Genomic DNA, 112488 nt, shown 5'->3' with positions numbered 1-112488 from the left:
CAGGAGGTCGGCCACCTTGACTCGGCGATGCGTCCCCACCATCCGGAACGCGATCTTCCCCTCGTCGAGGAGTCCGACCAGGAACGGTCTGGACACGTTCAACATGTCTGCCGCCTGCTGCGTCGTCAGCTCAGCATGCACGGGGACGATGGAAACCGCGTTTCCGTTTGCCATCTGCGCCAAGATGTCGAGGAACAGCTCGAAGGCCTCTCGCGGGACAGAGACGGAAACTTCTTCCTTTGCACCTTCCGGTCGCACCCGGATGGTCCGGCTGGATTTCCGGCGCAGGACCCCCGACAGGGCTCGCACAGCCACCTGGGCCTGCTCGGAGTCCTTGGTGGTCGGAATCTTCAGAGCCGTCGCGTTCATGGATTCAACCTAGCACCCAAACGCAATAACCGCAATAAGTGAAACGAGCGAAACGGCGGAGTCCCTGCCTTGGCGCAACCAAGCAAGCAAGAGCCGGGGCAACGCAGGTTCCCCGAGATGTTCGTACGACGGCCGAGCAGCAACCTTACCGGAAAAGCCTAGGAAGCGCCGAACGGCGCATGGTGACGAAGGCAGCCCCCGGCTTGCCAGTCGGCACCAGGAACGCGCCCCGGTCGAGCTTCTTCGTGAGGATCTGATCGCCGTCCTCGCTCACGAGGTAGAGCAGGAGAGTGTCCTGCTTCTTGTTGGTGAACAGGAACGCCGTGTCAGGTTGGGGCTCCACACCAAGCGTGTCGGCGCAAAACGAGCGGAGCTTCGTCGGCCCCCAGCGCATGCTGACCGGCTTCGGGTAGATGAGCACCTTGGTGATCTGCCGAGGGATGAGAAGGTCGAGCAAGGTCACCTCATCCTCCTTGATGCGGTTGGCTGAGACCGTCCTCGGATCAAAGACGACCCCATCGTCATCTACTTCGGTCGCGCAGACGCCACGGAACACGTCCGCGAGTCGTTCGAGACTCGGAGCACCATAGCCGAGCAGGTCGAGATCCTTCGTGGCTCGATGCGGATGCTTCGACCAGATGGTGAACCGATTGCGTGATCCTGTAGAGCAGGCGCTCCAGAGCGTAACGGGCGAGGACGAAGTTGTACTCCTCACCTCGCTCCTTCGAGAGCTGCAGGAGCCGGTCCCGGACCGAGTGGGCGACGTTCTTCGTCACGAGAACGACTCCATGTACGGCTTCATCACTCTGGATACCCGACAGACTTCGGCCGCTCGAAGAAGATCGTCCATCGAGCGCCCCCTCTTGCCGAGGTAATCACGCAGGGCCTCGACCGCCACGTCGATCCCGATCTTGTTCCGGTACTTGAAGCAGTCGGCGACGGTCTTGGCACGCGAAGTGACCTTGACCTCCACGCCCTCGATGACGTGCTCCTCGACGCCGAACGTTCGAGCCCTTCCGGAGAAGCGCACGATCCGCATTGGCGGCCAATCTGTCTTCGGTTTCCTTGCCTTCACGTCGATGGCAACCCAGACCTCGTGGGGGCTCTGCGTCGTCATCCCGTGGAAGGCGAGAGCCGAGAGCAGGCACACGATCCCGGCCGGCACTCTCTTTGCGGCTTCGACCAGCGTGTGGTGCTCGGTGACCTTGGCCCCGGCCGACACGTACAGGCCCCGACCGACTCGCTCCAGCTTTCCGGCTCGGGTGAGGCGCCCGAGCGCGGTCCTCGACACACCCTTCTTTGCGACCTCCCGAGGCCGAAAGACCGCCTGCCCGGCTGGTTCTCCTGAATGGCTCGAAGCGTTACGATTCGTAGGCACTTGCTAAGATTTACCGACGTTTCGCAACGTGTCAAGCCGCTGTGAGCCTCCACTAGCTGAGCGATTTCAACGGTGCACGAGAAAGGACTTGAACCTTCACTCCCTCTCGGGAACCGGAACCTAAATCCGGTGCGTCTGCCAATTCCGCCACTCGTGCGAGCGGGCGAAGCCTAGTCCAAGTCAGGGCTTGCCGGTACCCGGCGGGTTGTTCAGGCACCACTGCACGTGGGCCGGATCCGGCGCGGCGCTCGGCACGCCCGCCGGGGGCGTGAGGAAGGGCGGGCTCGCGAAGTCGAACATGTCCAGCATGGGCCAGGCGTTGGCGTCCCGCGCGGTGAGCGCCGGCAGGTCGAAGCGGTTCTGGATGAAGCGCGTGACGCTGGTCAGATCGGTGACGAAGTGGCTGACGTAGCCGGCCTTCACGTACGGGGAGGCGACCAGGATCGGCACGCGGAAGCCCAGGCGGCCGAAGCCGTGCGTGGGGGGCTGGTAGTTGTCCGGCTGGCACGCCTGCGGCGGCGGCACATGGTCGTAGTAGCCGCCGTGCTCGTCGTAGATCAGGAAGAACACCGTCTTCTTCCAGACCGTCGGGTTCGAGGTCAGGGTGGCGTACACGTCCGCCACCAGCTTCTGTCCGAGCTGCGGGTTCGCGGGCGGGTGCTCGTCGTTCTGGTTCGCGCCGCTGAAGGACGGATCGATCAGCACCAGGTTCGGGAGCTGGTCGTTGGCGACGTCGGTGGCGAAGTCGGACATCTTGACGCCCAGGTTCTCGGCGTTCAGGCCGAAGAGCACGGCGAACGAGACCAGTCCGTCGCGGTAGATCTTCCAGGTCTTGCCCGCGGCCTTCATCTGATCCGTGATGCGTGGCGCTTGCTTGTAGATGGGGTCCGCGACCGGATCGATGGTCTCCGTCTTGGTGTTGCCCCAGGCCGTGCCGGCGTAGAAGAAGAAGCGATTGGGCCAGGTCGGGCCGAGCGTCGAGCTGAAGAAGCGATCGCTGATCGAGTAGGTCTTCGCCATCCAGTAGTAGAACGGGAAGTCGTTCTGGTCGTGGTAGCCCATGGCCCGGGCGCCGCCCGGGTTGTTGGTCTTCACGAAGCCGTCCAGCATGCCCTGGTTCCACTGCTCGTGGACCGGCTCCCAGTCGTGGTTCACGTCCTCGATGCAGAAGCGCGTCTCGTGGAAGCGGTAGATCTTCTCGTTGTTGGTCGGATCGACGTTGAAGTCCTGGTCGGTTGCCACGTCCACGTCCGTGACGCCGTAGGCGGGCAGCTTCGAGAAGTAGTGATCGAAGCTCCGGTTCTCCATCATCAAGACGACGATGTGCTCGAACGGAAGCGTGTCCCCGTGCGGCACCTGGGGTCCGACGGTCTCGGTGGTGAGCGCGCCCTTGTCGTATTTGCACTGAAGCCGGTCGAGGGAGTGCAGGTCGTAGGGCAGCGGGGCCGGGCCTCCGCTGCCGCCGGAGCCGGCCGCGCCGCCGCCGCCGTCGCTCCCGCTCGTGCCTCCGCTGCCGCTGCTGGCCGAGCTGCCCCCGGCGCCGCCCGAGCCGCCGCTCGCGGAGCTGCCGCCGCTGCCTCCGCTGCCGCCGCTCGCCCCGCTGCCGCCCACGCCCCCACTCGAGCTTCCGCCCGACCCGCCGCCGCTCTCGTCGTCGCCGCAGGCCGCGAGGGCCATGCCGAAACCCAGTGCCACCGCCCAGCTTCGCATCCCAACAGGATAGCCGAGGTCTAACCGCGGGGGCGCTGCCTTCGCTCTCGCACGAGCTGCACCAGCTCGCCGATCGTGCGGGCGAGCGCATCGAGGGTCGCGAGCGCCAGGCAGCCGAGGCCCAGCCACCCGCCAGGCAGGATGCGAACGCGGGCGAAGAGGGCGAAGGTTGCGGCGAAGTGCGCCAGGGAGAACAGCAACGCGCCGGCCAGCGTCGCCACGACGTGCGCGGCGAGGCGCACGCCGGTGTGGGCCTTGCGCGCCAAGAGCGCGAGCACCAGCGCGCCGACCAGCAGCACGCCCAGGATGACGACGACCTGCGGCTCCCGAGACAGCAGCTGCCACCCGCTCTCGACCACGGGTACGCCGGGCTGGCCTGCGCCGCAGCCCGACGGGATCTCCTCCGTCCAGGCGAAGGGCAGGCTCGCCAGGAATCCGGCGAAGAGCACGAGGCGCAGCCAGGGCGCGCGCCGCGGCCAGGGTCGTTCGGCGCTCACAGCAAGAGCGGCGTGCGTCCGGAGAGCACGACGTCCCACCAGCGGAAGGTTTGTGCGAGCACGTGGTCGAGCTGCCAGGTGCCGCTGTCGATGGAGTCCCCCTGCTTGCGCGGCGCGGGCTTCATGGCCTCGTCCGGCAGACAAAACGCGGCGAGCGAAGAGCTCTGGAGCAGGTGCAAGACGCCGTCGGACCAGCCGCCGCCGGCGTAGGCGATCACCGCCGGCACGCGCAGCGCCTTCAAGTCCTCGAGCGCGTAGGGGATCTTCTCGTCCGTGGTGCCGGACGAGTCCTGGTACTTGCACTCCAGCGCCAGCGCCTCACCCGTCGCCGGGAGCAGGAGCAGGAGGTCCACGCGCCGCTGCTTGCCGATGATGCTGGTGCCGAGGCTCACCTCTTCGTAGATGTGCAGGCCCCGGCCCGAGTAGGCCGAGAGCAGATAGCGCGCGACGAGCCTGCGGTACTGGTTTCCGGTCATCGCCGGGCAACATCGTACATGCAGTCGTCTCGCCGGGCACCCGCTTCCGAGAGGCGCCGCTCTGCGGTCTGAACGGCCTCCGCACACACGTCAGTGCCCAGGAAGTGGCGGCCGAGCTTGGCAGCCGCCACACCCACCGAGCCCGAGCCGGTGAACGGATCGATGACCAGAGCCCCCGGCTCACTGCTCTGGCGCAGCAAGATCTCCGAGAGCGCCACCGGCTTCTCCGCAGGGTAGCCGCCGCGGATGCGCGGGCAACGGATCACGTCGGCGATGGACAGATCGGTGAGCTTTCGCTTGCCCTTCTCGAGGAACAAGATGAGCTCGTGTCGCGAGCGGTAGTGGTAGCCCATTCCCAGGAGCTCCTTGTCCCAGATCAGGGCCTTCCAGAACTTGAAGCCCACCTGCTCGGCGATGGGCTTGGCGACGAACATCGTCTCCTGGTCGCAGAACAGGTAGAGGTGGCTGTTCTTGCGGAGCACGCGGTAGAGCTCGGCGAACAGCTCCGGAAAGCGCGCGTTCGGGAAGATCCGGAACCAGTCGTTGCTGCTCGCCTTGCTCTGCTTGAGGCGCGTGGTGGTGCCAATGGCGCGGTGCTTCTCCAGCGACTCGTAGGCCGGATCGGTGACCACCAGGTCCACGCTGCCGTCCGCCAGCGAGCCGAGCCAGGTCACCGCGTCTTCGCGGGCGACGTGAAACGTCGTGGGGCTGCTCGGGGCGCGGGGCACCGGGTCCGTGGGAGCGGTCAGGCGAAAGGCTGCGGGGTCGTCGAGCCCGCGGTCGGACATGCCCGACACCTATCACTGGCCGGGCGTGCAGTCGTCATTCCGGGCGACCGAGCTCGGATCTTGCTCGTCACATCTGGCGAAGAAGGCGCCTTTTCCCGGCGATTGCCCCGGGCTGCCTGCCCGGGGGGCTTCCTGTTACCCTGAGTCTGCGGGTTTTTGCTCGCAGCACGCGGCTGCGTATCCTGAGACGACGGCCGTGCCTCCATGAGTCAACGCACCCCCCCCGAGCGCCCATCCGACGCGCCACCCGAGAGCGACTGGGGAGAGGACACCTTCACCGAGACCAGCCCCCTCGCCAAGCGCTGGGCGCGCGTCGTCAGCCAGGCCTCGGAGCCGCCGCTGGTTCCGGCCATGCCCGAGCCGCTCGAGAACGGACGCTACGTCGGACGCTACGAGCTGGTCACGCAGATCGCCAAGGGCGGCATGGCCGCGGTGTGGCTCGCGGCGCGGCAGCGCCGGAGCGGCGAGCGCGAGGTAGTGGCGCTGAAGACGCTCCTGCCGAACCTGTCCTCGGACGTGTCCTTCGTCCACATGTTCCTGGACGAGGCGCGCCTGCTTTCGGAGATCCGCCATCCGAACGTGGTCGCGATTCGCGACGTGGGCATGCACGGCGACATCCCGTTCGTCGCCCTCGAGTGGGTCGAAGGTGACTCGCTGAGCGCGCTGCTCCGAGCGCTGAGCGCGAAGGGCAAGGAGGTGCCGCTGTCCATAGCGCTGCGCATCGTCGGCGAGGCGTGCTTGGGCCTGCACAACGCCCACGAGCTTCGCGACAAGAAGGGCGCGCTCATCAACCTGGTGCACCGCGACGTCTCGCCGGCCAACATCATGCTGAGCTCGTCCGGTGACGTGAAGCTCATCGACTTCGGCGTGGCGAAGGCCTCGGAGCGACTGGCCGAGCAGACGCGCACCGGCGTGCTCAAGGGCAAGGTCAGCTACATGGCGCCGGAGCAGGTCCTGCGCCTGGCGCCGGATCGGCGGACCGACGTCTGGGCGGCTGGAGTGGTGCTGTATCGGCTGATTTCCTCGCGATTGCCCTACGAAGGGGACATCGCGACCATCGTGCGCCAGATCAAGTTCGGCGAGCCTCTGCCGCCGTTGCCGGCCGGCACACCCCGCGCCGTGGCGGAGATCGTGCACCGCGCCATGTCGCGGGAGCCGGGTGATCGCTTCCAGACCGCGGCGGACATGCGCCGCGCGATCCAGTACGCCTACGCCGAGGTCTGCTCGCCGGTTCCGAAGGATCAGTTCGCGGCCTTCGTGGTCTCGAACCTGGGCCCGGTGATTCAGGAGCGGCGTGCCGCGCTGGCTCGGGCGCTCGGTCGTCCCGCCGGCTGACGGCTCACCAGTCCTGCTCTTCTTCGGCGCTGCCGGGCGCGACGGTCTTGCGCACGGGCCCCGGGTTGCCCAACTTGCACAGCTTGTCGCCGGTCACGAGCGGCCGGCCGTAGGGCACCGCCTTGCTCGCCGCCTGCACGTACACCTGACCGTTGCCCACGGGCTTGGGGATGATCGCGCCCGCGGTCAGAGGACGACCCATCCGGGCGTTCTCGATGGTCACGATGACGTCGTCCCCCGATTGTTTGTAGCCCCAGTACGAAGCTCCCAGGCTGTCGGCCTTGGCGCCGGCGCAGGCGATGCCCTCGGAGCTGACGGCGACGACGAGCTGCGTCTCCGGATCGATGGTCGGTGCCGGGCCTTGCCACTTGAACGACGGATCACCGGGCGCGCCCAGGGCGACGGCGAGACAGCTGCACACCGGCGTCTTCTTGTCCGGCGCGAGGGCGACGTCGTGCCGCGCTCCGAGCAGCGCGTACTCCGAGGCCATGTCGTCGGCTTGCCCCTGGCCCTGCACCGGAGGTTCGTCGTCGAACTCCTCGCTGTTCTTCTTGCCGGTGTTGAGGTTGGCGTTGGCGCTGGCCGAGACCCGGCAGCCCGTGACCGCCAGGGTGAGGGCCGAGACCAGAATCAGCAGAGTCCGCACGGCAAAAGCCTGGCACCTCTCTCGCGGCGGGGGCAACTCTTGGGTGGGCCTCGGCGCGGGTGTAGCCTCGGTGGGGATGGATTTCGACGCCCTCAGAGCGCGGCTCGCGGACTCCCCGGCGCTCCTGGCGGAGGGCCGGGTCCGGGCGGTGACCGGGCTGTCGGTTCGGTTGAGCCTGCCCGGCGCCCGGGTCGGGGACGTGGTCGTGCTCAAGCGCCGCGGCAGCCCGCTCCAGGCGGAGATCGTGGGCTTCGAGCAGGGCGAGGCCGTCGCCATCCCGCTGGGCGAGCTGACCGGGGTCGGCGTGGACGACCCCGTCGAGTCCACCGGCGCGCCGCTCGAGATCGCCGCGGGGCCCGCCCTCCTGGGTCGGGTGCTCGACGGCCTGGGACGGCCTGCCGACGGGCGCCCCTTGCCGGAGGGCCTGGCGCGGGTGCTGGTGGATCGCGCGCCTCCTCCCGCGCTCGGCCGCCGTCCGGTCTCCGAGCCGCTCGCGACGGGAGTGCGCGTCATCGACGGCCTGCTGAGCCTGGGCGTGGGGCAGCGCGTCGGCTTGTTCGCGGGCTCGGGCGTCGGCAAGAGCACGCTGCTCGGCGCCATCGCTCGGGGCACCAGCGCCGACGTCGTGGTGGTCGCGCTGGTCGGCGAGCGCGGGCGCGAGGTCGGCGATTTCCTGGAGCACTCGCTGGGTGAGGTCGGGCGCCGGCGTTCCGTCGTGGTCGTCGCGACCAGCGACGCTCCCGCGCTCGAACGGCTCAAGGCCGTGCAGGTGGCGACGGCCGTCGCCGAGAGCTTCCGCGACGCCGGCAAGAGCGTGCTCCTGCTCGTGGACTCGGTCACGCGTGTCGCGCGTGCCCAACGCGAGGTGGGCTTGGCGGCCGGTGAGCCGCCGGCGCGGCGCGGCTACCCGCCCAGCGTGTTCGCGCTCTTGCCGCGCCTGCTCGAGCGCAGCGGTCAGAGCGAGCGCGGCGCCATCACCGCCATCTACACCGTGCTCGTCGAGGGCGGAGACATGGAGGAGCCGATCGCCGACGAAGTGCGCGGCATCCTGGATGGGCACATCGTGATGGACCGCCGCATCGCCGCCCGCGGACACTATCCCGCCATCGACGTGCCGGCTTCCTTGTCGCGGGTGATGGACGCGGTGGTCGGCTCGAATCACGTCGCGGCCGCGCGGCAGCTGCGCGCGTTGATCGCGACCTACGAAGAGAAGCGCGATCTCATCACGCTGGGCGCCTACGCCAAGGGCAGCGATCCCAGGGTGGATCGCAGCATCCAGGCGCTTCCGGAGATCGAGCGCTTCCTGTGCCAGAACGCCGAGGCGTCGAGCTGGGACGCCACGCTCTCGGAGCTGGAACGCCTCGCGTCTCGGTTCGGGTAGTCACGTGGACAGTCTTGCCATGATCAGATCACGGTGCGCCATCGAGGCGGGAGTGTGAGAACCGGCCGGGACCGGCGGCGGCTGTTTCGACAGAGTGGAAGCGTCGCGTGGCGTTCGCTGTCGTCAACGGAGTGAAGAAATACCCCTCAGGCCGTGCGGGCTGCCTTGTCCCCGGACTCGCCCAGCTCTTCTTCCAGCTCTTCCAGGAGCTTCTTGGCGCGCCGGCTGAGCTTCTTCGGAACGGCGACCTCGGTCACCACGTGCAGGTCCCCGCGCCCGCGGCCGTCGAGGCGGGGCATGCCCTTGCCGCGAATGCTGATCACCGTCCCGGGCTGCGTGCCGGCGGGGACCTCGGCGCTCACGCTCACGCCGTCCGGGAGCTCGACCGTGATCTCGCTGCCGAGCGCCGCCTCCGGGAAGGTGATCTCGCGGCGAGCGACCAGGTCGTGGCCGTCGCGCTGGAAGCTCTCGTCCTCTTCGAGCACCACGTCCACGTAGAGGTCGCCGGGAACGCCGTTGGCGGGGCCCGGCATGCCCTGACCGGGGACGCGCAGCGTTTGACCGCTGTCGATGCCGGCGGGGAAAGTGACCAGCACCTTGCGCTTCTTCTCGACGTAGCGCGTACCCGAGCAGTCCGCACAGGGCTTCGAAATGAACTCGCCGGAGCCCCGACAGACCGGGCACGTGGTGCTGAACATGATGAAGCCACGCTGGGTCGTGACCTGGCCGTTGCCGCCGCACTGCTGGCAGCGCTCGGGACGCGCGCCCGCCGCGGCGCCGGTGCCCGAGCAGGTCTCGCAAGGGGCGCTGCCGCGGATGCCGACCTCGTGCTTCACGCCGGTGAAGGCGTCCTTCAGGCTGATGTGGGCCTCGACGCGCACGTCTTGCCCGCGCTCCGGGCCGCGCTGGCGCCGGCGCTGGCCGCCGAAGCCGCCAAAGCCCCCGAAGAAGTCCGAGAACAGGTCCTGGAACTGGCTCAGGATGTCGCCCATCCCGGCCTGCTGGAAATCGAAGCCCCCGCCCATCCCGGCGTGGCCGAAGCGGTCGTATTGGGCGCGCTTCTGCTCGTCCGAGAGCACGCTGTAGGCCTCGGTGGCCTCCTTGAATTTCGCCTCGGCCGTCGGGTCCCCGGGGTTCCGGTCCGGATGGAACTTGAGCGCCGCTTTGCGGTAGGCCTTGCGGACGTCGTCCGCACTGGCCTCCTTCGAGACCTCGAGCACCTCGTAGTAGTCGCGCTTTTCGCTCATTGAACCGGGGCCCGGACCGGGAGGACGATGAGACTAGACAATAAGCTCCGAAAGACCCCTGTCAACGCGACGAAGCGGCTCAAGAGGGCTCCGCCTTGCGGGCCTGGGCCTCGAGGACCAGGCGCTGCTGGAGGGCCGCCAGGGCCCGTTCCAGCTGGCGCTCGGCCTGGGTGCCGTCCGAGCCGGAGGCCGCCGAGAGGCTCCAGCGCGCGGCCTCCAGGTCGGCCTCGCTGACCGCGTTGCGCTGCGCCAGCTCGGTCAGGGTCTCGAGCAGCTCCCGGCCGAGCCGCTCCACCTGCCGGAGATCCCGCTCCAGCCGACGGACCTCGGCGCCCCTGGCCTTGAGCTGCGCCTCCAGGGAGTCGACCTCGTCGCCCTCCTTCTCGGCGTCCACCGCCGAGAGCGCACTGATGCGCTGGTCCTGATGCTCGATGCGCTCCCGGAGCTGGTGGTTGTCGGCGCTCTCCTTCGCCAGCTCCTCCCGGAGCGCTGCGACCTGGCCTTCGAGCACTCTGAGCGGCTCGCCGGCGGCCGCGCGCTCGCGGGCGATCTCGTCGCGCAGCGCCTCGAGCTCGGTCTCAGCCTCGTCGGCCCGGGCGTCGGCGACCGCGGCGCGCGCCTCGACCTCGGCCACCCAGCGCTCGCGCTTGGCCAGCTCCGCGCGCAGGGTGATGACCTCCTCGGCGCTCGCGTCGCGGGTGCGCGCGGTTCGCAGCTGGCCCTCGAGCTCGCTCACCTCCGCCTCGAGGTCGGCCATGCGCTCGCGCATGCGCCGCTCGGCCTCGCGCGCCGAACCGAGCTCCGCGTCGCTCTTGGCGCTCTGGGGGCGCGCGCTCAAGATCTCCAGCGGGAGCTGCACGATCTGGAACTCGTCCAGGCGCAGCGGCACCGAGCTCGCGAACGCGATGAACCACTCCGGCTCCTCCGCGCCGCCGGGAACGAACGCGGTGTCCAGCGACGGCTCGGGCGTCTCCTGCGCGGCGAAGTCCACCACCGCGAAGCCGACGAACGGCGTCTGGCCGAGCATGCGCACGTGCTGGAACTCGGAGGCGACCGCGTCGTAGAGCTGGTAGTAGTCGAGGGCCGAGTCGAAGCTCGGGCCACCAGGCAGCAAGCGCTCGCTCACCTCCGGGTTCGGCGCGGCGACCAAGGCGACCCCCCGGGGCGAGAGCGCCCGGCGCAGGCGCTTGAGCACCGAGTGCGCCGGACCGGTCATGGTCAGGTCTTCGACCACGCCGACGTCGAACGCGCCTTCGCGCAGGGCGAGGCCCATGTCCGAGAGGGCCGCGATGGCGATGTTCTGCGATCTGTTGCGGACCGTGCTCTCGGCGACCCGCGCCGCGTCCGGGTCGTAGACGTGGACCAGGCGCGCGCCGCGCTCGAGCAACTGCTCGGCGAGCCCGGAGGACGAGTCCCCGAACACGATGACGCGGCGGCCTTCGAGCACCGGCTCGGCGTAGGCCGCAAGGGCGACGCTGGCGCGGACGGACTTCCGTTCGAGCATGGGGGCGGGACGCTATTGCAGATCCCGCCGCGATGGAACCGCTGGCTCAGGGCTGGCGGCAGACGGCCGGAACCCGGCACGGGCTGCCGCAGTTCAGCGCCAAGGCCAGCCGATCCGGCGAGGTCGTGCCGAGCCCGGTGCCGGCGAAGCAGAGCATCACTGCGTCGTCTACGCCGATGCTCGCCGAAGGCTCGCGGCACAGACCGTTGATGCAGGTGCCGTCCTTCAAGCCGTGCATCGGCGGGCAGTCCACGTCGGCGTCGCAGACCAGCGCGCGGCAGTCGGTCGTCGCGTCCGGCTCATTGCTCTCGCCGACGTCGCACACTCCGACCAGGTTGCCGGTGGTGTGTAGCGCCAGCGCCTTCTTGTCGGGCGCGTGCTGTCCGGCCACCAGCGCGAGCTCGCACTTGCCCTCGCGATCGCAGCTGGCCTTGATGCTCCGGGACTCGGTGTCCCGGAGCGTGCGCTCGCTGACCTTGCGACAACCCGGCGCGAGGACGAGCAGTAAGAGCAGCCAGAACCGCATCGGGCGAAGCATACACCGCTGAACCTGGTAAGACTCGGGAACGATGACCGTGTTCGAGAAGACGCTGGTCGTGGACGGCATCACTCCGGTGGGCGCCTACGCGGCGCTGCGCCGCGACGCAGGGAAGGGCTGCTTCCTGCTCGAGAGCGTGGTCCCCGGCGAGCGCTGGGGACGCTACTCCATCCTGGGAGTGCGACCCCGGAGCGAGGTCGTAATTTCTGCGCAGTCGGGCCGTGATCCCTTCGCGCGTCTCGCCGAGCTCTTGCCCGCGCTTCCCTCTCATGAAGCCGACATCGCGAAGAAGCTCGCGACGTCCCACTTCGGCGTCGTCAGCTACGACGCCGTGCACTCGGCGTTCAGCGTCGATCCCTGGCCGGGACCGTCCACCCCCGTAGTGCGCCTGGTCGGGGAGCCCACGGTCGTGGTCTTCGACAACCTGACCCACACCGCGACCCTGGCCGGAACCCGCGCCGAGGAGGTCGAGCGAGCAGAGCAGCTGCTCTCACGGGCCGCCGCGCTGCCGCCGCTCCCGGCGCCAGATCCGAGCCTGGTCCCCGCGGACCTCGAGCTCGACACCTGCGACGAGGCCTACGGGCAGAGCGTTCTGCGAGTGAAGGAGCACATCTTGGCCGGTGACGCCTTCCAGGTGGTGGCGGCGCGCACCTTCTCCGTGCCGGCGCTCGGCGCCGACGCCTTCGACGTCTACCGGGCGCTCCGCGTGCTCTCTCCGGCGCCCTACATGTACCTGTTCGAGCTGCCGGCGCGGGACGACGCTCCGGCGATCGCGCTGGCCGGAGCCAGCCCGGAGACCCTGGTGCGCGTCGAGGGCTCGACGGTCACCGTTCGACCCATCGCGGGGACGCGGCGTCGAGGCAGGACGCCGGCCGAAGACGCCGTTCTGGCCGAGGAGATGCTCTCCGATCCCAAGGAGCTGGCGGAGCACGTCATGCTCATTGACCTCGGGCGCAACGACGTCGGGCGCGTCAGCCGCCCGGGCAGCGTGCGCCTGGAGAAGCGTTTGGTCGTGGAGCGCTTCAGCCACGTGATGCACATCGTGAGCGAGGTCGCCGGCGAGCTCACCGACGCCGTCGGCCCCTGGGACGTGCTCCGCGCGACCTTTCCGGCGGGCACCCTGACCGGCGCGCCGAAGGTGCGTGCCATGCAGATCATCCGCGAGCTCGAGCCGCGTCCGCGCGGGGTCTATGGCGGCGCGGTGGGCTGGGTCAGCGCGGGCCGGGAGCTCGACTTCGCCATCGCCATCCGCACGGTGGTGCTCCGAGACGGCCGCTTCGAGGTCAGCGCCGGAGCGGGCATCGTGGCCGACAGCGTGCCCGAGCTGGAGGCCAAGGAGACGCGGAACAAGGCCCGCGCCGCGCTCGCCGCCGTCGAGGCGGCTCGACGAACACGTTTCAGTGGCTAACGTCTCGTGAGTGACCGAGTGGCTGAAGAGCAGCATGCCCGCGTGGGCGCGCCCAGCGCTCGACTGGCTGATCACGCCTCAGGTGCTCGCCACCGTGACGCTGCTCTCGCTGCTCCTCCTGGTGGCCAGTGTCGTCGCTCTGCCCTGGTTCGTCGCACGCCTGCCGCGGGACTACTTCGTGCGCCACGACCACGAAGCGCCCATCAGCGTCATTCGCAGCCCCAAGTGGCGCCGTCCGCTGCACGTCGCGAAGAACGTGGCGGGCGGGCTCCTGCTCGTCGCCGGGCTCGCCATGTTGGTCCTGCCGGGCCAGGGGATCTTGACCATCGTCATGGCGCTGGTGCTCCTCGACTTCCCCGGCAAGCGCACGCTGGAGCGCAAGCTGGTGGCTCGCCCGCACGTGATGCGCGCGCTGAACGCGCTCCGGCGCCGAGCCGGCGCGCCGCCCTTGATCCTCGATTGACGAGCGCGGTCCGCTGGGGTGAAAGACCATCGATCCATGGACGACGAGAACGCCTTCGGCCTGCTGCTCTCCTGGGCCGATCTCGAGCAAGAGGAGTACAGCCAGGAGCCCGCCGAGTTCGCCCGGCGCTGGCGCGCGTTTCGCGACGCCTGGCGCGACGCGCTGGGCATCTTCGCGCTGGGTCAGGACGTGCGGGCCCTGGATCTCGGCCACGCGCTCTACCTGGAGCTCGCCGACGGCGATCAGACCGAGGACCCGATCGCCTGGCTGAAGCTGGTGCGGGCGCGCCTCTCCGAGCAAGGCTTTGCGACCGTGGGCGTGGTGAGCTACGGCGGCCGCTGGCTCGCCGACGAGGCCGGCAGCGAGCTCCCGGAGATGAACGGCGTGTTCGTCGCCGTCGCCTCGGCGCCCAGCGAGCCGCTGCGGCGCGCGCTCTGGGCCGACACCGCCGCGCACCACGATCAGGCCGACGCGCCGGATGGCTGGGGTGCGGGCCTGTACGTGGACACCGAGGCGGTCGAGGCGCTCGGTCGCAAGTTCAAGAACGAGCCCACACCGCTGGTCAGCGCAGGGGCGACCTTCTACCGCCTGGGCGCCTGAGCTCGAGAACTTCAGCCGCCGTCGCCGCTGCCCGAGGCGTAGCAGTCGCCGGTGCAAACGTAGGTCGTGCCACCGATGTCCTTGAATTCGCCGTTGGTACACGTGCAGCAGGCGCACGTGGTGCAGGCTCCGCAGATCGGCGGGCTGGCGTTGCAGTCCACGCCCGCACACGGATCGCCGCCGCCGCTGCCGCTCGCACCGCCGCTGCTGCTGCCGCCGCTGCCGCTGCCGCCCGTGCCGGATGTGGCCGCGAAGCAACCGTTCTGGCAGACGTACGCAGTGCCGCCGATGAAGGTCTGGGCACCGGGCTGACAGTCGGTGCAGCCGCAGCGATTTGCGCAGGTCTTGCCGCAAATGGGCGCCGCGCCCTTGGTCTGATCGGTACACGGCGCGGAGGGCGGGCCGCCGCCTTCCTCGGCGCTGCAGGCCACGAAGCCGAGGAGCGCGAGCCCGCTCACCGTGACGCTCCGGAGGAGCCATCGCATCATGGCCGAACTCTACGGCAGAACCCCGCGCGACGCGAGAGCTGTCACTGGCACGCGGCGTCCGTCGGGGCGCAGCGCGTGATCGCCAGCATGTACTCGCCCGACTGCGCCTTCCCCGATGCCACGAAGCTGTCCACCACGAAGGTGTGAGCGCCGGCCGGCAGCGTGCGCTCGATCAGACGATCGTGGCGGGCCTTGCACGCCGCCCCGGTCGTCCCCCCGGAGAGCAGGTGCAGGTCCACGTCCACGCCCTCGCGGTCGAAGAGCATGGCGCGGATCGGCGTGGGCTCGCTCACCACCAGCGTGTAGTACTGCTCCGGGCCCGACTCGTCCGCCGTCGAGCCGCAGCCGGCGTAGACCTCGATGGCGTCGTCCGGGGCGGCGTCGGTGTTGGCGTGGTGCGTGAACGGGAGTGCATCCACCACGAAGGGGTCGGCGCTCGTGCCGGTGCCGCTCGTTCCCGGTACGGTCGCGTCCGGGGCCTGTTCCGTGTCCACCACGACGCGCTTGACCACGTCGAGCTGCTGCATGCTGGTGAGATTCCGCACGTTGTAGCTGAAGGCGAGGCCCGCGCTGGTGAACACGCAAGGTTGGCTCGACCCGGCGACGTACACGTTGCCGTGCAGGTTGTCGCCGGCGAGCCCTTGTTTGGGCAGATCCTTCGTGCCCAGGTACATGCTCAGGTAGGGCAGCTGCCGGCCTTCGGCGATGCCGCGGGTGACCACGTCGTAGACCTCGGCCCAGAGCGCCGCCGTGGCGTCGTCTCCCCGAGGCAAGAGCCCTGCCACGATCGGCACGACGCCGGAGCTCTCGAGCTGATCGAGCAGCTTCGACAGGTTCTCGTGGAAGGGCCAGAGCGCGCTGGCGAAGGTCACCCCCATCTGCATGTCGTTGGTGCCGTAGCTCACCAGCGCGAAGCGCGGGTTCAGCGCGCCGAGCTCCTGGCTCATCGGCGAGGGGCTGCCGGCGGTGGCCCAGCTCGCGCTCTTGCCGACCACGGCCGCCAGCGAGGCGCGGTCGAACGGCGTGGTCCCCGCCGCGCTGCCCTTGCGGAAGTGCTGGATGCTCGGCAAGAGGGCGTCGTTGCCGGCTAGCTCGAGCTGGTAGCTCGGCTGCGACGGGCCCGCGAAGCAATACATCAGGTTCTTGCTCACGGTATGCGAGTCGCCGACCTTCATGAACACGTCCGGCTTGCGGCTCGCGTCCAGGCTGGCGATGGCGCGCAGGCGCTTGGCGACGTGCTCGTTCACCGGGGAAGTGACGGCGTTCGCCGGGTAACGCGTCGGGCCGTCCGCCGTACCGCCGCTGCCTCCGCTGCCGGCAGCCCCGCCGCCGGTGCCGGCGCTCCCTCCGCTCTGTCCCGCTTGACCGCCGCTCGACGCGCCGCCGCTCGACGCGCCACCGCTCGACGCGCCGCCGGCGGCCGGCTGCTTCCCCGTCCCTTCGTCGCTGCTGCACGCGGCAGTCAGCCCGAGCACGGTGACGAGGAGCAGGCGCACGGGCGGAGTCTACGGCGGCCGCGCCCGAGGCGCGAGAATCAGGCGAGGTCCCGCTCGTAGACCCGGTACTTCTTGTAGATCTCGCCGCCCATGAACTTGATGCCGACGTTCACGGCGGCGTTGTCCTCGAGCGTCCACGACAGCTCGCCCCACGTGACCCCGATGGCTTCGGCGGAGCGGTGCATCTTCGCGTACAGGCAGGTGCTGAGCGCGCCGTATTTCTTCACGCCGCGGTACTTCTTGCGGATGCCCAGGATGATCAGCCGCGCCGACTTGGGTCCCTTCACCTTCAGCCGGTAGAGCAGCTTGGGCAGTCCCAAGGGGAAGAGCTTGCCGTGCAGGTCGCCGATCAGCTCGTTGACGTTCGGCAACGCCAGCGCCACCGCCGCCGGTGAGCCGTCGATCTCGGCGATGTAAGTCAGCTCCGGCATCAAGATCGGCTTGAGCTCGCTCGCCATCTTGGTGAGCTCGGCCTCCGTCAGCGCGACGAAGCCCCAGTTGTCGCTCCAGGCGTCGTTGAAGACGTCCATGATGATGCGCACGTCGCGCTCGACGTTGCCCTTGTCCACGTGGCGCAGCTTCACCTCGGGCATGGCGTCCACGTCGGCCATGGCCTTCTCGGCCCGCTTCGGCACGTTGCCGACGGTGTAGCGCCAGGCGAACACGTCCTTGATCTTGGCGAGCCCGGCTTGCTCGATGAGCCCACCTTGGTAGCGCTGGTGGTGAGGCATCAAGATCATCGGCGGCGTGTCGAAGCCCTCGATCAGGCAGCCCATCTCCTCGTTGATGTTGAGCGACAGCGGCCCCCGCATCTTCTTCATGCCGCGGCGCGAGAGCCACTTGGCGGCCGCGTCGAGCAGGGCCTTCGCCACCTCCGGGTCGTCCACCGTGTCCAGGAAGCCGAAGAAACCGACGTCGTCCTTGTAGCGCTCCAGGTGTCCGCGATCGATCTGCGCGCTGGCCCGGCCGACGCACCAGCCGTTCTTGTAGGCGGTGAAGGTGGTGGCCTCCGCGTGCTCGAAGAAGGGGTTCTTCTTGCTCAGCCGCTGCTTCAGGTCGAAATCGAGGGGGCGGACGAAATTCGGGTCGTCGCGGTACACGTAGTCCACGACGTCCAAGAAATCGCGCAGGTCGCCCCCGATCGGGGTCTCACGAACTTCCACCGACATGGCGCGCGGAATACGACGCTGAATGGCGCGGAGTCAATCGCGCCACAAAAAGCGCCGCCGCGCGCCGAAGCCCAAGGCGGCGAGCGCCAAGAGCGTGGCCCAGGGACTGCGCCCGGACCGCCCAGCCAGGCGGCAGCCACAGCCGCCGTCGTCATCGCCGGTGGTTCCGCCCTTCACGTTCGGACCCGCGTCCGCCTTGCCGATGCTGGCGCCGGTTCCGGTCCAGCCGCCGCCGCTGCCAGCCGCGCCGCCGCTCGGCGCGCTGCCCGCGACGCCGGCGCCGCCCGCAACGCCGCCGCCCGCGCCGCCGCTGCCGCCGCTGCCGCCGCTGCCGCCGGAGCCGGGCGGGTAGGCGCAGTCGCACCAGTTCGACTGATGTCCGTTGTTGGCGCCGCAGGCGAAGGGGTTCTGGGTCTCCTTGCTGCATCCGGGGCCGGCGCCGAAGCGCGCCGTGCACACCATGCCGGCCGCGCCGCAGAACGCCGCGCAGCTCGAGCCGTCGTTGTAGACCCCGGAGCAGGTGGTCGCGCTCTGGGCGCACAGCTCGTACGCGGCGACCGCCTCGATGCCGGCGCAGGGTCCGGGCGTGCCGGCGTCCGCAGTGGCGTCGCAGCTCTTCAGCACGAAAACGGTCTCGTCGGCGGAGTCGCTCTTGCCGTCGTCGCCGTCGAGCACGAGCCGGCAGCTGCCGCCGACGGCGCAGTAGGCGGTGCCGATCACCATCTTGGTGCAGCCGTCGCCCTGGGTCTGGTCCACGCTCTTCTTCTGCGTGCCGCCCTGATCGTCGAACAGCGTGTAGTCGGCGTCGTTGGTCCGGTTGGTGGTCGCGCGGTAGCTGGTGGTGACCTCGTACATGCCCGCGGTGGTGATCTTCGGCTGCCAGATGGCCTTGCCCTTGCGGGTGCCGTCGCCGACGTAGGCGCTCAGGTAGCGGTAGTTGCCCTTGCAGGCGTCCACGCTGTGGCTGACCCAGTTCTCGGGCTTCACCTCGGAGTAGCCCGAGCCCGGAGTGTCGTTGTCCACGCTGATCGTCAGGCCCACTGGGCACGCAGCGCGCGCCGCTGGAGCGAAGACGAGCAGGGCGGCGACGACCAGGGCGCGGCGCATGTCCTGCTCAGATCACGCCGTACTTCTTGCCGACCTTCTCGAAGGCCTCCAGCCCGCGGTCGAGGTGCGTCTTCTCGTGCGTCGCCATGTAGCTGGTGCGCAGCATGGCGTGCTTCGGCGGAACGCCCGGCGAGATGAACGGGTTGGTGTAGATGCCGTACTCCTCGAGCAGATCGCGCCACATCATGATCGTGCGCAAATCCTCGCGGATGTAGATCGGGATGACCGACGTCTGGGTGTGGCCGAGGTCGAAGCCCAGGCTCTTCAGGCCGTCCCGCATGTAGGTGAAGTTGTCGTGCAGCTTCTGGATGCGCCAGCTCTCCTCCTGCATGAGCTCGAAGGCGGCCATGGCGGCGGCCACGTTCGGCGGCGCGGCGGCGGCGGCGAACAGGAAGCTCGGCGCGAAGTGGCGGATGTAGTCGAGGACCTTGCGCTCGCCCACCAGCCAGCCGCCGATGCTGGCCAGCGACTTGCTGAAGGTGCCGCCCATCAGATCGACCTGGTTTTCCAGGCCGAAGTGGTGGGCGGTGCCGCGCCCGCCGGGGCCGATCACGCCCAGCGCGTGGGCGTCGTCCACGAACACGCGGGCGCCGTGCTTCTTCACCACGGGCACCAGCTCGTCCAGCTTGGCGATCTCGCCCTCCGCGCTGAACACGCCGTCGGTGACGACCAGCGCGCCCTCGCCGGCGTCCACCTTCTCCAGGGCTTTGTCGAGGGATTCGGCGTCGTTGTGGCGGTAGCGCACCAGGCGCGCGCCCGCCGACTGCCCGAGCCGAACACCGTCGTAGAGCGAGGCGTGGACGTTGCGGTCGATGACCGCGACGCTCTTCTTGTTGCTGAGCAGCGCCGAGCAGGTGGCGATGTTGACCTGGTAGCCCGTGGTGAAGACCAGCGCGCTCTCCTTGCCGAACCAGGCCGCGAGCTTGTGCTCGAACTCCTCGTGCATCTTCATGGAGCCGTTGACCAGGCGTGAGCCGGTCATGCTGGTTCCGAAGCGGTCGATGGCGGCTTTGGCCGCTTCGCGTACCTTGGGGTGGGTGGTCAGACCCAGGTAGTTGTTGGAGCCGAACATCACCACGCGCTTGCCGTCGATCACGGCCTCCGGCCCGTCGTTCAGATCGAGCGGGCGAAAGAAGGGGTAGATCCCCATCTTGCGCGCGTTGTCCGCGGCGCTGAACTGGAAGCACTTCTCGAACACGTCGCGGCCGCCGATGCCGGAGAGCGAGCTGCGCTCCTTCAAGGACTCCTTCATGTCTTCGGAGCCGAGCGAGCGCGCGCTGGTCGGGACGTGCGCGGCAGAGCCGTTGGCCTTGGGCTTCGGGCTCGGCGCGGCGGCCGCGTCGATCTCGCCCATGGAGTCGTCCACGGCCGGATCGATGGCGGGCAGGTCGTGGCCGTTCTTCAGCACGGCCCACGCCGCCTTCATCCGCGAGGGCGCATCCATCAGGCCCTCCACGCCTCTCATCACGCGGTCGTCCGAGACCCAGCGCATCACCGTCGGGCTCAGGAGGATCTTCTTGCCGCGTTCCGAGATCTTGTCTTTCAGTCCCATCGGGGATGCTCCTCACCCGCACGGGTCCGCCCAGGAACCGGCTTCGGGCGGCCAGTCACTACGTTACGACCCTCGTTTCGTCAATCGCGCGGAAACTGGTCAGGCCACGCGTCGCTGCCGGCCTCGTCGAGGCAGACCCGCTCCAGGCACAAGCCCTCGGGGGGCGCGGTGACCCCCAGGTCGCCGCGGGACCCGCCGGCGAGGGCGCGCGCCACCGTCCCGGTAGGCAGCCGGCCGCGCCCCACGTCCACCAGCGTTCCCGCGATGATCCGCACCATCTTGTAGAGGAAGCGGTTGCCGGTCACGACGATGTCGAGGCGCCCGTCCGTTGCCGCCTCGAGCTCGGCGCGCAGGATGTGCCGAACGGTGTCCTGGCGCGGATCACCGGCGGCGCGGAAGGCCGCGAAGTCGTGCTCGCCCACCAGCGCCCGCGCCTCCTCGGCCATGGCCGGGTGGTTCAACCTCTCCGCCACGCGCCAGCTGAAGCGCGACAGGAAGGGATCGCGGACGGCGCGCTCGAGCAGCGAGTAGCGGTAGGTCTTGGTGAGCGCGTGCGCGCGCGGATCGTAGCCGACCGGCACCCGCGCGGCGCGCACCACCGAGATCTCGTCGGGCAGGTGTTGGGCCAACGCGAGCGCCCAACCGCGCGGTTGGATGTCGCGCGTGGTGTCGAACGCCACACACTGCTCGCGCGCGTGCACGCCGGCGTCGGTACGACTGACGCCGCGTACCAGCGACGCGCGCGCGTCGATGGCGCGCACCGCCCCGTCGAGCTCACCGGCTACGGTGCGAGCCTCCGTCTGGCGAGCGAAACCCGAGAACGGCCCGCCGTCGTACGCGACCGCCAAGAGGACGCCGAACGCCGGGTCCACTCAGTCCGCGGCGGCGTCGCTGGTGCCGCCAGCGCCGGCCGTGCCGCCGCTCGAGCCGCCGGCGCCCGCGCTGCCGCCGCCGCCGGGCGCGCCCGCCGCGGCGGTCGTGGCGGTGCCGGGCTTGGTGACGCAGCCCGCGGCCGCCGCCTGCTCGCGCGCCTGCTTGTCCGTACCCGATGCGTCGTGCACGTCGTAGAGCGGCAGCTCGGGGCAGCTCGGTGTCTTGTTCTCGTCGTCGCCGCAGCCCCAGGCGACCAAGAGCCCCATGACGACGCTCGCTGCGAGCACCATCGGACCTTGAAAGCTTCGAGCGCGCATCACTTGCCTCCGCCCTTCGGCACGAAGTTCATCGGAACTTGGGTGTCGACGCAACCCCCCTCGGGGGCCGGGAAGCTCGCCGAGCGGAACAGGCCCACCACGCAGGAGGCCACGCCCGGATCACCCAGGGCGTTTGAGGCCACACCGGCGCTGCACACCTGACCGCCCGGACCGACCCGCACGCTGATCACCAATTTGCCCTGCAAGGTGGCGTTTTGCCGGAGGCCGCGCTCGTAGCAGCCACGAGCGGCGCCCGCCTTGGCCGCCAGGGCAGACTGAAGCGTGGCCCCGGCTGTGCCCTTGCACTCGCCTGCACAGCCGCCGCCGCCCACGCCGACGACCTTGCCGGCGGGCTTCTTCCCCGCGTCTTCCTCCGGGGGAGGCGGGGGAGGCGGGGGAGGCGGGGGCTGCTCGAAGACCTGGGGTGTGGTGGCCGGGGGTGGAGGCTGCACGCTCGCCACCGGCTTCTCGTCGCTCCCCCGCAGCTTCCAGAAGATCAAGCCTCCCATCAGCAGCAGCATCGCAATTGCTGCGGCTATGAAGGCTCCACTTCCCCCTTTGGGCGGGGGCGCCACCGATTGCGCCATCCAGCTTCCTCGAAACGGTCCCGGCAATATAGTCCACCCGCCGCGCCGCGGGCGACAAAAAATCTCAGCCTTTTCCCGGCGTTGGGGCGCTGAACATGGAAACCGCGGTGTCGCCCCAGGCGCGCGCGTCAGTGAGGACCAGCGGAAAGCCGGCGGGAACGGGCAGCGCGTCCCGGGCGGCGTGCTCGACCACCAAGCGTCCCCCGGCGCGCAGCGCCAGCGCCGGCAGCAGCATGACGAGCGTCGTCATCGCGCGGGCGGCGTCGGCCCATGGCGGATCCGCCAGCACCAGATCGTACGGCGCGCGGGCGCGGAGGGGTTCCGCTGCGCGCTCGACGGGCAGCACCAACACCTGGGTGGTCGCCCCGAGCTCGAGGGCCGCGAGGTTCTCCCGCAGCACCTTCGCGGCGGCCCGTTCGGCCTCGACGAAGGTCACCCAGGCGGCGCCCCGCGACAGCGCCTCGATGCCGAGCGCGCCGGTGCCCGCGTACAGATCCGCGACGCGGAGCCCGTCGAGCGCGCCCAGGATCTGGAACAGGCTCTCGCGAGCCCGGTCGCTGGTCGGGCGGGTCGCGCGCCCGCGCGGCGCCTTGAGCGTGCGCCCGCCGAGCCGCCCGCCGGTGACACGCATGTCAGAACGTGACGTTCACGTGCACTTCGCCGCCTTTGGGGCCGAGCCCCACCAGCGGCGTCACCCGCGGAGGGCGGGGCTTGGCCTTCGCGCTCGCCGGCTTCGAGTCGCTGGTCATGAGGAAATATGCGCCGACGCCAGCGATGACCGCGCCAGCCGGCGTGAGGATCCAGGCCAGCGTCTTGTTGCGCTTGTTGGCGTCGCAGATGTCCACGATGTTCGCCGACCGCGCCGCCAGATCCTTGTCCGGCGACTGGGACTTGGCCCCGGCGACCTTGCAGGTGTCCTCGCCCTTCAAGACCTGCGTCTTGCGGTAGTCCTCGTACTCGGAGTCGCTGGTCTGCGAGTACGACTTGATCCAGAAGTACGAGCCGCCTAGCACCATGGCGCCGCCGACGGCCACGCCGAGGTACCCGATGATCTTGCCGCTGTTCGCGCTACCCTTGTCCGCCGACGGATCCCCGCCGCCCGGCTTGCCGCTGCCGGCGGGCGTGGGGTTCAGCGTGACCTCGGCGCTGGAGCCGGCTCGAACGCTGACCGTCCCGACCGCGTCGTTGTAGCCATCCGCGCGGACCATGATCTTGTGCTCACCGCTCGGCAGCGTGAGCTCGGTGCGGCCGTCGGTGACGGTCCCGACTTCCTTGCCGTCCACGAACACCTTGCCGTTCACGCTGCCCGCGCTCACCACCACCACGCCGGTCGCCTCACCGGTCAGCTTGGCGAAGGCGTCGGAGGCGATGCTCATCAACGTGTCGTCCGACGGGTCGGTGAGGTTGGAGGCGTACTTGATCTGCACGTCCTTCTTCTGCTCGCCGCTCTCCCAGAGCCGCAGCACGGCGACGACCTCCTTCTTGCCGCTCTTCGCCAGCGTGCCCCAGATGTAGCGGCTGGCGCCGACCTTGTCGGAGATCTTCTTCTGGCAGCCGGCGTCGGGCGGGATCGGACAGCCAAGCGCGGCGGTCATCACTTCCAGGGAGTAGTCGCCCTTGGTCAGCGCCCAGCCGTCGGCACGGCTGATGGCGCGCTTGAGCGCGATGGTCAGCGCCTGAGCCTGCTCGAAGGCGTCCTCGCTGCCGATGGCCAGCACCTGGACACTCGACTTGGATTGGGCCGAGACGGAAGAAGCCGTGAGGAACAGGCCGAAGGCAAAGAGCACCGCGGAGAGCGTGCGTAGCATCGGGTGAAGGATACTACGTTTCTATCTTCGTCCACATCTGGCGGCGCATCTTCTGGCGTCCCTTGTCCCTGTGGGTGATGATGCGAGCCGCCCCCCAAGCCGCGAGCAGCTGACCCTCCTGGCCCAGCGCGGGCAGTACCGTGGAACCCACGAGGAACGTGCCTGGGATCGGGCCACGGATCGGCTCGCCGCCGAGGTCGAGGTAGCCGGTGGGCTCGACGCTCCAGAGCCACTGCATGGGCTCCGTGCCGGCCGTCGCGTGGCTCAGGTGGATGCGGTCCATCTCGCGCGGCGAGCCCCGGCTGCTGTCGAGGAGAGGTAGCCCGTCGTGGGGAGAGTCCACGATCAGGATGTGGTCGTCCAGGAAGGGCAAGTGCTCGCGCAGCGTGGCCAAGACGGCCTCGCGCGCCTCGAGCACCGTGAGCGGACCGCGCAGCGGCAGCACCGTCTCCGCCACCAGCGTGCTCTCGTCGCTGCCCGTATCCAGGCGCTGCAGGTGGACGGCCGGGCGGCGAGGGTCCGGCCTCGCCCCGGAGCGCGCGGTCAGGAAGGCTTCGGCCCCGAGTGGATCCGGCAATGCGGCGCGCTTCACTACCAGGCTGACGACGAAGCGTCCGGCGCTGGCGGTGAGGCGCGGCCAGTCACGGCGCGCCCCCGCGGTGATGCCGTCGCCGCCGGACAGGTCGGCGACGGCTTCGCCGGACAAGTCCGTCACGACGGAGTCGGCGCCGGTGATCTCCTCCTCACCGTCCTCGAGCACGCCGGCGATCTTGCCCAAGCGCACCACCAGCGCGGTGGCGCGCTGCGAAAGCCGGCACTCGCCACCGTGGGCCTCGATGCGCTCGAGCAGGAAGTCCTCCAGCTCGTCTTCGCCACGCTCGAGCGCCTGGATGCCCCGAGTCCAGGAGCCGTGCAGGCGCGCCAGCGCCAGCGGCGGCAGGTAGTCGCCGGGCGCGAACAGGCTGGTCGCGAAGAGCGGCGGCAGCGTCACGATCTCGCGGTAGGGATGGCCGACCGGGAATTTTCCCAGGAGGTCCGTCTCCGCGCCGCGCACCAGCGGCAAGAGCGCCGAGGCGCGTCGCGTCTCGATGCGCTCCCAGAGCGTGCCGGGGGGCCACACGGCGTCCTTCTCGAACACCGCGTCCACCGCCGCGTTCACCTGCGCGAAGCTGGCGTAGAGCTCGTCCACGAGCTGGCGCACCTCCGGGAACTCGCGGTCGATTTCCCGCGTGAAGAGCTCCATTTCGGGCGGGACCTCGAGGTGGCGGCCCTCGCTCGACACCACGAACATCGGGTCGAGCGGCCGCACCATGCGGCGGAAACGCGGGCTCTGCGCCAGCTCGTGGAGCATCCGCGACCAGACCGGGCTCGCGCCGAACAAGAGCGTGAAGGCGCGGCGCTTCAGGCGGAAGCGCTCGTACTCGTAGCTCGGGGGGCGCTGTCCCTGGCCGAGCAGCAGCACCCGGAAGTCGCGCCGGGCGAGCAGCGCAGCTGCCGAGAGCGCGCCGAGCGAACGCCCGAGCACGACCACGTCGAAGTGCCGCGCGGTCACCCGGCCCTCAGCCGCGCGCGCCCGCGCGATTCGGCAGTCGCCGCGACCAGCTCGACCCGGCCCGCTGCCAGCCAGCCGAGCGCCTCCACCAGCGCCAGGTGCTCCTGCTCCAGGATGCGCGCGGTCAGGCTCTCGACGCTGTCGTCGTCCAGCACCGGCACCGCGCGCTGCGTGATGATGGGCCCCGTGTCCACGCCGTCGTCCACGAAGTGCACCGTGCACCCGCTGAGCTTCACGCCGTGGGCCAGCGCCTGCGCCTGGGCGCGCAGGCCGGGGAAGGCGGGCAAGAGCGAGGGGTGGATGTTGACGATGCGCGCCGGAAAGGCCCGTAGGAACACCGGCGTGAGCATGCGCATGAAGCCGGCCAAGAGCACCAGCCCCACCCGGGCGGAGGTGAGCGCTTCCACCAGCTCGTCGTCGTAGGCCTCGCGCGTGGCGAAGTCCCGGTGCGACAAGACCAGCGTGGAGACGCCCGCGCGCCGCGCGCGCTCCAGGGCGGGGGCGCCGGCTTTGTTGGAGATGACCAGGCGCACCCGCGCGTCGAGCTGCCGGTTGGCGATCGCATCCAGGACCGCCTGAAGGTTGGTCCCGCTGCCGGAGACCAGCACGCCCAGCTCGAGCAAGCTCAGCCCTCCACGACCTCGACGCTGGCCTCGGCGCCGGGCTCGGTCGCGACGATCTCGCCCATGCTCCATGCCTCCTCGCCCGCTGCCCCGAGCGCGGCGAGGGCGGCGTCGCGTCGCCGTCCCTCGACCACTGCGACCAGGCCGACCCCCAGGTTGAAGGTCCGGCGCATCTCCGCTTCGGTGACGGGCCCGCCGCGCGCGATCACGTCGAACACCCGAGGCCGGCGGTGCCCGAGCCGAATTCTCGCGCTCGTTCCAGCCGGCAAGACGCGCGGCAGGTTGCCCTCGATGCCGCCGCCGGTGACGTGACACAAAGCGTGCAGGCCCGATCCCAGCGCCTTGCCCAGGCCCAGGCAGGCCTTGGCGTAGATCCTCGTCGGCGTGAGCAGGGTGTCGCCGACGCTCTCCTCGAGCTCGGGCAGGCGGGCGTCGAGCGCGAGCTTCATCTCCTGCTCGAGCACGCGCCGCGCCAGAGAGTATCCGTTCGAGTGCAGGCCGCTCGACGCGACGCCGATCACCGCGTCACCCACCTCTACACGAGCCGGGCCGAGCACCGCCTTCCGGGCCACCACGCCGACGCAGAAGCCGGCGAGGTCGTACTCGCCCTCTTGGTACATGCCCGGCAGCTCCGCGGTCTCGCCGCCGATCAGGGCGCACCCCGCCTGCCTGCAGCCGTCTGCGATGCCGGCGATGACCCGCTCGGCGACAGCGACGTCGAGCTTGCCGCAGGCGAAGTAGTCCAAGAAGAACAGCGGGCGCGCGCCGGTGGTGAGCACGTCGTTGGCGCACATCGCCACCAGATCGATGCCGATGCTGTCGTGCTTGCCGGTGGCGAAAGCGACCTTCAGCTTGGTGCCGACGCCGTCCGTTCCGCTGACCAGGAGTGGGTCCTCGACGTCCGAGGGCAGCGCGCACAGCCCGGCGAAACCGCCCACGCCGTCCACGACCTCCGCGATGCGGGTGCTCCGGGCCAGCGGCTTGATGCGCTCGACGAGCTCGTCGCCCGCGTCGATGTCCACTCCAGCGTCGCGGTAGGTGACGGCCATGCCGGCCTTCTACACGGGATGTCAGCCGTCTTCTACTACCGGCCTGAGCAGGCGGACGAGGCCCCAGATGTTGAAGCACGCGAAGGCCAGGAACAGCACGACGAGACCGAGCGCCCAGCGCGTGGTCGTCGGGGCCTCGCCGTCGATCAAGAGCCAGGCGTTCTCCGGGAGCTTGCCCTCGCTGGCTCGCGCCGCGGCGTCCGTCAGCCCCGAGTGGCGGATGCTGGCTTGGGAGAACGGGATCAGGCGCCCCACGAAGGAGGTAGGTGGTACGAAGCGGGGACCTTCCATGCCGTCGGGCACGCGCACCTGCACCCAGACGCGATCGTTGCCCGCGATGGGCGCCAGGCGGTAGCCCCCCTGCTCCAGCGGACGACTGTAACGCACGGCACGCGTCGAGCTGAGCAGCGCCTCTCCCTGCACCCAGGTGTTGGCGAGCTCTGGCCGCGGCTCGAGCTCGGTGAGGTTCCCGAGGCTGGTCGGCGAGCCCTTGTGCAACGCGTAGCCGGCCTCGCCGCGGATCGCCCACACCATGCCGAGCGCCAGCACCGCGGTCACGGTCATGGTGGTGAGCGTCAGCGTCCGGCCGGGGCGCCGTGGGGTCGGCAGCGCCTCGAGCTCGGGGTCGGTTTCGACCGGGAGCGCTAGCGGCGGGAGCTCGGCGGCGGGGCGGCGGGTCATCGGGGGCTCGGACAGCCGGCTCGGGGCAGAGGTTCCAGGGCTGGCTCTGCGAGGCCGACCCCTTCGATATACCGCGGATTTGCCCCGGGCGCGCGGGCCGCGGCCGCGCCCCTGTTTTCCGCCCTCGGGATTTCCGGCTAGGCTGGTCGCCCCGAGCCCCGGGACGGGCTCAGGCCGTAGTCATGGCTGCCCCCAAAAAGATCATCTGCCCCTCCTGCGGCTTCAAGAACAACTCGCCGCTGCCCAACAACCGCTGCGTGTCCTGCGGAGCGAAGGTCGAGGACCTGAAGCGCGTGATGTCGCGCCAGGAGGAGCTCGAGCGCCGCTACCAGCAGGAGGGCTTCAGCCTGATGTGGTTCGGTATCGCCCTGGTGATTCAGGGCGTGCTGACCGCGGCAATCGTCATGGGCCTGCCCATGGTCGTGCCGGCCTTCGACTTCGAAGGCTCCGCAGGCATGTTGATCGCCATCCCGGTGTGGTTCATCGGAGGCCTGTTGATCGGGCTGATCTCCCCCGGACGCACCTTCGTCGAGCCGGTGGTGGCCGCGTTCTTGGTGGCCATCCCCACTGCCTTCCTGCTCTTGCGCGGCCAGACCGTGAAGACGATGCCCTGGTGGATGTACGTGCTGATGAGCGCCCTCGGCGTGTTCTTCACGCTGATCGGCTCGTATGTCGGTGAGCGCGTGCAGATGGGACCCGCGCCCAAGGCGGCCGACTGAGGGCCGGCGCGCTCGCTCTGCTCCTGACGGTCGCGTGTGAAGGCGGCGCCAGCGCCGGCGCGCGGGCCGAGGCGGAGCGTGTGGTGAGCGCCGTGCGCGCGCTGCGCGAGGCCGACAACGAGGACAAGCCGGCCCGGCTTGCCGCGCTCCGCGCCGTACCGTGCGAGCTGCCGGACGTGTGCGGCCTGCGGACCGAGTGCGTCTCGGCCTACGAGCTCTACACCAAGGGCCTGGACGCGGTGCGCGCCGTGAAGAAGTCCCTGGCCTCGGACGCCGGTGACGATGACGCCCGGCGGGCGGGCGAGCTGCTCGCGGGCGCCGAGCGCGACGTCGCCGCCGGCAAGCAGAAGGCCAGCCGTTGCGCGGAGATCGAGGGCCAGGTGGTGGCCAAGTACAAGCTCCGGTGAGCCAGGCTGGCGGGACCGGGAGCGGGGCCCCATCCTGGCAAGGTGAGCCCCGCCATCAGGAAGCTGTCGCTCTTCGGGGCCGGCGCGCTGACCCTGGCCTGTGCGCTGTGGCTCGGGCGGGGCATTCGGCACGAAGCGCCGCGCCGCGCCCTCGCGGCGGAGGTCTCCGCGGCAGCGCCGGAGCCGCCGCTCCGGCAGGCACGCCTCGGCAGCCTCGACGTCACCTTCCTGGTCGCGGCGGACACCCACGTGGGCTTCGCGGCGTCGGAGCACGGAGCGGACGGCGGCTTACGCGACCCCGTGAAGGAGCCGTCCGACAGCGATCGGCTCAACGCCAAGCAGATCGCCGAGATGAACGGCCTGCCGGGACGCCCGTTCCCGAGCGACCTCGGCGGCGCGGTCGGCACGCCTCGCGGCGTCCTGATCGCCGGCGATCTGACCGAAGACGGCAAGCCCTGGCAGTGGAGCCATTTCGTCAGCTGGTACGGGCACCGCGGCGCCGACGGGCAGCTCGCCTGGCCGGTGTACGAGGCGCACGGCAATCACGACAAGAACCACAGCTGGTTCACCCTCGATCGGATCCGCGAACGTCACGGCGGCACGCGCTACGCCTTCGACTGGGACGACCTGCGGGTGGTGTGCCTGGGCGAGGCGCCGGACGAGGAGGGGCTCGCGTTCCTGGAGCGCGATCTGGCGCGCGTCGGAAAGGAGCGACCGGTGGTCGTCTACCAGCACTTCCCGTTGCGTGGCCCTTACTCGACAGACAACTGGTTCGGCGACGGGCGCTACCGCGCCGACCTCGCGCGGGTGGTGTTCGGCTACAACGTCGTCGCGCTATTTCACGGGCACTACCACGCCTCCGGCCGCTACCGCTGGGAGGGCATCGACGTCTACAACGTGGGCTCCACCAAGCACGAGCAGTGGAGCTTCGGCGTGGTGCGGATCACGGACACGCGCCTGAGCTTCGCGTCGTGGCACTTCGGCGAGCGCCGCTGGGAGTTCTGGCACGACAAACCGATCAACGGCCAGCGCGGGGACGAGAAGACAGGCGGGACGCGGGGCGATCGCGGGCTCTACCTGGGCCGCTGACTCGGGTCAGGGCGGCGGCTGCTGGGGCGGCGGCGGCACGATCGGCGGCGGCGTGCGGATGATGCCGGGGGCGACTCGCAGGCGCGGCATGGCGCCGGGCGGGGCGGAGCCGGACGGGCCGGGCGGGGGCGGCGGGGGCGCGAGCAGCATCGGCGCGGCTCCCGGCGCCCCGAACGGGACCGGCGGCACGAAGTCCTTGTCCGCGAACATCACGCGGCCGAAGCGCGAGGCGCGATGGAAGTTGCCCTGGCCCAGGATGGCGCTCCAGGCGACGCCGTTGTTCTCCTGCATCGCGTAGAAGTTCATGCGCCAGATGTCGCCGATCTTGGGCGGCGCGGCCTTGGCCTTGCCGAAGCTCTTCCACGGGATGGCGAGCTCGACCACGTAGCCTTCGTCCTTGTCGCCCGGCTTGTCGAGCGTGCCGTTCACCACGATGCCGCTCTTCAGCTTGGCTTCCCACTCCTGGTGACCGAAGGGACCGTCTGGATCCTTCTTGGGCGAGTTGTAGTCGTCGAACTGCGAGTCGAACACCAGGCCTTCGGGGTTGACCTGGATCTCGTAGTAGTCCTTGTTGTCACCGTCGCCATCGGGGTCGACCATGATCTCGACGGTGTCCTTGGTCCAGAGGTGCGGATCCTTCTGCTTCTTGTCGAAGCCGCTCACGATGTCCGGATCCTTCACGTCGAAGCCGAGGTAGAGGTTCTGCTCGTCCCACAAGAGCTTCACGCTTCCGCTGACGGGGAAGCCCGCGGCGGGCTTGCCGTTGCGCACGTCCACGAACGGGCCAGTGGAGGGAGCGCTGGCCCAGGCCGGCTCGTCCAGCTTGCCGTCGAGGGTGAGCTTCACGCCCTTGTCCAGCTTGTTCACCCGGAGCGCGGGCACGCGCGTGCTCGGCTCAGGCGTGGCCGGTGTGGCCGGGGCCCCGGTCGAGATGGTGGCGACGATGCCGCGGTTCTCCCGATCGGCCGGGCCGCCGATGATCTTCAGGCGATCGTTCTCGCGCCAGATGCCGGTCGTGAACTGGATCTTGTCGGTGCGCAGGTTGTTCGGGACGGTGAAGTCCTGCTCGTCCACGTAGACCTTGCCGGGCTCCCACTGGCTGGGCGACAGCACCTGCTTGTCTCCCTTCCACTCGCGCAGCGGGCCGACGTTGTCGATGTTCAGGATGCGCTCGCCGGAGCCGTCGAGCACGTGCGTGAACAAGTTCCAGCCGGCCTCCAGCTTCTTGTCCGCGCGCCAATACATGGTGACCTTCACCTGCGTGCCTGCCTTCGCGACACCGGCGGGCGTGATCTTGGCGCCCAGCAACGTGACCTTGCCGTCGAAGTTGACCCCGAGCTTCACCGGCATGTCCTCCGGTGCCTTGTCGAGCACGTAGACCTTGAGGCGCTCCTTGTCTTCGGCGCTCGTGTCCGTCGAGCCGCCGACGCAGGCGGCCAAGGTGAGCGAGAGGGCGATGGAGGCGAAGATCGATCCCGAGCGACGCATGTGCATGTCTCCGGTTCAGGACTTCTGCTGGGGGCGCTCGGCGCGCCTCGCGGGCGGGGGCGGCGTGACTCCCGTCTTGACGTGGGTGACGATGGCGCGGCGCTCGCGGTCCGAAGAGCCGCTGATCGGATCCAGTCGGGTCCCGCCCTTCCAGACGCCGACCACGATGCCGACCTCGGGCACGACGAGCTGGCGCGGCATCTCGAGCTCCTGAACGTCCACGTAGATCTTGCCGGGCTGCCAGGCGCTGGGCCCCAGCGCCTGCGGGGTGCCGGCGCCGCTTCGCGCGCGCAAAGGGCCGATGTCGTCGAAGGCGACGCCTCCCATGTTGGCGTCGACGCGTGCCCCGCCGGGAGCGACGAAGTGCGTGAACAGGCTCCAGCCCGGACCGAGCTTCTGCGCGCTCTTCCAGTAGAGCTTCAGCTTCAGCTTCTGGCCCGGCCCGACCACGCCGGCCGGCTCGAGCTCCCAGCCGATGAGCTGAACCTTGCCCTCGAAGTCGATGAAGGTGGTGTTCTTCAAATCGTTCGGCACCTCGTCGAGCACGTATTGCGCGAGGTTCGTGTCGATGCTCGCGGGATCCTGCTTCGGCTCCTTGGCGCAAGCCGAGACAACCAGCGAGACGAAGAGCCCCAGACTCAGTCGCGACAACCCCGTCATTTCTTTCCTTTGTGCTTCTTGCGCGCCGCACGCTCGCGCTTGCGGTCGGCCTTCTTGGCGTTCTTCTCGGCCTTGCTGAGCTGGCGCATCTTCGGTGGCTCCGCGCCGCCCATGCCGGGCATGCCCATGCCCGGGAAGCCCATGCCGGGCATCCCCATGCCGGGCATCCCCATGCCGGGCATTCCCATGCCGGGCATGCCGGGGAAGCCCATGCCCGGCATGCCGGGCATGCCCCCGCCCTTCATGGCCTTCTTGAGCTGGCGCGCGGCAGCGATGTTCTTCATGCCGGGGATCTTCCCGAGCATGCCCAGGTCGCCCATCCCCCCCATGCCGCCCATCATCTGCTTCATGAACAGGAACTTCTGGATCAGCTCGGTCACGCCCTGCTCGGGCTGAGCGGAGCCCTTGGCGATGCGCTTCACGCGACCGGGCTCGCGGATCAGCGCGTGAGGATCCTTGCGCTCTTGCAGCGTCATCGACTGGATCATCGCCTGGATGCGCACCAGCTCCTTGTCGTCCAGGTTCACGCCCGCCGGGAGCATGCCGCCCATGCCCGGGATCTTCTCGACCAGGTCCTTCAGCGATCCCATCTGTTGGATCATCCGCACTTGGTTCAGGAAGTCCTCGAGCGTGAACTCCCCCTGCATCATGCGCAGGGCGTCTTCTTCGGCCTTCTTCTGATCGACGACCTGCTCGAAGTCCTGGATCAGGCCCACCACGTCGCCCATGCCGAGCACGCGGCTGGCCATGCCCTCCGGGCGGAACGGCTCGAGCTTGTCCAGGGTCTCGCCGACGCCGGTGAAGACGATGGGCGCGCCGGTGACCTCGCGCACGCTGAGCGCGGCACCGCCGCGCGCGTCGCCGTCCAGCTTGGTGAGCACGACGCCGGTGATGCCCAGCCGCTCGTTGAACGACTTGGCGGTCTGCACCGCGTCCTGGCCGATCATCGCGTCGACGACCAGGTAGATGTTCTTCGGCGCGATCGCGCTCTTGATCGCCGCCAGCTCCTGCATCAGCGGCTCGTCGATGGCGAGGCGGCCGGCGGTGTCGTAGATGACGACGTCGCGCCCGAGCTTCTTCGCCTCGGCGTCGGCCTGCGTGCAGATTTCGAGCGGAGTGGCGCCGGCGATGTTGAACACCGGGATGCCGATCTGGTCACCCAGCACCTTGAGCTGTTCGACCGCGGCGGGACGCTGCATGTCCGCCGCCACCAGCATCGGCTTCTTGTCCTGCTTCTCGAACCAGCGGGCGAGCTTGGCCGCCGTGGTGGTCTTGCCGGAGCCTTGCAGACCCACCATCATGATGGCGGTGCGCTGCCCCTTGTCCGCCCAGGCGACGGGCTCGGCGTCGCTCTGCATCATCTCGATCAGCTCGTCGTGGCAGACCTTGACGAACTGATCCTCGGCGCTCACGCGGTGGGTCTCCCCGCCGACCTTCACCCGGGTCTGGACCGTCTGGCCGATGGCCTTCTGCTCGACCTTCGAGAGGAAGCGCTTGACTACGCCTATCTCGACGTCCGCCTCGAGCAACGACAGGCGCACCTCGCTGAGCGCGGGCTTGATGTTGTTCTCGTTCAGCTCGGCGAGCCCAGCGAGACGATTCTTGGCTTCACGAAAGCCTTTGGTCAGCGCTTCGAACACGGTGGAGCGAGCGTCTTAGCACAGGTCGAGCGGGGCTCGGAGAGGCGGGAAACCGCGGGTTTTCCCGGGAGTTGACCCGGCGCCCGGCAAGGCTCATATCTCCGCCGTGCGCCGCTGGGTCGCGTCCGTCCTGCTCCTCGGGCTCAGCCTGTTCGCCGTCACGCCCGCCCGGCTGCCAGCCTGGTTCGCCTCGCTCCGTCCGGCGAGCGCGCTGTCGGCGCCGACCCCCCGCAACACCGAGCTTCGGGCGGCCCAGACGCTGGCGCCGCTCGCCGTCGAGGCGCCGGTCTTCCGCGCGGACGTCGCTTCCCCCCCGCTCGCAGCGTTGGTCCGGTCGTCGGGCGCTTGGTCCCGAGTGGGCCCGGCGAGCGCACTCGAGCCCGAGCGCCGGCTCCCCGACCAGCGGGAGTCCATCCGGCGCGTGTGCCGTCGCAAGGTTCCACCGGACTGGCCCGTGCCCGTCGCGCGCGCCTGAATCGAACGAACTTCACGTCGTCGCTCAGCGACGAACGCCTCTCTGACATTTCCCATTTCGACGGAGGCTCACATGAGCCGTGTACCCGAAGGCGAGCAGCAAGGCTCGCCGGAGTCGAAGCTCGCCCAGGTGTTGTGGGTGGTGATCCCAGTGGTCCTCGTACTGCTCGGGCTCGCCGGCCTGTTCGGCTTGACGCCCTGACGAGCTGGCGACGCGCGGGGCGAGCAGAGCACGACACGCCGCTCGCCCCGCCGCCGCGCCCCTGGTAATGGAGATTACCGGACGCTCGGATGACCCACCGCTTCCCGACCCCGCTCCAGCGCCTCGGCCAGCTGCAGGCGAAGCGTCCCTGGCTGTTCATCGTGCTGGCGCTCGTCAGCCTGTTGCCGGCGGGCTTGTCCGCAAAGGGCCTGGGCTTCAAGGCGGACTTCGCCGAGCTCTTGCCGGACAACAAGCCGAGCGTGATCGAGATGCGTCGGGTGTCCGCGCGCCTGGCCGGCGCCTCGACGCTGTCGATCATCGCGCAGGTTCCCCAGGCGAACCCCGAAGGGCTGAAGCGCTTCGTGGACCAGCTCGTCCCGCGGCTCGTGGCGCTGGGGCCGGAGCGCGTCGGGGCAGTGGACTACGGCGTTCAGGACGCCCAGGCGTTCTTCGAGAAGAACAAGCTCTTCTACGCGGCCTACGACGATCTGAAGAAGGCCCACGACGAGGTCGTCGAGCGCTACGACTACGAGATCGCGAAGAAGCAGGGGACGCTCCTCGACGACGACGAGACGGAGGCGCCCCCGCCGCTCACGGCCGACGAGATCGAGAAGCGGCTCACGCCGAAGAAGAAGGAGGACGACCCAGCGGCGCCGAAGACCGGGCCGGCCTACCGCGATCGTTACTACATGAACGCGGAGGGGACGAAGGTCGCCGTGCTCGTGCGCACGCCGGTGTCGGGCAAGCAGGCGACCGCCGACTTCAAGGCGGCCGTCGCCGCCGCCGTGGCGGAGACGAACCCCGAGACGATCGATGCCTCGATGGAGGTCGGCTACACCGGCGACGTCATCACCAGCGCCGAGGAGTACGACGCCATCATCAACGACCTGAGCCACGTGGGCGGCTGGGGCTTGGCCGGCGTCCTGGGCAGCGTGCTCCTGTTCTTCCTGCGCGTGCGTACGGTGATGGTGATGGGGGCCACGGTGCTGGTCGCGCTGCTCTGGACCTTCGGGCTGACGCGCTTCACCATCGGCTACCTGAACAGCTCCACGGGCTTTCTGGTCAGCATCATCGCGGGCAACGGCATCAACTACGGCATCATGTACATGGCGCGCTACATCGAGGCGCGTCGCGATCAGCGGCTCGACGTGGCCGAGGCCGTGCTGGTCGCCCACCGGGACTCGTGGGTGCCCACGCTCTCCGCGGCCGGGACCGCGTGCCTGGCCTACGGCTCGCTGATCGTCACCGACTTCCGCGGCTTCAAGCACTTCGGGATCATCGGCGGTTACGGCATGCTGTTGTGCTGGCTCGCCACCTACCTGTTCATGCCGGCGATTCTGGCGGCCAGCGAGGGGGTCACGCCGATGTTCAAGCCGGCCGAGGGCAGCGGCGAGAGCAAGCTGCGCGGCTACTACGGCGTGGCCTTCGCGAAGCTGGCGCGGCTCGCTCCGCGCACGCTGAGCGTGGTCGGCGTCGTGCTGGCCCTGGCCTCGCTCGGGCTCGGGGCGCGCTACCTGCTCGGCGATCCCATGGAATACGACATGCGGAACGTGCGCAACGAGCGCAAGGACCGCACCGCAGCGGGGGAGCTCTCCCACGAGGTGGGCTACCTGGTCGGCCGCATCGGTCAAGACGGCATGGCCATCATGACCGAGCGCCTCGATCAGGTGCCGTTGCTCAAGGCGGAGCTCGACAAGCGACTGGCGGCCGCGCCGGCGGACGCGAAGCCCTTCGAGAAAGTCGTGACCATCTTCTCGCTCTTGCCCGACCGGCAAGCGGAGAAGCTCCCGCTCATCGAGACCATCCGCGATCGCGTGGAGCGGGCCCGCAAGCACGGCGTCATCAACGACGCCGACTGGGCGAAGCTCGAGGGGCACATCCCCAAGGGGAAGCTCGACGCCATCGAGATCGCCGATCTTCCCGAGCAGGTGGCGCGGCCCTTCACCGAGAAGAACGGCACCCGCGGCAACATCGTGTACATCGTGCCCCGCTCCGACGCGAGCGTCTGGAACGCGCGCTACCTGATCCGCTGGGCGGAGAGCTTCCGCAGCACGCCCCTGCCCAACGGCGAGGTGATCCAGGGCTCGGGGCGCGCGGTGATCTACGCCGACATGATCATGACCGTGGTCGAGGACGCGCCGAAGGCCATCACGGTCTCGGCGCTCGGCTCGGTGCTGATCATCCTGGTGGCCTTCGGGCTGAACCGCGCGGCCTGGGGCGTGTTCCTGCCCTGGCTCGGCGGCGTCGCGGGTCTCCTGGCGTTCATGTACCTGAAGAAGATCCAGCTCAACTTCCTGAACTTCGTCACCCTGCCCATCACCATCGGCATCGCCGCCGAATACGCCCACAACCTGATGCAACGCGTCCGCATCGAAGGGCCGGACAAGCTCTACTCGGTGGTGGTGGAGACGGGCGGCGCCGTCGTGCTCTGCTCGCTGACCACGACCATCGGCTACCTGGCGCTGATGCTGAGCATCAACCGGGGCATCGTGAGCTTCGGCCTCGCCGCGGCGGTGGGCGAGATCCTGTGCGTCCTGGCGGCGGTGCTGTTCCTGCCGGCGTTCTTGTTCTGGAAGGCGCAGAGGAAGAGGGCCTGACGGACCGAGCTAGCTTCTCCTCAGCTCGATCACCCGCGCGTACACCTCGCGGCGCGCGCGTCCGCTCCAGGCGGCGAGGTCGTCGGCCACGTCGCGCGCCGACGCGCCCGCCGCGAGCTCCTCGCGGATGCGCGCGTCCAGCTCGGCGTCGCTGGGGAGGGTCTCTTCCGGCAAGAACGCGCCGAGCACGATCACGACCTCGCCCCTGAGCTCGCGGTCGAGCTCTGCCAGCTCCGCGAGCGGGCCTCGCAGCGCCTCCTCGTGCAGCTTGGTGAGCTCGCGGCACACGGCCGCCTGGCGCGAGGGCGTGCGCTCGGCCAGCTCCCTCAGCGTCGCGAGCGTGCGATTGGCGGCCTCGAAGATCACCACCGGCTCGGCGCGACCGGCGATGGCGTCGAGAGCCGCACGGCGCTTCTGTCCTTGGCGCGGCAGGAACCCGACGAACGAATACGCCGACTCCACCAGGCCCGACAGCGCCACCGCCGTGCTCACCGCGGAAGGCCCCGGGATCACCGTCACCGGCAGGCCGCGTGCGATTGCCGCGCGCGTGAGCTCGGTACCCGGGTCGCTAACCGATGGCATGCCCGCGTCCGTCACGAAGGCGACCTGCTCGCCAGCGGCGACGTGATCGAGCAACGCGTCGAGCTCGCGCTCACCCGCGTGGGCGTCCAGGGAGACCAGCGGCTTGCCCGTGATGCCCAGGTGCGAGAGGAGCGCGCGGGTGCGCCGGGTGTCCTCGGCGGCGACGCGGTCGGCGGACTTCAGGGTCTCGATGGCCCGGAGCGTCAGGTCTCCGAGGTTGCCGATGGGCGTGCCGACGAGGGCGAGCTGGCCGGCCATGGCAGCGGGCCTCAGGCGCCGCCGACGCCGACCGCGTCTCCGAGCCGATCGCGCAGGAACGCCCGCAGCTTGCCGGTGAGGCGCGCTTCGAGCTGGCGCACACGCTCGCGCGAGACACCGAACTGATCGCCCAGCTCCTGAAGCGTGAGCGGCTCGTCCGCGACCAAACGCTTGTCGAAGATGGCGATGTCCTTGTCCTTGAGCGTGGTGCGGAACTCCGCCAAGTGTCGCTTCAAGAGCTCCTGAATCTCGCTCGACTCTGCCGACTCCTCCGGTCCCGCGGAGGTCGCCGGCAAGAGATCCATGCGCGTGGTCTGCCGGCCTTCGGCGTCACCCACGCTGGCGTCGAGCGACGCGTCCGAGCGCGCAAGACGGCGATCCATCTCCACCACGTCCTGCTCGTCCACGTCCAGACGTTTGGCGATCTCGGCGTGGGTGGGCTCGATGCCCATGGCGGTGAGCTTCTGCTTCTCCTTGCTCAGGTTGAAGAAGAGCTTACGCTGCGCTTGCGTGGTGCCGATCTTCACCATGCGCCAGTTGTTGAGGATGAAGCGCAGGATGTACGCGCGGATCCACCAGGCCGCGTAGCTCGACAGCTTGACCCCGCGGTAGGGGTCGTAGCGCTTCACCGCCTGCATCAGCCCGATGTTCCCCTCCTGCACGAGGTCCATCATGTTGCGGTAGGCGCGCCGGTACTCGTAGGCGATCTTGACCACGAGCCTGAGGTTCGCCGTGACCAGCCGCGCGGCGGCCTCCACGTCCTGCGTCTCCGCGTAGCGCACGGCCAGCTCGTGCGCCTCCTCCGGAGTGAGCAGCGGGTGGCGTTGCACCTCCCGCATGTAGATGGTCATCGGGTCGAGGCGAGCCAGCGACGAGCCGCGCTCGTCGTCCTTGGCAACGAGCGGCACTTCTTCCATCACCTCGGCGGTGGTCTCGACGAAGGCGTCTTCGCTCACCTCGCCGAGGAGCTCGTCCTCGCCGTCGCCGGCCGCCTCGGCCTCTTCGCCCGGCTCCTGCTCCTCTGCCGACACGGGCTCTTCCGTGCGGGATCCGCTCTTCTTCTTGCGCGCTGCCATCGACCGGGGTCCCGGGGGACGAGACAGGTTGCGTCCCGCCCGTCAGGCCGTCAAGGCTCTCAGAACGAGCCGCTGACCAGCACCGATTGATAGCCGACGCTGACGGACTCGACCCGCGGTCCGCGCCGTTTCGGCAGAGCAGCGGCCTTCTCGGTCTTCTTCCCGCTCATCAGGTAGAGCACGGTTCCGGTGCCGAGTCCCACCACGCCCACGACCAGGCCGACGTTGGCGATGGTCTGGTAGGTCTTGCCCGTGTCCTTCTCGTCCTCGAGGTTGGATGGGCACACGCCGTCTTTGCACTCGTCCTCGAGCTTGCTGTGCTTGGCGTTGTTCATCGCGCCGAAGATGCCGAAGGTGGCGAGGCCGGCGACGCCGACGCCGCCGGCGATGTACGCCCAGGTTCGCATGCTGGGACCCTTGCCGCTCGTCGAGGCCTCGAGCTTGGCGGAGCCCTCGCCCGCTGCGTTTCCGGCAGCCGGCGCAGCGGCCGGCGGAGCGAGTGTGACCGGCGTCTCGCTGCCGGCGGTGGCGTTCACCTCTTGCACGATCTCTTTGCCGTCGCTGGCGACGAGCTCGACCCGCACCGAGCCGGGCATCACGGCGACGGGCTTGCCCCAGTCGGCCTCCGGGATCTCCTTGCCGCGCACCGTGACTCGAGAGCCAGGTCCCGCGCCGGTGACCGTCAGCTTCACGAAGCCGAGCTTGCCCTTCAGATCGTTCTGCTCGTTCTTGGCACCGGTTGCGGTGTCCGCGTACTTCGGATCTTTCTGCGCGGCGGCCTCGGCCTCGACCACCGTCTTCTCGTACTCGGCCCACGCCTCCTCCAGGCGGCCGAGCTCGACCAGCTCGCGGGCCACCATCAGGTGCGAGTTCGGGCTGGCGACGGCGCCGTAAGACTCCTTGAACGCAGCGAGCGCGTCTTCGTGCTTCTTCGCCTTCGAGGCCTTCATGCCCTTTTCGAACGCCTTCTGCGCGGTCGCCTTCTGCTCGGCGGTCGCGCTCTCCGGGGCGGCGCCTTGCGCCTCGGCCCAGGTGGCGGCCGTCACGGTGGACAGAGCGAGCGCGCTGGTGAACAGCGCGGCGCGGAGGTTCGCAATCGAGATCGGATGATGCATGGCGTCTTCCCTGTCAGATCCCCGACGGCGTGAACTTGGGCTTCGGCTTGGTCGTCGGCTTGGTCGTCGTCGTCGGCTTGGTCGTCGTCGTCGGCTTGGTCGTCGTCGTCGGCTTGGTCGTCGTGACCGGCTTGGTCGTCGTTGGCTTCGCCGCGACCGGCTTCGGCGCGGGCTCCTCGGCCTTGGGCTCTTCCTTCTTGGGCTCTTCGGCCTTGGGCTCTTCCTTCTTGGGCTCTTCGGCCTTGGGCTCCTCGGCCTTGGGCTCTTCCTTCTTGGGCTCTTCGGCCTTGGGCTCTTCCTTCTTGGGCTCCTCGGCCTTCTTCGTCGCAGCCGGCGTCTCCGTCGGCGCGGCCTCGTCGGTCTCGCCCTTTCCGCCCAGCTTCGAGATCAGGAGCGCGAGCGCGAGCAGGCCCACGAGCGCGCCGATGCCGACGGCCACCATCTTGCGCATGCGCTGTGTACGCTCGGGGACGATGGACGGCAGCGGCTCGTCGATCTCGGCGTCCGCCTCCGGAGGCGCTTCGTCGAGCGGCGTGCCGGGCGGCGGTCCGACCCAGGCGACCGCCGACTCGTCGCGCTTCTCTTCCTTCTTCTCGCCGCCCTCTTCCTTGATCTTCGTCGGCTCGTCATCGCCCTCCGGCGCCGGGAGGTTGGACGCCATGGCTGCCCAGTCCAGGCCACCCGCGGCGTTGTCCGGCTTGTGTGGCTCGGTGCTGACGACGTCGACGTCGAGCGAGGCCGGCGGCGGCTCGATGTCCGCCACCGGCGGCTTGGGCGAAGCGCCGGCCTCGGGCGGCTTGGGTGAAGCGGTCTCGGCCGCCGCGGCCGCGATGGCCGTCGCGGCGTCGGGAGCCGGCGTGCCCAGGAACTGAGTCTTGATGTTCTCGGCTTCGGGCGCGGACTGTGCGGCGAGCTTCTCTGCTTCTTGGGTGGCGGGTTTGGTGGGCGCTTCGCTGCCGGGGAAGGGCTCGATCTCGACCTTCGAGATCGACTCGAGCTCCTCGGCGTCCAGCGACTCGAGCGGGGGCCGTGGCGGCGGCACGACGTCGGCTGCGCCAGCCGGTTTGGCCCCGAGATCCGCCAGGAACTGCGCGGCGTCGGCCACGGGCTGGATGCCGATCAAGGTGGCCTTGCGGGGCGGCGGGCGTTGCGGCGGCGGCGGGGCTTTGGCGGGCTCCTTCTCGGGCGCCTTGGCCGCCGCGACGACGGGCTTGGGAACGGGCTTGTCGGCAGGCTTCGCCACGGCGCCCGAGAGCGCCTTCTCGATCAGCTTCTTGCGCGCGGCCAGCGTGTTGCCTGCGAAGTCCTCGACCAGCGCGGCGACCTGCTCGCGCGTCGCGACCTCGCCGCTGCCTTCGAGCGCTTCCCGGAGCTCTTTCGGCGAGGCGTGGCGCGCGTCGGCGCTCGTCTCCATGGCCTTCGCCACGATGTCGGCCACCGCCGTCGAAATGGCCTCGCCTCCCACCGGCTTGGCGGCGTCGAGCCGCTGAGCGCCGCCCGCCTTCACCTTCTCGACCACGGCCTGGTGAGTGGAGCCCACGAACAAGCGCTTTCCGGAGAGCATCTCCCAGAGCATCACGCCGACGGCGTAGACGTTGGCGCGCAGATCCGTCTTGCTCGGATCGTCCAGCTGCTCCGGCGCTGCGTAGGACGCCATCTCCGGGTGGCGAGCGATGGGCCCGACGCGCGCGGCGGGGCCCAGCACGCCGATGTCGAGCAGTCGCGCGTGTCCGTCGCGTCCCACCAGCACGCTGTCCGGCACGATGCCCCCGGCGACGAACGAGCTCTGTCCCGCGCTGAGCGGCGCCCCTGCGGCGGCGGCCTGCTCGACGGCTTCGAGCACGTCCACCGCGATGCGCAGGCCCACGTGCACCGGGATCGGACGGCGCTTGAAGCTGGCTAGTCGCAGGAGCGAGCGCAGCACCTCGCCCTCGGCGTACTCCATCACCACGCCCAGCTCGCCCTCCGTCTTCACGACGTCGATGCCGCGGGCAACGCCCGGATCCGAGAGCTCCAGCATCCACCAGGCGCCCTCGCACAGGGAGTCGATCTCGTCCGGCGTGGTGGGTGCGGCCGTGGACACCCGCCGCACCAGGACCGGCGTCGGGTCGTCGCCAGTGGCTTTTGCCGCCCAAAGCGGGCCCAGCTGGCCCTTTGCGACCTCGCTGACCAGCTCGTAGCGCCCCAGGGTTTTCGCGCCCGCGACCGTGCCGCCCATTTGCTCGACGATACTCCTAAACTCGGATGTCGGCTGAGTTTAGCGCCTGGGCGCCCCAGCGCGAGCCCTGCTTATCGAAGTCGTGACCGCGAGACGCGGCGCTCACTCCGGTTCTTGGCGGCAGAGCAGAAAGTACGCCCCGACCTCTTTGCCTCGTTTATAGGCTTTCCCGATGGAAACGTGGGTCGACACCTTGCGCATGTAGTCTTTCATCCGACCATAGACCAGAGCGCCGATGCCGCCGTCGTTGTCGCGGATCTCCGGCCAGCCGTCGGCCTTCTTCGGGGGCACGCGGGTGTAGTCGATGAGGTAGTCGCTGGGCGGCTCCGTCTCGTCCTTGGCGGCGTGCGCCACGAAGTAGCCGGGTCCGGTCAGCCACTCGGTGCTGCCGTGGTTGTAGCCGTAGACGTCTCCGGAGTCGTCGTCGGCGCGGCAGAAGCGCTTCTGGAAGTGGGTGAACGCAGGCAGCGAGTTCTTGCCCTCGTGGATCACCTCCTTCAGCGGATCCGTCCCCGAGGGCACGAAGAAATCGGCGTCCACCGCCTGGTTCTTCATCAGCTCCCAGAGCGTCGCCATGTCTTCTTTGGTCGCGCTGCGGGTCGCAGCCAGGCGGCTCTTGGGGTCCATGCGATCGAGCGCCTCGCCGATCCGAGGGATCGAGTGATCGTCGTGATGGCCGAGGAGCAGCGTGCGGAGTTTCATCTGGATCTCACTTCGAGAGCTCGACCTTGCGTCCTGCGGTCGGCGTCTTCTCCAGTAGCACGAAGGTCTCGAGCTTCACGTCCTCCAGTACACGGGTCGAGGCCGCGAGGTCGTAGGCCAGGCCCCACTCGACGCCCTCTTGGGCCGAGACGAAGAACACGTTCGAGCCTTTGCAGCCCTTGGCGAAGCGCTCGATGGTCTCGCCAGTGGTGGACAGGTCGGGCCCCGCCAGGCCCTTGGCGCGCTTGATGGCGGTGCCGCCGGAGATCTTCCAGACCGCGGCGCTGCGGTCGTCGAGGATCATGCCCACCACCGCGCAGGGCTCCGGCGTCGGCGCCTTCACCTCCGGCGTGAAGGGAAGCTCGCCGGGGTAGTCCTTGCGCGTCTCGGTCTTCACGATGACCTTGGTCGCGCCGATCTTCCCCAGCTCGCTCAGCATGGTGGTGACCCAAGCGAGCTTGGCCTTGCGGATGACCGAGAGCGTCGCCTCCTTGCCCTCGTAGTGCTGCTTGTTCTGCGTCAGCTCCTCGCGCAGCTTGTCCCGACCCTCCGGCTTGTCGAGCAGCACGCGCGAGAAGCCGACCTTGGGCCCGAGGTCGTCGATGCCGAGCTCCGGCGGGCCGGCGGGCTTGGGCGGAGCAGCGTCCTTGGGCGGCTCGACGGTGTCCTTCTTCGGTCCCTCGAACGGGTTCTTCTTCGGCGGCGGGTCGTCGCAGGCCCCGAGGCCGAGGGACGCGAGGGCGAGCACAACGAAGGCCGAGCGGGTCATCGGCCCGGATTTGAACGACGCTCCGGGGCGGGTGGCAAGGCGTTTCGCTTCAGCCGAGGCTCTGGCAGATCGGGTCCGTCGGCGTCAGCACCACCGAATCGACGCATTTGCCCGGGCCGACCGCCGGCTTCGCGCAGATGCCGCTCTTGCACTCGGCGTCGGACTGGCAGCTGGCGGCGGTGTCTCCCTTGGGTAGGCAGAGGGTGCCCTGGCACAGGAACTCCGGCGCGCACGCCACATCTTCGCTGCATGTCTCGCCGCTGGTCTTGCCCGCGATGCAGTTCGAGCCGTCGCAGTAGAAACCCTCGGCGCAGACCTCGTCCGGTGCCTTGCACGAGAAGCCGCCCCCGACCTCCTTCGGCACCTGGCACGTCCCGTCGGGGGCGCCCGGCTTGATCACGCATTCCAGATCCGCGAGCCCGTCGCACTCGTCGGAGGCGTCGCAGGTCTCCCCGGCCAGCTTCGGGCCTTTGTTCAGCTTGTCGCAGGGTGCGGCCGCGTCGCGGACGACGGCCTTCTCCGCGGCGGTGAGCTTTCCGTCCGCGTAGGCCGCCTTCACCTTGTCGATGCAGGACTTGGCGTTCTTGGAGGCGTAGTACGGTGGCACCAGCCCCATGCAGAACGCGGCCTGCTTCTCGACGCAGCTGTCCACGCTGGCGGCGGCGCAGGCGCTGACGACCGTGCTGTTGCAGGCGGCCTTGCCCCATTGTTTGCAGAATTGATCCTCCGTTCCGTAGGCGTCGCCGGGGCGGGATTTCGAGCTGCCGCAGCCTGCGTAGAGGCCGAGGAGGACCAGGGGAACAATCAAGCGCGTGAGCCGCATGTCGACCGGGGTTGGACGATACACGAGGGGTGCCTATTCGGCACGAAACGCGCAGCCCGCGGCCGGCGGTGGTAGGGCATCGTGACGGACCCGATGGAGCCGAACCGCGAGACAGCGCCGGATCCCGCGACTGCACCCAGCGGCGCGGCGAGGATTCCGTCCCCGCTGCAAGCGCTCCTGATCTGGGTGACCGCTGCGATCGCCATCCTGGGTGCGGGGCTCGCCGTGGCGTCCGCGGCGGCGGCGTCCGCCGCGGTGTCCGGGCAGAACCCGATGCTCGCGCTCGGGGACCCCAAGACCTCGCCGCTCATCAACGACCCGTACTGGATCGCGGGCGGGACCATCGCCAACGAGGTCGCGGTGTTGATCACCCTCGGCGTCTGGCTCCGGATCCTGAAGACCCCGCTGCGCATCGCGCTGCCGCTCGGGCGGCCCTCGCTGCTCGGCGTGCTCGGCGCGGTCGTGGTCGTGTTCGGGCTGGCGCCGCTGGCGGAGGTCATGGGCGAGCTGATGCACCGGCTGACTGCCCAAGACGTGACGGCCTCGCGCATCGTGGTGAACGCTGCCCGTGGGGCCTCCGGCTCGGGCGTCGTGCTCTTGGTGTTCGCGCTCGGGGTGATGCCCGCGCTGGCGGAGGAGGCGCTGTTCCGCGGGCTCATCACGCTGCCGTTCGAGCGGCGCTTCGCCCTCGGGCTGATCGTGCCCTCCGTCCTGTTCGGGCTGTTCCACCTGGAGCCCACGCAGATCGCCGGAACCATCGTGCTCGGCTTCGGGTTCGCCGCCGGGCGACTGTGCACGGGCACGCTCTTGACGCCCGTGATCGCTCACCTGGTCTACAACACCACGGTAGTGCTCACCGTGCGCTACTCCGACGCGCTGGTGGAGCGTCAGCTCGACGTGGTGCCGGTGGCCGTGGGTCTCGGGCTCGCGCTGGGAGGTGGGCTGCTCCTCTGGCGCGAGCGGCGCGTGCTCGTCGCGCGCTACGCGGGGACCCGCGAGCCGATGCCGTCGTGGTGGATCTAGCCGTGTTCCTGTAGCCTGGGGGGATGTCGCCGCGCGACTGCGCGCCGCTGTGCGCTCTGCTCCTCGCGCTGGGCTGCCGTGAGGCGGCGGGCGACGAGCGCTCCGTCGAGCCAGCGACGCTTGCCTCGATCGGCGCGGCAGCGAGCACTCCACCCGCTCCACCGCCGGCGCCGCCCGCACCGTCTGCCGCCTCAGGCACGACCGAGCCGCGCTGTCGCGAGCAAGCCGCGCAGGACTTCCTGCTGCGCAAGCACCAGATCGCGAAGATCGGCGCCCCGGCCGCCGTACAGCGGCAGATCGAAGAGGCACGCCGTCGCGCCATCGAGTACCGCACGCGCCAATACGGGCGCTTCCCGGGCTTCGGCCGCCGCCGCGACAACGCGCACCCACCGCAGTTCTACGCCAAGCGCACCACGTTCATGGGGCTGCCGTTGGTACTGAACCAGAAGGTCGTGCCCGCGCTGCGCTGCGTGGAGGCGGCGTTGCGCCGCGACTGCGCCGAGCACCCGTATCGGCCCAAGACCGTGGGCGGGCTGCGCACCGGCAACACCTACAAGGACTACGAGGTCTCCAATCACGTTTACGGCATCGCCCTCGACATCGACTCGGACTTGAACCCGTGTTGCGGCTGCGTGGATTTCTGGAAGGAGCACCCCGCGTGCAAGCAGAAGGTCAGCTCGCCCTTCGAGCGCATGGCGATGCCGCGCTGCTGGGTCGAGGTGTTCGAGCGCTACGGCTTCTACTGGCTCGGCCACGACGAGCTGGAGGACACCATGCACTTCGAGTTTCTCGGGGATCCGGCGCGGGTGCTGGAGTAGAGCCGGCTACCCGCCCAGCCACGGCGCAAACTCCAGCCCGAACGCCCGCTTCACGAACCAGAGCGCGGCCAGCGCCGCGATGACCAGAGAGGCCGGCCAGAGCAGGCGGCGCTCGTACCAGTCTCGGCGCGCGGCGAGGGCGGCGGGGACGAAGATCACGGCGACCACCCCGAGCTGGCCGAGCTCGATGCCGACGTTGAAGGTCAAGAGGGCCCACACTGCGCCGCGTCGCGGCAGCTCCGCCTCCGCCAATACGCTGGCGAAGCCGAAGCCGTGGACCAGCCCGAACAGCGTCGCCGTGAGCGCACGCCAGCGGATCTCGCGGCGCAGGACGTTCTCGACGGCGACCGCCACGATGCTGAGGGCGATGACACTCTCGGTCAGGCGCGGCTCGACCCGCACCCAGCCGAGGCCCGCCGCGATCAGCGTGAGCGAGTGGCCGAGCGTGAAGCCCGTGACCACCAGCGCCACCTGGCGAAGGCCGCGGAGCAGCGTCTGGTCGCGGCTGGCGCGGGCGGCTGCTAAGAGCAGCGCCACCACGAACAGGACGTGGTCGATGCCGGAGAGCACGTGGTGGACGCCGAGCTTCACGAACGAGACGAGCACCTGTGCCGGCGTCGGCGGCGTGCCCACGTCACGTTCCTCGCTTCCCACGCGGAACGCCCAGGCCGAACCGTCCACGGCGCACACGATCTCGCTCGCCGGATCCACGTCGAGGCGCCAGGCGTTGCGCAGCGTGACCGGGCCGGGCGGGCAGGCGAAGGCGAGGGGCACCCGGACGACCCGCTGGCCTTCGGCGCTCGCGAGCTCGGTCGGGCCGGCCTCGACGGCGCAGGCGCCGGCCGGCGACCGGGCCGAGATCGCCCGGGTGTGCGCCGCGACGAGCGCCGCGCGAGCGGCGAGCACGTCGGCGTCGCTCGGCGCCGGCGACAGGCCCAGCACCGGCACCAGGTGCTCGAAGCTCGTCTCGACGGTGACGTCGAGCCCGCCCGGTGCGGTCTGCACGGTGCAGTAGCTCCGGCCGAGCTGGTGGGCGGAGGCGGGCAGCGCGATCGCGAGAACGAGCGCGAAGGCGAGCAGCGCGAGCTTCAAAACTGGCGCGCTTCCGGGAAGAGGGCGGATAGCTCGCGCAACACGGGCTGGGCGCTCTCGAGGTGCTCCAACCGCTGGCGCGTCCCGTCGGCGCCGACCCGTTCGAGCCACACGCACCCGCCAGGGGCACAGCGCCGCTCGAGCGCAGCCGCGTCGGGCTGCACGCGGTCCAGAACGGCCTCCACGCGCTGGCGTTCCTCCGGGGAGAGCACGCGGCTCAGGTTCAGCACCCGCGCCGTCTTCGACTCGGTCCCCGACGCGAAGGGATCGGAGTCCTGGAGCTCGAGGCTTCCGCTGGCGCGCGTGTAGCGGAGCAGGCGACGGAAGTCGGCGCGTCCCGCGACCGTGCCGGCCTCGATCAGCGCCGCCCCCGCGGTCCAGCCGGAGGCGACCGCGACCGGCGCTTGCGAGGTTTGCCCCGCGCGCTGCGGCCGCTCTGGGGCACAAGCCAGGAGCAGCGAGCAGAAGAGCGAGCTGGCGCGCCTCATCGCTCACTTGCCGGCGGCGTCGACGCACTTCGAGTAGGCCGTGAACTGCGTGCCGCAGCCCTGCGCCGCCGCGTAGCCGAGCACGCAGACCATGTTGGCGGAGTTCGCGCAGCCGAGGAAGGTGCCCCACTCGTCGTCGCACCCGGTGCCGGTGGCGCCGAACCACTTGCAGTTGGAGTTGCACTCGGCCTTGGCGGCGTTGAGCGGGCAGCCCGCCGCTACGACCTTGTCGCAGTAGGTCGCGCAAGGCACGACGATCGCCGGGTTCGGGTTCTCGGTCGTGGCGCAGTCGATGGCCTTCAGCCAGTCGATGCCGCAGCCGGGAGCGTAGGCGTCGCCGCCCGCGGTGCACTGGATGCCGCTCTGCTTGGCGCAGGCGAAGTAGGCATTCGCGCTGGGGTCGCACTTCGCCGACGACGTCAGCGCCTTGCAGGTCAGGAGGCAGCCGGACATGGTCGGCCCCTTGCTGCACTTTGCGGCGATGATGGCGTCGCAGAGCGGCTGGCAGTTGTCGGTGGCGGTCGAGCCGCCGGTGCCGCCGGTGCCGCTGCCGCCGGTGCCGCCGGTACTGCTGCCGCCGGTACCGCTGCCCGCGCTGCCGCCACTGTTCGTGCCCGCGCTGCCGCCGCTCGCCCCGGCACCACCCCCGGAGCCTGCCGAGCCGCCGCTGCTCTGGCCGCCGCTGCCGCCCCCGGAAGAGCCGCCGCTGCCGTCGCTGCTGTCGTTTCCGCCGCAGGCCGCCAAAGTCAGGAGGACCGGGAGCACGAGTCGAGCGCGCATGGGCCACAGGCTATCACGCCCCGGCGGTGCTACGAATTGGCGGATGCGCCGGCGTCAGTTCCTCGGTCTGTGCGGAGCCGCCGCGGGGAGCTTCGCGCTCCCGGCGCGGGGCGCCACGCCCGAGTCAGCGGACTTCGTGCAACACGACCTCCTGCTCGACGCGGACAAACGCATCGCGCGCCGCGCGCTGGTGCTCCAGCCGGCGCACGTGCCGGCCGGCACGAAGCTGCCGGTGCTGGTGCTCTTGCACGGGCTCGGCGAGACGGGCAACGAGCTCCTGGGGATCCACGCCTGGGGCGACCGCTACGGGGCCGTGCGCTCGTACGAGCGCCTGCGCCGCCCGCCGGTGAAGAAGCTCTACCCGAAGTACCCGTGGTTTTCCGACGCGCACGTCGAGAAGGTCAACGCAGCGCTCGAGCAGCGAGCCTTTGGCGGCTTGGTGCTGGTGTGTCCCGTCACTCCGAACCCGCACAAGGTCGGCCCTGCGGCGAAGACGCTGGACCGGTACGCGGACTTCATCGAAAGCACGCTGCTGCCGGCGGTGCACGCCAAGGTGCCGTGCTTGACCGGGCCGGCGCACACCGGCCTCGACGGTTGCTCGCTCGGCGGCTACGTCGGTGTCGAGGTGTTCCTGCGCAAGCCGAAGCTGTTCGGGACCTTCGGCGGCGTGCAGGCCGCGTTCAACGTGCCCTCGGCCATCCGCTACGCCGAGCGCATCGCGTCGCTGTCCAAGGGCGTCGCCGTGCACGTCGGCACGTCCAGTGAGGACCCGTTCCGCAAGGCCAACGAGGCCTTCGCCAAGGAGCTCGGCAAGCGCGGCGTGGAGCACGACCTGTCCGTTCCGCCCGGTCCGCACAACCAGCCCTGGCTGCGCGAGGTGGGCACCCTGGAGATGCTGCTCTGGCACGAGCGCCGTCTCGCCAAGAAGTGAGCCTGTTGACCAGCGACACAGCGGCCCTCCCGGCGACGCTGGGCGAGCGCTCCCGGGAGCCTCCGTCCGCCATCCGCTCGGGCGCTTCGGCATGACCGCGATCCGACTGGCCGCGTCTCCCCTGCAACGGCGGCGCGGGCTTCGCTTGGGCCGGTGTGAGGCTCCCTGGAGCCATGACCGATCCGCCCGTGGTCGAGGCCCCCCCGGGCGCGGTTCAACTTCGCCAGGCATTTGCTCGACCAGAATACCGCGCGGGCCTCCAAGATCGCGTTCGCTGACGACCTGGGCACGCTCGGCTACGGCACGCCGGATGAGCGCGTTCGCCGTCTTGCTGCCGGGCTGCGCTACCTGGGCATCCGACGCGAGGAGCGCGTGCTGCTCTTGATGCAGGACTGCAACGACTGGCCGGTGTGCTTCCTGGGCGCCCTGTACGCCGACGATCCAGCGTTCTGGCTCTGCTCGTCCGGCTCGACCGGTCGCCCCAAAGGCGTCGTACACTCAGGCCGCCGTGAAGGAGCGCCTCGCGCCCTACAAGTATCCGCGCTTCATCGAGCTCGTCGCCGACTTGCCCAAGACAGCCGCTGGCAAGGTCCAGCGCTACAAGCTGCGCGAGCGCGAAGCCGGGCGGCTGGCCTGACCCGGTTCGAGGGCGCTCGCGCGGACTCCCGGTCCACGTTGCTCGCGCCGCATCGCCGTGCGAGCGTTGATGTCCGCGTCGTGACTAGGTACGCTCGCGCGCATGCTCCAACTCAGAATAATCGGCCTCGTCCCTGCTCTCCTGTCTGCCTCGCTCACCGTCGCGTGCAACAAGGAGAAGGCCGGTGAGCAGGCCAAACCGGCCGAGAAGACGGAGAGCGGCTGTGGCACGGACTACGGCGACCCGGACAAGCAGCTCTGCATCACCCTTCCGAAGGGCTACGAAGTCAAAGGGACGATTCAGAAGAGCGAGCTCTACTCGGAGCTGATCAACATCGACGGGCCGGACATGGGCGACGGCGTCACCCTCACCGTCGGGTTCAAGAACAGCAACTTCAAGACTTACGAGGAACAGCTCGCGTCGGACGAAGAATTGGGAAGCGCGAAGCTCGAGGCGAGCGGCTCGACGCCGGGCCAGAGCGGCAAGTGGTGGTTCACCAGCAACGGCGGGACGAAGACGGTCTCCGCGACCGCCAAGGCGCCGAACGGCAAGGCGATCATGTGCAGCACGTCGAACACCACCCCGTCGGCCGCGGCGATCGAGGTGTGCAAGTCGCTGCGACCCTTCCCCGGCAAGTAGCGGCGCCTCCAGCGTGCGGGAGTTGCCGGCGACGACTCGGTACGGGCCGCCGAGCTCCGGGCGCCGCCGTCGATGCTCGGCGCCGCACGCCCGGCGTGATCTCCGAAGTCCCTTGCGCGCGAGCCATGGCGCAAGACCCGCGCCCGGTCCGACGCCTGGCGGCCGCGCGCGGGAGCTGCTCCTCTGGCACGAGCGCCGTCTCGCCAAGAGGTGAGCCTCGTGGAAGGATGCCGGGGCTTGTCCGAGAGCCCGCTGGTCCACCGCTTCGCCGAGCTCGCGCGCGAGCGCGCCGAGCACCCCGCCATCATCGACGACCGAGAGCGCGTGTCCTTCGCGCTCCTGGGCGAGCGCGTGGCGCGCGTGGCCGCGGAGCTCAGAGCGCGTGGCCTCGGCGGCAAGCGCGTGGCGATGCTGGTGACCCAGGGCTCGGGTTGGGTCGAGGCCTTCCTGGGCATCATCGCCGCGGACGCCGTCGCGGTTCCTCTCTCGCACCTGCACCCGGAGGCCGAGCAGGCGTGGTTCGTCGAGGTCAGTCGCGCCGCGGCCATCGTGGTCAGCGCGGACACCGCCGCCCGAGTCGCCCCTTGGGCGGGCGCGCTACCCGTGCTCGCGATCGAGGCGCTGCGCGAGAGCCGACTCCCACCAGCGCTCGCCGACACCCGGGCGGACGACGTCGCGGTCATCCTCTATACCAGCGGCACCACCGGCAGGCCGAAGGGCGCGCTGATCTCCCAGGGCAACCTCGAGGCCACGGCGCGCCTGCTCGGCGAAGCCTGGCACTGGTCCGCCGCCGACGTGCTCCTGCACTGTCTGCCGCTGCACCACCTGCACGGGCTCGGCATCGCCCTGCTCACCTCGCTCCTGGCCGGCAGCACCACGCGCATGCTGGAGAAGTTCGACGGCCCGCGCCTGTGGGAGGAGATGGCGCGAGCCAGCGTGCTGATGGGCGTGCCCACCATGCACAAGAAGCTGCTCGACGCCTTCGACGCGGCGGACCCCGAGACGCGGGCGCGCTGGGCCTCGCACGCCGGAGCGCTCCGCCTGGTGACCAGCGGCTCGGCGGCGCTGCCGGCGACGGTGGGCGAGCGGTTCCGGGAGCTCACCGGACGCTACCCGCTCGAGCGCTTCGGCATGACGGAGATCGGCGTCGGCAGCAGCAACCCCGTGGACGGCGAGCGCGTGCCCGGCAGCGCCGGGCCGGTGCTCCCCGGCATGTCGCTCCGCATCGTCAAAGAGGACGGCAGCGACGTCGGCCCGGGCGAGCCCGGCGAGATCTGGCTGAAGGGGCCGAGCGTGTTCCTGGGCTACGACGACAACCCGGAGGCCACGCGCGAGGCGTTCGTTGACGGCTGGTTCCGGAGCGGCGACACAGCCACCTTTCTCGAGCACGGCTACGTGAAGATCTTGGGGCGCACCTCCGTGGACATCCTGAAGAGCGGTGGCTACAAGCTCTCGGCGCTCGAGATCGAGGAGGTGCTGCGCGAGCACGACGCCGTCGCGGACGTGGCCGTGGTCGGTCTGCCGGACGAGACCTGGGGGGAAATCGCCGTCGCGGCGGTGATCGCCCGGGAAGGGCGGCGTGAGGAGCTGGAAGGCGAAGCGCTACGCGCCTGGGCGAAGTCGCGCATCGCGTCCTACAAGGTGCCGAAGCGCGTCGTCGTGCTCGCCGACTTCCCGCGCAACCCCGTGGGCAAGGTGGTGAAGCCCGAGCTCGCCAAGCTGCTGGCTCAGTTGCAGTAGCAGGTCTTGTCGTCGCACACGCCGCTCCAGACGTCGAAGCCGGCGTCCAGGCACATGCTCGGGCAGTTGCCGCACTTGTCCGCACAGGTGCAGCCGGCGTCGCTGCACACGCCTTTGAAGCCGCTGAAGCCGTCCTTCTGACAGCTCTCGACGCAGCCCGCGCAGTCGGCGCACACGCAGTCCTTCTCGTCGCAGCTCCCGCTGAAGCCGGTGTAGCCCGCCTTGATGCACACGCCGACGCAGGTGCCGCAGCTCGGGGCGCTGGCGTCGGCGGCGTCGCCGCCTGCTTCGGCGGCGTCGTCGCCTGCGTCCAGGCCACCGCTGCCGCTCGCTCCGCCGCTCGCCGCGGCGGGCTGGCTCTCGTTCGAGCTGCAGCCCAGGGCCAGCACGACGACGAGCAGGGTCCGAGCCATGACGCTCGCAGCATAAGCTAGAGTCCGGGTCGATGCGCTGGTTGGGTGCGTTCGCACTGATCGTCGCGACCGGGTGCGCCGGGACACCCCAGGCCGCTCCGACGACTGCGCTGGTCGTGCCGCCGCCGCCTCCCGGGAGTGACGCCGCAGAGACCCCGGCCCGGGTGCGGGCTCGCACCCACGACGAACCCTGCGTCAGGGACGACACGCCCGAGGGCGTCGAGCATGCGGCCGCGGCGCGCTCTCGCGGGACCGTCGCGCTCCGGGACCGGCGCTTCGAGGAGGCGCTCGCGGCGTTCCGCGAGTCCTACGCCGGCTCCTGCACCAACGCTACCTTGTTCCTGATGGCCGTGTGTCTGGAGCGCCTCGATGAGCTGGACGCTGCGCGAGAGCTCATCGACGACTACGCACACTCCGAGCAATCGGCGATCGGGCATCGTCGTGCGACGAGCTACCGCGCCTGCATCGAGCGGCGCAGGCGGAGCCCGGCGATCGATTGTCTGGCGGAGGAGCTCGCGAACGTGCCGTGAGCCCGTGAGTCACAGCCCGGAGCTGGTCACGCCGTGGTGTACCGGGGGCGCGGTCGGCTTTGGCTTGGGCTGCGCCTCCGGCGGCCTCGGCTTCGCAGCCACCACGGCCGGCTTCTTGGGCGGAGGCTCGACGACGCCGGCGCTGGGAGGCGGCGCCTGTGCAGAGAGCAGCGGCGCGACGCTGGGTTCGGGTGACGCCGTCGCCGTCGCCACCGCTCCGGCGGTCGCCGGCCCAGCCGGCTCGGCCGAGGGGGCGCCTTGTTCCGGGCTCGACCGCATCGCGAAGAACACGCCGGCTCCTGCCAGGAGGACGACCCCCGCAACGACGCCCGCGAGCGGCAGCGGCGAGCGCTGTCCGGGAACCCGGGACACGGGTGGCGCCTGGTCGAGCGGGCGGAGAGGCGCCGTCGGCGGGTCCTGCTGGGCGCTCTGAGCGGGGGCCGGTGCCTCTGGTGCGGGCGTAGGCAATTCCAGCGCAGCCGTGGTCGTGGTGCCTTCGAACGCTCGACTAGCCCCTTCTCCGCCCACGAGCGCGAAGAACCGTTCGGCTCCGTCCCGAGTGGACAGCACGGGAGAGTGACCGAGCCGCTCGAGCGCTGCTTCCAGCTCCTTCGCCAGCACACCCGCGTCACGCTGCCGCAGGTTGCGGTCCCGCGCGATGGCTCGACCTACCAGCTCCGCGACGTCCGGCGGAACGCCGGCCAACACGCTGCCGAGATTCGGGCGATCACCCTGGATGATCTCCACCAGGAGCAGCCCATAGGTGTCGGCGATGAACGGCGGTCGCCCGACCAGGCACTCCCAGAGCAAGACCCCGAGCGCGTGCACGTCGCTGCGCGCGTCGATGCTCTTGTCTCCGGCGGCCTGCTCGGGGCTCATGTAGAGCGGCGAGCCGAGCACGGCGCCGGTGCGCGTCATCCCGGTCACCTGCTTGCCTGTGCTCTCGTCCACCAGCACCTTGCTGATGCCGAAGTCGAGCACCTTGGGCACCAGGGCACCGGACCCGGACTTGTGCAGGTACACGTTCGATGGCTTGAGGTCGCGGTGGATGATGCCCTTGTCGTGGGCGAGCGCGAGCGCGCGGCACACGTCGGCCATGATCTCGAGGGAGATGCCCAGCGGCAGGGCGCTGGCCCGCTGGATGGCTTGCTCGAGACCGATGCCGTCGAGCAGCTCCATCACCAGGTAGGGCGCGTTCTTGAGCGTGGGCTCCGTGCCGGCGTCGAAGATCTCGACGATGCTGGGGTGGCGGAGCTTGCCGGCGACGCGGGCTTCCTGAAAGAAGCGGCTCAGCTGGTCGGCGGTGTGCGGGCGATCGGAGGTCTCGTGCAGGAACTTGATGGCGAGCTCGCGCTCGGTGACCTCGTTCTTGGCCAGCCACACGCTACCCATCCCACCCTCGCCCAGCTTGCGAAGGATCCGGTACTTGCCTGCGACGATGGCCCCGACGTTCACCGCGGGCAAATCTAGCGCAGAATGCCGCGGCCGGTTCCGCTAAGCTCCGGGGCATGCGCCATTTCGCTGCAGCGCTCCTCGGTTTCGGCCTCCTGGTCGGGAGCCTCGGCCCCGCTCGCGCGCAGAGCGCCTCCGAGATCGCCGCCGCCAAGCAGTGGTTCACCGAGGGGCTGGCGCTGGAGGAGAAGTCGCAGTTCGCCGAAGCCCTCGAGCGCTTCCGGCGCGCGGCCGCGGTGAAGAAGACGCCGCAGATCCTGTTCCACGTCGGCCTCTGCGAGGCCAAGACCGGCGCGCTGGTCGAGGCCATCGTCAGCTTCGAGCGAGCTGCCGAGAGCGCCAAGGCCGAGGGCAACGCCCAGGTCGAGTCTGCGTCGGAGAGCGAGCTCAGGGCGCTCCGTCCGCGGGTGCCCATGCTGGAGATCAACGTCAAGGGGACGACCAAGCCGAGCAGCATGACCCTGGACGGCAACGCGCTCTCGAGCGCGGCGCTGGAGGCGCCCATCCCGGTGAACCCGGGTCAGCACGAGCTCGTCGCTGACTTCGCCGGCACCAAGGTCAAGCAGAGCTTCAAGGCCAGCGAGGGGGCCAAGAGCCGAGTGGAGCTCGAAGCGCCGAGCGCGGAGGCGCCGCCCGCGACTCCGACTCCACCGCCCGCCGCACCAGCGCCGAACGCGCCGGAGGACCACCCTCAGCCGCCAGTGGAGACGAAACCCGGATCGTCCATCGTGCCCTGGCTCGTGATCGGCGGCGGCGTCCTCGTGACCGCCGGCGGCTTCTTCATGTGGAAGCTGCGCGGCGATCAGATCGACTCGCTGGACGCGATCTGTCCCGAGCAGGACGCCTGCCCGGCGGAGCGCGAGTCCGACGTGGACGATCTGGAGAACAAGGGCAAGACCTACACGACCCTCGGCATCGCGTTCTGGGGCGTCGGCGCCGCAGCAATAGCCACCGGCGGCTACCTGCTCCTGTCCGGCTCGGGGCAGGAGAAGGCTGCATCAACCCGCGTCGCTCCCGCGCTCGGCCCGGGAGTCGCGGGCGCAGTGCTGAGCGGGCGGTTCTGACTCAGAAGTCGCTGCGCGCGCAGCGGAAGCCGGCGTCGGCGTAGAACTCACCGGCGGCGAACGGCTCGACGAAGTCGTTCCTCAGGTGATCCGAGGACGAGTCGTTGATGAACGCACCGCCGCGTCGCGCCCTGAGCACGGCCTCCGCCGGGCCCGACGGCGCGGGCCCCGTGTAGTTCTCCACGTCCAAAGGCGGCGAGCCCGAGGTCCAGGTCGCGTCCCACACCCACTCGTAGACGCTTCCGGCCAGATCCTGCACGCCGTCCAGCGTGCGCCCGTCGTAGGTGTCGTCGCCGACGTTCTTCGGGAAGTCGCAGTCCGCGATCGTGGCGCGGTCGCAGGTCGGCGGCTCGTTGCCCCAGGGGTAGTCGGTCTTGCGCTTGCCGCTGCTGGTCGCCACGTACATCCACTCCGCCTGCGTGAGCAGACGATTGCCCTCCCAGAAGCAGAACGCGGCGGCCTGGAACCACGAGACGCAGGTCATCGGGTAGTCGTTGTTCTGTGGCTCGCCGACCATCCAGGTCGTGGGCGGCGCGTAGGGCGGGGGCGCGGTGCAGGTGCCGGTCGGGTTGTCGGTCGCGAAGTGGGAGTCAGTCGCGTAGTCGTTCCACGCGGCGTCCCAGATCATGGTCTTCTCGTACGGCCCGCCGGGGTCCAGGCTGCAGCCGTCGCAAGGCAGCGTGCCTCCCGAGTCGAGCCAGTTCCGGAAGCGCTGCACGGTGACCTCGTATTGATCCACCTGGAAGGAGTTGGTGAAACGCACCCGGAACTGATCCGAGCCCAGGTCGTCTTCGAAGGTCGCGCCGGTCACGCCGATGTACACGGGTCCACCGCCATTGCCACCGCTGCCTCCCCCGACTTCGTAGTCTGGAAAGCAGCCCGCCGAGCCGACCGCTGCGAGGAGAACCACGGCCAGTCCGGGAACGCGCATGCGCCGAAGATAGCCGCGAAGGCGAAGCTCGTGCGCGCGAAAATCCAGCGTCAGACGAATCCCGGCCGGCTCGCAGGGGGTTCTTGCTAGGCTCCCGCGTCGCTTCGACGGAGGCAAAATCATGGGCGTTTTCGATCTGCTCTCGCAATATGGCTACGGCCAGCTCCACCTGAAGCGCGACGCCGGCACGGGCATGAACGCCATCATCGCCGTGCACGACACGCGGCTCGGCCCCTCGCTCGGCGGCTGCCGCTTCATCCACTACGACGACGAGGAAGCCGCGATCGTGGACGCGCTGCGCCTGGCGCGCGGCATGACCTACAAGGCGGCGATCACGGGGCTCTCCCTCGGCGGTGGCAAGAGCGTGATCATCAAGCCCCGGACGGACTTCAACCGCGGCGCACTGTTCCGCGCCTTCGGGACCTTCGTGGACGAGCTGGCCGGGCACTACATCACCGCGGAGGACAGCGGCACGAGCCTCGAGGACATGGAGGTGATCCGCACCTCGACCAAGCACGTGACCGGCGTTGCTCCGGAGAACGGCGGCTCCGGCGACCCCAGCCCGTTCACGGCGCTCGGCGTGCGGCGCGGCATCGAGGCGGCGGTGAAGTTCGTGATGAAGCGCGACGACATCAAGGGCCTACACGTCGCGGTGCAGGGCATCGGCCACGTCGGCTACTACTTGTGCAAGGAGCTCCACTCGCTGGGCGCGAAGCTGACGGTCGCGGACGTCGATCCGCTCAAGAGCGAGCGCGCGGCGCGCGAGTTCGGCGCCGACATCGTCGGGCTCGACACGCTCTTCGGCGCCGAGTGCGACGTGCTCGCGCCCTGCGCGCTGGGCAGCGCGCTGAACGACACGACCATCCCCAAGCTGCGCTGCAAAATCGTGGCTGGCGCGGCCAACAACCAGCTGGCCGAGCCCCGCCACGGAGACGACCTGATGCAGCGGGGCATCCTCTACGCCCCCGACTACGCCATCAACGCCGGCGGCCTGATCAACGTCGCGACCGAGCTCGAGGGCTACGACGCCGACAAGAGCCGAGCCAAGGTCATGAAGATCTACGAGACCATCTACGAGATTGCGGAGCGCGCCCAGCGGGCCATGAAGCCCACGCACCTCATCGCCGACACGATGGCGGAGGAGCGCCTGGCCCGGGCCGGCCGCGGCTGAGGCGGCTTTCGAGCCTGTCTCTTGGCAGGCCGGCGCCCCGCTGCTAGACCGGACCCGCTTCATGGGTTCATTCAGCCTCGTCCACTGGATCGTCGTCATCGTCATCCTCCTGCTCGTCTTCGGGCCCAAGCGGCTGTCCGAGGTGGGCAAGGGACTCGGTCAGGGCATCCGCAACTTCAAGAAGGGCATCGAGGGGGGCGAGGGTGAAGAGAAGGAAGCGAGCGACGAGCCCAAGCGCCTGAAGAAGGGCGACTCCACCAAGAAGCTCAAGTCGAAGCGCCCCGTCGTGGAAGAGGACGAGGGCGACGACGCCGACGAAGCGGACGAGGACGAAGAGGAAGAGGAAGTCCGGCCGCGCAAGAAGTCCAAGCGGGCGTGACTCCGGCGCTCCGGCTCGAGGCGCTCAGCGTTCGCTACGGCGACTTCGTCGCTGTCGATGCCCTCGACCTCGAGGTGAGGCAGGGAGAGCTCTTCGGCCTGCTCGGGCCGAACGGCGCCGGCAAGAGCACCACGCTGCGCGTGCTCACTGGTCAGCTTCGACCGAGCAGCGGCCGCGCCGAGGCGCTGGGCCACGATCTGGCGCACGACTTCGCCGGCCTCAAGCCGAAGCTCGGCTACGTGCCCGACCGCGACAACCACTTCGAGGAGCTGAGCGGCAGGCAGAACCTGGAGCTGTTCGCCCAGCTCTACCGCACGCCGCGCCAGCGCGTGAGCGAGTGCCTCGGGCTCACGGAGCTGGACGACGCGGCAGACCTGCCGGTGCGGGGCTACTCGCAGGGCATGCGCCGGAAGCTCTTGATCGCGCGCGCGCTGTTGCACGGCCCGAGGCTCGTGTACCTCGACGAGCCGACGGCCAACCTGGACGTGCACTCCGTCCGACTGGTGCGCCGCCTGCTCACGGAGCTCGGCCGGGCCGGAACGACGGTGCTGCTCACCACCCACGACATGGCCGAGGTGGACGAGATCTGCGATCGCGTGGCGGTGCTCCGTCGCGGTCGCCGCGTCGCGCTCGGCACACCGTCGGAGCTGAAGCGAGCGCACACCGAGCAGTGGGTGGACGTGGTGCTCGCGGGAGGCGAACGGCGGAGCTTCGATCTGGCCGACGAGCTCGCGCGGCAGGAGCTGGCCGAGCTCGTCCGCGCGGGGAGCGTGCTCAGCGTGAACAGCCGTGCTCGGGATCTGGAGGCCGCGTTCCTGGAGATCGTCGCGGGTGAGGGCTGATGCGCGGCTACGTGCTCCGAACTCTGTTCGTGAAGGAGGCGCGGCGCGTCGCAGCGCATCGTGGCACGGTCGGCATGCTGCTGCTCCTGTTGGTGGCGGCGGTGCTCCTGTCGTTCGCTGGCGCGCGGGCGCTCGAGGGCGCGTTCGGCTCGGCGAGCGCGGGCAAGTGCGTGATCGACACCTGGGACCAGAGCGAATGGGTGAGGCACCTGGAAGCTCGCGTGCCCCCCGAGCTCCGAGCGCGCGTGAGCTTCCGCCAGATGGAGAACCACCGCGGCATGATCCGCTACCCGACCGGCTCGGTGGGGATCCAGCTGCGCCCGAACGAGGACACCGGGGGCTACGAGATCTGGACCTGGCACGCGCCCGGCGCGGCGGAGTCCGCGGCCTGGTGCGAGGCCTGGGTCTGGCGCGAGACACGCCAGTTCTACCTGGACCGATCGGGCGTGGACGACGCCACTCGCGCGCTCGAGGCACGCCAGATCGGCGCCATCGACTCCCGGGACGACGCCTGGGCCTTGCGTGAAGCGCACGCGCGCTTCCGGCAGCGGGTCGATCCCGGAGGCAGCGTGGTGCCGCGGTTCGACGTCGAGCGCTCGCCGTTTCGCTCCGTGAGCGGAGCGGGAGCGCGGGAGGCCATCGCCATGGGCCTCGTGCTGCTCGGGCTGTTCTTCGTGGGGATTTTCCTCCTGCCCAGCATGACCTGCGAGGAGCGCGAGCGCGGGACGCTGGCAGCCATCGCGCTCTCGCCGGTCGCGCCGAGCGAGATCGTGAGCGCCAAGCTCGGCTTCTACTTCTTGTTCGCGTTCGCGCTCGCGGCGCTGCTCGGCGGCATCGCGGCGCCTGCGGCGCTCGGCCGCCCGTTCTTCTGGGGGACGCTCGCGGCGGTGGCGCTCGCCTCGGTGGCCATCGGGTTCAGCATCGCGTCGCTGGCGAAGACCCAGCGCGGCGCGAGCCTAGGCGCGCTGTCCTACCTGTTCGCCACCGGCGTACTGCTCGTGACCGGCAAGGACAGCCCGCTCGAGCCGGTGACCTGGCTACTCATCGAGCGGCACGGCCCGGAGCTCCTGCTGGCCGCCTTGGCCGGCATCGTCCGGCGCGCGCAGTGGCTGCAGCTCGGGGTCGCCGCGGCGCTCGCCCTGGTCTGGGTCGGCGTCGCGAGCCTGTGCTACCGGCGCGTCGGCTGGAGATGAGCGTCACTGCCCGCGCGTGGCCAGGCCGTACGCGACGCAGGCGAAGAGCGGGATGAGCAGCCAGATCAGCGGGCCCCAGGGCTTCAAGAGCTTCTCTTCGGGTTCCGTAGCGGTGGCCGCGGCCTTCTTCTTCGGCTTGGCTTCGCTGGGCTCGGCTGCTGCCTCGCGCGCCCGGCCCGAGCGCTTCTTCTTCTCGCTGTCCGCCATGCTGTGCGGCGACCTAGCACGCCTCCCGGAGCGGGGGTAGCCTTTCGCCCGTGATCCAGCGCACGGCCAGACGCCTGCTCGGGGGTGCAGCAGCGGCGGTGGACCGCGCCGCGACCCTCGCCGCGTACGCGGGTAGCCAGGGCTCGCGCAAGAAGAGCCGCGCCGAGTCCCTCGGTCACGCCGAGCGGATGCAGGCCCTCCGGGCCATCGCCGAGCTCTACCCGCACGACGCCCCGGGCTACTTCCGCGAGCCCCGCAGCATCGCGCCGGCCGAGCGCGTGGTGCGCTGGAGCGCCGGCGGGCATCGCGTGGTGGATCTCTCCTGGTCGAGCGACTACCAGCCCTTCGAGGCCGGTGTCGCCGAGCGCTTCGGCCGCTACGCGGAGAACCGCGTGGCCGCGGCGCGGGCGTTCTTCGGGCCCGAGCCGCGCCCCGTCGCGCTCCTGATCCACGGCTACATGGCCGGCCAGTACGATCTGGAGCAGCGCGTCTGGCCCATGGAGTGGCTCGATCGCATCGGCCTCGACGCCGTCCTACCGGTGCTGCCGTTCCACGCCGTGCGCGGTCCGGCGCGCCGGCTGGGTCAGCCGCCGCCCTTCCCCGGCAGCGACCCGCGCATGTCGAACGAGGGCTTCCGGCAGGCCATGGCAGATCTCCGCGATCTCGTGCGCTGGCTGCGCGAGCGCGGGCACCCGGCGGTCGGCGTCATGGGCATGAGCCTCGGTGGGTACACCACCTCGCTCCTGGCCACGGTCGAGGCGGAGCTCGCCTTTGCAATCCCGATCATCCCGCTGGCGTCACTGGCGGACTTCGCGCGGGACCAAGGCCGCCTGGGCTCGGCGCCGCACGAGACCGAGCTCCAGCACCGCGCGCTGGAGGCGGCGCACCGCGTGGTCAGCCCGCTCGGGCGCGCGCCGCTGGTGCCGGGCGAGCGCATGCTGGTCGTCGCGGCCCGGGCGGATCGCATCACGCCGCCGGCGCACGCGCGGCGCATCGCGCACCACTTCGGCGCGCCGCTCGAGAGCTGGCACGGGGGGCACTTGTTGCAGTTTGGCCGGTCGGAGAAATTCCGCCGCATCGGCCGCCTCCTGGACGAGCTCCGGCTCACGAACCGCAGATGAACCTCGACGTCCCAAGCGCTTCCACATCGGGCGTCACCACTCGCGACATCGTCGGGATGGTGGTCGTGGGCGTCATCATCCTGGTGATGTGGCTCGCGTTCCGTAACTTCCAGAAGCTGGTGGAGAAGGACGACGACGAGCCGAAGTGAGCCTCAGGGCGCGCAGGGCACTTGCCTCAGCACCGGCGCGTAGAGCACGCTCTTCTTGCCCGTCAGGTAGACGAAGTCTCCGAGCACGGCGTGAGCGCTCCCCTCGAGGTGCCCGTCGCCCCAGCTCACGTCGATCTGCGCCTCGGGCAGCGCGGTCTGCTCCTGAAAGCTGGCGAGCGTGCCGGTGGCGTCGATCTTGGCGCCGAACACCTTGGCGCCACGCACCACGAACAGCGTGCCGTCGATCACGAACCAGTCGCCGCGCTGGTTGTCGGTGCCGGCGGGCAGCGTGCCGAGCTCGCTCCAGGCCTCCAAACTGCCGCTCGCCTGCAGCTTCGCGCGCCAGTACTTCGAGCCGTCGCCTTCGCCGCTCCAGACGAAGCCGTTCCAAAAGGCGCACCTGCCGGGGCGCGTGGCCGGGTGGTCGGCGCCGACGGCGGTGAACGCCGACTCGACCGGGATCTTGCTGCGGTAGACGTTCGGCGCGTAGGTGTAGCCGGTGAAGCTGAAGCCGCCCAGGTGGAGCACCCAGCTCGCGCTGGGGAAGGTGGCGACGAGCGCGCTGTCCCAGACGTAGCGGTTGCCGCCGAACGCAGCGTCCGGGTTCGACTCGAGCAGCACGACGTCGCCGGTCATCTTGCCGCTCGCGTCGAGCGGGTAGCGGGCGATGTGGCCGTTGCGGAAGTGGAACGGCTCGCCGTTCGCCACCACGGCGGTGAAACCGTGGGGACCACCGCCGTGATCGGGCGAGGCGACCTGCCAAGCGCCCAGGCTGCCGTCCGCGTTCTGCTTCGCGGAGTAGAGCACGCGCTCGCCGCCGCCGCTGGCCATGGTGTGTACGTAGTAGTAGCCGTTCACGCCGAACGACGGCAGCGGGTGCGAGACGTGGCTCGCGTCGGTGAACGGTGCCGTTTGTTTCCAGGCGCCGAGCGCGGTGCAATCTCCCGCGGGAGCCGTGCCGCCGCTGCCGCCAGACGTCCCGCCGCCGCTCGGACTGCCGCCGGAGCCGCTGTCGGGCCAGCCTGCGTCACCGACGCTGCCACCCATCCCGCTCGCCCCGCCCGAGCTCGCGCCGCCGCTCGATGCGCTGCTCGAGTCGTCCGACGAGCACCGAGAGAGCGAGACGACGAGCAGGCAGAGCGCGAGCCTCATCGCTCCGAGAGTAGCAGCTTGACCCCTCCGCGCGCTGCTCTCACTCTTGTCGTATGCGAGTGCTCGGGCTGTGTGGTGCCCTGTTACTCTTGGGCTGCAGCGCTTCTAGCGCGGACGACCCAGTGACCGGCGGAGGCGGCAGCGCGGGCAGCGGCGGCAGCGTATCGAGCGGTGGCACCTGGCCAGGCGGCGGCGGAAACGGCAGCGGCGGGGGTGGCAGCGGCGGCACGGGCGGAGCAGCCTCGGGCGGCAGCGGCGGCAGCGGCGGCAGCACGGGCGGCAGCGGCGGCAGCACGGGCAGCTTCGCCCCGGCTTGTCCCGCGACCTGCCCGAACGTGGGTCCGAGCTCGTACCCGTCGTCGCCCACGGTCGGCGCGCCGACCACGGATCACCCGCCACCGCAGCATGGAGATCTGAACGTCAAGAACCGCGGCTGGGAGCCGTGTACGAAGGTCGACTGCGGCGCGAACGAGATCGGCTTCGTCTACTACCCGCCGGACTCGGTGGGCGTGGACGCGAAGGCCCCGCGACTGCACACGCTCTTCGACCCGCCGGGCCAGCCTTTCGCAGCGAACTTCCGGATGTACGACTGGGACTGGAGCTGCGGTCAGCACGGCTGCAAGGGTGCGCTCTCGAACATGCCCTGGCCGGTGACCGCCTCGACCTTCAAGACCAGCGCGGGGCAGACGCTGAAGCTGCCCCAGAGCGGCTACGAGATTGCTTCGGGTGGCCTCCAGGCCCGAGCGCTCTACGTGGACGGGGACTCCATCACGCTCAAGTACACCGGCGAGGACAACGTGGTGGTCGGCTACACCATCAGCATCGTGGGCATCTGCCCTGCGCCGGCGCTGCGCTCGCGGTACGACTCCGACGACGCGGCTGGTCGCAAGCAGCTGCCGGCGCTGCACGGTGGAGACGTGCTCGGCACCGCGTGCGCGGGGCAGACCCTCGTGACCGTGCGCGACAGCGGCAGCTTCATGGACCCGCGCTCGGAGACGGACTGGTGGCAGGAGCACCCGTGAGTCAGTCGAAGAAGACCTCGGCCGGCAGCGCAATGCTCCCGCCCAGGGTGCCTTGGCCCAGCTGCCCGCGGTCGTTGGCGCCCCAGCAGTAGAGCGCGCCGCTCTCGCCCAGGGCGCAGGAGTGGTCCCAGCCCGCCGCGAGCTCGACGATGCGCTCTGGCAACGCGACGCCGAGGGGGGCGGTCGTCTTGTCGACGAGAGCTCCAACCCCCAGCTGGCCCCAGTCGTTGCGACCCCAGCACGAGACACTGCCGGCTGCGTCGAGCGCGCACGAGTGAGCGAAGCCGAGCGCCAGGGCTTTCACCCCGGAGACTGGCACGAGCACCGGCGCGAGCAGTACCTCTTCGCTAGCGGTTGCGACGCCGAGCTGCCCGTCGGAGCCCCGACCCCAGCACCAGAGCTTGCCGTCACTGGTCAGCGCGCAGGCGTGGTTCACGCCGGCGGCTGCGTACGTCACGTCGTTCAGCGACACGTTCACCGGCGAGGTCGCCTTTTCCAGCGCGGCACCCGTACCGAGCTGCTCGCCCGCGCCCCAGCAGGCGAGCGTGCCGGAAGCGCGCAGCGCGCAGGTGTAGTCCCAGCCGGCGAAGAGCGACTCCGCGCTGAGGCCCACCACGTCGAGGGGCGACGGCGAGTCTTCGAGGGAAGCGAACCCCGCGCCCAGCTGCCCCGCGTAGTTGGTGCCCCAGCACCGCGCGGACCCGCTCTCGAGCAACGCGCAGCTGAAGCCATTGCCCGCGGCGACCTCGCGGACGGGCTCGAGACCGGACACGCTGCGCGGCAAGAGGTCGGCCGGGTCCTCTTCGAGCCCGGTCACCTTGCCTTGACCGAGCTCGCCCTCGCCGTTGAAGCCCCAGCAGTGCAAGCGCGCGTCGCGCGTGACCGCGCAGGTGTGGTGCGCGCTCGCGTCCGCTCGGGCCACCTCGGCGAGCCCCGAGACGAGCGTCGGCGTCGTGCGCTCGTCGCTCTGCTTGCCGTGCCCCGCGGTCCCGGTGCCGAGCTGACCCTGCCAGTTGTCGCCCCAGCACCAGAGCCGCGCCTCGGCGTCGATGCGGCAGGAGTGGCGACTGCCGAGGGCGAGCGCGCGGGTCTCGGCGGCCGGGGCGCTCGCGTGGGTGGGATCGGCAGGCGGGACCACCCCGCCCGGCTCCGGAGGCTCGGGCCTTTCTGCCACCGTGTTCCCGCCGCAACCCCAGGTCAGAAACGCCACGCCGAGCAGTCTTCGCATGGCGGCTCGCTTTGCACGGCCGGTGCCAGGCGGAATTCGTGGGCTTTCACGCTCGCCTCCCCCGCGGTTACCAGCGGGTTACCGCTTGCGCAAAGACGTATCACGATGTATCACAACGTGACTCGGAGACGACGATGGCCCTCGAAATGCTGGATACGCCGCGAGCGACCCGGGTGGGCGAGACGACGCTGGCCTGGACGGAAGCGGGCTCGGGCCCGCCCTTGCTCTTGCTCCACGGGCTCGGCGACTGCCACCGCACCTGGCGCAGGGTGCTGCCGCTGCTCGCGCCCCATCACCGTGTCCTGCTGGTGGATCTGCCCGGACACGGTCTCTCGGGGCGGCCCGACGCACCGTACACCCTGGCCTGGTACGCCGAGACACTGCGGGGCTTCCTCGACGCGCTCGAGCTCGAGCGCGTTCAGGTGGTGGGTCACTCGTTTGGCGGGGGTGTGGCGCAGTGGATGCTCCTCGATGACCCGCAGCGCATCGAGCGTTTGGTGCTGGTGGCGCCCGGTGGGCTCGGCAGGGAAGTCGGAATCGGCATGCGTCTCGCTTCGTTCCCCGTGCTCGGGCCGCTGATCACACCGGTGGCGATGCGCCTGGGCACGCGCGTGATGATGCGCGTGGCCTCGAGCGACCTCGGAAACCCGGAGCCCAACGAGATCGACCGGCTGACGTGGATGAACTCGGCGCCCGGCTCCGGGCGCGCATTCACGCGCACCGTGTCGGGGGCCATCGATCTGTTCGGCCAGTACTTGCACACCTGGGACCGCATCCACGAGGTTCCGGCGTTGCCGCCCCTGATGCTGCACTGGGGAACCCACGACCGCGTGATCCCGATCGCGCACGGGCTCGCGGCTCGCGACCGCCTCGCCGGCGCGGAGCTCTTGGTCTACCCGGGAGTCGGGCACTTCCCGCACCTGGATCAGCCCGCTGTGTTCTCGGACGCCGTCCGTCGCTTCGTGGACCTTCGAGCCGTCCCGGCGCGACCCGTGCTGCGCCAAGTGCCCGCGACGCTCGAGCGCCGTGGGGCGCTCGTGCGCTTCTTCGTTCGCGTCGGCGGAGCGCTGCGCCGAGCCCTGCGCCAGGCCGCAGCTTGATTTCGCGCGGTGTGGTAGGTTCCGGGCGAGCCATGACCGACGAGCGCCGCATCTCTCCCCGTCACTCTGCGTACATCGGAGCCGAGATCGACACCGGGGACGGACCCGTCAAAGCAGCGATCACCCACGACGGCAGCGCGACCGGGATCTTGCTCCTGACCCGCGCGGATCTCGACGTCGGCCAGACGGTGAAGCTCTCCGTGTTCTTCGTGGAAGGCGAGTCGAAGACGATGACGGGGAAGGTGGTGCGTCGCGATCAGCTCAACCACGAAGAGAACACGCTCTGGCGCAGCAAGGTCGCGGTCGCCCTCGACGAGCCGCACCCCGATCTCGCGCAGGCGTTCACGGATCTGGCCGAGCAGCAGGCGAAGATCTACGGCACGAAGGAGTGACCCTCACCGGGTCATCTCCTCCTGCACACAGGCCAGGAGCGCCGCTGGCAAGAACGGCTTGGACAGGACCGCCCCGCCCGTGCGGGTGAGCGCGTCTTCACTGTCGGGGGCGAAGCCGGTGACGAACACACCCCGGGGCGGCTCAAGCTCCACCTCCAACACGGCCGCATCGGTTTCGAGGTGCCGCCGGGCGTGCGACGCTGCGCTCCCCACACTCCGATGGTCGGCGCTTCGCTCGCTTCGGTCAACCGAGTCGACTGCCTCCGGGGAGGGGCGTAACATCACCTGATGACGGCGAGCACGTTCGGGCGGCTGGCAGCTCTCGCACCCCTGCTCTTGGCGCTCGGCTGCGGGGACGGCGACGACTCCAAGGGCGGCGCCGGTGGCGGTGGCGGCAGCGGCGGCTCGAGCGGCAGCGGCGGCTCGAGCGGCGGCGGCGGCGGCTCGAGCGGCTCAGGGGGCTCCGGTGCCGCGGGGAGCGGCGGCTCTGCGGGCACGCCTCCGACCCTCGACTGCCCGAACAAGCTCGCACCGCACGAGCCCAAGGGTCAGGTCGAGAAGGTCGGCAGCGGGACGGCCGCGTCGTGCACCGAGCAGGCTCTCCACGACGCCGTGGCGAAGGTGGACGGCGGCACCGTCACGTTCGACTGCGGGGGCGAGCACACCATCACGCTGACCAAGTCGGTGTTCGTTCCGAAGTCGATGCTGCTCGACGGCGGCGGCCAGATCACGCTCAGCGGGGGCGGCAAGGTGCGCGTGCTCGAGCTCGACCACCACATCGACTTCGTCATCCAGCGCATCACCATCCGCGACGGTTTCGTGCCGGCGGGGAGTGAGAACGAGAGCGGCGCGGGGCTCCTGCACCCCTGGTTCGGCACGCTCGAGGCCATCGACGTGCGCTTCGAGAACAACCACAGCGCGAGCCAGGACCACGACGTGGGCGGCGGCGCCATCTACGCCGGCGGGCTCACCCGCGCGGTGCTCTCTGGCTGCGTGTTCGAGAACAACAGCGGCTCCACCGGCGGCGGCGTGCTCAGCCGCAGCACCAACCTGAGCGTGGCCAACTGCGTGTTCTTCGGCAACGCCGCCACGACCTACGCAGCCAGCGGCCAATACGGCAACGGCGGAGGCCTCTACATCGACCGCATGTGGCTGGACGCCCCGAAGGACTTCGTCATGTGCGGCACCGTGTTCGAAAAGAACAGCGCCAAGGTGCACGGCAGCGCGCTCTTTTCCTACAACCTGGAGGGCACCGGCGCGAGCATCGAGCGCTGCACGTTCGACCAGAACGTGATGGAGGGCACCGGGACCGGCAGCGTCTACCACGAGGGCGTGCCGCTCTCCCTCACGACCTCCACCTTCTCCGGCAACTCCACCGGCCAGCACGCGGGTGGGCTGTTCCTCGGCGGCGGCAGCGACGCCAAGGTGGAGAACTGCACGTTCGACGGCAATACGACGCCCGGCAACGCCGGCGCGCTCTGGGCCGGCAACGGCAACGTGGAGGTCGCGAACGTCACCTTCGCGAACAACTCCGCCGACTACGGCCCGGTGATCTTCAAGGGCCAGAGCGGCAAGGTGAAGCTCACCAACGTGATCTTCGCCAACAACAAGACGGCGAACCAGTACAGCGCCCTGGCTTGCCACGAGACCTTCGACGACGGCGGCGGCGTGATCCAGTGGCCGGACAAGAAGAACAGCGGCAGCAAGGACACGCCGTGTACTTCCGGCGCAGTCTTCGCCGATCCCGCTCTGGGAGCCTTGGCGGACAACGGCGGGCCCACGAAGACGATGGCGCTCGCCGCCGGGAGCCCCGCCATCGACGTCGGGGGGACCTGCTCGGAATTCGATCAGCGCGGCGAGCCGCGGGTCGGCAAGTGCGACTCGGGCGCGTTCGAATTCCAGCCTTGAGCGCTCAGCGCACGACCTGGCGCTCAGTCCTTCTTGCCCTTGCCCTTCTTCTTCGGCTCCGGCTCGCTGGCTTTCGGAGCCGGGCTCGGGCCGACGGCGGGAGCGTCACTGCCCGCCCGGGCGCACTTGGGGCTGTCGAGCACCACGGTCACGCCGTCGTTGCTCGGCACCAGCTTGTTCCAGAGCCGGGTCATGCTCGGATCGCCGGCGAAGACGTCCACGTGCTTGCCCTTCACGCGCAGCCCGCGGTCCTGGGCCATGAAGCAGCCGTCGTGCAGTCCGGAGGACTCGGCGTCGCGGGGCATGCCCTCGAGCTCCGGGATGTAGATCGTCGTGCCGAGCGGGATCACGTCGCTGTCCACGGCGACGGTGTAGAGCGGCGTGATGGGTCCGCCGGTCGCGCCGCGACCGTAGGGGAACTGCTTCGGATCCAGGGCGTCGAAGCAGATCTTCTGGTTGGTCTTGCTGCACACGGCGGCGCACGCGCAATCGCGCTTCGCGAAGCTGACGGTCTGACCGCCGGCGAGCGTTCCGCTGCCCTGCACGCAGACCGCTTCGTAGAAGCCTTTCGGCACGTCCTTGATGGTCTGGCACTCGGGGTTCTTGAGCGCGACGGGCGGGCCGCTGTGGTCGGCCTCGCTCGGGAAGTCGTAGTAGGTGTTGCGGAACTTGCCGAGCACCTTGCCCTCGAGCTTGCCGCCCAGCTGACGGACGGGCCGCAGCGGCTCGTCGCTCAGGCTCTTGGCGCCCTTCTCCGGCTGCTCTTCGCCCAGCGTGCGCGTGCCGCGGACGGGGTCGGTGCCCGGGCGGTTGCCGCTGGCCTTGCCGCCGGCGCCGCTCGACAGCGCGGGGAACCCCTCCTCAGGCAGGGGCTGGGCCATCCAGTTCGAGCCCACGGTCGAGCACGCCGAGAGCGTGCCGAGCGCCACGAGCATGATGGTCCGGTTCATGGCTTCTCCTCCTGCTTCGGACCGGCGCTGCACTCGCTGCCCCTGTCGCGGGTCACGAGGGGGCGCTGCCGCTCCGTGTGGGCGACCCAGTGGTCCACGATGTGGCGGGGCACCTGGTGCTCGTCGAGAACGTCGCGGAGCAGCTTCAGCCGGCGCATGAACTGTCCTCCCATGATCCGGTGCCGGGCGTGAGCCACGTCGAGGGGGCGGCCGGTGTACGCCACGTCCGCGCCCAAATGCCCGGCGGCCAGCTCGTATTCCCGCTGCTTGAGCCGAGCGCGGTCCACGCCGTGGAAGAAGAAGCCGATCATGCCGTCGTCGGCGATGCGATCGACGAAACGGTCGATGATGCTGCGCAGGCGCGCCTCCCCCAGCTCTTCGAACATCGTTCTGTCGGTCACGCAGGGGGAAAAAGCTAGCACCGGGCCCGGCTCCTGCCCCGTGTATGCGAAACGCACACGCAGGGGCCAAGATTTCGGACGGAATTTCTTGGGCATTCCCCCGATCACGCGCTACGGGTTCGGGCTCATGCCGTCGATCCGTCGCTTCGCGGGCGGGAGCCTGATCCTCTGCGCGCTCCTCTCGGCGCTGCCTGGCCTCGGCCAGGCCGAGGTGAAGCGCGGCTCCACGGCGCGCGCGCCCAAGGGCGCCGAGGCGGCTCGACGCGCGAAGGCGAAGAAGAAGACGCAGGGCTGCAAGCGCGAAAAGCCCAAGTCCTTCTTGATCCGGAAGAACTACCTCAAGAACGGCGGGCTGCCGAAGGCGCTGCGCTTTCGCGCCGAGCGCTACGGCTGGGTCGAGGGCGCGGGCCTCGAGGGCTTCGCCCAGCACAGCGCCATCTCGCAGGCCGCGGACACCACCTTCATGGGCCTACCCATCCGCGTGCACAAGAAAATCGTGCCCAAGCTGCGCTGCGTGGAGCGCACCATCCGCACGAGCTGCAACGGTCGTGGCAAGCGCTACGTCCCCAAGGCGATCGGCGGCTTCCGCGAGTCGAACACGTTCCGCAAAGGCGAGGTCTCGAACCACATGTTCGGCATCGCCATCGACATCGACCCGGATCGCAACCCGTGCTGTGGCTGCGTCGATCCCTGGCCCAGCCATCGCTACTGCCAGAACGGCGCCAAGAGCGTGTACGAGAAGACCGAGCTGACGCGCTGCTGGATCGACGCCTTCGAGCAGCACGGCTTCTACTGGCTCGGGCACGACTCGCTCGAGGACACCATGCACTTCGAGTACCTGGGCGACCCGGACCGCTGAGGGTCACCCCGCAGCGTGGCGGCCGCGCAGCGCGACGCGCTGGACGACGCTGACGACCGCGAGCACCAGACCGCCGACCAGCACGCCGACCAGTCCGTCCACGACCGTCGGCACGACGGCCTCCGCGGGCCCGGCGTGCTCCTTCCAGCCCTGGATCCGCGAGTGCAAGCCCGGCACGCCATGCGTCACGATGCCGCCACCCACCAGGAACATGGCGACGGTGCCGGCGACGGAGAGCGTCTTCATCAGATACGGCGCTGCCCGCAGGATGCCCGCACCGATGGCGCGCGCGACGGCGTTCGTGCGCTTGCGGAGCGCGAGCCCCAGGTCGTCGAGCTTCACGATGCCGGCCACCAGCCCGTACACGCCGACGGTCATCAACGCCGCGATCGCGCACAGCACCAGCACGCGGTGCTGGAACGACGCGGCGGTGACGGTGCCCAGCGCGATCACGATGATCTCCGCGGAGAGCACGAAGTCCGTGCGGACGGCGCCGCGGACGCGCAGGCGCTCGAGCGCAACGGGGTCGGTCGGCTCTTCCACCTTCGGCCTGGCCGCTTCGTCAGCCTTCCCGTGGAAGAGCTTGTGGGAAACCTTCTCGAAGCCCTCATAGCAGAGGTACGCGCCGCCGAGCATCAGCAGCGGCGTCACCAGCCAGGGTGCGATGGCGCTGATCCCCAGGGCCGCTGGCACGAGGATCAACTTGTTCACCGCCGAGCCCTTGGCCACGGCCCACACCACCGGTAGCTCGCGGTCCGGGTTCACGCCGCTGACCTGCTCGGCGTTGAGCGCCAGATCGTCGCCGAGCACGCCCGCCGTCTTCTTGGTGGCGACCTTGGTCATGGTCGCGACGTCGTCGAGCGTCGAAGCGATGTCGTCGAGCAGGGCGAGCAGGCTGCCGGCGGGCATTCGGCTTTACTAGGGTCCGCTTTGCCTGGCGGCAAGCCTCACTCGGTGGTCATGGCGCGCGCGCGCGCCGCCGGGTCGTTCGGATCGATCGCGGCGGCCTTCTTCCAGGCCGCGGAGGCCGCGCTCGGCTCGCCGGATTTGCCCAGCGAGTCCCCCAGGACCACGAACGCCGCGGCCGACTTCGGGTCGAGCGCGGTGGCCTTCCGCGCCCAGAAGGTCGCAGCCTTGGGCTGACCCTGCTCGAGCAGAGCCCGCGCCATCCCCGTGGCCGCGGCGGCGTTCTGGCCCTCGAGGGTCAGCGCGCGACGGTAGGCGCGCTCGGCGGCCAGGTGGTCCTGCCTCCGTGCGGCCTCCCCACCCAGCTTGAGCTGCGCGCGCACGAGCTTGTCGCGGGCAGCGGCATCGGATGGTCCGATACCGTAGCCGAGCAGGATCGGGTCCACGGCCTTCGGCATGTCGCCGGAGAGCGCCAGCGCGTCGCCGAGCAAGATCTGGTAGTTCGTCTCTTCGGGGTTCAGCTTGACGGCCTCGCGAGCCCACTGCACCGCGGACTTCGCGTCGCGCCGGCTCATCAACACGCGAGCCAGCCCCGAGTGAGCTTCGGCGTTCTTCGGGTCGAAGCGCATCGCCTTGCAGTAGGCGGCCTGCGCGCCGTCCATGTCCCCGCGCGCGAGCTCCTTGCGCGCTGCTCGCACCTGGTCGTAGGCGGCGCCGGGGTACACGCCAGGGCTTGGCGGCATGTTGCCGAGCAGCTTCTCGCAGGTCGGAGCGGAGGCCAGAGCATCCGCCTCGTCCGGCGAGAGCTGGGGCGGCTCCGGCGCAGGCGGCGCCTCGGGCTTGGGAGCGGGCTTGGCGCTCGCCGTCGTGGCCGCCTGGGGCGCCGGGGCCTCGCTGGGCACGGCGCTCGGGGTCATCTTCTGTTCCTGCTTCGGGCGCAGCGCCAGCACCACGACCGTGCCGATCACGAGCACGCCGACGAGTCCCGCCAGCGCGTAACCGATCGTGTTGAGCGAGCTCCCAGGCTTGGGCTTCTGCCGCCGCGAAGCCGGAGGCCGTTCGGAGCGCCGCCGCTGGCGGCTCTCCATCACCGCCGGCATGGGAATGCTCGGCGGAATCGGCGGCGGTTCGGCGTCCGCCATGTTCAGCGCGACGTCCGGCGTGGTCATCAGGTTCGCGGTCTGCGGCTGCTCCGTGGGCTCGACGTGCACCCGTCCGCTCGACACCACGAGCAACGCCGCGAGCGCGACCGGACCGGAGAGCTCGCGGGGATCCGGCGCGAGCACCTCGCCGGAGGCGCCCACCACCAGCCCCTCCGAGACGTCGATGCGTACGCGCAGGCGCGGGTTCTGCACCGTGACGCGCACGGCCTTGGTGGCGGAGGCGAGGCCGCGCAGAAGGCGCGCCGGCCCGGTGATCTCGAGCCGGGTGTCGAAGGCGGCGCGCGAGTCGGCGCGCTCCGAGAGCGCCCGCTCCGGCTCGGCGAGCGCGGAGAGCGTGCCGAGGATGCGCTCGATGGCAGGCACCGCGCGCTCTTCCGACCAGACTTCGTCCCAGCGCACCACCAGCAAGGAGGCCCAACGCAGGCGCGTGTCGCGACGCATGCGCCGCATCAGCTCGTAGCCCTCGCCTTGCGCCTCGCGTTCGCCGATCAGCAGCACCGCCGGGTCCATGGTGCGGATGCGGTGGAAGCGCACCTCGCTCGGATCGAGGTCGGTGACGACCACGTCCACGCCGCGCTCTCTGAGCTCCTGCGCCACGGCGTCCGCGCGGGCCGCGTCGGCGTCGGCCAAGACGACCCGCAGCCCCTTCACGTCCACGCGTGCCTCGGCCGGCTCCTCGTCCAGGCCGCCCAGGAGCTGCACGGTGCCGGCGGCCCGCTCGTCGAACTCGTACTGCAGGGGCTCGGCGGTCACGACGTGCTCGCGCACGCGCGACACGAACTCGTCGATGGTCTCGGTCAGCGCGCGGCCGCCGCCCAGCACGATGCGCACTGCCTGGGAGTCTGCGCCACCCGCCGCGCGCACACTCAAGATGCCGGTGCGGAGCTCGTGCTCGAGGGCGGACACCAGCTCTTGCAGCGTCGCCTCTCCGACGTCGCCCAGCGACTCCGCCTCTCGCTCCGGGATCTCCCGCGCCAGGGTCGCGATGCGCTCGGCCATCTCGTCCATGCTCGCGGAGCGCGGGATGACGGCGGCGGCGCCATGACGAAACGCCATCAAGCGCGCCTCGAGCTCGGTGTTGTCGTCCAGGATGGCGACTGGCACCACGCTGCTCTGCGGTGAGAGCGCCAGCGCGCGCAAGATGTGGTGCCCGGAGTCGCGCGCGGCGTCACCGGCCAGCACGACCAGGTCCGGCGCCAAGTAGATCACGGCGTCGGTGACCTCTTGGGTGTCGGCCCGCACCACTTGCACGCGGTGCCGCGCGAGCGCGGGCTCGAGGGCCGCGCTCAGCGTCTCCGGCGCGCTCACCAGGAGCACGCTCGGCTCACCGGGGCGACCCATCGGGCGCCGGCGCGCCAGCTCTCGCAGGCGAAAGGCCCGCGATTCGTCGCGAGCGGGGAGCCCGCTCAGACGAAAGGCTCGGGAGTCTTCCCGCCCCGGCAGCTGGCTCGAGCGGAAGGCACGGGAGTCGTCTCTGCGGATCGGCGGCGGCGGTCCGGGATCGCGAGGGACGGGCTTTGCCCTGGCTTTGGCCGGGCGGTCCTCGTCGGTGCCCGAAGGCATGCGCGGGGCCCCGGGGAACACCGCCGTGGACTCGTCCTCGTCCGGGCGAGGCACCGGCCCGGGTTGCATCGCCGCCGCCGGTAGCGGGACCTTGGGCGCCGGTACGGTGGGCCGGTAGTGATCGGAGAGCGGCAGCGGGTGTTTGGTCGGCTTGGACGACTCCATGGGGTCGTCGCCGGACCCGTCCCTCTCGCTACCTCCGGACATCGGCAGACCGAGAGGATCGCAGAGGTTTGTCGGCAGGGCCAGATGACGGGAGCGCAGTTGCGCTCAGGGCTCTCCGAGGAGATCGACCAGGGTCGGGTGGATCTTGCCGTTTGTCGCGACCAGATGCCCCTCCGCGAGCCTCGGCGCGCCGCCGTTCAGGTGGGACAGTTGCCCACCTGCAGCGAGCACGATGGCCGAGCCCCCAGCCAGATCCCAGGGGTTCAGCCGGCGCTCCCAGTAGCCGTCGTAGGTCCCGTCGGCGACCCAGCACAGGTCCAGGGCGGCCGCACCGCAGCGGCGGACTCCGTGGCAGCGCTTCTTCACCCGGGCGAACGCCGCGAAGTTGTTGTCGGGCTCGCGCTCGCGCTCGCGCGGGAAGCCCGTGGCGAGCAACGAATGCTCGAGCGTCTCGGTGGCGCTCACCCGGCACGGCTCGCCGTTGCGGAACGCGGGGCCGCCGCGGTGGCCCGACCACTCGAGGCCGAGGGCCGGAGCAACCACGGCGCCGGCGAGCGGCGTCTCCCCCTCCATCACGCCGATGCTCACGCCCCAGACCGGGTGGCCGTGCGCGTAGTTGGTGGTGCCGTCGATGGGGTCGCAGTACCAGACGCGCTCGGCTCCGCGCTCGCCGCCCTCTTCTTCGCCCACGATCGGCAGCTCCGGAGTGAGCTCGGAGAGGCGCGCGCGGATCAGTCGCTCCGAGGCCAGATCGAACTCGGTGACCAGATCGCGCAAGCCCTTCTCGGCCACGTCCATGCGCTGGCGGAAGCCGCTCAGGGCGAGCGCGCCGGCTTCGCGCGCCACTTCCAGCGCGATTCGGCCGAGCTCGCTCGGCGTCACGCTGCTTTGCCGTGGCACTTCTTGAATTTCTTGCCGCTGCCGCAGTGGCAAGGATCGTTGCGCCCGATGCGTGGCCCCTCGTTCTTGATCGGGGGTCCGGCGATCTGCTCGGCGTCGGCGAACAGCCACTTGCCTTCGTGCTTCTCGAACTTGGCGCGCTCGCGGTGCTCGAGCGTGACGTTCTTGATCTTGTAGCGTGCGACGAACTCGACACTACCCTTGTCGTCGCTCGCCCCGCCGCCCTCGGTGCCGAGCACCTCGAGCCCTAGCCACTTGCTGTTCTTGCTCCAGGCCTCGGTCTGCGCCCGGTCCACGTCCTTGCCGGCCTCGGGGGTGTGCGACTTCAGGATGAAGTCCACCTCGCCCAGGGCGTAGGCGGCGTAGCGCGCGCGCATCAGCGCTTCGGCGCTCTCCGCGGACTTCTCCCCCTTGATGATGGGCAAGCAGTGGGTCTCGGTGGACTCGCCAATTCCACAAACGCAGGGCACGGGGTTCTCCTTTGACCGCGCCGGGACCGGCTGCGGTTGGCCGCGTGAATGCCACCGAATGGCGCTACGGACAAGCGCCCCGTCGTGTTAAAGGCGGGCGGTAGGGAGGAAGCAGCATGAGCAAGACCCCGATCGACGTCCGCGTCCATGCGCGCGGCACGCTGCACGGCGATCAGCCCAGCGAGGACCCGAGCACCACGGCGCGCTGCGACCTGTGCGGCAGCGAGGCCGACGCGGTGGCCTCGGTCTCCGCCGGCAGCTTCGCCTGCAAGATCTGCCTCCGGGAGCGGCTGGAGTCGATCACGGTGGGCCTGTTCATGTTCAAGGGCTCCGCGGGCAAGGGTCTGCCCTGGGGCAAGATAAGTGGGTAGAGTCAGGACGATGGCGAAGCCGATACCCACCGATCGGAGCGAGAGCGTCTTCTCCGACTACAAGCACGAGTACACGCCGCACCAGGCGGCCGTGGAAGCGAACCGCTGCCTGTATTGCTCGGACGCCCCCTGCACCAAGGCGTGCCCGACGCACATCGACGTGCCGGAGTTCATCCGCAAGATCGCCACCGGCAACGTCAAGGGCTCGGCGCGCACCATCTTCGACTCGAACATCCTGGGCATGAGCTGCGCGCGGGTGTGCCCGGTCGAGGTCTTGTGCGTCGGCGACTGCGTCTACAACACCATGGGCGTGCCGCCGATCCAGATCGGCAAGCTCCAGCGCTTCGCCACCGACCAGGCCTTCGAGAAGGGTTGGCGCTTCTTCGAGGCCGGCCCGCCCACGGGCAAGAGCGTGGGCCTGATCGGCGCCGGCCCTGCGTCGCTCGCCGCCGCACACGAGCTCAGGCGCCTGGGTCATGCCTGCACCATCTACGAGAAGCGGCAGGTCATCGGCGGCCTCAACACCACCGGCGTCGCGCCCTACAAGATGCGCGCGGACCGCTCGCTGGAGGAGGTCGAGTGGGTGCTCGGCATCGGCGGCGTCGAGGTGAAGACGGGCGTCGAGATCGGCACAGACATCTCCTTCGAGGAGCTGGAAAAGAAGCACGACGCGGTGTTCGTCGGCGTCGGGCTCGGACCGGACACGCGGCTCGGCGTGCCGGGCGAAGAGCTGCCGGGCGTCCACGGCGCCGTGGCGCTGATCGAGCGCTTGAAGCTGGAGAAGCTCCCGCTCGCGGGCGTGAAGAGCGCCTTGGTGATCGGCGGCGGCAACACCGCCATCGACGGGGTGCGCGAGCTCGCTGGCCTCGGCGTTCCGAGCGTGAGCCTGGTCTACCGCGGCACCGAGGCCAAGATGCCGGGCTACCGGCACGAGTGGCTGGCCGCGCGCGAGGTCGGGGTCTCCGCGCTGTTCCAGGCGGTGCCCGTCGCCTTCGAAGGCAACGGCAAGGTCGAGCGGGCGCGCCTCGTTCGCACCGACGCGCAAAAGAAGCCCATCGCCGGCAGCGAGTTCACGGTGGACGCCGAGCTGGTCCTGCTCGCCATCGGGCAGTCCACGCTCGGGCAGCTGCTCGCCGGTCTGCCCGGCATCGTCGTCGACAAGGGCCGCGTCACGACCGACGAGCACGGCGCCACCGGGCGCAAGGGTTGGTACGCCGGCGGCGACTGCCGGAACGGCGGCAAGGAAGTGGTGAACGCCGCCGCCGAGGGCAAAGCCGCGGCTGCCGCCATTCACCGTCAGCTGGGAGGCAAAGATGCCTGATCTGTCCACGAACTGCGCGGGCATCCGCTCGCCGAACCCGTTCTGGCTCGCCTCGGCGCCGCCGGCGAACTCTGGGGCTCAGGTGCAGCGAGCGTTCGACGCCGGCTGGGGCGGGGCGGTGTGGAAGACGCTGGGTCAACCGATCCAGAACGTGTCCAGCCGCTTCGGCGCCATCAACTACTCCGGCACGCGCGCCATCGGCTTCAACAACATCGAGCTCATCACGGACCGCCCGCTGGAGACGAACTTCCGGGAGATCTACGAGACCAAGAAGAAGTACCCGAAGAACGCCGTGGTCGTCTCGCTCATGGTCGAGACGCAGGAAGAGTGGAAGGACATCATCAAGCGCTCCATCGACGCGGGCGCCGACGGCCTGGAGCTCAATTTCGGCTGTCCGCACGGCATGTGCGAGCGCGGCATGGGCTCCGCCGTGGGGCAGGAGCCGCGGGTCAACGAGCGCATCACGGCCTGGGCCGTCGAGTACTCCACGGTCCCCGTGCTGGTGAAGCTCACCCCCAACGTGTCGGACATCTTGCCGCACGGCCTGGCCGCTCAGAAGGGCGGCGCCCACGGCGTCTCGCTCATCAACACCATCAAGAGCATCATCTCCGTGGACATCGACCGCTTCGTGCCCGAGCCGCGCGTCGGCGGCCAGAGCACCAACGGCGGCTACTGCGGCGCCGCGGTCAAGCCCATCGCGCTCCACATGCTGGCGCGCCTGACGCGCTCCGGCGACTTCAAGATCCCGGTCAGCGGCATCGGCGGCATCACCAACTGGCGCGACGCCGTGGAGTTCATGCTGCTCGGCGCCTCCAGCGTGCAGGTGTGCACGGAGGTCATGCTGAAGGGCTACCGCATCGTCGAGGACATGATCGAGGGCCTCGACGAGTACATGGCGACGCACGGCTTCCAGACGTTGGATCAGCTCGTGGGCAAGGCCGTGCCGGCGTATTCGGAGTGGGGCGACCTCGATCTGAACTACGAGACCATCGCCAAGATCGACGCCAAGAAGTGCATCGGCTGCCAGCTCTGCGTCGTCGCCTGCCACGACGGCGCCCACCAGTGCATCCACCCGGCGAAGGAAGGCAACGGCGACCCTGCCACTCGGGTGCCCATCGTGGACGAGAGCGAGTGCGTCGGCTGCAACCTGTGCAAGATCGTGTGCCCGGTGCCCGACTGCATCAGCATGGTCCCCGTGGACAACGGCTTCGCGCCCGCGACCTGGAACCAGCACGTCACCGAGGGCGCGAAGCTACGGCCCAAAAAGGGCGCGCACTGAGGGTTTTTCCGCACCACTGAACCCAGGCGCGCAGGGCGGCGGGGCGCGGCGAGGGGCCCGCACTTGGCGGAGAGGTGCGGCGCGCGGACGCGCATGCGCGCTCTGAACCAGGGGTGCGCGGGCGAGGGCGTGGGCGAGTGATCTCACAGAGTCCCGAATTCTCACAGAGTCCCGAATTCCAACCTAAACGGAACACGAAGATCGCATAAGACACGATCCGTCAACTTCTGCCGCCCCATCACGACGTGCAGTTTCGCATGATCGCTTTGCTCGGGCTAGCCTCCTTCGTGGTGAAGGAGTTCGAGGAGTATCTTCGCTGCGGACGGCTGGAGCGGGGCGTCTGCATCTGGTCTGCCGCAAATGCGGGTACTCCGAGCTGGTGGCGCTGAGCTGCAAGAGGAGGGGATTCTGCCCCTCCTGCCTCGGTCGTCGGATGGCGGACACCGCCGTCCACTTGGAGCAGAGCGTCCTGCCGCGCGTGCCCATCCGCCACTGGATCTGCTCGTTGCCGTGGGGCCTGCGCGCGCTACTCGGTTACGACCGAAAGCTCTGTTCTGAGGTAATGAGCGCGTTCATGGCGGAGGTGGACCGCTCGCTACGCTGGCGCGCGAAGCGCGAGCTTGGCCTCGCGAGCGTCGCAGACGCACACACCGGCGCGGTGGTCGCGGTGCAGCGCACGGACGCGCGCTCCGGCTCAACGTTCACTGCCACGCTCTGGTGCTCGACGGTGTCTACGTTCACGAAAATGGCGACCCTCGTGCGCCGCTCGAGTTCCGCGAGCTGGTCGCGCCCACGCAGGCCGACATCGCCGAGGTCGCCGCGCGCACCGCCGTTCGGGTCGAGAAGATCCTGCGAGCGCACGGCAAGAGTCTCGAGCCCGAGCTCGCGGACGACACGCCGCCCGAGCTCGCCCTCGACGAGCCCGGCCTTGCTGCGTGCTACGCCGCCGCCGCGCAGGGCCTCTCCGTGAGCGGCGACCGAGCCGGCCAGCCGCCCCTCCGACTCATCGCGTCGCCGGAGCCACCCGCGCACCCTCGCGCCATCGACGTGACCGACCAGCCCGTCGCCGAGGTCCGCGGCATCAACATCCACGCCGCTCAGGTCGTGGACGGCCGGGATCGCCGGAGAGTGGAGCGGCTCTGCGAGTACATCACCCGCCCTCCCGTCCCGCAGGACCGCCTCGAGCGCCGCGCGGACGGCAAGCTCGAGCTCGGCTTCAAGCGGGCGTGGCGGGACGGCACGCGCGCGCTGGTGTTCGAGCCCGCGGACCTCATCCCGCGGCTCGTCGCTGCCGTGCCCCCGCCGCGCTTCCATTTGCTCCGCTACTTCGGCGTGCTCTCGAGCCACTCCGCGCGCCGGCGTTTCGTCGTGCCTCGGCCGCTGGCCGATTCGACGGCGAACAAGCCCGCGCCCGCGTGCGGCGATCAGCTCGAGCTGCTCGGCGACACGGACGACGCGCCGGCGCCGCGCAAGCGGTGGGCCTGGCTCCTCGCCCACGTCTTCGCGGCCGACGTCGAGACCTGCCCGCGCTGCTCCGGACCCATGCGCTGGGCTGAGGTCGCCAACACCCGCGCCCAGATCACCCGCTTGCTAGCGGAGCATGGCCTCGGGCCCAGGGCGCCTCCTGCGACCCGCGTCGGCGCTCGGGTGCCCGAGCAGTTGATGTTGGGGTTCGGGGAGGGGTGAGGCGTCGGGGAGCGTCGCGCCGAAGGCGGAGGTCTGTCCTGCGCAGGGCGCATCGCCGACAATCTCCGCCGAATCACGCCTGCCGGCCGTCCCGCGGGGTTCGCGGGCAGCACTCGACCCGACCATCGACGCCGCGTACCCTTGGACTCGGTGGAATTTGGCAGTTCGTTTGCCCTACGCGCTTCAAGTCGACCGATGGAACCCCTGGGCGGGGCCGTTCCGGACAGGGAACCGACCATGACGCTACTTGCCTACTGGAGGGGGACGAATCAAGCCGTTCGAATCCTCCAGGGGAATCGTGTCGCGGAAGTAGACGAAGTAGAGCACTCCGTTCTGTCTCACCGGCAACACGTAGGGGTCGCCGTCGAACAGGAGATAGTCCCCGGCAATCACACGTTCACGCTCTTTTCTCAACTCTGCCAAAAGGCCAGGCTCCGAAACGAGTAAGCCAGGGTCGTCCTGCTCAAGCTGGTAACCCTGCGGATAGCTCAACGCCGTGGGCGCCAGATCGATGCTCAGTGTCGTCGTCGGTCGCTTCGAGTCGTCCAGGCTGGGCGGGACTGTGATCGCAGCGAACCGCACGGGCGTCTCGACTGCGGTCCCTTTGGGCCAAAGGTCGTCGACCCAAGCTTGCGTCTTCTTGCCCAGCGCAGGGATGATCTGTCCGGGTTGATCGGGCGCGTTGCAGCTGTGCGACCAGTGCAGGAGCGCCCCCTTGCGCCAGAGGAATACGGTTGGTGCATCGCACCATCCGCCGACCTCGTGCCGGTCAGACCAGCTCGAAAGATCCAGGTCGGCGGAAAGCGAGGTGGCTTGTTCGGGGGAGAGCACGCCCGTATGTGTCGCCTGCCACCAGCCTCGCATTTCCTTCGAACCGAAGGTCCAATACCGACACGTGCCGTCGATAACGAGATAGAAGAATCCATTCTGCGTGAGCAGCGGGGTCCCGAGCACCATCTGACCGCCACCCAACACCTGGTAACCGAAACGAAGGTCGGGACTCCCGTCGCACAGCTCGTACGCCGAAGCGTCCACAGCGCTGTCGACGCCCCCACCGCCGGCTGTGCCCCCGGACCCTTCTCCGGTCGTGTCCGAAGTCGATTCTCCGCAGCTCGCGAGCATCATTACGACCAGTGGTGTTGCCCACAGGCGCTGTAGCTCTTCGCGAAACGTGCTCATTTCCGAGTGCCCCTGAAGTTTGACACGATAGTGATTGCCGCGCCTTACGGGCTCGCAGCGCCTTCGGACGAGCAGAATGATCGAAGCTCGGCCTTGCCCCTCGGGTCTGGTGATAGCCCGCTCAGCATGCAGACGGATCCTGAACCGCAGTCCCGATAGCTCCGGCAAGACACACGCGAGGTGTCCAAGCAATGGTCGAGCACGCAGCTCTCGTGGCGCCCGCAGTCCGTGTCGGATGTGCAAGCACCACACACGCCGGCGACGCACGCAAGCGCGAGCCCGCAGAAGTCCTCACAGAGTCCCGAATTCTCACAGAGTCCCGAATTCCAACCTAAACGGAACACGAAGATCGCATAAGACACGATCCGTCAACTTCTGCCGCCCCATCACGACGTGCAGTTTCGCATGATCGCTTTGCTCGGGCTATGGGCGGGCGCACCCAGAGCGCGAGCGCGACCGTGGGCGCCAAGGTCTGGCTCGCCGATCCCGACTACAGCGGCCCCTTCGAGCTCCGGGTGTTCCACGGCACCCTGGGCGGCAAGGTCGAGATCGCCGCCGAGCAGAAGAACCTCTCCGCCGGCCGGCACGTGTTCGAGCTCGACCTCGCAGCCCCCGGCGAGCACTTCTTCTAGGTCGAGGTGCTCGAGCTCGACGTCGACCGCGCGGCTTGGACGGCGCCGATCTGGATCGAGCGCATCTAACGCGCCTGGGCGCCACCGCAGAGGCCCGCCAGCGGCGCCGTGCGGCCAAGGCAGCCGCGATCCAGGCCAGAAGGTCAGTTCCGGAGCGCGGAGGCGTCACTTCGAACGCGCACCCGCCGCCCGGCTGGAGGTCCGTAGAGCGTCGAGGCGTCACGGGCGCGCGCTGTGCCTGACGCTGGGCTGTGCAACGACCACACCGCCGGCTCCGGCTGGCAGCGGTCTTCGTACACGCGCGGCTCGTAGTGGTCCTCGCCCGAGGCGTCCTTCCATTTGAAGGTGAGCGGAAGGGTCGCTTGAGCTCCGTCGTTCGGGGACACGACCTCGAGCGCACCGGTCAGCTCGAAGCTGCCTCATCGTGCCGACGACCTGCTGCACCTGTGGCGTCCTCCCCGCCTCGATCGCGACCGCCGTGAACCAGCCCTCGGTCGAGAACGGCAACCCGTACGGCCGGCCCCAGACCGGTTGCCCCCTCTGCGCCGGCTTCCCGAATCCGGAGCTTTCGGCGGTTTGTTCCAGCGGTCGCTGCCGAGTGAAGGAGACGATCGATCCCTGCGCTCCGAAGGGGCACCCTCGCCAGGCAATGCCCGACCCCGGAGGTATGCCGTGAGCCCCAAGGCAGTGGTCCTCGTCGCGCTCGTCGCCGCGCTCTCGGCGTGTGAGCGGCCCGCGGCCCCAGAGCACCCGGAGGCCTCGAAGGCGCCCAGCGAATCGCCCAGCGCGCCGCCCAAGGCGCGCGCTCTCGCCGATGCGTGCGAGAAGGGGGAAGCCACCAGCTGTCTCGCCCTCGGCGTGGCGTACTCCGACGCCGCGCTGGGGCTTCCGCACGACGAGACGCGCGCCGCAGACTTCTACGAGAGAGCGTGCGACCTGGGAGACATTCGCGGCTGCAACAACCTGGCCGTGATGTTCGAGAAGGGGCAAGGCCGGCCCGTGGACGCGAAGCGCGCGTTCCAGCTGTACACGAAGAACTGCGACGCGAAGCACGCGCTCGCCTGCAAGAACGTCGGACGCTGCCACCGCGACGGGCTCGGTGTGCCCGCCGACGCCGCGAAGGCGAAGGCCGCGTTTCAGAAGGCGGTCGAGCTCTCGAAGGCGGAGTGCGCGCGCGGAGTGGCCGAAGGCTGCTCGAACATCGGGTTCACCTACCGCGCTGGGAACGAGGGCCTCCCCAAGGACGAGACGCGCGCGGTGGAGTACCTCGAGCGCGCGTGCAAGATGGGCTATCGAGCCGTCTGCTCGCGCGTGCATCCACGCTGACGGCTCGCCGGGGAACGTCGTCGCCCGAGGCGTCCAGATCCTCTATCCTCGCCGGATGCTGCGTCGCTCCCGCTTGGCGCTCGCGTTCACGCTGGTCGCGAGCCTCGGGGCCACGGCCCGAGCCGAGCCCAGCTGGTCGCACCTCGGCCCGGTCCTGGATGGGCGGCAGTTCGACGCGGTGCGCGGGCCGAGCGGCAACGTGCACGTGATAGCGAGCGAATACGCCGAGCTCACGGCCGCGGGGGCGGTCGTGCTCACCGAGCCCGAGGGGGACGGGCGCCAGGGCGGGCTCGACTTCCCGCCGGCCATCGCGGTCGGCCCCGACGGCGCCGTGCACATCGTCACGCGGCATGGCGGCTCCTTCGCGGATGGCCACGACATCCGCTATCGGCGGCGCAGCGCCTCGGGGAGCTGGGACGTGGACGTGCTCCTGGGCAGCCCCGTCGCGCGCAACTACGTGGTGGCGGTCACGGCCGTGAGCTCCCTCTCGCTCGCGCTCAGCTCACAGGCCGGCGCGAACGTGTGGGGCGACCTGCACCTGTGGTCCGCGTCGGCCACACCGTCGCAGCTCGGGAGCCTCGCGGATCTCTGGCGCGCGGACGCGGATGCGCGGCTGCGGGCGCACGGCGAGCGCATCGCGCTGGTCGCGGGCAAGCCGGATCCCGACGGCAGCGCGAGCATCGCGTTCGCCGACGGCGGCGGCAACGTGGTGGGAGACTTCGGCGCGAGCGTCGTGACGCATCAGGCCGGCAGCGGCCGGCGCGGCTTTCCGGACGTGTGGTTCGATCAGAACGGCCACGCACACTTCGTGTACGGCGCCGAGCAGCAGCTCTACTACAACCGCTACGACGCGAAGGGAGCGGCGGTGTTCGCCTCCGACGTGCGCGTGTTCGACGGGCTCGGCACCTGGCACCTGTCCACGGGGCTCGGCGCGGTGGCGGCGTCCGACGACGGCGCTACGGTGCTCGCCGTGGCGCTGGTCACGAACGGGTCGCAGGAAGCCAGTGACTCGCAGCTCGTGTGGTCGGCGTCCACCGACGGCGGCGCGACGTGGACCGCACAAGCGACCGTGGGCAAGCAGACGCACGGCGGCGAGGGTCGCGCGCGGCCGCGGCTGGTCGGCCTGGGCAGCGCGTTCATGCTGCTGTTCAACTCGACCGCTGGCCAGAAGCTCGAGGTCTCCCTCGCCAGCGGGTTCGAACCGCCCGGCGCCGACGCAGGCGGAGCAGGCGGCGCGCCCGGCGGGGGCGGTTCCGGCGGGGCCGTCTCGAGCGGCGGCTCACCCGCATCCGGCGGCGCCCCTCAGACCCCCAGCGGCGAGGTCATCGAGGCCGACGACGGCTGCGGGTGCCGGGTCGCCGGCGCGCCAGCGCGGCTCAGCGGGGTCTGGCTGCTGGCGGTCGCGTTCCTTCTCTGCAGGCGCCAACAAAAGCTTTGAATTACAAGTTGTTACACTGACAGGGCCCGATTTCGCTTGCGGGTGTGCTTATGTAGGTGTACTCACCACATCAGGTCACATCCACCCCGGAGTCGAGGACGTCATGAAGATCAACCGTTCGCTCGTTGGGCTCATCGGCATCGGTTCCGCGCTCGCCATGGCGTGCGCCGCGGAGAGCGCAGAGCCCGGCGGCCCGGGGACGCAGACCATCGACGAGGGGGATCTGGTCAAGCCCGAGGACGGCAAGGCCGACGCGAGCCACATGGCCGTCTTCCTCGAGCTCGAGTTCGACGGTGAGGTCCTGGTCTCGAACACCTGGAACACCAAGCGCGCGATCGAAGACCAGCTGCTCTACACCATCGGCCTGCTCAACGGAGAGAGCTCCGTGGGCCGGCTCGACAAGGTCCAGCTCACGAACATCCAGACCGCGCCCGCCGCCGGGGGCAAGACCCTCGTCACCTACCACGCGAAGCTGCCCGTCGCGTGGGGCAAGAAGAACGCGGTGCCGACGACCTACACGCTTCGCCTGCCCAAGGACGGGACGTACGAGGGCTACGAGGCCTTCACGGAGAAGTACAGCCACGACTGCGTGGACTGGGGCGCGCACGACGTGACCGCCGGGAGCATGTGGTACTACTACCGGCCGAAGGCGACGCGCTGCAACCTGGCGGCGGAGGACATCGCGGAGGTGACGGCGGAGGTTCGTCCCTCCGGCACGCAGACCACTGGCAAGTACCCCGAGTACGACAAGGTCTGGCAAGACGACGCGCTCGAGGTCGTGGCCATCTACGGCAAGTACGACGACGGTGCGACCACCAGCAGCGACGCCGGCATCGCTGCCTACAACGAGTTCGTCGCCGCGATGAAGTCACGGCTCGGGAGCCACGGCCTCACCACGACGCCGGAGACCATCCCGTCCAGCCCGGGCGTCGGCGTGCCGGACATCACCTTCGCCGCGACGCTCGCCGACGGCAAGAAGGTCAAGGTCACGGCGCTGCTCGTGGACAACGTGCGCACCGCCGGCGCCACGTTCGACCAGCGCTACGCGGGCCTCACCCCGACCGCGGACTACATCGTCTACAACGGTCACGCGGGCCTCGGCGCCAACGTGCGCGCTCTGGCGCAGAAGGGCGAGTGGAAGGCCGGTCAGTACGCCCTCGTGTTCATGAACGGCTGCGACACCTACGCTTACGTGGACTCGGCGCTCTGGGACGCGCACGCAGCGGTGAACCCGGACGACGCGACCGGCACCAAGTACCTCGACCTGGTCACCAACGCGATGCCCTCGTACTTCAGCAACATGCCGGAGGCGACCATGGCGATCTTCGACGGCCTCTTGAAGCACGCCGAGCCGGCGACCTTCGAGGGGATCTTCAAGAACGTCTCGAGCAGCCAGATCATCCTGGTCAGCGGCGAAGAGGACAACGCGTTCGTCCCCGGCGGCGGCGGCGGTGGTCAGCCGGAGGAGTGGGGCGGCATGAGCGAGTCCAAGAGCGTCGCCAAGAACGCCGAGGAGCGCTTCGAGACCCCGACGCTCGCCGCAGGTCGCTACGTGTTCAAGATGACGGGCAGCGGCGACGCCGACCTCTACGTGCGCGTCGGCTCGGCTCCGACCAAGACGCTCTACGACTGCCGCCCCTACAAGTACGGCAGCAAGGAGAGCTGCGCGGTGGAGATCACGACGCCGGCTCCGGTGCACGTCATGGTGCGCGGCTGGGCCGCCAGCTCGCAGGTCACCTTGACCGGCGCGAAGGAGTGAGCGCCCGCAGCGTGAGCGCCGCGTAGCGCCGGCCTTCCCACCCCTGGACGAGCCGCCGACCCGAGTTGGCGGTTCGTCGCGCGCAGCGGAGCTCGAATATTCCTGCCGCTGTGGAACTGCCCCGACGCCGGGGAGCAACGCGCGCACAAGCACGTACACCAGGGCATGCTGTCCTCTCGGCACCTGGCTCCGTGGCTCGTCGCGCTCCTGGCTCTGCTGACGCTCTTCGGCTGCTCCGCAGACCGTGGCGCCGGCGGGCTGGGCGAGCCCGGAGGGGGCACCGCTCCGGATCTGCGTCCGGCGGAGCGGGTGGTCGCGACCGTGCTCATGGCAGGAGACGAGCTGACCCTGGTCGGGTTGCGCCCGACCCACGACAACGAGCTGCCGCCGCCCCAGGTCCTCGAGCCGTCGCTGCGCTGGGAGCTCACGGACGCCTCGGGCAAGGTCGTGGAGTCGGGGTCGCTGACCGTTCCCGTCGTCACCCTCGCCGAGCTGGACGAAAACGGTAAGCCCGCGCCGGAGACGACGACGGCGGGCGCGGCGCTGTTCGAGCTGGAGCTGCCGAACATCGGCGGCACGCTCACCCTGTCGAACCCCGGGGCGACCGGGACCAGCCCGCAGTCCTGGGGCGGCCTGAAGAAAGCGCTGAAGGTCTTCATCGAGAAGCTGGTGGGGCTCTTCAAGTTCAAGGGCTCGTCGGGGAGCAGCGGGAGCGGCGGCGGTACGAGCGCGGGAGGCGGCACGAGCGCGGGTGGCGCTGGCGCGGGCGGCGGCACGAGCGCGGGTGGCGCTGGCGCGGGTGGCGCTGGCGCGGGTGGCGCCGGCGGCGGGAGCTCGGGGGTCGAGGCCGGACCGCTCGTGCAGATCGTGAAGCCGGCGACGAGCTGCGTCGGAATGACGCTCCTGGTGGTCGCCGAGGGCTACACGGCGAAGGAAGCCGCGAAGTTCGAGGCCGACGCCGAGCAGATCATCGGCGCCATCAGCGCTCACGCCGGATACCAAGAGCACTGGAAGGACGTGGCGATCTACCGGAAGTTCTTCGCGTCGAAGGAGTCCGGGATCTCGGATCCGGGGGCCGGCATCGTGCGCGACACGGCCTTCCGCGTGGAGCACCACCCGGTGGTGCACCGGTCCATCGCGTCCGCAGCCGACGTCTCGCCCGAGGTGACCGCCGAGCTCTCCGCCGCCAAGAACGAGATCAAGGCCGACGCGGTGCTCTACATCGCGAACATCAGCGAGTGGGCGGGAGCAGCTCGCCCCTGGAACCGCGAGGGCTTCGTGGCGGCGCACCCGCAGGCGGGTCTGATCATGTCCCACGAGATCGCGCACGCGCTCTTCGATCTGGCCGACGAATACGACGAGGGCACCTGCGACCCCGCGAGCTCGTTCCAGGGCGCGAACGTGTCCGTGGGACTCGACGCCATCCCCTGGTCGGCTCAGCTCAGCAAAGGAGTCGCGTTGCCGACGACCGGCGGCGACGCGAACACCATCGGGGCCTACGAGGGCGCCATGTACTGCGCCGCGGGCGTGTACCGCCCCCAGCACACCTGCAAGATGCGGGACGCTGCCGTCGGCTTCTGCAAGGTCTGCTTGTCGCTGATCGACGCGCGCTTCAAGGCGCGCACCGCGGCCTGCAACCAAGGCAGCTGCGAGCACAGCGAGTGCGAAGCGGGTGGCGCGCTCACCAAGGCCTGCAGCCCGTGCAGCTCCGCCGTGTGCAGCCAGAAGCCCGAGTGCTGCGACCCCGCCAAGGGTTGGACGGACGAGTGCGTCGAGCTCGCGAAGAACACCGCCGGCGCTTGTCGCGGCGTCTGCTACGACGGCGCTTCCAGCTGCGGGCACAGCGAGTGCGCTGCGGGCGGGAGCCTGCCCGCGAGCTGCAGCAGCTGCGCGAGCTCCGTCTGCGAGAAGGATCCGTTCTGCTGCAGCGGCAAGTGGGACGCCATCTGCGTGACCGAAGCCCAGCGCGATCCCTACTGCTCGTGCCCTGCGGGCGGTTGAAGCGTCAGCTCGTGCGCAGCAGGCCGCGCCGGGTCAAGACGTAGAGGGCGTGCAGCAGCTCGTGCTCCGGCAGGTGCGCCGCGTCGATCAGCTCCCGAGCAGAGGTCGTGCCCTCCACTCGCGACAGCACGAAGGCGAGCTTCGGCGTGAGGTCGCCGAGCGCCGGGCTCTGCGCGCGGCTGAAGGAGTGTTCGACGCCGCCGAGCAGCTGCTCGAACAGCTCGCGGATGGCGACCGCGTGCCGCGAATCCGCCGAGCCCTCTTCGACCCGGCGGGCGGCCTCTTCGGCCAAGGTGCCGGCGGCGCTCGGATCGCCGTCCTCGAGCGCGGCGCGCGCGGCGTCGAGCAGGTAGGCGACGCCGTCCGGATCCGTCAGGTGCTTGGGAGGCGTGCGGATGAAGCCCGAGACCGGCCGCTCCTCCGCCGCCAGCGTGGGGCTGGTCGAGCGCGGCGGGCGCAGGGTCGGGCCGGGCGGCGGCGGCGGCTCGCTCCGGAAACCGATGGCGAGCTGCCTCACCTGGCTCGCCTCGGACAGCGCCCAGGCAAAATCGCTGATCTTCGCGAAGCGGCGCTGGGGATCCTTGGCCATGGCGCGGGCCAGGACCACGTCGACGGCTCGTGGGACTCCCGCGAAGCGATCGCCGAGCGTCGGCGTCGGCGAGCTCACCACGTTCGAGAGCGTCTCCGCCACGCTCGGACCGGTGAAAGGGATCTCGCCGCTCAGCATGCGATACACGATGGACGCGAGCGCGAACTGGTCCGTGCGGTGGTCGATCCCGCGGGCCAGCGCTTGCTCCGGGGCCATGTACGACGGTGTGCCCACGACCTCGAGCTCTCGCGTGTAGCTCCGGCTCTTGCCCGGCTGCTTGCTGATGCCGAAGTCGAGCACCTTCACGAACGAGTCGTGACCCCGCGCTGCGACCAGATAGATGTTGGCGGGCTTGAGATCGCGGTGCACCACACCTTGCTCGTGAGCCGTGGCGAGCGCCGAGGCGATCTGCCAGGCGATGGCCACGGCGCGCTCGATGTCCAAGCGCACCTCGCGCTCGAGTCGCGCGCTCAGCGACTCACCGCCCAGGTACTCGAGCACCAGGTAGGGGTCGCCACTCGGAGCGGTGTCGAAGTCGATGACCTGCACGATGTTGGGGTGGTGCAGCTGACTCACCACCTCGGCTTCGCGATGGAACCTGCCGATGGCCTCGGGGTCCGACTTCGCGTGGTTGGCCAAGACCTTGACCACGAAGCGCCGACCCAGGCGCACGTGCTCGGCGAGGAAGAGCGAGCCCATCCCCCCGGTCTCCAGCGTGCCGACGATGCGATAGGTGCCGCCGAGCACCTCGCCGCTCGCGAACGTCGCGACGGATGCTCGGGCGTGGCCGTGGGCGTCGCGGGCGGACATGCGAAGAATCTCCCAGCAACCGACTAGATATCCCGGGAAGGCAGGCGCCCGCTCCGCGAATCCTGCACGCTCGCGCGTTTGGTCGGAGAGGGTGGGTGCCCGCCCGCCGGCACCCTACCGGACAACTACGGGCCGGCACCTTCGACGACGGGAGCTCCGCGTGCCCGGGTGGTCCGTTGCAGCACAGCCGGCCGGACCGAGCGCCGACGTCGTTGCCGAGAGCGGTTCAGCCCGCGCGCGCGACGCCGTTGCGCCCCGCGCGCTTCGCCCGGTAGAGGGCCTGGTCGGCTGCTTCGACCAGCGAGGCCCAGGCAGCATCGTTGCTGTGCACGGTGGCAACGCCGACGCTGACGGTGACGCGGAGGTCGTTCCCGCGCACCGAGAACGGCAGCCGCTCGACGGTGGCGCGGATCCGCTCGGCGAGGATCAGCCCGTTCCTCGAGGTCGTGTCGCGGCACAACACGATGAACTCGTCGCCACCGAAACGCACGAGGGTGTCCGTGGGTCGCAGCAGGCGTTGAATGCTGGCTGCCACGACCCTCAACACGGCATCGCCGAGCAAGTGCCCGCAAGCGTCGTTGAGCGCCTTGAATTCGTCGATATCGAGCAGGAGCAGCGCGAACGAGCACTTGCGCAGACCCGCGTACACCTGCTCGGCCTCGAGCCGGCGCTCGAAGTCACGGCGATTGTAGGCCCCGCTCGTCGGATCGCGGACAGCCGATTCGTACAACCGTTCTGCGGCTTCCTCTTCCTCTCGGGTGGTGAGGTTGAACCTGAGCACGCGATGCGGGCCGATCTGAACGTGATCGCCGTCCTGCAGGCGGACGGGGGAGTCGATCCGCTTGCCGCCGACCCAGGTGCCCAGGTTCGTGTGCAGGTCTTGAACGTAGACCTGACCTTCCACGCGAAAGAACCTCGCGTGGCGGAGCGAAACGCCGGCGTCGGTCAGACGCACGTCTGCGTCGGTGCCGCGGCCGACTACCAGCTCGCCTTCGCCGAGGCGAACCAACCTGCCTGCATCGTCTCCACTCATCAGCGTGAGGGAGGCGCGGTCCCGCACCGAAGCCGTCGTGCCACGAGCGCCGAGCTCGTCGGTCAGCGTGGGCAATTCGTCCCGGTCGCCCCGCTGTCGCACGGCTTGGTCGGCTGCGGACGGCTGGAGCTGATGACTCATCTCGATCACTTCGGCGAAGTGACTGAGGAGTCGCGAAGTCGCGCCCCCCCGGGTCACGATCGACGTCAGCATGAGACGATCCCGCGCAGGGGGCAAGGGCGCGCGTTGACCCAACCCACTCAGTCGCACGACGCGCGTTCTCGTGACTGCTCCGTTCCGGCGCAAGCGCCAGCGAGGGAGTCACTCGCACATGGTCATCTTTCTCGATCGACCACTGGAGAGCGACGATGAGGTGGCCGCGTGCGTTGCGCCGCTACGGCCGCCTTCGGCCGCCCGGGTCGGGCTGAAGCGCTGGGCCCTCCAGGAAACCCCGCGGGGCGGAAGGGGGAAATCCCTCCGAGGTTCCGACCTCGCGGCCGCTGTGTCAGACTTGCCGGATGGGTGTGCGGGTAGCCTTGCTTTCGGCACTGGTCTTGGTCGTCCACGCCTGCGGTGGGGATGAGTTCTCGGATACCTCCAGCGGCGGCGGCGGTACCGGTGCGGCGACCGGCGGTGGCGGCGCCGGCGGCGCCGGCGGCGCCGGCGGCTCGGGTGGAGCTTCGGGCAGCGGCGGCGTCAGCGGTGGGGGCACGAGCGGCGCTTCGGGTGGCGGTGGCGCGAGCGGCTCGGCGGGCGACGCCAGCACCGGAGGCAGCGCGGGCGACGCGGGCACCGACGCCAGCGGGGACGCCGACGCCGGCCCTCCCGCCATCGCGGTGGTGCAGTCCACGCCCGTGAAGCTCACCATGGCGCCAGCTGCGCAAACCTCCGCCATCACCCTGGCGGCGGCACCGGTGGCCGGAAACGCGATCATCGTCGGCGTCAGCTGCATCAGCGACTTTGGCGTGGTGATCGGCGACGGCGGCGGGGCCCTGGTCAACGGCGACTGCCTGATGCCGCCTGGCTCCGTCAGTGACAATCAAGGCAATACTTACACGCAGGTGGTACAGGGCGCGGCGATCACGTCCAGCCATCAAGCGGCTCGGGGCTACATCTTCATCGCCCAGCCCATCGGCGCCCCTAGTGGGTCGTTCACCATCACGGTCGACCCGGAGGGAACCTCCGCCGGGCAAGGGATCGCTTGGGGTGCCATCGAAGTCGCGGGCCTGAGCGCCCCACCGAGTCTCGACGCCACCGGGTACACTGCGTCGGCGAACGGGACGTCCACGACGGCGGCGACCTTCCAGGTCACGACGCAGGCGAACGAGCTCGCCGTTGCGGTCCTGACGATCCGGCACAACGCCGTTTACGCCGGCATCGTCCCGGACAACACCTGGGTCTCACACCAGATCCACCAGGACTCCCTGACCGGACCGCCGGCGCACTCGATGGTCTCGAAGATACAGACCACGACGGGCACGCCCAGCCACACCTGGGCTCACGCGGCCCCGAGCCGCGGCGCTGCTGGCGTCATCGCGACCTTCAAGGGCGCAGCGGCGAACTGAGGCGTCGGGCCGCGAGCCTGGACTTGTGGTCCTTCAACAGGCCGAGCGCGTCCTCGACGTACTTCCGCGACGAGATCCTGTCGTGAAGGTATTCGTCCAGCAAGCTGCTCCACTTCGCGTGTATCTCGCAGCGTGAGCCCGAGTCCTCGCGAACCAGCGGGCAGTCCCGGCATCGTCGGTCCGCGAGCTGGTCGGCCACCACACGTCGCTGCCACGCGACCCGGTAGCGCTGCGCGTGTTCTTCGATCCACTCCAAGGCTCGCTCTTGACGCTGATCGGCCGGGAACCCGTCCACGTAGCGTTCGATGGAGCGGAGCTGTTCTTGCAGAAACTGCTCGTCCGATACGTCGATGTGCTGGACGTCCAGGACGAAGCGCGCGATGAGCGCGAGCATCGGGTCGTCGACGATGAACATGGCAGGCGGGCTCGGAGCCTAGCGCCCGCGCGCGGCTCGGACAATCTCGCGATTGGTCGCCTCTTCGCGCCACGGACCGGGTGAGGCGGTCGCTCTTCGAAGCGATGTCCTGGAAACTCGCGCCGCAGCGGGGCCCGCCGTCACAGCGGGAAGAAGCTGGAGCCCGCTCCGTCGCTGCGCACCAGGTCCAGCACCAACGAGCTCGGATCGTACTCGCTCGGGTGCAGGGCCCAGCTGAACGACTCGACGCTGAGGGCTTCGGCTGGCTCTTCGGAGTCGAGGCTCGGCGCACAGCTGTCTTCGTACTTCACGCGACCCGAGCTCGGATGTGTGCTGAGCTCGCTGGCGGATGCTTCGAGCGCGCCCTCCTCGAACGCGGTGAACCCCGTGGTGCAGCCGCCGCTGGAGTAGTAGCTCTGGAAACCCTTGGTGTAGCTGCCGTCGGCGCGGAACAAGTAGACCAGCCCGGAGCCGTTCGGTTTGCCCCAAGCTCCGGTGGAGGGGTCGTAGGGCGTGCTCGTGTAGCCGCTGCCGGCGTACCAGCTGCCGACGAGCTCCACCGGGACCGAGCCTGGGGCGGAGGCGCCGCCGCCTCCACCGCCGCCAGGCGACTCCCCCGCGCAGCCCGCGACCAGGATCGTCAGGCCAATTGCTACCGCTCCGCCTACGAGTCTCTCGAGCATCAACCGCTCCTTCGAAGACCAGCTCACCACCGAGCCTGGCGCGCCGGGGCTATTCAAGACGCGTGCCTGGGCAAAATCGCGCACGAAGTCAGCTTTCTGCGCCCGTGTCCGCTCGTGAGGCCCGGACATTCGTCCGCGAGCCGGACGAGTGTCCGCACGGCTGGTCTGCTCTCAGCGCTTCGGCCCGCCTCGCGACGGCGCGCGACGGCCGGAGTAGAACGAGCGGCGTGTTCCAAGACGACGTGCTCTCCGCGCTCAGAGGGTCCAGCCCGGGCCATCCGGTTGGCATCGCCCACGTCCTGAACGTCGTCGACGCGCGGCAGCGCCTGGTCTTGACCTGCGACGAGCTCAATCAGGCGCTCTCGGCGCTGATCGCCGCCGGCGAGGCGCAGGAAGTCGGGACTTTCACCTACGCGGCGGGGCGAGGCTCGCGCCCGTTCACGCCGGTCTCTGCCGAGGCGTTCGAGGCCGCCGTCGCCGAGTACCGCCGCGGCTTCGATGCTGCCGCAGCCTGCGACGACGACGACTCGGGGACGGTCGTCAAGCTCTGCTTCGACAGCCGGAGGCGCGCCCCCAGCGACACCGAATTGGATGACTTCACGGACGCGCTCGAAGCGCAGATCGGCGAGGTGGCAGACGTGCTCGGATTCGAGATGGGTCCTGGGGTCGTCGAGCTCTGCGTCTTGGTGGACGAGGGTGAGTCGGCGGAGTCGGTCGCCGCGGCCTGCGCCCTCGCCGCCGGCGCTTGGAGCGCGGTGGACGGCTACCACGTCGAGATCGTGGACCCGGAGGGCAGGACGCGCAGGTTCCCGTGACATCAGGGTGTGCCGTACCTCGCCAGATAGCGCTTCATGCGGAGCTTCTTCAGGGTGGCGTCCGAGCTCATGTAGCGTACGCAGCCGAAGATTGGCCGCTCCGGCGCCCAGGGCCGATCGTACCGACCCAGGCACCAGAAGATCCCGCTGTACGAGTTGGGATCACGCCCGTCCAGGGCGTACTTGTTGTTGAGCTCGATCAGGGTCGAGAGCGCGTCGCGCGGGCTCGGGCTCCACTCCAGGATCTTCTTGCCCCAGAGCATGCGCAGGTAGTTGTGCATCAAGCCGGTCTGGAGCAGCTCGCGCTGCGCCGCGTTCCACACCGGGTCGTGGGTCTCGGCGCGCTCCAGCTCTTCGCGCGAGTAGATACGCGGGCGCGGATCGCGCGCGTGCTTCTCCAGCGTCGCGCGGGCCCAGCTCGGCAGCGACTCGTACTGGTCGAAGTCCGCGCGGTGCGCGCAAAAGTTGTGGCCCAGCTCACGCCAGGTCACGAGCTCGTCGAGGAACGCCTCAGCCTGGGCGCTTTTGCCCCAGAACCCCTCCTTCTGCCCGGCGCTGCGCGGCGAGAGCGCTTCCGGTGTCCAGCCTTCGCGCTCCACCAGCGCCTGCCAGATCTCGTGGACGCCGACGTGACCGAAGTGCAAGTAGGGCGAGAGCCCGCTCCCGGCGTCCAGGTCGGGGTGCCTGCGCTCTTCGTAGCGCGGCAGCTTGTGGTCGATGAAGTCGGCCAGGCGCGCCGCCGCTGCGTTCGCGCCGCCGCGGAGCCGAAGCGGATCGCCAGACCCGTCGAGGAATGGCCTGCCCCAGCGCTCGGTCACGACCGACGGGAGCGCGGCGAGCTTGGGCAAGCCGCGGGCGGCGCGCAGCGGATCGCGTTCGGGCAGCGCCGCGAGCTCTGCGGGCAGGGCCTTCTGGAGGAAGCGCCGGAAGTCCACCGCGCGGGCGAACGCGCCTTCGGTCGCGCGCACGGGCAGGAGCCCGACGCCGTCCACTGCTTCGAGTCGCACCGGGAGCCTAGCCGCCGCGGCCGCGAGCATCCGAGGCTGGAAGAATCCGGCCTGCTCGTCGCTGACGACCAGCGAGGCTCGCGCGGCGAGCGCCTCGAGCAGGCCCCGGCCGGCGCCGGCCTCGGGCTCGACCCAGGGGTAGTAGGCCACTCCGGCTCGCGCGCAGCGCTCGGCGTTGTCGCGCATGCCGTCGATGACGAAGGCGCTCAGGCGCTCGCTCGCCCAGGGGTACGCCGCGCGGAGCGGCTCGAAGACCAGGAGCGGCACGCCCAGCTCGCGCGCCCGCTCCACGGCTCGGTCGAGCGCGAAGCTCGAGCGTGTGCGCCGCGCGGCAACCATCCAGTAAAGGACGTAGTCGCCGCGCCCGATCGGCGCGTCGTTCAGCGCCCGGACGCGTCGGGCCGGTACGCTCACCACGCCCTCGCGTGGCTCAGGCCCCGTCGATGCGCACGGGCACCGGCTCGGCCGCCGGCGCCCTGGGCCTGAGCAGCGAGAGCACCACGCCGCCGGTCACGAGCGCGGCGATCACCGCCAGCGACACGGCCGTCGGAATGGGCGCGACGCCGGCGAGCAGGAGCTTGATGCCGACGAAGGTCAAGATGATGGCCAGGGCCGGCTTCAAGTAGTGGAACTTGTGCACGATGCCCGCCAAGAGGAAGTACATCGAGCGCAGGCCGAGGATCGCGAAGATGTTCGAGGTGAAGACGATGAACGGATCGCGCGTCACGGCGAAGATGGCCGGCACCGAGTCCACCGCGAAGATCACGTCGGTGACCTCGACCAGCACCAGCACCGCCAAGAGCGGCGTGGCAAGCCACTTGCCACCTTCGCGGACCAGGAACTTGCTGCCGCGGAGCTCCTTGGTGGCGGGCACCAGCCTCTGGAAGGTGCGGTAGACCCAGCTGTCGGCGGGGTTCTGCTCGGCCTCGGTCTTGGCGAAGAAGAGCTTCGCGCCGGTCAGGACGAGCAAGGCGCCGAAGATGTACATCACGAAGTGGAAGCGCGCGAGCAGCGCGGCGCCGGCTCCGATGAAGATTGCGCGCATCACCAGCGCGCCCAGGATGCCCCAGAACAGCACGCGGTGCTGGTAGGCAGCGGGGATGGAGAAGGCCGCGAAGATGACGACGAAGACGAAGATGTTGTCGACGGACAGCGCCTTCTCGATCAAGTAGCCGGTGGTGAACTCCAGCGCCTTGGCGCCGCCGAACAGCGAGTAGAGGCCGACCGCGAAGACTCCCGACATGGCGACCCAGACGGCGCTCCAGATCCCCGCCTCGCGCATCGACACCTCGTGCGGGCGGCGGTGGAAGACGCCGAGGTCGAGCGCCAACATCACCAGCACGAAGACCACGAACCCGAGCCACATCAGCGGGCTGCCGATCGATTGCTGCATCGGCACCGATGTGGGTCAGCGTCGGCCCCGACGCCAATAGATACATTGGGGCCTTCACATAGGTTTTTACAATACTAAGCTCCAGGCCATGGAATGGCTCAACTATCACCACCTGTACTACTTCTGGCTGGCGGCCAAAGAAGGCGGGGTGAGCCGGGCGGCGGAGAAGCTCAGGCTGGCCCAGCCCACCCTCAGCGCCCAGATCCGCGCCCTGGGCGAGAGCCTGGGCGGCGACCTGTTCGAGCGACGCGGCCGCGGGCTGGTGCTGACCGAGCTCGGCACGGTCGTCTACCAGCACGCCGACGAGATCTTCGGCATCGGCCAAGAGCTGCTCGACGCCGTGAAGGGGCGCTCCAGCGGGCGAGTGCAGCGCTTGGTCGTCGGCATCGCCGACGTGCTGCCGAAGCTCGTCGTCTACCGGATGATCGAGCCCGCGTTCCATCTGGAGCACCCGGTGCGCCTGGTGTGTCGCGAAGGACCAGTGGAGCGCCTGGTCGCGGCGCTCGGCAGCCACGAGCTCGATCTGGTGCTCTCCGATTGCCCGCTGTCGCCCAGCTCCGGCACCCGCGCCTTCAACCACCTGCTCGGTGAGAGCGGAACGACCATCTTCGCGGCGCCGCAGCTCGCGGCGAAGATCGGTCGCGGATTCCCCCGCTGCCTCGACGGTGCTCCGTTCGTCATCCCAGGACGGCAAAGCGTGCTGCGCCGTGAGCTCGACGGCTGGCTCGACTCCCACGAGCTTCGTCCCCTGGTGGTCGCGGAGGTGGACGACAGCGCGCTCGCCAAGGTGTTGGGTGAGGCCGGAGTGGGGGCCTTCGTCGGGCCGAGCGCGATGGAGCAAGAGATCTGCGAGCAGTACGCCGTCAGGGTGGTCGGGCGCGTGCCGGCGCTGAAGGAGCGGTACTTCGCCATCAGCCTCGAGCGGCGGATCCGCCACCCGGGGGTGCTCGCGATCTCGTCGGCTGCGCGCGAGCTCCTGTCGGCCTGACGGCGCGCGCGTGACGGCATCCGCCCCTCGCCAGGCTCCGGTCGGAGCTGAGCGCGGGAGTGCATCGGTCATCATAGTAGACATAAATTAGACATGTCCCTTGACACGCGCAATCCGTGCTCCAATAATCTAGACACAATCAAGACATGCCCGCGCAGAACTTCGACATCGCCATCCTCGGCGGCGGCCTCCAAGGCGGCCTGGCAGCCCTTGCCGTCCTCGGGCGAGAGCCGGCAGCTCGGGTCGCGCTGGTCGAGGCGGGACCCCGCCTCGGGGGCAACCACACCTGGTGCTTCCACGCTGGCGACCTCTCGGGCGACGGAGCCGAGCTGGTGGCGCCGCTGGTGGCGGCCCGCTGGGATCGCTACGACGTCTTCTTCCCGAACCGCAGCCGCTCGGTGGACACCGCGTACGCCGCCGTCACCAGCGAGCGCTTCGCGGAGGTGGTGGAGCAGCGCTTCCGCGCGAGCCCGCGCGCGCTGCTCCTCACCCGCTCGCCGGCGGTGGGCATCGACGCGAGGGGCATCGAGCTCGGCGACGGGCGGCGCCTCGAGGCCCAGCTGGTAGTGGACGCGCGGGGCCCCAAGCGGTTCGCGTGCGGCGACCGCGTCGCCTACCAGAAGTTCCTCGGGCTCGAGCTCGAGCTCGACGCGCCGCACGGGCTGACCCACCCCGTCTTGATGGACGCGCGGGTGCCGCAGACCGACGGCTTCCGTTTCTTCTACGTCCTGCCGCTCGACCCGCGGCGCGTGCTGGTCGAGGACACCTATTACTCCGATTCACCCGAGCTGAACGCTCCCGAGCTTCGTGCTCAGGTGCTGGGCTACGCGGCGCGGAGCGGCTTCGCGATCTCGGCGATCGCCCGACAGGAGACCGGCGTGCTGCCCATCCCGGCCCGCTCCATGGGCGCGCCGCGCTCGGAGCTACCCCTGCAGGCGGGCTATGGCGGAGGCTGGTTTCACCCGACTACCGGCTACTCGTTCCCTGCCGCCGTGCGGGTGGCGCTGCACCTCGCGAGCAGCTTCGGCAGGAGCCCGTTCGGACCGGAGTGGCAGCGCCTGTGCCGAGAGCACGGCAAGCAGCAGCGCTTCTTCGCCTTCCTGAATCGGCTGCTCTTCGGCGCGTTTCGGCCGGAGGATCGCTGGAACGTGCTGGAGCGCTTCTACGCGCTGCCCGAGCCGACCATCGCTCGCTTCTACGCCATGAGCACCACCGCGACGGACCGCGCCCGCATCCTGTGCGGCCGGCCGCCCCGCGGTCTGTCCGTACGCCTCGCCTTCGAAACCGGAGCCACAGCATGACGAACACCGCGCTAGTCATCGACCGAAATCCACCCGTCCTCGAGGCGCTCGCAGAGCAGTTCTCGGAAGCGGAGCTCGAACGCGTGCTCGCGCTCGCTGGCGAGAAGCTGCCCTGGGCCGTGTGGGACGAGTCGCTCTACGCTCCCTTGGCGGACTTCTTGTCGCGCCCCGGCAAGGAGTTTCGCGCGCGCCTGGTGGACCTGGCCTGGGAGATGGCCGGACAGCGCGGCGCTCCGCCGCCCGAGCTCAGGCTGGTGGTCGAGGTGCTGCACGCCGGGTCGCTGATCGTGGACGACATCGAGGACGATTCGACCTACCGGCGCGGCGAGCTCGCGTTGCACAAGAAGTGGGGACTGCCGCGGGCGCTGAACGCGGGCTCCTGGCTCTACTTCTGGCCGGACGCCTTGATCGAGCGAATGCAGCTGGCGCCGCCCATCGAGCTCGGGGTGCGGCGGCTGGTGGACCGCACGCTCCTGCGCGCGCACCAGGGCCAGGCTCTGGATCTCTCCACGCGCGTCTTCGACCTGGCCCAGCGCGACGTGCCAAGCGTCGTCAGCGTGACGACGCGCCTCAAGACGGGAGCGCTGATGCAGCTCGGCGCCGAGCTCGGCGCGGTCGCCGCCGGCGCCCCACGCCCCCTGGTCGCGGCGCTCGGCAGCTTCGGGCAGCGGCTCGGCATGGCCCTTCAGATGCTCGACGATCTCGGCGGAATCGTCAGCGAGGCGCGCTGTCACAAAGGCCACGAAGACCTGCTGGGCGGGCGACCCACCTGGCCCTTCGCTTGGGTCGCGCGGGAGCTCGACCCGATGCACTACGCCAAGCTGGTTTTGCTGGCGCGACAGGTTCACCGCCGCGACGCGCACCCGGAGCTCCTCGCCGAGCAGCTGCGCGAGCTGATCGGACGGAGCGGACGCGAGGTGGTGTCGCGCCACCTGGCGCGGGCTTTCGTCGAGTTGGAAGCGGTCGTCGGCCACGTGCCGGCGCTCGCGGACGTGAAGGCAGAGATCGAGTTGCTCGGGAGGAGCTATGGCTGAACGAATTTCTGGAATGCACGCGCGGCCGCGCCGCGCAGCAGTCGTGGGCAGTGGTTTCGGCGGGCTCGCGGCGGCGATTCGCCTGCAAGCGGCGGGGGTCCAGAGCGTGCTCTTCGAGGCGCGGGACAAGCCCGGCGGGCGCGCCTACGTGTACCAGCAAGACGGCTTCACCTTCGACGCCGGTCCCACGGTGATCACGGCTCCGCAGTGCATCGAGGAGCTGTTCCAGCTCACCGGGCGCAACATGGCGGACTACGTGGAGATGCTCCCGGTGACGCCGTTCTACCGGCTTGCCTGGAGCGACGGCGACGCCTTCGACTACGTGGGCGACTCCGAGGCGATGCTGGAGCAGATCCGCGCGCGCAACCCCGCGGACGCCGACGGCTACCTGCGCTTCGTGGACTACACCAAGAAGGTCTTCGAGAAGGGTTACGAGGAGCTCGCAGCGACGCCTTTCTTGCGCTTCTTCGACATGCTGAAGGTGGCGCCGGACCTCGCCATGCTGCGCGCCGATCGCAGCGTGTACGCCACGGTCGCGCGCTTCGTCCAGAACGAGCACGTGCGCCAGGCGCTGTCCTTCCACTCCCTCCTGGTGGGCGGGAATCCCTTCGAGACCAGCTCCATCTACACGCTGATCCACTACCTGGAGCGCAAGTGGGGCGTGTTCTTCCCGCGTGGCGGCACCGGCGCGCTGGTCCAAGCCCTGGTGCGGCTCTACCTGGAGCTCGGCGGCGAGCTCCGTCTCTCCACGCCCGTGCGCGGCATCGAGCTCCGCGAGGAGGCCGGGCGCACCGTACACGTGGTCACGAGCGAGCGCGGGCAGGAGACGTTCGATCTGGTGGTGTCGAACGCCGACCTCCACCACACCTACGCGAAGCTCTATGCCGGCGACGCTCGCGCGGAGCGCACGCGCCAGAAGCTGGAGAAGGCCGACTGGTCGATGAGCCTGTTCGTGCTCTACTTCGGCACCGACAAGAGCTACGACATCGCGCACCACACGGTGGTGTTCGGCCCGCGCTACGAAGGGCTGCTCCGGGACATCTTCGACGGCGACACGCTGCCGGACGACTTCAGCCTCTACCTGCACGCGCCGACCGTGACCGATCCGTCCCTGGCGCCAGCGGGCTGCGGCGCGTATTACGTGCTGTCGCCGGTGCCGCACCTGGGCAACGCGCCCATCGACTGGGAGAAGGAGGCGCCGGCCTACGCCGACAAGATCTTGGGTTCGCTCGAGCGCCTGATGCCGGAGCTGCGCCAGCACGTGGTCACCAAGCGCTGGTTCACCCCCCAGGACTTCCAGAGCGAGCTCTCGGCCTTCCACGGCTCGGCCTTCTCGGTGGCCCCCAAGCTGACGCAGAGCGCGTGGTTCCGGCCGCACAACCGCGACCCGAAGATCCCCGGGCTCTACATCGTGGGCGCGGGCACGCACCCGGGCGCGGGCCTGCCCGGGGTGATCAACTCGGCGAAGGCCACGCTGGCCGTGATCCTGGAAGATCTCGCCAAGGAGCAGGCGGCGTGAAGGGCGACGCGCTCGCGGTGCTCGAGCACCACAGCAAGAGCTTCGCGCTGGCGGCGCGTCTGCTGCCCGAGGAGCGCCGCCAGGACGCCGCGGTGTTGTACGCCTGGTGCCGCTACGCCGACGATCTGATCGACCTCGGCCGAAGTGACGAGGCGCCGGCGCTGGCCCGGCGCCTGGAGCACGAGCTCGACTCGGTCTACGCCGGGGATGTCCAGGCGAACCCGCTGCTCTCGGCCTTTCAGCAGGTCGTTCGGGCGCGCGGCATCCCCCGCGAATACCCCGCGGAGCTGCTCCGGGGCATGCGCATGGACGCCGAGGGCTTCCGCTACCGGAGCCTGGACGACCTGCTCCTCTACTGCCACCGAGTGGCCGGCGTGGTCGGGCTGATGATGTGCCACGTGCTCGGCGTCTCCGACCCGCGGGCGCTGCGTCACGCAGCCCATCTGGGCATGGGCATGCAGCTCACCAACATCGTGCGCGACGTGCGCGAGGACCGGGGTCGCGGCCGTGTGTACCTGCCCGCCGAGCTCGGCTCCGCGTCCGAGGCGCGCGCGGCGGAGCGGCTGCTCCGCGAGGCCGACCGCTTCTACGACTCGGGTCGGCGCGGCCTCTCGGCGCTGGACGCGCGCAGCGCCTTCGCGGTGCGCACGGCAGGCCTGGTGTACGCCGCCATCGGGCGCGAGATCCGGCGGCGGCGCTTCGACCTCGGGAGCCGCGCGGTGGTGCCGCGCTGGAAGAAGCTGCTCCTGTGCGCCCGCGCCGCGCTGTCCAGCCTGCTGGAGCTCCCCCGCCGCTTGCTCACTCCGCGCGCCCCGCTCCGCGCGCTGCCCATCGCGAGGTACCCCGATGACGTCCTTCCCATCTGAGGTCGTCACCTACGTCGGTCGCATCCGTCAGTTCGAGCGTATCGACTGGAGCGTGTACGTGGGCTGGGTCGGGCTGATGCTCGGCCTGGTCTTCTCCACCGGCGGCTTCTTGCTGTTCGGCCACAGCCGCGGCGTGCGCTACCCCGCGGAGGCCTGGATGGTGCCGTTCGGGGCGGTGATCTTCGCCCTCTCCATCAGCATCGACACCATCGGGCACCGCACCGTGTACCGCGAGGAGATCAGCAAGGCCGAGGGCCTGGTCCACGGCATCACCATCTTCTGCGGCATCGGCAGCTCGGTGCTGCTCGCCGCCGCGTACCACGCGCCTCGTGCCCTGTGGATCCCCGCGATGGTGCTGACCGTGCTGTCGTTCTTCTACAGCATCGTGGACGAGGTCTTCCACTGGCGGCGTTACGCCGGCCGGCACGCCGACCGGGTCGAGATGTGGAGCCACGTCGGCATCTTGATCGGTCACAGCACCATGATGATGGGCTGGTGGAGCTGGTTCTTCGCGGGCTATCCTGGGGTCGCGGAGACCGTTCAGGCGCTCTCTGGGCTGAAATGACCACCGACGACGAAACACCGCGCCATCGCATCGGAGCCGTGGCGCGCCTGACGGGGATCTCGACCCATGCCTTGCGGGTGTGGGAGCGTCGCTACGGCACCCTCAAGCCCCAGCGCTCCGACGGTGGCGATCGCCTCTACAGTGATGGGGACGTGCAGCGCCTGCGCATGATCAAGCGGCTGCTCGGGCTGGGGCACGGCATCGGGGACGTAGCCCGTCTGCCGGCGCCGGAGCTCGCGAAGCTCCTTTCGCTCCACGACGAGCCCAAGAGCGAGCCGGCGCCCGAGCCTGCGCTCGCGCTCGTCGAGCGCTACCTCGAGCACATCGAGCGGCTCGACCTGGCGCTGGCCGAGCAGACCCTGGCGGGCGCGGCGCTGGCGCTGCCGCGACGCGAGCTCATCGACCAGGTGCTGGTGCCGCTGCTCCACGAGCTGGGCTCCCGCTGGCAGGAAGGCGAGCTGCACGTCGCGCACGAACACGCCGCCAGCGCCATGGTGCGGAGCCAGCTCGGCGCGATGCTGCGCCTGTTCGCTCCCGACGGCGGAGCGCCGAGCGCCGTGGCGACCACGCCGTCCGGAGAACACCACGAGCTCGGCGCGCTGATGGCGGCGGTGACCGCGGCCATGAGCGGCTGGCGCAGCCTGTATCTGGGGCCGAACCTGCCCGTGGCCGAGGTCGTCCGGGCGGTGAAGAGCAGCGCCAGCGACGCCGTGCTGCTCTCGTGCGTGAGCCTGGATGGCGCCATCGCCCTGCCGTTCATAGCCGAGCTCGACGCCGCGCTGCCGCCGCACACGACCCTGGTCTTGGGCGGACACTCTGCCCAGAGCCTCACGAGCTTGCCCCGCGGGGTCGTCCGCGTCGCCGATCTGGCGGAGCTCGAGAGCTGGCTCTCCGGGCGAGTCTCGCCCACCACGGGTCGCCGCGCCGGCCGCGGGCGCTGAGCCGAGTCAGTCCGCCGGGAAGTCGAACGAAGCCAGGAGCTCGTCCACCGCGCTGAAGTCGTCCGCCGCCACGGGTAGGAGCGAGGCGCGGTACTCGTCCGCGCTCTCACCCAGGCCGGGCAGCGTCTGAACGCGCAGTCGGCGCCGGCTGACGGGCGGGGGGCGGAGTGTCCGATCGCCGGACGCGTCGCGCACGACCACGGAAGGATCGCGCGGGAGGTCGGGGCTCGAATGCAGAGCTCGGGCAGTCACGTCCCCGGCATCGCTCGCATCGCAGGCCAGGGCCAAGAAATCGGGGCGCCGCGCCCCGAGCAGGGGCCTATTGAAGCGTGGAGTTCACGACCGTGGGCGGGTTCTTCGCGAGCACGAAGATGCCCGGGAAGCCCTGGGTCTCGAACTTGCCGCTCTTGTTGTTGCTCAGGAACGAGTCCTTGATGGTCATCGTCCCGGTCTTGTCGTTGCTGACGAAGAAGATGGCGCCACCGCCCTCGTTCGCGGTGTTGTCCACGATCTTCGTGCCGCACAGCGTGAGGTGGAAGGTGTTGCCGTCGTTGTAGATGGCGCCGCCGCTGCCGCCACCCGGGGTGCCGGCCTTGGCCGGGTTGGCGCCGTTGCCGATGGCCTTGTTGTGGGAGAACAGGCTGTCGATCACGGTGTACGAGACGCCGATGCTGGAGAGGCCGCCGCCGTTCGAGCAGGTGTTGCCGTAGCCCGAAGCGCCGCCGAAGGTGCTGTTCACCACGTACACGGGCAGGCCTTGGTACTGGCTCAGCACGCGCACCGCCGCGCCGCCCACGTCCGGGCCCACGTCGTCGCACACGTTGTTGAAGAAGCGCGAGTTGATGATCTTCACGCGCCCACCGCGCACGAACACCGCGCCGCCACCGCCGCCTTCCTTCGTCTCGCCCTTCGAGTTGCCGTCGACGAAGGTGAGGTTCTGGAGGCTGAGCTGCGGGTGGTCCTGGTTCTGACAGGTCGGGGTCGTCCACTTCTGCGCCTGGTCGCAGGTGTTCTGGTACAGGATGCGCACCTTGCCGCCGCCGGAGAGGGTGACCTTGCCGCCGCCGTCGATGACGATCTTCGGCCCCTTGTCGTTGAAGATCTTCGCCGTCTGGGTCAGCGTGATGGTCACGGGGTCGGCGCCGCAGTTGAAGGTGATGACGCCGCCCTTGGCCACCGCGTCCACGAACGCCTGCGACGTGCAGCTCGCCGCCGTCCCGGTCCCCACTACCGTGGTCGGTGAGGCGACGCTCTCGAGGCCGGCGCCGCTCGGGAGCGGGTCGGAACATTTCCCGTCCGGGTTCCCCGCAGGCGGGCCGTTCTGAGAGCTGGTCGCGCCGCTGCCGCCGGTGCCCGTGGCGCCGCCACCCGCTGGCGCACCGCCGCTGCCGGCCCCGCCGCTCGAGGTCCCGCCGCTCGAGGTCCCGCCGCTGCCCGAGCCGGCGCTGCCGCCAGAGCTGGCTCCACCGCTGCTCGAGCCGGCGCTGCCGCCGCTGCTGGTTCCCCCGCTGTTCGAGCCGCCCGAGCTCGAGCCGCCCGAGCTCGAGCCGCCCGAGCTCGAGCCGCCGGTCCCGCTCGACCCGCCGGCGCCGTCGCCGCCGCAACCGCTGACCACGCCCGCCACCGCCAAGACCGCCCAAGCGCGCCGCATGCTCGACCTCCGGGGGGAAGTATCTCACGACTCGGCGCGTATTGAGGCGGCCCTTGAAGGCGGGCCGGCGCGGTGGGAGCCTCGCCGCGCTGAAAATCGAAGGAATGCCATGAACAAGATCCCCTATCTCGGGCTCGTCGCGCTGATCGGTTTCTCCGCCGCCTGTGGTCCGGGCGGAGCCCCTGGGGCCGGCGGCAGCCGCGAGTCCGGGCAGAGCAAGCTGATGGGCGAGACCTTCGCCGGCAAGAACGCCTGCAACCCCGAGAACCACGAGCGCCCGTTCATCATCGAGTGGGACGCGACGGACATGTCCCAGTTCGAGTCCATCGCGGCGAACGACGTCGTGTTCGTCAAATACGAGGGCTGCAAGCTCACCGTGCTCGACAGCTGCAAGGACGACTCGGTGCGCGGCTCCTTCGGCAGCTACAAGCCGACGGAGTGGACGAGCGGCTCGCTGGAGAAGATGGAGATCAAGAGCGAGGCCGAGCTCTACGCGAACCTGCCCCTCGGCGTCGCCAGCCTGGGCGGTCGGGTCTCCGGCGGCGAGCAGTTCCGCATGGAGTACTACGTCGCCGGCACGCGGAGCTCGACGCGCCCGGCGGTCTACCTCAGCGACGTCAAGAGCACGCCCGGGTGCAAGGGCGCGACGCACTTCGTCTACGGCTACAACCTGGGCGCCTTCGCCCTGGGCTCCGTCACCGACACGACCGCCAGCGCGGAGGCGTCGCTCTACGGCTTCGGCGCCGGCGGCAGCAGCAAGAAGAGCACCAAGGCCGACAAGCAGGGCGGTGACCTCGGGACCTGCAAGAGCGAGACCGCCACCGAGATTCAGGGCTGCAAGGTCCCAATTCGGCTCACCTTGCGCAAGATCGAGACCGGCGAGAACCCCGACAAGACGGCCGCGAAGGCCCCGGAAACCGACGCCTCGCTCAACAAGGCGGCGAAGCTCGAGGCGAAGTTCGAGGCCAAGGGCGAGGCCGGCGAGCGCTTCAAGAGCGCGCAGGCCAAGTTCACCGCCAAAGACGGCAAGGGCTGCCTGGCCGAGCTCGACGCGCACGACAAGCTGAACCCGAAAGACAAGTCCAGCGAGCCGAAGAGCGGCTTCCCCCACTACCTGCGGGCGCAGTGCCTGATGGTCGCCGGCAAGTGCGACGCCGGCAAGGCCATGGCGACCAAGGGCCTCGCGGTCATGCAGGGCGATCAGTCGCCCGAGCAGCTCGACGCCCACGTCGAGGCACTGGCGAAGCTGCACTGCCAGGGCAAGATGAGCGACCGCGACACGCTGCTCCAGGCCATGCACAACCTGACCATGGCGGGCGTGAACAAGAAAGACTTGGCGTACTGCAAGACCAACTGGGAGACCGCCAAACGCCTGTTCAAGACCGTGAAGCCCAAGGACGAAGACGACACGCAGATCGTCCACGGTCCGAAGACGACCTACGTGATGGCCGCGAGCTGCGCGGTGAAGGCTGGCGACTGCGACGCCGCGTACAAGATGTACAAGGAGGGCTACCCGGCCGAGACCCTCAAGAACACCAAGGACGACCTCAAGGAGCAGATCATGCGCTCGGCCTTCGAGGCGTCGAACCAGAAGTGCAAGAAGAAGTGAGGCGCGTGCGGCTCTGGTGCCTAGCTGCGCTCGCGCTCGCCGCTTGCCAGCGGGAGTCGCGGGCGCCGGAGCCGACCGCGAGCGCGACTCCCGGCGAGCCGCAGCAGATAGCTGCGCCCGAGCCGCAGCCCACGGCGGCGCCAGTTGGTCCCGGCACGCCCCTCGGTGACGTGGCGGTCGCGGTCCAGGCCGCCAACCGCAAGATGATGCACGACGACGGCAAGGGCTGCCTCGAAGAGCTCGACAAGCTGAGAGCGCTCGACCCGAAGCTCGAGAGCACGCTCGTGGCCATCCGCGCCCAGTGCGAGATGCTGGCCGGCCGCTGCCAGGCGGGCAAGCAGGCGCTCACCGACTACTACGTGCGCGAGATGAACATGGCGCCGGAGCTGGCCCGGACCAGCGTCGAGGGCGTCGCCAGCATGCGCTGTCGCGGCGGCGACGAGACGGACCGCGATCGCCTGCTGCGCGCGCTGCGCGAGCTCACGGACGGCGCCTACATCACCACGCGGTCCGACTGCGCCGCGAACGTGAAGCGGGTGAAGGAGCTGTTGCCGAGAGTCCCGCCCAACGGCCCCGACGACTCGCAGATCAACTCCTCGCCCAAGGCCCTGTTCCACACCGGCGCGGCTTGCCTGGCCCGGGCCGGTGACTGCAAGGCGGCGTTCGTCGTCTACAGCGACGAGTTCCCGAGCGCCGGCCTCGACAAGCTGCCGGACAAGGAGCGGCGCGCCGTGATCGAGAAGAGCTTCCGCTCCGGCATCGAGCGCTGCAAGGACGCGAGCTTGTGAAATGACGCCGTGTTATCTTCGCGCCCCCCTGTGACCGACCCCGAAGCCCCCGAGCCGCGTTGGCCGCGCGTCGCCGGTATCCGGCCGCGGAGCCCCGAGGACGACCACCTCGACTACGCCGAGGTGGGCCTGATCTCCGGGCTGGAGGTGCACCAGCAGCTCCAGACCTCGCGCAAGCTGTTCTGCAACTGTCCGGCGGGGCGGTACACCCAAGCGCACGACGGCACGGTGCTCCGGCACATGCGCCCCACGCTCTCGGAGCTCGGCGTCTACGACGGCACCGCGCTGATGGAGTTCAAGACGCGGAAGCACATCGTCTATCTCCTGAACCGTGAGAACACCTGCACCTACGAGATGGACGACACGCCGCCCTTCCTGGTGAACCAGGAAGCGCTCGACATCGCCATCGAGCAATGCCTGATGCTCGGCTGCGACATCGTGGACGAGGTGCACATCGCGCGGAAGCAGTACCTGGACGGCTCCATCCCGACGGGTTTCCAGCGCACCGCCATCGTCGGTGTGAACGGCAAGATCCCGTTTCGCGGCCGCGAGATCTCGGTGACTCAGGTCAGCGTCGAGGAGGACTCCTGCCGCGAGGTCTCGGACCGGGGTCACCTGATCGTGTGGCGGACGGATCGGCTGGGAATGCCGCTGATCGAGACGGTGACGGGGCCGGACCTGCGCACCCCGGACGAGGTCGCCGAGGCCATCCTGTTGGTCGGCCGAGTGTGCCGCTCCACGCGCCACGTCCGCGTCGGCATCGGGGCGAGCCGTCAAGACGTGAACGTCTCGGTGCGAGGCGGACGGCGCGTGGAGATCAAGGGCGTGCCCAAGGCCGGCTGGGCCCGACGCCTGGTCCACGGCGAGGCGCTGCGCCAGGTGAACCTCTTGCGCCTCCGCGACGAGCTCGGGCGCCGCGGAATCGGCTCGCCGGACGCCGTTCGGGTCGAGGCTCACGACGTCACGGAGCTGTTCGCCGACGGCGTGCCGCTGCTCCGCGCCGACGGCTGGCAGCGCTTCGTCGCGAGCGAGCAGCGGCGCGCGGGCTTCGAGCTCGGCGAGGGGACCTTCCGGGTGATGGCGGCGAAGCTGGTCGGCCTCGCGGGGACGCTGAGCTGGCCCACCCAGCCGGCGCGCACCTTCGCCCACGAGCTCGCGGGTCGCGTCCGCGTGATCGCCGGGCTCGATCAGCCGCCGATCTTGCTGCACTCCGAGGACTGGCCCGCCGAGCTCGGCGACGCGCGCCTCGCGGCCCTTCGCGAGCGGACCGGCGCCTGCCCGGGTGACTCGCTGGTGCTGGTGTGGGGACCGGAGCGAGACACCCGCACGGCCGTCGAGGAGATCCGGCTGCGCTACGCCGACGCCACCGACGGCGTGCCCAACGAGACGCGCCAGCCCTTCGCCGACGGCAGCACGGACTTCGAGCGCATCTTGCCGGGGCCCGATCGCATGTACCCGGACACGGACTCGCCACCGACCCGGCTTTCGCGCGAGCGCATCGCGGGCCTCTCCACGCGTCTGGCTCCGCGCCCCTGGGAGCGGGACGAGCGCTACGCCGCGGCGGGCGTGCCGGAGGCCACGCGGCACTACCTGATCCGGCGCGGGGGAGCCGACCTCGTCGATCGCGTGGTGGGCGAAGCGGAGGCAGAGCTGCGCTTCGCCTGCTTCTGGTTCGGCGAGCGCCTGAAAGGGCTCGCGCGCGCGGGCCTGCCCGTGGAGCGGATCGAGCCCGAGCGCTGGTCCGAGCTGTTTCGTCTGCTCCGATCGCGGCCCGTGCTCCGGGAAGCGTTGCCGGACCTCTGCCGGGAGCTCGTGGCGTCGCCAGAGCGACCGCTCACGGAGCTGATCGCCGAGCGCGCCCTCGGCACGGAGCCGGCGGGCTGGCGCGAAGCGCTCGGTCCGAAGGTCGAGCGCGCCCGCGCCTCGGCGCACGACGCGGAGCCGGGGCGCGTGTTGCGCTTCGCGCTGAAGCTCTCGATGCCGGCGCTGCGCGGGCGCGTCCCTGCGGTTCGCGTGGCGCAGGCGATCCAGACTGCGCTGGAGAGCCCGGCCCTCGTGACGGGAGAAGCCCGAGCATGAGCGACGACGAGCTGAAGGGCTACAAGGGCAGAGCGCGCGAGCGGCTCTCGGGCTTCGGCGTCCGGGTCTGGAGCGACGTCGTGGCGACGAACGACCTGGGCAGCGTGTTCGAGGGCGTGATCCTGCCGCGCAGCGAGAACCTCGACGACGAGCACGTCGTGATCAAGATGAAGACCGGCTACAACGTCGGGCTGCACGTCGATCGGCTGCGCAGCGTGCGCGAGGTCGGCTTCAAGGAGGCCGTCTACAAGATCCCGGAGCGCGAGTTCCCTTCGCGCCCCGATCTGCCCAAGGTGACCTTGCTCGGTACCGGAGGCACCATCGCGTCCCGCCTCGACTACCGGACCGGCGCGGTGATCCCCGCGTTCACGCCCGGCGAGCTGTACGGAGCCGTGCCGGAGCTGGCGGAGCTGGCGAACCTGACCACCAAGAAGCTCTTCGGCGTGTTCAGCGAGAACATGGCCAAGGAGCAGTACCTCGAGCTGGCCCGGGCAGTGGGGCGGGAGATCGAGGCGGGGGCCGACGGGATCGTGATCGGGCACGGCACCGACACCATGGGTCACACGGCGGCTGTCCTGTCTTTCATGGTGCAGGACACGCCCGTGCCCATCGTGCTGGTCGGCTCGCAGCGCTCGAGCGATCGCCCCTCGAGCGATGCTGCGCGCAACCTGATCAACGCCGTGCGCGCCGCGGGCTCCGGCGACATCGCGGAGGTCGTGATCTGCATGTTCGGGCCGACCTCCGACCGCTACGCGCTGCTCCACCGCGGTACTCGATGCCGCAAGATGCACTCCTCGTATCGCTCCACCTTCCGCACGCTCGGCGACATTCCGCTGGCGATGGTGGGGGACGAGATCAGCTATCTCGGCGCCGAGTACGTGAAGCGCGATCGCGCGCGCAAGGTCCGGGTGGACGCGGTCTACGACGACCGCACGACCATCCTCTACTACTACCCCGGCATGAAGCCGGACCTGGTGGACGCCCTCGTGGAGAAGGGCTACCGCGGCATCGTCATCGCCGGCACCGGCCTGGGCCACGTCAACAAGCCCCTCTACCCGGCGCTCCGTCGCGCGCAGGAGGCCGGCGTCCACGTGGTCATGACGGTGCGGACGCTCTGGGGCTTCGCCCAGATGTTCGTCTACGACACGGGCCGAGATCTGATGGATCTCGGCGTCGTGCCCCTCGACAACATGCTGCCGGAGACGGCGCTGATGAAGCTCTCCTGGGTGCTGGCGCACACCGACGATCACGCCGAGGTCCTGCGCCTGATGCAGACGTCGATAGCCGGCGAGATCACGCCGCGGGAACCCCACGACGGCTACTTGATCCTCCAGGGCGGTCTGCCGGAGACCAAGGACTTCGTCGCGGGCCATTGGAAGTGAGGCGGCGCCGAGCATGAAGCGGCTACTCGAATCACCGTAACCCCGAGTTCGACAAGTAGCCCGAGCTCGGCGCGTCACTTGTACTTCGTCACCAGCTGCGAAAAGACGTAACGAGCGCCCTTGGCTTCGCTCAGGCTCCAGAGCTCGCCGGTGGAGACGTCGATGGAGAGGTCCTCGGGCGAGTTGGTCCAGGCGTGGGTCGAGGAGCTGCCGACCGCGACGC

General features: G+C 69.8%; 110 protein-coding genes, 1 tRNA gene and 3 pseudogenes (2 of these 114 running past the window's edge). 52 read left to right on the top strand and 62 right to left on the bottom strand.

The window, feature by feature from the left end; translation table 11 throughout:
- From HS104_19645 to HS104_19610, 8 genes are all read right to left on the bottom strand, one after another.
- Window positions 1-369, bottom strand: partial view of a helix-turn-helix domain-containing protein gene (locus HS104_19645; protein MBE7482177.1) — the 5' portion only. The gene continues 87 nt to the left of window position 1, outside the view; the window shows 369 of its 456 coding nt (coding positions 1-369); its start codon is at window positions 367-369; its stop codon lies beyond the left edge, outside the window.
- A gap of 145 nt (window positions 370-514) precedes the next feature.
- Entirely contained in the window at window positions 515-826 is a 312-nt protein-coding gene (locus HS104_19640; GenBank protein MBE7482176.1) for an IS66 family insertion sequence element accessory protein TnpB, read from the bottom strand.
- A 315-nt stretch (window positions 827-1141) separates the two neighbouring features.
- Window positions 1142-1747: a type IV toxin-antitoxin system AbiEi family antitoxin domain-containing protein gene (locus HS104_19635; GenBank protein ID MBE7482175.1), complete on the bottom strand. Its 606-nt coding sequence runs from the start codon at window positions 1745-1747 to the stop codon at window positions 1142-1144.
- Window positions 1748-1820: 73 nt separating this feature from the next.
- Window positions 1821-1904, bottom strand: a tRNA-Leu gene (locus tag HS104_19630).
- Between the two features lie 23 nt (window positions 1905-1927).
- Window positions 1928-3457 (bottom strand): hypothetical protein, encoded by a 1530-nt coding sequence (locus tag HS104_19625; protein MBE7482174.1) that lies wholly within the window; start codon window positions 3455-3457, stop codon window positions 1928-1930.
- Window positions 3458-3477: 20 nt separating this feature from the next.
- On the bottom strand, window positions 3478-3954 hold the full coding sequence (locus HS104_19620) for a hypothetical protein (GenBank protein MBE7482173.1): 477 nt from the start codon (window positions 3952-3954) through the stop codon (window positions 3478-3480).
- Window positions 3951-4430 carry a hypothetical protein gene (locus HS104_19615; GenBank protein MBE7482172.1) on the bottom strand — a complete coding sequence of 160 codons (480 nt, stop codon included), beginning with the start codon at window positions 4428-4430 and terminating at the stop codon, window positions 3951-3953. Before HS104_19615 ends, HS104_19620 begins: the two co-directional genes overlap by 4 nt.
- On the bottom strand, window positions 4427-5218 hold the full coding sequence (locus tag HS104_19610; protein ID MBE7482171.1) for a site-specific DNA-methyltransferase: 792 nt from the start codon (window positions 5216-5218) through the stop codon (window positions 4427-4429). The genes HS104_19615 and HS104_19610 overlap by 4 nt, the downstream gene beginning before the upstream one ends.
- Window positions 5219-5422: 204 nt before the next feature.
- On the opposite strand from HS104_19610, the gene HS104_19605 reads away from it, so the two are divergent.
- Complete coding sequence (locus tag HS104_19605; protein ID MBE7482170.1) at window positions 5423-6553, top strand: serine/threonine protein kinase; 1131 nt, start codon at window positions 5423-5425, stop codon at window positions 6551-6553.
- A 4-nt stretch (window positions 6554-6557) separates the two neighbouring features.
- Here the strand turns inward: HS104_19605 and HS104_19600 are convergent, their stop codons facing one another.
- Window positions 6558-7199 carry a hypothetical protein gene (locus HS104_19600; protein ID MBE7482169.1) on the bottom strand — a complete coding sequence of 214 codons (642 nt, stop codon included), beginning with the start codon at window positions 7197-7199 and terminating at the stop codon, window positions 6558-6560.
- Window positions 7200-7275: 76 nt separating this feature from the next.
- Here HS104_19600 and HS104_19595 point away from each other — a divergent pair, with 76 nt between their 5' ends.
- Window positions 7276-8580: a FliI/YscN family ATPase gene (locus tag HS104_19595; protein MBE7482168.1), complete on the top strand. Its 1305-nt coding sequence runs from the start codon at window positions 7276-7278 to the stop codon at window positions 8578-8580.
- Between the two features lie 146 nt (window positions 8581-8726).
- Here HS104_19595 and dnaJ read toward each other — a convergent pair whose 3' ends face one another.
- From dnaJ to HS104_19580, 3 genes are all read right to left on the bottom strand, one after another.
- Window positions 8727-9827 (bottom strand): molecular chaperone DnaJ, encoded by a 1101-nt coding sequence (gene dnaJ, locus HS104_19590; protein ID MBE7482167.1) that lies wholly within the window; start codon window positions 9825-9827, stop codon window positions 8727-8729.
- Between the two features lie 79 nt (window positions 9828-9906).
- Complete coding sequence (locus tag HS104_19585) at window positions 9907-11331, bottom strand: hypothetical protein (protein MBE7482166.1); 1425 nt, start codon at window positions 11329-11331, stop codon at window positions 9907-9909.
- A 46-nt stretch (window positions 11332-11377) separates the two neighbouring features.
- A complete protein-coding gene (locus HS104_19580) occupies window positions 11378-11857 on the bottom strand; it encodes a hypothetical protein (protein MBE7482165.1) in 480 nt (159 codons plus the stop codon).
- A gap of 43 nt (window positions 11858-11900) precedes the next feature.
- Between HS104_19580 and HS104_19575 the strand changes: the two genes are divergently transcribed.
- The 3 genes from HS104_19575 to HS104_19565 are packed head-to-tail and all read left to right on the top strand — an operon-like array spanning window position 11901 to window position 14340.
- Window positions 11901-13277, top strand: coding sequence for an anthranilate synthase component I family protein (locus HS104_19575; protein MBE7482164.1), 1377 nt, complete (start codon window positions 11901-11903; stop codon window positions 13275-13277).
- Between the two features lie 34 nt (window positions 13278-13311).
- Window positions 13312-13740, top strand: a complete 429-nt coding sequence (locus tag HS104_19570; protein ID MBE7482163.1) for a hypothetical protein — start codon at window positions 13312-13314, stop codon at window positions 13738-13740.
- A 36-nt stretch (window positions 13741-13776) separates the two neighbouring features.
- Window positions 13777-14340: a hypothetical protein gene (locus tag HS104_19565; protein MBE7482162.1), complete on the top strand. Its 564-nt coding sequence runs from the start codon at window positions 13777-13779 to the stop codon at window positions 14338-14340.
- Window positions 14341-14351: 11 nt separating this feature from the next.
- Here the strand turns inward: HS104_19565 and HS104_19560 are convergent, their stop codons facing one another.
- From HS104_19560 to HS104_19495, 14 genes are all read right to left on the bottom strand, one after another.
- Window positions 14352-14828, bottom strand: a complete 477-nt coding sequence (locus HS104_19560; protein ID MBE7482161.1) for a hypothetical protein — start codon at window positions 14826-14828, stop codon at window positions 14352-14354.
- A gap of 41 nt (window positions 14829-14869) precedes the next feature.
- Window positions 14870-16324, bottom strand: coding sequence for an SGNH/GDSL hydrolase family protein (locus HS104_19555; protein ID MBE7482160.1), 1455 nt, complete (start codon window positions 16322-16324; stop codon window positions 14870-14872).
- A gap of 38 nt (window positions 16325-16362) precedes the next feature.
- Window positions 16363-17493 carry a hypothetical protein gene (locus HS104_19550; protein ID MBE7482159.1) on the bottom strand — a complete coding sequence of 377 codons (1131 nt, stop codon included), beginning with the start codon at window positions 17491-17493 and terminating at the stop codon, window positions 16363-16365.
- 33 nt (window positions 17494-17526) lie between these two features.
- Complete coding sequence (locus tag HS104_19545; GenBank protein MBE7482158.1) at window positions 17527-18600, bottom strand: hypothetical protein; 1074 nt, start codon at window positions 18598-18600, stop codon at window positions 17527-17529.
- 7 nt (window positions 18601-18607) lie between these two features.
- A complete protein-coding gene (locus tag HS104_19540; protein ID MBE7482157.1) occupies window positions 18608-20152 on the bottom strand; it encodes an aminotransferase class I/II-fold pyridoxal phosphate-dependent enzyme in 1545 nt (514 codons plus the stop codon).
- A gap of 80 nt (window positions 20153-20232) precedes the next feature.
- The gene (gene truA / locus HS104_19535) at window positions 20233-21024 is read right to left on the bottom strand and encodes a tRNA pseudouridine(38-40) synthase TruA (protein ID MBE7482156.1); all 792 of its coding nucleotides are present in this window, start codon (window positions 21022-21024) and stop codon (window positions 20233-20235) included.
- Window positions 21025-21342, bottom strand: coding sequence for a hypothetical protein (locus HS104_19530; protein ID MBE7482155.1), 318 nt, complete (start codon window positions 21340-21342; stop codon window positions 21025-21027).
- Window positions 21342-21851: an AgmX/PglI C-terminal domain-containing protein gene (locus HS104_19525; GenBank protein MBE7482154.1), complete on the bottom strand. Its 510-nt coding sequence runs from the start codon at window positions 21849-21851 to the stop codon at window positions 21342-21344. The genes HS104_19530 and HS104_19525 overlap by 1 nt, the downstream gene beginning before the upstream one ends.
- Window positions 21852-21993: 142 nt before the next feature.
- Window positions 21994-22560, bottom strand: a complete 567-nt coding sequence (gene rsmD, locus HS104_19520) for a 16S rRNA (guanine(966)-N(2))-methyltransferase RsmD (GenBank protein MBE7482153.1) — start codon at window positions 22558-22560, stop codon at window positions 21994-21996.
- A gap of 1 nt (window position 22561) precedes the next feature.
- Window positions 22562-23737: a PEGA domain-containing protein gene (locus HS104_19515; protein ID MBE7482152.1), complete on the bottom strand. Its 1176-nt coding sequence runs from the start codon at window positions 23735-23737 to the stop codon at window positions 22562-22564.
- A gap of 13 nt (window positions 23738-23750) precedes the next feature.
- Entirely contained in the window at window positions 23751-25289 is a 1539-nt protein-coding gene (locus HS104_19510; GenBank protein MBE7482151.1) for a phytoene dehydrogenase, read from the bottom strand.
- Window positions 25286-25984, bottom strand: coding sequence for a phosphoribosylglycinamide formyltransferase (locus tag HS104_19505; protein MBE7482150.1), 699 nt, complete (start codon window positions 25982-25984; stop codon window positions 25286-25288). Before HS104_19505 ends, HS104_19510 begins: the two co-directional genes overlap by 4 nt.
- A complete protein-coding gene (locus HS104_19500) occupies window positions 25915-26961 on the bottom strand; it encodes a phosphoribosylformylglycinamidine cyclo-ligase (protein ID MBE7482149.1) in 1047 nt (348 codons plus the stop codon). Before HS104_19500 ends, HS104_19505 begins: the two co-directional genes overlap by 70 nt.
- Before the next feature lie 21 nt (window positions 26962-26982).
- A complete protein-coding gene (locus tag HS104_19495) occupies window positions 26983-27642 on the bottom strand; it encodes a hypothetical protein (GenBank protein MBE7482148.1) in 660 nt (219 codons plus the stop codon).
- Window positions 27643-27824: 182 nt separating this feature from the next.
- Between HS104_19495 and HS104_19490 the strand changes: the two genes are divergently transcribed.
- The 3 genes from HS104_19490 to HS104_19480 all read left to right on the top strand — a co-directional run bounded on the left by HS104_19490 (window position 27825) and on the right by HS104_19480 (window position 29857).
- Window positions 27825-28361 carry a hypothetical protein gene (locus tag HS104_19490; GenBank protein ID MBE7482147.1) on the top strand — a complete coding sequence of 179 codons (537 nt, stop codon included), beginning with the start codon at window positions 27825-27827 and terminating at the stop codon, window positions 28359-28361.
- 83 nt (window positions 28362-28444) lie between these two features.
- The gene (locus HS104_19485; protein ID MBE7482146.1) at window positions 28445-28768 is read left to right on the top strand and encodes a hypothetical protein; all 324 of its coding nucleotides are present in this window, start codon (window positions 28445-28447) and stop codon (window positions 28766-28768) included.
- A gap of 42 nt (window positions 28769-28810) precedes the next feature.
- On the top strand, window positions 28811-29857 hold the full coding sequence (locus tag HS104_19480; protein ID MBE7482145.1) for a hypothetical protein: 1047 nt from the start codon (window positions 28811-28813) through the stop codon (window positions 29855-29857).
- Between the two features lie 6 nt (window positions 29858-29863).
- Here the strand turns inward: HS104_19480 and HS104_19475 are convergent, their stop codons facing one another.
- The 3 genes from HS104_19475 to ffh are packed head-to-tail and all read right to left on the bottom strand — an operon-like array spanning window position 29864 to window position 33645.
- A complete protein-coding gene (locus HS104_19475) occupies window positions 29864-31345 on the bottom strand; it encodes a carbohydrate-binding family 9-like protein (GenBank protein MBE7482144.1) in 1482 nt (493 codons plus the stop codon).
- Window positions 31346-31360: 15 nt separating this feature from the next.
- Window positions 31361-31996, bottom strand: coding sequence for a hypothetical protein (locus tag HS104_19470; protein ID MBE7482143.1), 636 nt, complete (start codon window positions 31994-31996; stop codon window positions 31361-31363).
- Between the two features lie 5 nt (window positions 31997-32001).
- Window positions 32002-33645 carry a signal recognition particle protein gene (gene ffh, locus HS104_19465; protein MBE7482142.1) on the bottom strand — a complete coding sequence of 548 codons (1644 nt, stop codon included), beginning with the start codon at window positions 33643-33645 and terminating at the stop codon, window positions 32002-32004.
- 106 nt (window positions 33646-33751) lie between these two features.
- Here ffh and HS104_19460 point away from each other — a divergent pair, with 106 nt between their 5' ends.
- Window positions 33752-34120, top strand: coding sequence for a hypothetical protein (locus tag HS104_19460; GenBank protein ID MBE7482141.1), 369 nt, complete (start codon window positions 33752-33754; stop codon window positions 34118-34120).
- A 290-nt stretch (window positions 34121-34410) separates the two neighbouring features.
- On the top strand, window positions 34411-36918 hold the full coding sequence (locus HS104_19455) for an MMPL family transporter (GenBank protein ID MBE7482140.1): 2508 nt from the start codon (window positions 34411-34413) through the stop codon (window positions 36916-36918).
- A gap of 9 nt (window positions 36919-36927) precedes the next feature.
- Here HS104_19455 and rsmI read toward each other — a convergent pair whose 3' ends face one another.
- The 7 genes from rsmI to HS104_19420 all read right to left on the bottom strand — a co-directional run bounded on the left by rsmI (window position 36928) and on the right by HS104_19420 (window position 44485).
- A complete protein-coding gene (gene rsmI, locus HS104_19450; GenBank protein MBE7482139.1) occupies window positions 36928-37758 on the bottom strand; it encodes a 16S rRNA (cytidine(1402)-2'-O)-methyltransferase in 831 nt (276 codons plus the stop codon).
- 11 nt (window positions 37759-37769) lie between these two features.
- Window positions 37770-38834 (bottom strand): RNA polymerase factor sigma-32, encoded by a 1065-nt coding sequence (locus HS104_19445; protein MBE7482138.1) that lies wholly within the window; start codon window positions 38832-38834, stop codon window positions 37770-37772.
- Window positions 38835-38893: 59 nt separating this feature from the next.
- On the bottom strand, window positions 38894-39949 hold the full coding sequence (locus HS104_19440; protein ID MBE7482137.1) for a tetratricopeptide repeat protein: 1056 nt from the start codon (window positions 39947-39949) through the stop codon (window positions 38894-38896).
- Between the two features lie 13 nt (window positions 39950-39962).
- Window positions 39963-42167: a protein kinase gene (locus tag HS104_19435; protein MBE7482136.1), complete on the bottom strand. Its 2205-nt coding sequence runs from the start codon at window positions 42165-42167 to the stop codon at window positions 39963-39965.
- A gap of 102 nt (window positions 42168-42269) precedes the next feature.
- A complete protein-coding gene (locus HS104_19430; GenBank protein MBE7482135.1) occupies window positions 42270-42869 on the bottom strand; it encodes a hypothetical protein in 600 nt (199 codons plus the stop codon).
- 7 nt (window positions 42870-42876) lie between these two features.
- Window positions 42877-43638 carry a biopolymer transporter ExbD gene (locus HS104_19425; protein ID MBE7482134.1) on the bottom strand — a complete coding sequence of 254 codons (762 nt, stop codon included), beginning with the start codon at window positions 43636-43638 and terminating at the stop codon, window positions 42877-42879.
- A 49-nt stretch (window positions 43639-43687) separates the two neighbouring features.
- Window positions 43688-44485 carry a hypothetical protein gene (locus HS104_19420; protein ID MBE7482133.1) on the bottom strand — a complete coding sequence of 266 codons (798 nt, stop codon included), beginning with the start codon at window positions 44483-44485 and terminating at the stop codon, window positions 43688-43690.
- A gap of 57 nt (window positions 44486-44542) precedes the next feature.
- Here HS104_19420 and HS104_19415 point away from each other — a divergent pair, with 57 nt between their 5' ends.
- Window positions 44543-45484 carry a CPBP family intramembrane metalloprotease gene (locus tag HS104_19415; protein ID MBE7482132.1) on the top strand — a complete coding sequence of 314 codons (942 nt, stop codon included), beginning with the start codon at window positions 44543-44545 and terminating at the stop codon, window positions 45482-45484.
- 23 nt (window positions 45485-45507) lie between these two features.
- A complete protein-coding gene (locus HS104_19410) occupies window positions 45508-46302 on the top strand; it encodes a M15 family metallopeptidase (protein MBE7482131.1) in 795 nt (264 codons plus the stop codon).
- 6 nt (window positions 46303-46308) lie between these two features.
- On the opposite strand, the gene HS104_19405 is transcribed toward HS104_19410, so the two are convergent.
- Genes HS104_19405 through HS104_19395 form a run of 3 tightly spaced genes read right to left on the bottom strand, consistent with a single transcriptional unit; the run spans window position 46309 to window position 48662 of the window.
- Complete coding sequence (locus HS104_19405) at window positions 46309-47394, bottom strand: HupE/UreJ family protein (GenBank protein ID MBE7482130.1); 1086 nt, start codon at window positions 47392-47394, stop codon at window positions 46309-46311.
- Entirely contained in the window at window positions 47391-47882 is a 492-nt protein-coding gene (locus HS104_19400; GenBank protein MBE7482129.1) for a hypothetical protein, read from the bottom strand. Before HS104_19400 ends, HS104_19405 begins: the two co-directional genes overlap by 4 nt.
- 3 nt (window positions 47883-47885) lie before the next feature.
- Window positions 47886-48662 carry a hypothetical protein gene (locus HS104_19395; protein MBE7482128.1) on the bottom strand — a complete coding sequence of 259 codons (777 nt, stop codon included), beginning with the start codon at window positions 48660-48662 and terminating at the stop codon, window positions 47886-47888.
- A gap of 43 nt (window positions 48663-48705) precedes the next feature.
- Between HS104_19395 and HS104_19390 the strand changes: the two genes are divergently transcribed.
- The 4 genes from HS104_19390 to HS104_19375 all read left to right on the top strand — a co-directional run bounded on the left by HS104_19390 (window position 48706) and on the right by HS104_19375 (window position 52609).
- Window positions 48706-49593, top strand: coding sequence for a hypothetical protein (locus HS104_19390; GenBank protein MBE7482127.1), 888 nt, complete (start codon window positions 48706-48708; stop codon window positions 49591-49593).
- A gap of 180 nt (window positions 49594-49773) precedes the next feature.
- Window positions 49774-50418, top strand: coding sequence for an AMP-binding protein (locus HS104_19385; protein ID MBE7482126.1), 645 nt, complete (start codon window positions 49774-49776; stop codon window positions 50416-50418).
- Window positions 50333-50869, top strand: a complete 537-nt coding sequence (locus HS104_19380; protein ID MBE7482125.1) for a hypothetical protein — start codon at window positions 50333-50335, stop codon at window positions 50867-50869. Before HS104_19385 ends, HS104_19380 begins: the two co-directional genes overlap by 86 nt.
- Window positions 50870-51106: 237 nt before the next feature.
- Window positions 51107-52609: an AMP-binding protein gene (locus HS104_19375; GenBank protein ID MBE7482124.1), complete on the top strand. Its 1503-nt coding sequence runs from the start codon at window positions 51107-51109 to the stop codon at window positions 52607-52609.
- Here the strand turns inward: HS104_19375 and HS104_19370 are convergent.
- The gene (locus HS104_19370; protein ID MBE7482123.1) at window positions 52597-53022 is read right to left on the bottom strand and encodes a hypothetical protein; all 426 of its coding nucleotides are present in this window, start codon (window positions 53020-53022) and stop codon (window positions 52597-52599) included. The genes HS104_19375 and HS104_19370 overlap by 13 nt on opposite strands.
- A gap of 32 nt (window positions 53023-53054) precedes the next feature.
- Here HS104_19370 and HS104_19365 point away from each other — a divergent pair, with 32 nt between their 5' ends.
- On the top strand, window positions 53055-53552 hold the full coding sequence (locus tag HS104_19365) for a tetratricopeptide repeat protein (protein ID MBE7482122.1): 498 nt from the start codon (window positions 53055-53057) through the stop codon (window positions 53550-53552).
- A gap of 9 nt (window positions 53553-53561) precedes the next feature.
- Here HS104_19365 and HS104_19360 read toward each other — a convergent pair whose 3' ends face one another.
- A complete protein-coding gene (locus HS104_19360; protein ID MBE7482121.1) occupies window positions 53562-55007 on the bottom strand; it encodes a protein kinase in 1446 nt (481 codons plus the stop codon).
- 53 nt (window positions 55008-55060) lie between these two features.
- On the opposite strand from HS104_19360, the gene HS104_19355 reads away from it, so the two are divergent.
- Complete coding sequence (locus HS104_19355) at window positions 55061-56068, top strand: hypothetical protein (protein ID MBE7482120.1); 1008 nt, start codon at window positions 55061-55063, stop codon at window positions 56066-56068.
- Between the two features lies 1 nt (window position 56069).
- On the opposite strand, the gene HS104_19350 is transcribed toward HS104_19355, so the two are convergent.
- Window positions 56070-56999, bottom strand: a complete 930-nt coding sequence (locus tag HS104_19350; GenBank protein ID MBE7482119.1) for an SUMF1/EgtB/PvdO family nonheme iron enzyme — start codon at window positions 56997-56999, stop codon at window positions 56070-56072.
- A gap of 121 nt (window positions 57000-57120) precedes the next feature.
- Here HS104_19350 and HS104_19345 point away from each other — a divergent pair, with 121 nt between their 5' ends.
- From HS104_19345 to HS104_19330, 4 genes are all read left to right on the top strand, one after another.
- Entirely contained in the window at window positions 57121-58170 is a 1050-nt protein-coding gene (locus HS104_19345; GenBank protein MBE7482118.1) for a Glu/Leu/Phe/Val dehydrogenase, read from the top strand.
- Window positions 58171-58231: 61 nt separating this feature from the next.
- A complete protein-coding gene (gene tatA / locus HS104_19340) occupies window positions 58232-58549 on the top strand; it encodes a twin-arginine translocase TatA/TatE family subunit (protein ID MBE7482117.1) in 318 nt (105 codons plus the stop codon).
- Complete coding sequence (locus HS104_19335) at window positions 58546-59391, top strand: ABC transporter ATP-binding protein (protein ID MBE7482116.1); 846 nt, start codon at window positions 58546-58548, stop codon at window positions 59389-59391. The genes tatA and HS104_19335 overlap by 4 nt, the downstream gene beginning before the upstream one ends.
- On the top strand, window positions 59391-60584 hold the full coding sequence (locus tag HS104_19330; protein MBE7482115.1) for an ABC transporter permease: 1194 nt from the start codon (window positions 59391-59393) through the stop codon (window positions 60582-60584). The genes HS104_19335 and HS104_19330 overlap by 1 nt, the downstream gene beginning before the upstream one ends.
- 3 nt (window positions 60585-60587) lie before the next feature.
- On the opposite strand, the gene HS104_19325 is transcribed toward HS104_19330, so the two are convergent.
- Window positions 60588-60791 carry a hypothetical protein gene (locus HS104_19325; protein ID MBE7482114.1) on the bottom strand — a complete coding sequence of 68 codons (204 nt, stop codon included), beginning with the start codon at window positions 60789-60791 and terminating at the stop codon, window positions 60588-60590.
- A gap of 50 nt (window positions 60792-60841) precedes the next feature.
- On the opposite strand from HS104_19325, the gene HS104_19320 reads away from it, so the two are divergent.
- Both HS104_19320 and HS104_19315 read left to right on the top strand, forming a co-directional pair.
- Complete coding sequence (locus HS104_19320; GenBank protein MBE7482113.1) at window positions 60842-61912, top strand: alpha/beta hydrolase family protein; 1071 nt, start codon at window positions 60842-60844, stop codon at window positions 61910-61912.
- On the top strand, window positions 61909-62061 hold the full coding sequence (locus HS104_19315) for a hypothetical protein (GenBank protein MBE7482112.1): 153 nt from the start codon (window positions 61909-61911) through the stop codon (window positions 62059-62061). The genes HS104_19320 and HS104_19315 overlap by 4 nt, the downstream gene beginning before the upstream one ends.
- A gap of 3 nt (window positions 62062-62064) precedes the next feature.
- Here the strand turns inward: HS104_19315 and HS104_19310 are convergent, their stop codons facing one another.
- A complete protein-coding gene (locus HS104_19310) occupies window positions 62065-63213 on the bottom strand; it encodes a hypothetical protein (protein MBE7482111.1) in 1149 nt (382 codons plus the stop codon).
- 122 nt (window positions 63214-63335) lie between these two features.
- On the opposite strand from HS104_19310, the gene HS104_19305 reads away from it, so the two are divergent.
- On the top strand, window positions 63336-64235 hold the full coding sequence (locus HS104_19305; protein MBE7482110.1) for a hypothetical protein: 900 nt from the start codon (window positions 63336-63338) through the stop codon (window positions 64233-64235).
- A gap of 1 nt (window position 64236) precedes the next feature.
- Here the strand turns inward: HS104_19305 and HS104_19300 are convergent, their stop codons facing one another.
- On the bottom strand, window positions 64237-65463 hold the full coding sequence (locus HS104_19300) for a hypothetical protein (protein MBE7482109.1): 1227 nt from the start codon (window positions 65461-65463) through the stop codon (window positions 64237-64239).
- Between the two features lie 134 nt (window positions 65464-65597).
- On the opposite strand from HS104_19300, the gene HS104_19295 reads away from it, so the two are divergent.
- A complete protein-coding gene (locus HS104_19295) occupies window positions 65598-66563 on the top strand; it encodes an alpha/beta fold hydrolase (GenBank protein MBE7482108.1) in 966 nt (321 codons plus the stop codon).
- A gap of 32 nt (window positions 66564-66595) precedes the next feature.
- Entirely contained in the window at window positions 66596-66955 is a 360-nt protein-coding gene (locus HS104_19290; GenBank protein ID MBE7482107.1) for a PilZ domain-containing protein, read from the top strand.
- A 3-nt stretch (window positions 66956-66958) separates the two neighbouring features.
- Here HS104_19290 and HS104_19285 read toward each other — a convergent pair whose 3' ends face one another.
- Window positions 66959-67114 carry a hypothetical protein gene (locus tag HS104_19285; GenBank protein MBE7482106.1) on the bottom strand — a complete coding sequence of 52 codons (156 nt, stop codon included), beginning with the start codon at window positions 67112-67114 and terminating at the stop codon, window positions 66959-66961.
- A 129-nt stretch (window positions 67115-67243) separates the two neighbouring features.
- On the opposite strand from HS104_19285, the pseudogene HS104_19280 reads away from it, so the two are divergent.
- Window positions 67244-67435: pseudogene (locus tag HS104_19280) on the top strand (bacteriocin microcin).
- Window positions 67436-68886: 1451 nt separating this feature from the next.
- On the opposite strand, the gene HS104_19275 reads toward HS104_19280, so the two are convergent.
- Together HS104_19275 and HS104_19270 are read right to left on the bottom strand one after the other, a co-directional pair.
- Window positions 68887-69813, bottom strand: coding sequence for a hypothetical protein (locus HS104_19275; GenBank protein MBE7482105.1), 927 nt, complete (start codon window positions 69811-69813; stop codon window positions 68887-68889).
- A complete protein-coding gene (locus HS104_19270) occupies window positions 69810-70214 on the bottom strand; it encodes a group 1 truncated hemoglobin (protein ID MBE7482104.1) in 405 nt (134 codons plus the stop codon). Before HS104_19270 ends, HS104_19275 begins: the two co-directional genes overlap by 4 nt.
- A 127-nt stretch (window positions 70215-70341) precedes the next feature.
- Between HS104_19270 and HS104_19265 the strand changes: the two genes are divergently transcribed.
- Entirely contained in the window at window positions 70342-71073 is a 732-nt protein-coding gene (locus tag HS104_19265) for a M15 family metallopeptidase (GenBank protein ID MBE7482103.1), read from the top strand.
- A gap of 3 nt (window positions 71074-71076) precedes the next feature.
- Here HS104_19265 and HS104_19260 read toward each other — a convergent pair whose 3' ends face one another.
- The 4 genes from HS104_19260 to HS104_19245 all read right to left on the bottom strand — a co-directional run bounded on the left by HS104_19260 (window position 71077) and on the right by HS104_19245 (window position 76147).
- Window positions 71077-71982 (bottom strand): DUF808 domain-containing protein, encoded by a 906-nt coding sequence (locus HS104_19260; GenBank protein ID MBE7482102.1) that lies wholly within the window; start codon window positions 71980-71982, stop codon window positions 71077-71079.
- A 38-nt stretch (window positions 71983-72020) separates the two neighbouring features.
- Entirely contained in the window at window positions 72021-74870 is a 2850-nt protein-coding gene (locus tag HS104_19255; protein ID MBE7482101.1) for a tetratricopeptide repeat protein, read from the bottom strand.
- 105 nt (window positions 74871-74975) lie between these two features.
- Window positions 74976-75770, bottom strand: a complete 795-nt coding sequence (locus HS104_19250; GenBank protein ID MBE7482100.1) for an inositol monophosphatase — start codon at window positions 75768-75770, stop codon at window positions 74976-74978.
- A complete protein-coding gene (locus HS104_19245; protein MBE7482099.1) occupies window positions 75749-76147 on the bottom strand; it encodes an SEC-C domain-containing protein in 399 nt (132 codons plus the stop codon). The genes HS104_19250 and HS104_19245 overlap by 22 nt, the downstream gene beginning before the upstream one ends.
- 209 nt (window positions 76148-76356) lie before the next feature.
- Here HS104_19245 and HS104_19240 point away from each other — a divergent pair, with 209 nt between their 5' ends.
- The 5 genes and pseudogenes from HS104_19240 (at window position 76357) to HS104_19220 (ending at window position 80897) form a co-directional block, all read left to right on the top strand.
- Window positions 76357-76611, top strand: a complete 255-nt coding sequence (locus tag HS104_19240; GenBank protein ID MBE7482098.1) for a hypothetical protein — start codon at window positions 76357-76359, stop codon at window positions 76609-76611.
- 10 nt (window positions 76612-76621) lie between these two features.
- A complete protein-coding gene (locus HS104_19235) occupies window positions 76622-77932 on the top strand; it encodes an FAD-dependent oxidoreductase (protein ID MBE7482097.1) in 1311 nt (436 codons plus the stop codon).
- Window positions 77925-79211, top strand: a complete 1287-nt coding sequence (preA, locus tag HS104_19230) for an NAD-dependent dihydropyrimidine dehydrogenase subunit PreA (GenBank protein ID MBE7482096.1) — start codon at window positions 77925-77927, stop codon at window positions 79209-79211. Before HS104_19235 ends, preA begins: the two co-directional genes overlap by 8 nt.
- A 205-nt stretch (window positions 79212-79416) precedes the next feature.
- Window positions 79417-79716, top strand: a pseudogene (locus HS104_19225) (transposase zinc-binding domain-containing protein).
- A gap of 95 nt (window positions 79717-79811) precedes the next feature.
- Window positions 79812-80897, top strand: a complete 1086-nt coding sequence (locus HS104_19220; protein ID MBE7482095.1) for a transposase — start codon at window positions 79812-79814, stop codon at window positions 80895-80897.
- A 243-nt stretch (window positions 80898-81140) separates the two neighbouring features.
- On the opposite strand, the gene HS104_19215 is transcribed toward HS104_19220, so the two are convergent.
- Window positions 81141-82076, bottom strand: a complete 936-nt coding sequence (locus HS104_19215) for a hypothetical protein (GenBank protein MBE7482094.1) — start codon at window positions 82074-82076, stop codon at window positions 81141-81143.
- Between the two features lie 425 nt (window positions 82077-82501).
- Between HS104_19215 and HS104_19210 the strand changes: the two genes are divergently transcribed.
- From HS104_19210 to HS104_19190, 5 genes are all read left to right on the top strand, one after another.
- Entirely contained in the window at window positions 82502-82708 is a 207-nt protein-coding gene (locus tag HS104_19210) for a hypothetical protein (protein MBE7482093.1), read from the top strand.
- Window positions 82709-83380: 672 nt separating this feature from the next.
- A complete protein-coding gene (locus HS104_19205; GenBank protein ID MBE7482092.1) occupies window positions 83381-84034 on the top strand; it encodes a sel1 repeat family protein in 654 nt (217 codons plus the stop codon).
- A 55-nt stretch (window positions 84035-84089) separates the two neighbouring features.
- Window positions 84090-85472 carry a hypothetical protein gene (locus tag HS104_19200; protein ID MBE7482091.1) on the top strand — a complete coding sequence of 461 codons (1383 nt, stop codon included), beginning with the start codon at window positions 84090-84092 and terminating at the stop codon, window positions 85470-85472.
- A gap of 103 nt (window positions 85473-85575) precedes the next feature.
- Entirely contained in the window at window positions 85576-87231 is a 1656-nt protein-coding gene (locus HS104_19195) for a hypothetical protein (GenBank protein MBE7482090.1), read from the top strand.
- A 165-nt stretch (window positions 87232-87396) separates the two neighbouring features.
- Window positions 87397-89232 (top strand): hypothetical protein, encoded by a 1836-nt coding sequence (locus HS104_19190; GenBank protein MBE7482089.1) that lies wholly within the window; start codon window positions 87397-87399, stop codon window positions 89230-89232.
- A 4-nt stretch (window positions 89233-89236) separates the two neighbouring features.
- Here the strand turns inward: HS104_19190 and HS104_19185 are convergent, their stop codons facing one another.
- Both HS104_19185 and HS104_19180 read right to left on the bottom strand, forming a co-directional pair.
- A complete protein-coding gene (locus tag HS104_19185) occupies window positions 89237-90631 on the bottom strand; it encodes a serine/threonine protein kinase (protein MBE7482088.1) in 1395 nt (464 codons plus the stop codon).
- 226 nt (window positions 90632-90857) lie between these two features.
- A complete protein-coding gene (locus HS104_19180) occupies window positions 90858-91805 on the bottom strand; it encodes a GGDEF domain-containing protein (protein ID MBE7482087.1) in 948 nt (315 codons plus the stop codon).
- A 377-nt stretch (window positions 91806-92182) separates the two neighbouring features.
- Between HS104_19180 and HS104_19175 the strand changes: the two genes are divergently transcribed.
- Window positions 92183-93229 carry a hypothetical protein gene (locus tag HS104_19175; GenBank protein MBE7482086.1) on the top strand — a complete coding sequence of 349 codons (1047 nt, stop codon included), beginning with the start codon at window positions 92183-92185 and terminating at the stop codon, window positions 93227-93229.
- Here HS104_19175 and HS104_19170 read toward each other — a convergent pair.
- Window positions 93207-93644 carry a hypothetical protein gene (locus HS104_19170; protein ID MBE7482085.1) on the bottom strand — a complete coding sequence of 146 codons (438 nt, stop codon included), beginning with the start codon at window positions 93642-93644 and terminating at the stop codon, window positions 93207-93209. The genes HS104_19175 and HS104_19170 overlap by 23 nt on opposite strands.
- Window positions 93645-93784: 140 nt before the next feature.
- Window positions 93785-94327, bottom strand: coding sequence for a hypothetical protein (locus HS104_19165; protein ID MBE7482084.1), 543 nt, complete (start codon window positions 94325-94327; stop codon window positions 93785-93787).
- Between the two features lie 227 nt (window positions 94328-94554).
- Here HS104_19165 and HS104_19160 point away from each other — a divergent pair, with 227 nt between their 5' ends.
- Entirely contained in the window at window positions 94555-95142 is a 588-nt protein-coding gene (locus HS104_19160) for a hypothetical protein (protein MBE7482083.1), read from the top strand.
- A 2-nt stretch (window positions 95143-95144) separates the two neighbouring features.
- Here the strand turns inward: HS104_19160 and HS104_19155 are convergent, their stop codons facing one another.
- Entirely contained in the window at window positions 95145-96566 is a 1422-nt protein-coding gene (locus HS104_19155) for a deoxyribodipyrimidine photolyase (protein MBE7482082.1), read from the bottom strand.
- Window positions 96567-96579: 13 nt separating this feature from the next.
- Window positions 96580-97542, bottom strand: a complete 963-nt coding sequence (locus HS104_19150; protein MBE7482081.1) for a TerC family protein — start codon at window positions 97540-97542, stop codon at window positions 96580-96582.
- 88 nt (window positions 97543-97630) lie between these two features.
- On the opposite strand from HS104_19150, the gene nhaR reads away from it, so the two are divergent.
- From nhaR to HS104_19115, 7 genes are all read left to right on the top strand, one after another.
- The gene (gene nhaR / locus HS104_19145) at window positions 97631-98530 is read left to right on the top strand and encodes a transcriptional activator NhaR (protein ID MBE7482080.1); all 900 of its coding nucleotides are present in this window, start codon (window positions 97631-97633) and stop codon (window positions 98528-98530) included.
- Between the two features lie 146 nt (window positions 98531-98676).
- On the top strand, window positions 98677-99831 hold the full coding sequence (gene crtY, locus HS104_19140; GenBank protein ID MBE7482079.1) for a lycopene beta-cyclase CrtY: 1155 nt from the start codon (window positions 98677-98679) through the stop codon (window positions 99829-99831).
- Entirely contained in the window at window positions 99828-100865 is a 1038-nt protein-coding gene (locus tag HS104_19135) for a polyprenyl synthetase family protein (protein MBE7482078.1), read from the top strand. The genes crtY and HS104_19135 overlap by 4 nt, the downstream gene beginning before the upstream one ends.
- A gap of 13 nt (window positions 100866-100878) precedes the next feature.
- Window positions 100879-102384 (top strand): phytoene desaturase, encoded by a 1506-nt coding sequence (locus HS104_19130; protein ID MBE7482077.1) that lies wholly within the window; start codon window positions 100879-100881, stop codon window positions 102382-102384.
- Window positions 102381-103250 carry a phytoene/squalene synthase family protein gene (locus tag HS104_19125; protein ID MBE7482076.1) on the top strand — a complete coding sequence of 290 codons (870 nt, stop codon included), beginning with the start codon at window positions 102381-102383 and terminating at the stop codon, window positions 103248-103250. Before HS104_19130 ends, HS104_19125 begins: the two co-directional genes overlap by 4 nt.
- The gene (locus tag HS104_19120; GenBank protein MBE7482075.1) at window positions 103231-103815 is read left to right on the top strand and encodes a hypothetical protein; all 585 of its coding nucleotides are present in this window, start codon (window positions 103231-103233) and stop codon (window positions 103813-103815) included. Before HS104_19125 ends, HS104_19120 begins: the two co-directional genes overlap by 20 nt.
- Window positions 103812-104756, top strand: coding sequence for a MerR family transcriptional regulator (locus tag HS104_19115; GenBank protein MBE7482074.1), 945 nt, complete (start codon window positions 103812-103814; stop codon window positions 104754-104756). Before HS104_19120 ends, HS104_19115 begins: the two co-directional genes overlap by 4 nt.
- 6 nt (window positions 104757-104762) lie before the next feature.
- Here HS104_19115 and HS104_19110 read toward each other — a convergent pair whose 3' ends face one another.
- On the bottom strand, window positions 104763-104951 hold the full coding sequence (locus tag HS104_19110) for a hypothetical protein (GenBank protein ID MBE7482073.1): 189 nt from the start codon (window positions 104949-104951) through the stop codon (window positions 104763-104765).
- Between the two features lie 124 nt (window positions 104952-105075).
- Window positions 105076-106089: pseudogene (locus tag HS104_19105) on the bottom strand (hypothetical protein).
- A 427-nt stretch (window positions 106090-106516) separates the two neighbouring features.
- Here HS104_19105 and HS104_19100 point away from each other — a divergent pair.
- The 4 genes from HS104_19100 to gatD are packed head-to-tail and all read left to right on the top strand — an operon-like array spanning window position 106517 to window position 112265.
- Window positions 106517-108016 (top strand): hypothetical protein, encoded by a 1500-nt coding sequence (locus tag HS104_19100; protein ID MBE7482072.1) that lies wholly within the window; start codon window positions 106517-106519, stop codon window positions 108014-108016.
- A 5-nt stretch (window positions 108017-108021) separates the two neighbouring features.
- Window positions 108022-108804, top strand: a complete 783-nt coding sequence (locus HS104_19095; protein MBE7482071.1) for a hypothetical protein — start codon at window positions 108022-108024, stop codon at window positions 108802-108804.
- 30 nt (window positions 108805-108834) lie between these two features.
- A complete protein-coding gene (gatE, locus tag HS104_19090) occupies window positions 108835-110883 on the top strand; it encodes a Glu-tRNA(Gln) amidotransferase subunit GatE (protein MBE7482070.1) in 2049 nt (682 codons plus the stop codon).
- A complete protein-coding gene (gene gatD, locus HS104_19085) occupies window positions 110880-112265 on the top strand; it encodes a Glu-tRNA(Gln) amidotransferase subunit GatD (protein ID MBE7482069.1) in 1386 nt (461 codons plus the stop codon). Before gatE ends, gatD begins: the two co-directional genes overlap by 4 nt.
- A gap of 74 nt (window positions 112266-112339) precedes the next feature.
- Here gatD and HS104_19080 read toward each other — a convergent pair whose 3' ends face one another.
- Window positions 112340-112488: the 3' portion of a hypothetical protein gene (locus HS104_19080; GenBank protein MBE7482068.1), read on the bottom strand. The gene runs 1513 nt beyond the window's last position; only the last 149 of its 1662 coding nucleotides appear in the window; the start codon falls outside the window, past its right edge — the gene reads right to left on this strand; it ends in the stop codon at window positions 112340-112342.

Source organism: Polyangiaceae bacterium (assembly GCA_015075635.1).
GTDB lineage: Bacteria > Myxococcota_A > Polyangia > Polyangiales > Polyangiaceae > JADJKB01.
This window is presented reverse-complemented; position numbering and strand designations above follow the sequence as displayed.

Bases quoted from the DNA above. Each gene is read 5' to 3' on its own strand.
- HS104_19390 (MBE7482127.1), top strand. From the start codon at position 48,706: ATGCGCCGGCGTCAGTTCCTCGGTCTGTGCGGAGCCGCCGCGGGGAGC.
- gatD (MBE7482069.1), top strand. From the start codon at position 110,880: ATGAGCGACGACGAGCTGAAGGGCTACAAGGGCAGAGCGCGCGAGCGG.
- HS104_19190 (MBE7482089.1), top strand. From the start codon at position 87,397: ATGCTGTCCTCTCGGCACCTGGCTCCGTGGCTCGTCGCGCTCCTGGCT.
- HS104_19275 (MBE7482105.1), bottom strand. From the start codon at position 69,813: ATGAACCGGACCATCATGCTCGTGGCGCTCGGCACGCTCTCGGCGTGC.
- HS104_19610 (MBE7482171.1), bottom strand. From the start codon at position 5,218: ATGTCCGACCGCGGGCTCGACGACCCCGCAGCCTTTCGCCTGACCGCT.
- HS104_19255 (MBE7482101.1), bottom strand. From the start codon at position 74,870: ATGGAGTCGTCCAAGCCGACCAAACACCCGCTGCCGCTCTCCGATCAC.
- rsmI (MBE7482139.1), bottom strand. From the start codon at position 37,758: ATGGCCGGCCAGCTCGCCCTCGTCGGCACGCCCATCGGCAACCTCGGA.
- HS104_19165 (MBE7482084.1), bottom strand. From the start codon at position 94,327: ATGCTCGAGAGACTCGTAGGCGGAGCGGTAGCAATTGGCCTGACGATC.
- HS104_19435 (MBE7482136.1), bottom strand. From the start codon at position 42,167: ATGGGCGGCACGGTCGCGGGCGCGAAAACCCTGGGGCGCTACGAGCTG.
- HS104_19580 (MBE7482165.1), bottom strand. From the start codon at position 11,857: ATGCGGTTCTGGCTGCTCTTACTGCTCGTCCTCGCGCCGGGTTGTCGC.
- nhaR (MBE7482080.1), top strand. From the start codon at position 97,631: ATGGAATGGCTCAACTATCACCACCTGTACTACTTCTGGCTGGCGGCC.
- dnaJ (MBE7482167.1), bottom strand. From the start codon at position 9,827: ATGAGCGAAAAGCGCGACTACTACGAGGTGCTCGAGGTCTCGAAGGAG.
- HS104_19440 (MBE7482137.1), bottom strand. From the start codon at position 39,949: ATGCATCATCCGATCTCGATTGCGAACCTCCGCGCCGCGCTGTTCACC.
- HS104_19530 (MBE7482155.1), bottom strand. From the start codon at position 21,342: ATGCGCGCTCGAAGCTTTCAAGGTCCGATGGTGCTCGCAGCGAGCGTC.
- tatA (MBE7482117.1), top strand. From the start codon at position 58,232: ATGGGTTCATTCAGCCTCGTCCACTGGATCGTCGTCATCGTCATCCTC.
- HS104_19120 (MBE7482075.1), top strand. From the start codon at position 103,231: ATGACGTCCTTCCCATCTGAGGTCGTCACCTACGTCGGTCGCATCCGT.
- HS104_19575 (MBE7482164.1), top strand. From the start codon at position 11,901: ATGACCGTGTTCGAGAAGACGCTGGTCGTGGACGGCATCACTCCGGTG.
- HS104_19595 (MBE7482168.1), top strand. From the start codon at position 7,276: ATGGATTTCGACGCCCTCAGAGCGCGGCTCGCGGACTCCCCGGCGCTC.
- HS104_19185 (MBE7482088.1), bottom strand. From the start codon at position 90,631: ATGTCCGCCCGCGACGCCCACGGCCACGCCCGAGCATCCGTCGCGACG.
- HS104_19215 (MBE7482094.1), bottom strand. From the start codon at position 82,076: ATGAGCACGTTTCGCGAAGAGCTACAGCGCCTGTGGGCAACACCACTG.
- HS104_19570 (MBE7482163.1), top strand. From the start codon at position 13,312: ATGCCCGCGTGGGCGCGCCCAGCGCTCGACTGGCTGATCACGCCTCAG.
- HS104_19115 (MBE7482074.1), top strand. From the start codon at position 103,812: ATGACCACCGACGACGAAACACCGCGCCATCGCATCGGAGCCGTGGCG.
- HS104_19410 (MBE7482131.1), top strand. From the start codon at position 45,508: ATGTCGCCGCGCGACTGCGCGCCGCTGTGCGCTCTGCTCCTCGCGCTG.
- HS104_19525 (MBE7482154.1), bottom strand. From the start codon at position 21,851: ATGGGAGGCTTGATCTTCTGGAAGCTGCGGGGGAGCGACGAGAAGCCG.
- HS104_19100 (MBE7482072.1), top strand. From the start codon at position 106,517: ATGAACAAGATCCCCTATCTCGGGCTCGTCGCGCTGATCGGTTTCTCC.
- HS104_19540 (MBE7482157.1), bottom strand. From the start codon at position 20,152: ATGGGACTGAAAGACAAGATCTCGGAACGCGGCAAGAAGATCCTCCTG.
- HS104_19195 (MBE7482090.1), top strand. From the start codon at position 85,576: ATGAAGATCAACCGTTCGCTCGTTGGGCTCATCGGCATCGGTTCCGCG.
- HS104_19490 (MBE7482147.1), top strand. From the start codon at position 27,825: ATGGCTGCCCCCAAAAAGATCATCTGCCCCTCCTGCGGCTTCAAGAAC.
- HS104_19135 (MBE7482078.1), top strand. From the start codon at position 99,828: ATGACGAACACCGCGCTAGTCATCGACCGAAATCCACCCGTCCTCGAG.
- HS104_19370 (MBE7482123.1), bottom strand. From the start codon at position 53,022: ATGGCTCGGACCCTGCTCGTCGTCGTGCTGGCCCTGGGCTGCAGCTCG.
- HS104_19500 (MBE7482149.1), bottom strand. From the start codon at position 26,961: ATGGCCGTCACCTACCGCGACGCTGGAGTGGACATCGACGCGGGCGAC.
- HS104_19400 (MBE7482129.1), bottom strand. From the start codon at position 47,882: ATGAGGCGCGCCAGCTCGCTCTTCTGCTCGCTGCTCCTGGCTTGTGCC.
- HS104_19545 (MBE7482158.1), bottom strand. From the start codon at position 18,600: ATGCGCCGCGCCCTGGTCGTCGCCGCCCTGCTCGTCTTCGCTCCAGCG.
- HS104_19130 (MBE7482077.1), top strand. From the start codon at position 100,879: ATGCACGCGCGGCCGCGCCGCGCAGCAGTCGTGGGCAGTGGTTTCGGC.
- HS104_19585 (MBE7482166.1), bottom strand. From the start codon at position 11,331: ATGCTCGAACGGAAGTCCGTCCGCGCCAGCGTCGCCCTTGCGGCCTAC.
- HS104_19365 (MBE7482122.1), top strand. From the start codon at position 53,055: ATGCGCTGGTTGGGTGCGTTCGCACTGATCGTCGCGACCGGGTGCGCC.
- rsmD (MBE7482153.1), bottom strand. From the start codon at position 22,560: ATGCGTGTCACCGGCGGGCGGCTCGGCGGGCGCACGCTCAAGGCGCCG.
- HS104_19170 (MBE7482085.1), bottom strand. From the start codon at position 93,644: ATGTTCATCGTCGACGACCCGATGCTCGCGCTCATCGCGCGCTTCGTC.
- HS104_19330 (MBE7482115.1), top strand. From the start codon at position 59,391: ATGCGCGGCTACGTGCTCCGAACTCTGTTCGTGAAGGAGGCGCGGCGC.
- HS104_19380 (MBE7482125.1), top strand. From the start codon at position 50,333: ATGCTCCAACTCAGAATAATCGGCCTCGTCCCTGCTCTCCTGTCTGCC.
- HS104_19445 (MBE7482138.1), bottom strand. From the start codon at position 38,834: ATGGCAGCGCGCAAGAAGAAGAGCGGATCCCGCACGGAAGAGCCCGTG.
- HS104_19210 (MBE7482093.1), top strand. From the start codon at position 82,502: ATGGGCGGGCGCACCCAGAGCGCGAGCGCGACCGTGGGCGCCAAGGTC.
- HS104_19475 (MBE7482144.1), bottom strand. From the start codon at position 31,345: ATGCGTCGCTCGGGATCGATCTTCGCCTCCATCGCCCTCTCGCTCACC.
- HS104_19260 (MBE7482102.1), bottom strand. From the start codon at position 71,982: ATGCCCGCCGGCAGCCTGCTCGCCCTGCTCGACGACATCGCTTCGACG.
- HS104_19560 (MBE7482161.1), bottom strand. From the start codon at position 14,828: ATGATGCGATGGCTCCTCCGGAGCGTCACGGTGAGCGGGCTCGCGCTC.
- HS104_19290 (MBE7482107.1), top strand. From the start codon at position 66,596: ATGACCGACGAGCGCCGCATCTCTCCCCGTCACTCTGCGTACATCGGA.
- HS104_19180 (MBE7482087.1), bottom strand. From the start codon at position 91,805: ATGAGTCATCAGCTCCAGCCGTCCGCAGCCGACCAAGCCGTGCGACAG.
- HS104_19200 (MBE7482091.1), top strand. From the start codon at position 84,090: ATGCTGCGTCGCTCCCGCTTGGCGCTCGCGTTCACGCTGGTCGCGAGC.
- HS104_19395 (MBE7482128.1), bottom strand. From the start codon at position 48,662: ATGCGCGCTCGACTCGTGCTCCCGGTCCTCCTGACTTTGGCGGCCTGC.
- HS104_19355 (MBE7482120.1), top strand. From the start codon at position 55,061: ATGCGCCATTTCGCTGCAGCGCTCCTCGGTTTCGGCCTCCTGGTCGGG.
- HS104_19495 (MBE7482148.1), bottom strand. From the start codon at position 27,642: ATGACCCGCCGCCCCGCCGCCGAGCTCCCGCCGCTAGCGCTCCCGGTC.
- HS104_19245 (MBE7482099.1), bottom strand. From the start codon at position 76,147: ATGCGCGCGCGCTACGCCGCCTACGCCCTGGGCGAGGTGGACTTCATC.
- HS104_19625 (MBE7482174.1), bottom strand. From the start codon at position 3,457: ATGCGAAGCTGGGCGGTGGCACTGGGTTTCGGCATGGCCCTCGCGGCC.
- HS104_19425 (MBE7482134.1), bottom strand. From the start codon at position 43,638: ATGACCCGCTCGGCCTTCGTTGTGCTCGCCCTCGCGTCCCTCGGCCTC.
- HS104_19505 (MBE7482150.1), bottom strand. From the start codon at position 25,984: ATGGAGCATGGGCGAGATCGTCGCGACCGAGCCCGGCGCCGAGGCCAG.
- HS104_19150 (MBE7482081.1), bottom strand. From the start codon at position 97,542: ATGCAGCAATCGATCGGCAGCCCGCTGATGTGGCTCGGGTTCGTGGTC.
- HS104_19325 (MBE7482114.1), bottom strand. From the start codon at position 60,791: ATGGCGGACAGCGAGAAGAAGAAGCGCTCGGGCCGGGCGCGCGAGGCA.
- HS104_19565 (MBE7482162.1), top strand. From the start codon at position 13,777: ATGGACGACGAGAACGCCTTCGGCCTGCTGCTCTCCTGGGCCGATCTC.
- HS104_19300 (MBE7482109.1), bottom strand. From the start codon at position 65,463: ATGCGAAGACTGCTCGGCGTGGCGTTTCTGACCTGGGGTTGCGGCGGG.
- HS104_19345 (MBE7482118.1), top strand. From the start codon at position 57,121: ATGGGCGTTTTCGATCTGCTCTCGCAATATGGCTACGGCCAGCTCCAC.
- HS104_19455 (MBE7482140.1), top strand. From the start codon at position 34,411: ATGACCCACCGCTTCCCGACCCCGCTCCAGCGCCTCGGCCAGCTGCAG.
- HS104_19605 (MBE7482170.1), top strand. From the start codon at position 5,423: ATGAGTCAACGCACCCCCCCCGAGCGCCCATCCGACGCGCCACCCGAG.
- HS104_19430 (MBE7482135.1), bottom strand. From the start codon at position 42,869: ATGAAACTCCGCACGCTGCTCCTCGGCCATCACGACGATCACTCGATC.
- crtY (MBE7482079.1), top strand. From the start codon at position 98,677: ATGCCCGCGCAGAACTTCGACATCGCCATCCTCGGCGGCGGCCTCCAA.
- HS104_19265 (MBE7482103.1), top strand. From the start codon at position 70,342: ATGCCGTCGATCCGTCGCTTCGCGGGCGGGAGCCTGATCCTCTGCGCG.
- HS104_19310 (MBE7482111.1), bottom strand. From the start codon at position 63,213: ATGAGGCTCGCGCTCTGCCTGCTCGTCGTCTCGCTCTCTCGGTGCTCG.
- HS104_19240 (MBE7482098.1), top strand. From the start codon at position 76,357: ATGAGCAAGACCCCGATCGACGTCCGCGTCCATGCGCGCGGCACGCTG.
- HS104_19615 (MBE7482172.1), bottom strand. From the start codon at position 4,430: ATGACCGGAAACCAGTACCGCAGGCTCGTCGCGCGCTATCTGCTCTCG.
- HS104_19295 (MBE7482108.1), top strand. From the start codon at position 65,598: ATGGCCCTCGAAATGCTGGATACGCCGCGAGCGACCCGGGTGGGCGAG.
- HS104_19315 (MBE7482112.1), top strand. From the start codon at position 61,909: ATGAACCTCGACGTCCCAAGCGCTTCCACATCGGGCGTCACCACTCGC.
- preA (MBE7482096.1), top strand. From the start codon at position 77,925: ATGCCTGATCTGTCCACGAACTGCGCGGGCATCCGCTCGCCGAACCCG.
- HS104_19175 (MBE7482086.1), top strand. From the start codon at position 92,183: ATGGGTGTGCGGGTAGCCTTGCTTTCGGCACTGGTCTTGGTCGTCCAC.
- HS104_19235 (MBE7482097.1), top strand. From the start codon at position 76,622: ATGGCGAAGCCGATACCCACCGATCGGAGCGAGAGCGTCTTCTCCGAC.
- HS104_19550 (MBE7482159.1), bottom strand. From the start codon at position 17,493: ATGTCGGTGGAAGTTCGTGAGACCCCGATCGGGGGCGACCTGCGCGAT.
- HS104_19350 (MBE7482119.1), bottom strand. From the start codon at position 56,999: ATGCGCGTTCCCGGACTGGCCGTGGTTCTCCTCGCAGCGGTCGGCTCG.
- HS104_19515 (MBE7482152.1), bottom strand. From the start codon at position 23,737: ATGCTACGCACGCTCTCCGCGGTGCTCTTTGCCTTCGGCCTGTTCCTC.